Consider the following 114,431-nt stretch of genomic DNA (forward strand, 5'->3'; position numbering starts at 1 on the left):
CAGACGCAGCCGTCCGGTCTCGGTCAGGGGTGCATTACGGTGGACCACGAGGGCCTTTCTGGTCGGTGCAGACGTCGCAATCCACACCGAACCCGGAAGGCCCTCACCCGTTCAAGATCCCTCAGCCGAGACCTGGCTCACCCGTCCACAACCTCCCCGGACAGAACACCTAGCGCGCTGCCCTGACCGGCGAGGAGCCGCACAGTCCGCTTTCACTGTCAGTAATCAAATGGCGGCCCGAATCCGAATCGTTGTCCGTTAATTTCCGTCTTCCTCTGGCTTTTGGTCTCGCTCGCCTTCACTCTGGGTAGTGAACAAGGGAGTTCGGGCAGGCGGACGCGCGGGGCGCGTCGGACAAGACGGGGGCAGCGCATGGACGCGGTGCGGCTCATCGTGACGAGCAGGCGGTCCCTGGCCGCGGGCGGCGAGGCCCGGGAGGTCATGGCCGAGGTGTGGCAGGCGCAGGCTCTCGCGCAGGCGATAGGGAGCCGTCTCGCCGTCGCCGGCCCGCCCGAACTGCGCGGTGAGGCCTTGGGGTTGACGGAGCTGGCGGGACGCGGCTGCGGCGTTCTGGACGCGCCCGAACTGGCCCCGGGCGAGTTGCGGGCGGGCCAGCTCACGGAGCTGGGCGACGCCCGCCACACGCTCATGTACCTCGGCGGCCTCCTCGGCGAGGTCGGCATCGCCCTGGTCGCCCTGGCCTGCGCCGCGGCCGACGAGGGCACGTACTGGCAGTGCATGGAGGCCATCGACGCGGCGGACGAGTCCCGCGACCGCGTCCTGGAGATGCTCCGCAGACTCGCCGACCGCGAACAGGCGTTACCGGAGCGGGAGGCGGGATGAGGACGGAGCGTCAGGCGCCGTGAGGCCCCAGAGACGCACCGCCCGGGGCACGGCCCGGTCCGCACCGCGCGGGGACGACCCGGCGCGCACCGCGCGGGGCACGGCACGGTGCGCACCGGGTGAGGCGCCCCCACGAGCACCGGCGGAGGCGCCCGCGGGAACACGGCGGGGCGCTCTTACGTGCACCGGGTGAGCGCCCCGCGTGAACCGGGTGTGGTGCCCTACGTGCACCGGGCGAGGCGCCCCGCTCAGCGGGTGTGGCACCTCCCCGCGCACTGGGGCGTGGCACTCCCGTTCAACCGGCGAAGTGCCCCGTGCGGACCGGCGAGGCGTTCCCGTACGGACCGTCGAGCCTTTCCCGTCTGGACCGGCCAGGCGTTCCCGTGCGGACCGGCGAGGCGCCCCCGTTCAAGCCATTGAGGCGTTCCCGTGCAAGCCAATGAGGCGCCCCCGACCCGATCAGCGAGGTCCCCGCCGCGCGATCAGCGAGGTCCCCGCCACGCGACCGGCGGGATGCCCCCGCCTGACCGACGACGCACTCCCCACACACAAGGTGAGCCCCCGCTCCCCACCGGGCGTAGCCCCCGCACGAAGAGCCGAGGCGCCTCGGTCCCTGTGCCGTCACGAGCCCTCGTAAGCGGGAGCGGCCCTAGCCAGCCCGGCCCTCCTCGACGGTCTCCCGTCCCGCGTCCCCCGACGCCTGGAGGTCCGCGTCCAACGCCGACAACGCGGTGCTCGCCTACGCGGCCGATCCCGAGACCGGCCGCACTCTGACCGGCATCTGCCGCGATTGGAACGAGCGCAAGATCCCTACCCCGCGCGGCAAGGCCTGGACCATCCAGACCTTGCGGGGAGTGCTGCTGTCGCCCCGGATTGCCGGGCGGGTGGCTCATAAGGGTGAGGACGCCGGTCCGGCGCAATGGGACGCGATTGTGGAGTACGACGTGTGGCTGGCCCTGCGCAACGTCCTGAACGACCCGTCGCGTCGCTCAGGTTCAGGCGGTGATGACGGCCGCCAGCCCAAGTACCTGGGGTCCGGCCTGTACCTGTGCGGCAGGGACGGCTGTGGCGCCGTGGTTCGCCCTGGCGGCGCGCGGGCAGGACAGCGCCAGCAGTACCGGTGCACCTCCAGTGCGCACCTGATCCGTACCGCCGAGCCGGTGGACGACTTTGTGGAGCGCGTGCTGGTTGCCCGGCTGTGCCGGGAGGACGCCCGAGCGGCCTTCTCGGTGCCCGTCGCGGTGGCTCCGGCAGAACCGTCCACCGAAGAACTGAACGCCCTTCACGCAGCCCTGACAGCACGGCTGGAGGCGCTGGCGGAAGCCTTTGCCGGGGACGACGAGGCGGACCCCGTGGAGTACAGAGCCGCGTCCCGCAAGATCAGGGAGCGGATCGCCGCCGTCGAGCAGGAGATCACCGAGGCCGCTGCCGCCGCAGCCTTAGCGGCGGAGCCTGGCCCGCTCGACAGCACCGACTTGCCGGAGCTGGCCCGGCGGCAGCAGGCCGACCCGGACGACGCCCTTGCCTGGTGGCGGGAGACCTACCCGCTGGAGCGGCGCCGCAGAATCCTCGCGCTGCTGGCCACGGTCACCCTGATGCCGGGTCGGCGTGGCCGTCCGCTGGGGGTGGCCGCCGGTGGCCTCGATCCGGCGTCCGTCCGAATCGACTGGAAAGGGGTCGCCTGAGGCGTGTTACACCGGGCCCCCGTCTCGCGGCGGGGGCTCCGTGCTGTCTACCGCTGGAGCTGCGTCAGGAAGTCGTTCACGAACTTCTCGACCTCGGCCCGACTCTTCACTTCCTCGACGTTCAGGCGGTCGACCACCTTCACGCCGGAGTGCAGGAGCAGGCGACTGCGGCTGTGGTCACGCCCGGCGTGGCCCTTGTGCTGCGGGCCGTCGATCTCGATCACCCCGGCGTACCCGCGATATGTGATCAGCAGGTCGGGCTCGAATGTCCACCCGCGAACCCGCATGCCACCCAGCGGCATGATCCCGATCGTCTCGTTGTCGGGTAGCGCGTGCTGCCGTTCCCTGAGCACCCGGTATACGTCCAGCTCCCACTCGTTCGTGAAGCGGAGCTGATCTTCGACCGGGTGCCCGGGTTCGAGCTGCACCTTGCGCCCCTGGTTACTGGGCTTGGGGCCGTTGGCCGTCTTGACCTGCTGCCGCCAGTTGGGGCCGAGCGGAGGGATCGAGGGCTGCACCTGAAGGACACCGATTTGCTTCCCCGAGGGCCACAGCACCTGCCGCATGACGTCCGCGATGCTGTCCTGTTCAGGATCGCCGTACGTCGTATAAAGGTGAGGCGGCACGACGAGAACGACCCTGTAGGACTCCTGGCCAAACTCCGTGTCCCACAGGCCCACTTCTGCCGAAGACACGTCGGCGATCAGCCGGGCCGTGTCGGTGTCCCCGAGATGATGGGCGAGCACAGCACTGGTCGCGAGTAGCCACTCGCTGATGACGGCCTTGTTCTTTGGGGCATCGAGGGCGAGGGACATGTCCGGCGATGGCAGCTCATCACTCATGCACGGAATTGTGACAGTCACCGCTGACAACGGAAGTGCGCCGAATCTCCGGCGCCGTCTCAACTACGTGAGCCGGCATTCGGGTTGAGCCCTCGCACACGACGAGCCCGGCCGGGCTCGCTTCAGCGGCCGGGCGTCGTGCTGTCCGGCTACCGCTTGCTGTGGCAGCCGCACCCGCACCGCCGCTGGAGCAGCAGCCCGCGCCCGTGGGGCAGGGGGACGTCCCGGGTCTGGCGGCACTCCCGGTGCAGCCCTCGGTATCCGGGCCGCAGCGCCAACGTGCACTCCGCCGACAGGGCCGACGTGTCCACAGGCGGGGCGCTCACGGCGTCTCACCCCGGCTCCGAGCGTTCGCCAGGGCCACGCCCGCCGACAGCCTCTCCGCTGCTGTAGCGGGCCGCAGGGCGCCCTTCGCGTCCCATTCCCGCCCGCCGCCCGGCGGCTTCAGCTGCCATCTCGGGCCGATCTTGTCCATCACCCGGCCGACCTTGCAGGCGCCCTCGTCCCACACCAGGTCCCCGACCTCGGGCGTATACGCGCTCATGCGCACCCCCGGCGGATCACCTCGGCCAGCCGGAGCGCGACATCCGCCCGCACCCGGCCGAGGTTGACCAGGTTCAGCGAGGGAGAGGCCGGGTCCATCCCCAGCGAGGGCAACACGATCTTCGCCGCCGTCAGCGCGTCCCGCAGGGCCTCTACGGCCGTCCTAGCGTCCGTGGTGTCCGGTTCTTGCTGTGTTGTGACCATGAACCGAGCGTCGTCGGGAGGCAGTTGAGGCGGGTAGGCGGTATTCGCGATTATTCTTAATGAGGGGCGGGATATACCCGGGGATTCGCCCGCCGCTGCACCGGCGGCGTAGCCGGGCGCGAGCCGCCCAGCGAAGCTGATCACCGACCCGCTCAGCGAGGGAGGGACCACCCCATGGCGCGCAACATCCGGTTCAACGGCACAGGCAGTGGTGACACGGGCTGCCCGTCGGTCCACGAGGATCTCGGCACCGGTGAGGTCATCGTGCACGGGCCGCCGCTCACCGACCCCGCCGACGTCGCCCAACTCCAGCACCTCGGCCCCGGCGAGGTGGCCGTGGTGGTGCCCCGGGAGCTGCTCACCGACTGGGCACCCCGGGACGCCACCCGTCAGGCCCGCGTGATCGACCTGGACGCCTTCAACGGCCTGTTCGAGACGTTCAAGCACACGGCCTGGCGGCTGGAGACCCGCCGCCGGTACGCGAGCGACGAGCGCACCGACACCTACGCCCAGTTCCAGGCTGAGGGACGTGTCGACTGGGACATGAACACCTGGTACTGCACCACCATCCGTCAGGCCATCGCCGACGGTAAGACGGTCAGCCGTGTCCGGCTGCTCGACGACCCGCCCACCGACGGACAGCGCTACCTGCTGTGCAACGCCGAGCGCAACACCGCCCTCGGGGAGGACATCCGCACCCTCAGCCGCAGCCAGGCCGAGGCGCTGCACCTCGGCGGCGAGGACTTCTGGATCTTTGACTCCCGGCTCGTCGCCCGGCTGGACTTCACCGAGGCGGACGAGCTGACGGGCGTGGAGCTGATCACCGAACCGGCGGAGGTCGTGCGGTACTCCCGGCTACGGGACGCCGCCTGGCACCACGCCACCCCCAACTAGATCATCGGCGGGTACCCATGGCGACCGACTACCAGCACGCCCGCGAGGCGCTCGGGGTGCGCCTGCGTGAGCTGAGGATGACCGCGCCCGGCGGCCGTCTCACGGGTACCCGCCTCGCCGAAGTGCTCGGCTGGCCCCAGCCGAAGGTCTCCAAGCTGGAGAACGGCAAGCAGACCGCCACCCCCGAAGACCTCCGGGCCTGGGCCGAGGCCACCGGCCAGCCCGAGGTGTACTCCGAACTCCTCGCTCGGCTGAGGGGGTTCGAGTCTCACATCCGCTCGTGGCGGCGGCAGCTCGCCGCCGGGCACCAGCCCGTTCAGCAGACCATCGCCGCCGAGTACGAGCTCTCCGCCGTGGTGCACGGGTTCGAGAGCGTCACCGTCCCCGGCATCCTCCAGACGGCCGACTACGCCCGGCACGTCTTCACCCGGTACGCGGAACTCCAGCGCTCGCCCCGCGACACCGAAGAGGCCGTGCGCGCCCGGCTCCGGCGGCAGGAGCTGCTGTACCAGCGGGGCAAGCGGTTCAACATCCTGATCGGCGAGGCGGCGCTGCGCTCACTCATCTGCCCGCCTGCCGTGCTCGCGGCGCAGCTCGACCGCCTCGCCGGGCTCGTCGGGCTGGACACTGTCGCCCTCGGGGTCATTCCGTTCACGGCCTCGCTGAAGATCCCGCCCGTCGGCGGGTTCTGGGTGCATGACGAGCGGCTCGTCATGGTCGAGAACTGGCATGCGGAGCTGTGGATCGACGACGCCGACTCCATCGCCCTCTACCTGCGCACCTGGAGCACCCTGCGGGAGTCCGCCGTGTACGGCCCCGACGCCCAGCGGCTCATCAGCTCGGCCCGGCGGTCGCTCAGCGTCTGAGCCGAGTGCCGGCTGAATTACCTAAAGCATCCGCCCAGCTCAGATTGGGTTCCGTACGCCCCCGTACTCCCTGGAACTGAGCCGTACTCCGGCGTACTCTGGGACCAGCAACACGACCACAGACCATGGACCAGCAACACGCGGTCCGTGGTCTTTTTGCGTGTGGGCTGGTCCGGGTCCTGACCCGACCGGAGGCGCCCCGTGGGCGAACCCGCAACCCTCGACGAGGTCCGCCGCTGGCCCGCCCTCGTCTCCCTCACCCAGGCGGCCCGTGCGCTCAACATCAGCCGTACGACCGCGTTCACGCTGGCCGCACAGAGCCGGTTTCCGGTGCCGGTCGTCCGGGCCCTCGGCCAGCAGCGCGTCCGCACGGCCGACCTGATCCGCTACCTGGAGGCGGACGGGGGCGAGTCCGCGTGATGACTCTCGTCGGCGTCGGCCTCGCGGTCGGCCTGTTCCTCTACCTGCGGCACCGCTGGCGTGCGTGGCAGATCACCCGCCGCGAGCGCGTCAAGCTGCGCGCCCTCGGTGAGGCCAGGGTGCACCGGCCGGTGAGCCAGCGGCTTCTGTCGCTCCTGCCCGGGGCGGCGATCCGCCGCCTGTTCCGCTGGCGTCCGGAGCGGATCCGCCCGACGGTCCGCGTCGCCCGGCGGGGCCTGCTCGGCGGATCCATCCGGATCCGGCCGGATCAGCACATCCTCGCCGTCGGCATGACCGGCTCCGGCAAGTCGTCCACGCTCCGCGTCCTGTCCGCCTACGCGATCCGGCACCCGCGCTGGACGCTGGAGGTCTGGGACGGCAAGTGGGGCGTGGCTGGGCGGCTGTACGCCGGTAAGGCCCGGGTCCTGACCGACCTGGACGAGATCGAGACCCGGCTCGCCGACCTCGTCGAGCGGGAACTGCCGCTGCGCGCCCGCGAGCTGTCCCCGGCGCACCTGGCGCTGGTGCTCGACGAGACGCGGCTCATCCGGCAGCTCTCCGAGGCCGGGCTCAAGCGGCTCATCACGGTCGTGGAGACCGGCCGGGAACTCGGCGTGCACGTCTGGTTCGGCGTCCAGGATCCCAAGGCCGAGGTGCTGCCGACCGCCATCCGCGACCAGTTCAGCTGCAAGCTGGCCCACCGGGTCCAGACAGCCGAGGCCGCGCACGTCGTGTTCAAGGACGCCGTGGCCGCCGGGTGGGCGCCGCACCTGCTGAGCGGTGCGGGCCAGGTGCTCGTGTGGGAGGCGCTGCGCCGCCCGCGCGTCGCCTATGCGCTGTGGCTCGCGGAGCGGGTGCTGGCGGCGCTGCCCCTCGTCGGGCCTGTGGTGCGGCCGGAGTTCGAGGCCGCGCCGGTCGCACTCACAAAGGCGTCCGACCGTCCGTCCGTCCGCGCGGAAACCCCAGCTCAGACACGCACACGGACGCCCGGACGGACGGCGGACGCGCTCACCCCACGCCAGGCGAAGGCGCTCAGCGCGCTGGATGTGGCCGGGGGCCCGATGGGCGCGGCCGACCTCGCCCGGGAGCTGGGCATCGAGCGCAACCGCGCTCACGACGTACTCGCACAACTGCGCCGCCGGGGTCTGGTCGCACAGACCCCGGACGGCTTCACCATCCCCCTCCGCGCAGAAGAGGACACCCCTCATGGTGCATGACACCACCGCCCTGCTGAAGGCAGCCAGGGCCCGCGAGGAGGCCTCCCAGGCCCTCGCCCACGTACAGGCCCAGCAGCCCGAGATCGACGACCTGACAGCCGACGTGAGGCGTCTGCTGACTCGCCTGGAAGGAGGCACCTCCCGTGAAGACCAGGACTGAACAGCGCACCCGCACCGTCCCCAAGACCATCGACGGCAAGACCCACCAGGTACAGGAGACCTACACCGTCGAGCTGCCGGTGCCCCCGGCCGACCGGGACGCCCAGGCGCTCACGGCGGTGACGGCCCTCGCCGCCTTCATCGTCATGGGGGCCGTGGTGTGGTCGACGGTGGCCATCGGAGCCCTGCTCGCCATGGTCGCCCCCACCTGGACCGCCTACATGATCGCGTTCGTGTTCGACGCGGCGTGGATCGGCTGCCTGGTGCTGGAGTGGATCAACCGCTACGACCCTGAGCGGGCCCGTACGCCGCGTAAGGCGGGCTGGGGTGCCCTGGCCCTGTCCATGGGGCTGATAGCCGCTCACGGGGCCGTCAGCGGCTCCCTCGGGGTCGGTCTCGCGGGGGCCGCCGTCTCCCTCGTGGCGAAGGGCTTCTGGCACGTCGTCATGAAGGCGACCGGCGCCGAGCTGGACCCGGCGTCCGCCCAGTGGGCCGCAGCCGAGCGGGCCGAGGTGCACGCCGAGCTGGCCACTGTCGCCGTCCGGCGAGAACTGTCCCGCACCCGGGCCCGGATCCGCGACGAGGAATCCGCCCTCGCCGATGGCGGATCCGTCACCGCGCTGGAGTGGATCACCCCGGCCACCGACGGCCTGACCCCCGAGCGCCTGGCGGCGGCCGGGGAGCAGACGGCGGAGCGGATCCGGATCGCCCAGTCCGGCGGATCCGGATCCGGACAGGCGGATCCGTCACGGTCCGGATCCGTCAAGGACGCCGTCCGGGCCCTGTTCGAGTCCGGCACGACAGACACCGACGACATCGTCCGGGCACTGCCGGGCGCCAATCCCGAGACCGTCAAGCGGCACGTCCGCACGGTCCGCACCGAAGGAGGCTACGCATGACCGGAGGCATGACCGCTGTCCTGTTCATCCTCTTGGCCGTCCTGGTGACGTCCATGAGCGCCAGCGGCGAAAAGTTCCGGGCCATGATCCTCGTGGGCGTGACGCTGCTGCTCGCGTCCACGCCGATCATGTCCGGGGTGCACGACGCGCTGCTCAAGATGATCGTCTCGTTCTGACCACGACGACGTGCAGAAGCCCCGCCGGGCGTACCCGGCGGGGCTCCGTCATGACCGGCCGTGCGTTCTGCGCTCCAGCTTGTTGAGGCGGTCGAGCGCCTTCTCGACGTGTGTCAGGCCCTCCCGGGCAGCCTTCCTCTGGGCCTCCCGCTTCGCCTCGTTGGCTTCCGACTCGGCGCGCTGCTCGGGGGTCTCCGGTTCGTCACCCCACTCCGCCCACGCCCCCAGCTCGACAGGCTGGTTGGCGACCACCTCGTCCATCGCCTCGGCGGCCTTCTTCAAGGCCGCCGTCAAGCGCCTGTCCTTCCGGCGTTCAGCGTGCTCGCGGACTTCTCGGCCGAGCGGACGGGCCTGCTGCTTCGAGGTCTGATTCCACGTCCAGTAGTTCCCCTCCGTCAGCCCCTCGAAGTTCGCCCTGGTCTGTTTGAGGGCCTCGCGAAGTGCCTCGTCGTCGGGCCCGAGCGCGAGGTGATGGCGACGAACCCACAGCCCCTTCCACGCCGCGTTGCCGAGGACCCATAGGAACGCGAGCCAGCCGGGCGTGAACTTGAGCCAGTCGTCCCACCAGTGAGTCTCGGCGGCGGTCTTGGCTGCGGCAGCGATGAGCATGACGGGAGTCTGCTCCTCGCTGCCGGTTTAGGTAAATCAGCCGGCAGGGTCACGCGGGCCAGATACGGCCCGCCTCGTCGACCTTGACCTGGCAGCACTCACGCAGGCTGCGCAGCACCCCACTGAACAGGCTGCGGTCGTACGCCGCCAGCAGTTCCGTCAGCTCGTGCGCCGTGAGGCCGGGGTGCGCCTGGACGTGACGCAGGGCCCGGCGCCGCTGGTGAGGGCTCACGGCGGATTCCGAGCCCATCAGCTCAGCCCGGCGCGCACGAGGTGCTCGGCCACGGCCTCGCGTACGTCCTCGGGCAGCGAGGGCATCAGCTCGCCGAGGGTACGTGCGTCGCCCCAGCTCCACTGCCGCAGCACGATCTCCGTGGCGGCGAGGGCGTGCTGGGCGCGGGCGTCGGCCGCCTGGAGCTGCGCCCGGGTGGCGTCCATGACCGACGGGGCGGCCGGAGGCCCGAGGCTGATCCCCGTCTGCTGCTCGATGACACGGATGATCGCGGCGGTCGTCTCCTCGGCCGCCCGCTGCACGTCGGCCAGGGCCTCTCGCCCAGCCGCCGCGATCTCCTCCCGCGTCTTGTCCAGTTCACCGGACATGGTCAACGCCTCCCGTCTCTTCACTGGTTGACGCGGCCCGGTACCGGTCCCCGTCGCCCACCCGGATGGCCCCGCCCCGGCGTACGAGCGCTTCCAGCCGGTGACGGGCCTGGGTGGTGCTGCACCCGGTCAGTGCGGCGACCGTGGCAGCGGTGACGGCGGTCCCTCCGTTCGCCTCCAGGAAGCTGAGGATCCTCTCGTGCGGCTTCGGCCTGGCGGCTGCGGGCCGCTGGTGCCGGGCGCTCATCGCCGGGCCGTCCGTCGGTCGTGGGTGCCGAACGCGGCGGCGTGCGCGGGGCAGTAGACATCCCGGGTGCAGCCGCAGGGCAGACCGCCCGAGGCTGTGACCCCGGCGTGCTGTATGCCCGCGAGACGGGCGACCGAGGGATCCACGGCGGCGTAGGCCCGGGCCGCCGTCCGCAGCCGGGGAGACGGCAGCAGAGGCCGCGTCCCGGGCCTGCTCGGCTCCGGCCTGTGCGGCACGGAACTCGTCCCGCGCCCGGGCGCGTTCGGTCTCCGCCCGGCGGACGGCCTCGGTCTGGCGCAGGACGGCCATCGCCCGCCGGTCGGACTCCGCCTCGGTGGCCCAGCGCTGCCGGTCGGCCGGGCACGGCGAGCAGCCCAGCAGCACCCGGTACGCCGGGGAGTCCGTCGGCCGCAGTCCGCCGTGCACCCGGGCAGCCGTGTCCGCGTAGCAGAACCGGCACACGTCGGTGAAGGCCCGCGCCGGGGTGGCGGCGACGTCCACCGCCGCCCAGCCGAAGAGGGCTGCGGCGTCGGGGGTCAGGGTGCGCAGTACGGCCCGGCCGTGCGGCTGAGCGGACAGGTGCCGGGCCTGGTTGGCGTCGGCGACCTCGCGGCGCCCGTCGGTGAGCCTGACGTAGTCGATGCGCTCGCTGGGCCACAGCAGCTCCCGCACCTGCCGCGCGAAGCCCTCGGTGTCCGGGTGGCGGCGGAGGGCCTCGGCTCGCCGCTCCCGCATCACGCGGTCGACATCGGCCGAGGCGACCAGGGCCGGACCGGTGCGGGCCTGGTTGGGCAGCCGACCGGCGGTGATCATCTTGCGGACGGCCCATTCCGTAGTGCCCAGTCGCCGGGCCGCCGCAGCGGCATTTATTTCGTCCATTGAGCCCGCCTATTCGGAGCGGAGGAAATGGTAGCGCTACTAGCTTATGCTGGTTATGGGCCCGCACCAAACCGGTGATCTATGTCAGGTGCGGGCCCTCATTTACATTAATCAGCCGGCACTAGGCGCAGGAAGTCGAATTAGCTAAATCGAATTCACCCGCCGAGCTGGGTGTTTGGCGATATAAGCTAAGCGCGCTAAGTTAGTAGTAGCTCGGGAGCGGTAAGCCATCGGCGCCCCGGGAGTTCGGAGCCCCGCCAGGGGTGACCAAGGAATCCGGTGATCATGCCGATCCTTGGAGGCCCGCTGTGGCCAGGCCGAAGACTCTTCCCTCGCCCGAAGTGCGCCGGGCACGCGCACGCGCGGGGGCCGCTGCGAGGAATTCCCTCGACTCCTACGTCAAGCAGATCGTCGCTCGCGCGCCGGAACTGACCGACGAGCACATCGAAAAGCTGCGCACGCTGCTGCGTCCGGTGGGTGGAGGCGCGGCGGAATGAGCGCAAACGAAACCCTCCGGGGGCTCAACCCGGAGGGCTCGGAAGGAGACGCGGTGACCAGCCTCGTCATAAACGAGGGTACCCCGCCGGAAGGTGGATTCAACGGGGTCGCAAGGGTGAATGGCCGCGAATTCGAGAATGTCTCCCCGGAGCACGTCGCGCGGCACCTGACGGTCATCTCGCCCGAGGTCGCCAAGAGGACTGTCCAGTCCCGGGGTGAAGTGCTGCGATTCGCCTACTACCGCCCCGACGGGTCCACGTTCCTGGTCTCGCGGATGCCCGACAGCTACGACGGGCCCCGGTACTTGTGTGACGCCGGGAAGCACGGCCTGACCGTTCATCCGCTCGTGCGCGACCGGCTGAACGACCCGGATGTGCCGCTGGTGGTCGTGGAGGGAACGAAGCAGCACCTGGCCGCTGTCACGGCCTTGGCGGACACGCCCGTCTGCCTGGTTGGTCTGAACGGGATCCGGGGCTGGCAGTACAAGCCGGGCGGCGAGGGGACCCCGTCCAGGCCGCTTGCCCTGCCCGACATGGACGCGACGTTCCGCACCCGGCTCACGCAGTACGCCCTGGAGGTCGCCGGGCACAGGCTGCGTTCCCTCGGCGGCGAGGACGCCGGGCCACAGCCCGAGGGCCCCCGGCAGCAACTCGCGCTGCCGCCGGGCCCGTCCGCCGCCTCGCCGCCTGTCGCCCCGCCCCCGCCACCACGCGAGCCGGACAGCGCAGACGCCGTGCTGGAGCAACTAGCGAAGTTCGAGGACGAGTTCGGATCCCTGGAGGACGACGATGAAGACTGACCACCGCCGCAAGCAGATCAAGAAGCGGCTCCGCGAGATCAAGCGGGACCCGGCGTCGGCCCGGCCGGGCGAGGCGCAGCAGCTCACGGCCGAGTACAAGCGGCTGCTGTCGGCGGACCGTGCCCCGGCCCCCGAGCCCGCTCCCGTCGACCCGGACGCGGCGGCCGTCGCCACCTGGCCGAGGGAGCTGCGGGTCCGGCGTCAGCGCTCGGCCTTCTCCCGCGTCATCGACCGCAGCACGCCGCACGATCCTGGCAGCTGGGGCGCCCTGAACGACCTGCGACGCCGCTGAGCTGGGCGTCTGTGAATCGCTGGTGCTGGACTCATGGCACCAGCGATTCCTTGGCAGTTGGATAGGCGGTCAACCGACCGCCGTATAAGTATGTGGCTACTCTGACCTGGCCTGATCTGCCTTCGATTCCATGGGTGAAAAACCCGCTTCAGATTGCAGATCGGAGAGATCCGCGTTCAACGCCGCCATCAGCTCCTCCATCTGCTGCAACAGCCCTTTCGGCTGTCCGGCCCCGTCCTGCTGCGGCACGGTCTCTTCGGACATGACGGCCTCCTCGGCCCCTGGCCCCCCGGGGAGGCCGACGCGGGTGACGCCCCGGCGGTGACCGGCCGGTGCGGAAGCCGGGGGCTCCGGCTCCGCCCGAGCCAACGATCACCGCCGGGGGCGGTCACTGGCCCGGTCACGCACGTCCAGCGGTATTGACGTAATTTCACCCGACCGGGGACGGGCCGGGACGGGGGACCGATCGCGTGATCCGGCGCCCCGGCGTGCAGGATGGAAGGCATGGATCTTCGCATCTTCACCGAGCCCCAGCAGGGGGCCACCTACGACACTCTGCTCGCCGTCGCCAAGGCCACCGAGGACCTCGGCTTCGACGCCTTCTTCCGTTCCGACCACTACCTGCGCATGGGCAACGTGGACGGCCTGCCCGGTCCCACCGACGCCTGGATCACCCTGGCCGGACTCGCCCGCGAGACCAAGCGCATCCGCCTGGGCACCCTCATGACCGCCGGCACGTTCCGGCTGCCCGGCGTGCTCGCCATCCAGGTCGCCCAGGTCGACCAGATGTCCGGCGGCCGGGTCGAGCTCGGCCTGGGCGCCGGCTGGTTCGAGGAGGAGCACAAGGCCTACGGCATCCCCTTCCCCAAGGAGAAGTTCGCCCGGCTGGAGGAGCAGCTGGAGATCGTCACCGGCCTGTGGGCCACGCCCCCCGGCCAGACCTACGACTTCCACGGCACCTACTACGACCTCACGGACTCTCCCGCGCTGCCCAAGCCGGCCCAGGCGAAGATCCCCGTGCTCGTCGGCGGTCTCGGCCCGACCCGCACCCCGCGGCTGGCCGCCCAGTACGCCGACGAGTTCAACATGCCCTTCGCCTCCGTCGAGGACAGCGAGCGCCAGTTCGCCCGGGTGCGCGCCGCCGCCGAGGAGGCCGGCCGCAAGGGCGACGACCTGACCTACTCCAACGCCCTCGTCGTCTGCGTGGGCCGGGACGACCAGGAGGTCGCCCGCCGGGCCGCCGCGATCGGCCGCGAGGTCGACGAGCTGAAGCTCAACGGCCTGGCCGGTTCCCCGGCCGAGGTCGTCGACAAGATCGGCCGTTACGCCGAGATCGGCTCGCGCCGCATCTACCTCCAGGTCCTCGACCTGGACGACCTGGACCACCTGGAGCTGATCTCCGCGCAGGTGCAGTCGCAGCTGCCGTAGCGGCCCGGCCCGTCCGCCTCCGATAAACGAAGGCGCTGGTGGGCACTGGTGTGCGAAGCTGTGGGCGTCGTCCTGCCGAGCCCCCGGGATCACCACTCCGGGGGCTTTCGCGTACGGCACCGCAGTCATCCGACCGGCCGGAGAGGCCCTCCGCATGTTCCTGACGATCAGTACCACCGGCACCCCACAGCGCCCCGCGACCGACCTCGGTTACCTGCTGCACAAGCATCCCGACAAGGCGCAGGCGTTCTCCACCTCCTCCGGCACGGCGCATGTCCTCTACCCCGAGGCGGACGCCCGGCGCTGCACCGCTGCGCTGCTGCTGGAAGTGGACACGGTGGCCCTGGTCAGGAAGGGCAAGGGCAAGGGCCGCGGCGGCGCCCCGGACGCGGCCCTCGCGCAGTACGTCAACGACCGCCCCTACGCGGCCTCCTCCCTGCTCGCCGTGGCGCTGGGCAACGTGTTCTCCAGCGCCATGAAGGGCGTCTGCCGCGCCCGCCCCGAGCTGCCCGGCCAGACCAGGCCGCTGCGTGTCGAGGTGCCCGCGCTGCCCGCCCGCGGCGGCCCGGCCCTCGTCGCCAAGCTCTTCGAGCCGCTCGGCTGGACGGTCACCGCCGAACCCGTGCCGCTGGACGGCGAGTTCCCCGACTGGGGTGACTCGCGGTACGTGCGCCTCGTCCTGGAGTCCGAGGCGCTCACCCTCGCCGAGGCGCTGCGCCACCTCTACGTCCTGCTCCCCGTCCTCGACGACGCCAAGCACTACTGGGTCGCCGCCGACGAGGTCGACAAGCTGCTGCGCGCCGGTGAGGGCTGGCTGCCCGGCCACCCGGAGCAGAGGCTGATCACCAGCCGCTACCTCTCCCGCCGCTGGTCACTGACCCGTCAGGCGACCGAGCGGCTGGAGCTCGTGCGGCTCGCCGAGGCCGACGACAGTGAGGTGGAGGCGATCGACAACGCCGTCGAGGCGGAGACCGAGACCGAGGAGAAGCCCACCCCGCTGGCCGTGCGGCGCCGCGAGGCGATCGTCACGGCACTGCGGAACTCCGGTGCCGCCCGGGTGCTCGACCTGGGCTGCGGCCAGGGCCAGTTGGTGCAGACGCTCCTCAAGGACCCGGCGTTCACCGAGATCGTCGGCGTCGACGTGTCCGTGCGCGCCCTCACCATCGCCTCCCGGCGGCTGAAGCTGGACCGCATGGGCGAGCGGCAGGCGTCCCGCGTCACGCTCCTCCAGGGCTCGCTCACCTACACCGACACCCGGCTCAAGGGCTACGACGCCGCCGTGCTCAGCGAGGTGATCGAACACCTCGACCTGCCCCGGCTCCCCGCCCTGGAGTACGCCGTGTTCGGCTCGGCCCGCCCGCGCACGGTCCTCGTGACCACCCCCAACGTCGAGTACAACGTGCGCTGGGAGACCCTCCCGGCCGGCCACGTCCGGCACGGCGACCACCGCTTCGAGTGGACCCGCGCGGAATTCCGCGCCTGGGCCGAGACGGTGGCCGAACGCCACGGCTACACCGTCGCGTTCGAGCCCGTGGGCCCCGACGACCCCGAGGTGGGACCGCCCACCCAGATGGCCCTGTTCACCCTGACGAGCCCGAAGGAGGCGAAGGCGGCATGACCGACGAGACCCAGGGGCGCGTGCTGCCCGTCACCGACCTGTCCCTCGTGGTCCTGATCGGCGCCTCCGGCTCCGGCAAGTCCACCTTCGCCCGCAGGCACTTCAAGCCGACCGAGGTCATCTCCTCCGACTTCTGCCGCGGTCTCGTCTCCGACGACGAGAACGACCAGAGCGCCACCAGGGACGCCTTCGATGTCCTGCACTACATCGCGGGCAAACGCCTGGCCGCCGGCCGCCGCACGGTCGTGGACGCGACCAGCGTGCAGTCCGAGGCCCGCCGCCAGCTGATCGACCTGGCCCGGCAGCACGACGTACTGCCCATCGCCATCGTGCTCGATGTGCCCGAGGAGGTGTGCGCCGAGCGCAACGCGGCCCGCACCGACCGCGCCGACATGCCCCGCCGCGTCATCCAGCGCCACACCCGCGAACTGCGCCGCTCCCTGCGCCACCTGGAGCGCGAGGGCTTCCGCAAGGTGCACGTCCTGCGCGGCGTCGACGAGGTCGAGCACGCCACGGTCGTCACCGAGAAGCGCTTCAACGACCTGACCCACCTCACCGGCCCGTTCGACATCATCGGCGACATCCACGGCTGCGCCGCCGAACTGGAGGCGCTGCTCGGCAAGCTGGGCTACACCGACGGCGTCCACCCGGAGGGCCGCACGGCCGTCTTCGTCGGCGACCTCGTCGACCGCGGCCCCGACAGCCCGGGCGTGCTGCGCCGCGTGATGTCCATGGTGAAGTCCGGCAACGCGCTGTGCGTGCCCGGCAACCACGAGAACAAGTACGGCCGCTACCTGCGCGGCCGCAACGTCCAGCACACGCACGGGCTCGCGGAGACCATCGAGCAGATGGCGGGTGAGAGCGAGGAGTTCGTCGCCGAGGTGCGGCGGTTCCTCGACGGGCTCGTCAGCCACTATGTCCTCGACGGCGGCCGGCTCGTCGTCTGCCACGCCGGCCTGCCCGAGAAGTACCACGGCCGCACCTCCGGCCGGGTCCGCAGCCACGCCCTGTACGGCGACACGACCGGGGAGACCGACGAGTTCGGCCTGCCGGTGCGCTACCCGTGGGCGGAGGAGTACCGCGGCCGGGCCGCCGTCGTCTACGGCCACACCCCGGTCCCGGAGGCCACCTGGCTCAACAACACCATCTGCCTGGACACCGGCGCCGTCTTCGGCGGCAGGCTCACCGCGCTGCGCTGGCCGGAGCGCGAGCTGGTCGACGTCCCCGCCGAGCGGGTCTGGTACGAGCCGCTGAAGCCGCTGCGCAGCGAGGCGCCCGGCGGCCACGACGGCCGCCCGCTGGACCTCGCCGACGTGCACGGCCGCCGGGTCGTGGAGACCAGGCACCACGGCCGGATCTCGGTGCGCGAGGAGAACGCGGCGGCGGCCCTGGAGGTCATGAGCCGCTTCGCGGTGGACCCGCGGCTGCTGCCGTACCTGCCGCCGACCATGGCCCCGACCGCCACGAGCCGCGTCGACGGCTACCTGGAGCACCCGGCCGAGGCATTCGCCCAGTACGAGCGGGACGGCGTCGCCCGGGTCGTGTGCGAGGAGAAGCACATGGGCTCGCGGGCGGTGGCCCTGGTGTGCCGCGACGCGGAGGCGGCCCGCAAGCGCTTTTCGGTGGACGGCCCCACCGGGTCCCTCTACACCCGCACCGGCCGCCCCTTCCTCGACGACGACACGCTCACCGAGGCGGTCCTCGACCGGCTGCGCACGGCGATCGGGGAGGCGGGCCTGTGGGACGAGCTGGAGACGGACTGGCTGCTCCTGGACGCCGAGCTGATGCCCTGGTCGCTGAAGGCGGCCGGTCTGCTGCGCTCGCAGTACGCCGCCGTCGGCGCCGCGTCCGGTGCGGTGTTCCCCGGCGCGCTGGCCGCGCTGCGGGGCGCGGCCGAACGGGGCGTGGACGTGTCCGGGCTGCTGGCCCGCACCGGTGAGCGAGCCGCCGACGCCGCCGCGTTCACCACGGCCTACCGCCGCTACTGCTGGACCACCGACGGCCTGGACGGCGTCCGCCTGGCACCGTTCCAGATCCTCGCGGTCCAGGGCCGCAGCCTGGCCGCCCTGCCGCACGACGAGCAGCTCGCCCTGCTCGACCGGCTCGTCGAGCACGACGGCAGCGGCCTCCTGCAGACCACCCGCCGGCTCTACGTCGACACCGCCGACCCCGAGTCGGTCCGGGCCGGCGTCGACTGGTGGCTGGAGATGACCGGCCGCGGCGGCGAGGGCATGGTCGTCAAGCCGGTCGGCGCGCTGGTCCGCGACGGCCAGGGCCGCCTGGTCCAGCCCGGGATCAAGTGCCGCGGCCGGGAGTACCTGCGGATCATCTACGGCCCCGAGTACACCCGCCCGGAGAACCTGACCCGCCTGCGCTCCCGCTTCCTCAACCACAAGCGCTCCCTGGCGCTCCGCGAGTACGCGCTCGGCCTGGAGGCCCTGGACCGCCTGGCCGGGGGCGAGCCGCTGTGGCGGGTGCACGAGGCGGTGTTCGGGGTGCTGGCACTGGAGTCGGAGCCGGTGGACCCGCGACTGTGACCGAACGGGCACCGGCCCACCCGCCGCCCACCTGCCCTTTACGGTGCCCGGCACCGAGCAACCTGGTGGGTCAGGAAGGCCCGCCGTCCGCCACCAGGTCCCGCTCGCCCCACAAAAGTCCGCAGAAACGTGTGAGCAGCGCGTCAACCCCGGCCCTGGCGGTCAGGATGAAGGCATGGCATACCACGTCCACTCCGAGGCCGGGCGGCTGCGCCGTGTCATCCTGCACCGGCCCGACCTCGAGCTCAAAAGGCTCACCCCGAGCAACAAGACCTCGCTGCTCTTCGACGACGTGCTGTGGGTGCGCAGGGCCCGCGCCGAGCACGACGGGTTCGCCGACGTACTGCGCGACCGGGGCGTCACCGTCCACCTCTTCGGTGACCTGCTGGCCGAGACGCTCGAGGTCCCGGAGGCCAGGTCCCTCGTCCTGGACCGGGTCTTCGACGAGAAGGAGTACGGCCCGCTGGCCACCGACCACCTCAGAGCCGCCTTCGAGAACCTGCCCGGGCGGGAGCTGGCCGAGGTGCTGGTCGGCGGCATGACCAAGCGCGAGTTCCTCGACGCGCACCCGGAGCCGACCTCCGTGCGCTTCCACGTCATGGAACTCGACGACTTCCTGCTCGGCCCGCTGCCCAACCACCTCTTCACCCGGGACACCTCCGCCTGGATCTACGACGGCGTGTCCATCAACGCGATGCGCTGGCCCGCCCGGCAGCGCGAGACCGTGCACTTCGAGGCGATCTACCGCCACCACCCGCTGTTCCGCGACGAGTCCTTCCGCGTCTGGTCGGAGGGGCAGGCCGACTACCCGTCCACCATCGAGGGCGGGGACGTGCTGGTCATCGGCAACGGGGCCGTGCTCATCGGCATGAGCGAGCGGACCACCCCGCAGGCCGTGGAGATGCTCGCGCACAAGCTGTTCGCCGCCGGCTCGGCCGAGACGATCGTCGCGCTCGACATGCCCAAGCGCCGCGCCTTCATGCACCTCGACACGGTGATGACGATGGTCGACGGCGACACCTTCACCCAGTACGCGGGTCTGGGCATGCTCCGCTCGTACACCATCGAGCCGGGCGTGGGCGAGAAGGAGCTGAAGGTCACCGACCACCCGCCGGAGCACATGCACCGGGCGATCGCCGCGGCCCTCGGCCTGAACGAGATCCGCGTGCTGACCGCGACCCAGGACGTGCACGCGGCCGAGCGCGAGCAGTGGGACGACGGCTGCAACGTGCTCGCCGTCGAGCCCGGCGTGGTCGTCGCCTACGAGCGGAACGCCACCACCAACACCCACCTGCGCAAGCAGGGCATCGAGGTGATAGAGATCCCGGGCAGCGAACTGGGCCGGGGCAGGGGCGGACCGCGGTGCATGAGCTGCCCCGTGGAGCGGGACCCGGTGTGACGCCCCGGACCCGCAACCGTATATACATGCTGAAGCTCGTATAGTATTCCAGGAGTCCGTTTCCCCGTTCCCGTATCCCTGGAGCGCCCCCATGGCGACAGTCCCGACCGCCCTCGCCGGCCGCCACTTCCTCAAGGAGCTGGACTTCACCGAGGAGGAGTTCCGCGGGCTGGTCGCGCTGGCCGCCGAGCTGAAGGCCGCCAAGAAGGCCGGGACCGAGACGCCGTACCTGCGGGGCCGCAACATCGCGCTGATCTTCGAGAAGACGTCCACCCGCACCCGTTGCGCGTTCGAGGTCGCGGCCGCCGACCAGGGCGCCTCGACCACCTACCTCGACCCCTCCGGCTCCCAGATCGGGCACAAGGAGTCGGTCAAGGACACCGCGCGGGTGCTGGGGCGGATGTACGACGCGATCGAGTACCGGGGCGACAGCCAGCGGAAGGTGGAGGAGCTGGCGCGGTTCGCCGGGGTTCCCGTCTACAACGGGCTCACCGACGACTGGCACCCCACCCAGATGCTCGCCGACGTGCTGACCATGACCGAGCACTGCGCCAGGCCGCTGACGGAGATCGCCTTCGCCTACCTCGGCGACGCCCGCTTCAACATGGGCAACTCCTACCTGGTCACCGGCGCCCTGCTCGGCATGGACGTCCGGCTCGTCGCCCCGAAGGCCTACTGGCCGGCGCAGGAGGTCGTCGACCGGGCCCGTGCCCTCGCCGAGACCAGCGGCGCCCGCGTCACGCTCACCGAGACGGTGGACGAGGGCGTCCGCGGCGCCGACTTCGTCGCCACCGACGTGTGGGTCTCGATGGGCGAGCCGAAGGAGGTCTGGGGCGAGCGCATCACCGCCCTCGCCCCGTACGCCGTGACCATGGACGTCCTGCGTGCCACCGGCAACCCGGACGTGAAGTTCCTGCACTGCCTGCCCGCCTTCCACGACCTCGGTACGAAGGTCGGCCGGGAGATCCACGCCGTGCACGGGTTGGACCACCTGGAGGTCTCCGACGAGGTCTTCGAGTCGGCCCACTCGGTCGTCTTCGACGAGGCGGAGAACCGGATGCACACCATCAAGGCGGTCATGGTGGCGACCCTCGCCTGAACCGGCCGTGACGGCCTGCTCCGGCCAAGTCGTCACAACCCTCGCCTGAACAGGCCTTATGCTGACCGGCGGCCCGGAAACACCCCCCTCCGCGGCCGTCCGCGCGACCCACCCGTCGCACTCCGCACCACCAGAAACGAGCACCACCCGCATGCCCCGCTACAAGTCGCCCCACCTGCTGGTGGCCGAATCCGGCGCCGACCGCGAAGGTCACGGCCTCAAGCGCACGATGGGCCTCTTCCAGCTCGTCTGCTTCGGCGTCGGCGCGATCGTCGGCACCGGCATCTTCGTCGGCCTGTCCGACTCGGTCGCCCAGGCCGGTCCGGCCGTCGTCGTCTCCTTCGTCCTGGCCGCGATCACCTGCGTCTTCACCGCGTTCGCCTTCGCCGAGCTGGGCGGCGCGATCCCGGTCTCCGGCTCCTCGTACTCCTTCGCCTACGCCGGACTCGGCGAGGGCACGGCCTTCCTCGTCGGCTGGTGCCTGCTGCTGGAGTACGGCGTGTCGGTGTCCGCGGTGGCGGTCGGCTGGAGCCAGTACGTCAACGAGCTCCTCGACGGCCTCGTCGGACTGCGGCTGCCCGCGGCCCTGTCGGGCGGCCCCGCCGAGGGCGGCGTGATCAACCTCCCGGCGGTGATCGTCATCGCCATGGCCGCCGTCCTGCTGGTCCGCGGGGTGCGCGAGAGCGCCCGGGCCACGGCCGCGATGGCCGTCCTCAAGCTGGCCGTGCTCGTCGCCTTCGTCGCGATCGGCTTCACCGCCTTCGAGGACGGCAACCTCACCCCGTTCTCGCCGGAGGGCCTGGCCGGCATCGGCGCGGGCACCACCGCCGCCTTCTTCTCGTACATCGGCTTCGACGCGATCACCACGGCCGGCGAGGAGGCGAAGAACCCCCGCCGGGACATCCCGGTCGCCATCCTCGTCTGCATCGGCCTGGTCACCGTGCTCTACTGCGCGGTCGCGCTCGCCGCCATCGGCGCCATCGGCGGCGACGCGGTCGGCGGCCGGCCCGCCGCGCTGTCGTACGTGGTCAACCAGGTCACCGGCTCCACCGTCGGCGGCGGTGTGATCGCCTTCGGCGCGGTCGTCGCCATCGCCTCCGTGGTGCTCGCCGTGATGTACGGCCAGACCCGGATCCTCATGTCGATGTCCCGTGACGGGCTCATCCCGCGCGTCTTCGAGCGGGTCTCGCCGAAGACCTCCACGCCGGTCGCCGGCACCCTGATCGTCGCGCTCGTCTTCGCGGTCCCCGCGGCCTTCGCGCCGCTGGACGCCGTGGTCAACCTGTGCACCATCGGCACGCTCGCCATCATGGCCGTCGTCAACGTCGCGGTCATCGCCCTGCGCCGCCGCGAGCCGGGCCTCGACCGCACCTTCCGCGTGCCGCTGTACCCGGTCACGCCGCTGCTCGGCGTCGGCTTCTGCCTGTACCTGATGTACGAGACGGGCCGGGCGACATGGGTCCAGTTCGCGGTGTTCCTGGCGGTGGGCGCCGCCCTGTACCTGCTCTACGGGCGCCGGAACTCGCGGCTCGGCCGCCTCACGCCGACGGACGCCGCTGAGCGGGAACCGCAGGCAGTCTGAACCACACGGCCTTGCCCGACTCCGTGGGCCGGTGACCGCAGGAGGAGCTCAGGGCGCGGATCAGCAGCAGACCGCGCCCGTGCTCCTGCCAGGGGTCGGGCGGCCCGCCGGCCGGACAGGTGAGGTCGCCGGGCGGGGCCGGGTCGGTGTCGTGCACCTCGACCTGGCAGCCCGACGGCATCAGCTCCACGACCAGCTCTATCGGCGTCTCGCCGGTGGTGTGCTCCACGGCGTTGGCCACCAGCTCCGCGGTGAGCAGCTCGGCGGTGTCGCAGTCCGCCCCGTGCTCCAGCTCGGCCAGCGCCGTACGGACGAGGGCACGGGCCACGGGCACCGCCGCGGCGGTGTGCGGCAGCGCGACGCGCCAGGAGGCGGGGGCTGAGGGGAGTTCGTACAAGGCGGGTCCGTTCATGGAGCAGGACATCCTGCTTTCAACCTTATGCATGGTACGGCGCCACTTCCCGGACGTGTCCGAGGGGCACCCGCGGGGCCCCGTCGCCCCCTTGCCGACGGCTTACCCAGGTGAACGCGGTGCCGCGCACGGCTGCTCCCACCGTTACGCCGGTGTGGACGATCTGTGACGGATGTGACCGGCCCGGGTCGTGCACCGGGCTCACCGGATTCCTACCCGGGCGGCCTATCGCGCACTCATGACGACAGTCACGGATGAGTGATAGCTTCGGGGGGTAGAGCTCAGAGAGGCAGTGCCCGCCCGAGGAGGCCGCCCGTCATGAGTCCCTTCACCGGCTCCGCCGCCCGCACCCCGGACTGGGAGCATCTGCGCGTCGGCTTCACCGACGGCGTCGCGACCGTCACCCTGGCCCGCCCCGCCAAGCTCAACGCGCTCACCTTCGGCGCCTACGCCGACCTGCGCGACCTGCTCGCCGAGCTGTCCCGGGAGCGGTCCGTCCGGGCCCTGGTGCTGGCCGGCGAGGGGCGCGGATTCTGCTCCGGCGGCGACGTCGACGAGATCATCGGCGCCACGCTCGCCCTGGACACCGCCCAGCTGCTCGACTTCAACCGGATGACCGGCCAGGTGGTCCGCGCGATGCGCGAGTGCCCTTTCCCGGTGATCGCCTCCCTGCACGGCGTGGCGGCGGGCGCCGGGGCGGTGCTGGCCCTGGCCGCCGACTTCCGCGTCGCCGACCCCACCACGCGCTTCGCGTTCCTCTTCACCCGCGTCGGGCTCTCCGGCGGCGACATGGGCGCGGCCTACCTGCTGCCCCGGGTCGTCGGCCTGGGGCACGCGACCCGCCTGCTGATGCTGGGCGACCCGGTCCGCGCCCCCGAGGCGGAGCGCATCGGCCTGATCAGCGAACTGGCGCCGGAGGGCGAGGCCGACGCGACGTCCCAGCGGCTGGCCCGCCGCCTGGCGGAGGGCCCGGCCCTGGCCTACGCCCAGACCAAGGCCCTGCTGACGTCCGAGCTGGACATGCCCCTGGCGGCCTCGATCGAACTCGACGCCTCGACCCAGGCCCTGCTGATGACAGGCGAGGACTACGCCGAGTTCCACGCGGCGTTCACCGAGAAGCGCCCGCCGAAATGGAGCGGACGATAGTGGACGTCCCCGAAGGGGCGCGGGCAACCGCGCGACAGGCCACCACGCACCCGCAGCCGCACCACGGCACCGGCCACCCCCTGCGCGTCGCCGTCATCGGCGGCGGCCCCGGCGGCCTCTACGCCGCCGCCCTCCTCAAACGCCTCGACCCCACCCGCGAGATCACCGTCTGGGAGCGCAACGCCCCCGACGACACCTTCGGCTTCGGTGTGGTCCTCTCCGACGAGACCCTCGGCGGCATAGAGCACGCCGACCCCACGGTGTACGAGGCCCTGCGGCGGGACTTCGTCCGCTGGGACGACATCGACATCGTCCACCGCGGCGTACGCCACACCTCCGGCGGCCATGGATTCGCCGCCCTCGGCCGCCGGCGCCTGCTGGAGATCCTCCACGGCCGCTGCCGCGACCTCGGCGTCCGGCTCCGCTTCCGCATCGGGGCGCCCGACGACCTCCCGCACACCCACGACCTGGTCATCGCCGCGGACGGCGTCCACAGCACCACCCGCGAGAGGTACGCCGACGTCTTCCGCCCCCGGGTCACGGCCCACCGCTGCCGCTACATCTGGCTCGCCGCCGACTTCGCCTTCGACTCCTTCCGCTTCGACATCGCCGAGACCGAACACGGCGTGATGCAGCTGCACGGCTACCCCTACGCCCGCCCGTCGCCCGACCACCACCCCGCGACGAGGCCCTCCGGGCCGCAGAATCAATCCGGCGCCTCCACCGTGATCGTCGAGATGCGCGAAGAGGTCTGGCACGCGGCCGGCTACGACGAGCTCGGCGAGGCCGAGTCGGTCGAACGCTGCGCCAAGATCTTCGCCGAGGCGCTCCACGGCCGGCCCCTGCGGTCGAACAACTCCACCTGGACGAGGTTCCGCACGGTCGTCAACGAGCGCTGGTCGCACGGCAACGTCGTCCTGCTCGGCGACGCCGCCCACACCGCCCACTTCTCCATCGGCTCCGGCACCAAGCTGGCCGTCGAGGACGCCCTGGCGCTGGCGGCCTGCCTGGAGGAGCGGGACTCCCTGCCCGAGGCGCTGGCCGCCTACGAGGCGGAGCGGCGGCCGGTCGTGGCGTCCACGCAGCGCGCGGCCCGCGCCAGCCTGGAGTGGTTCGAGGACATCGCCCTCTACCTGGGCCAGCCGCCCCGCCAGTTCGCCTTCAACCTGCTCACCCGCAGCCGTCGCGTCACCCACGACAACCTCCGCCTGCGCGACGCGCGCTTCACCCAGGCGGTGGAGCGCGAGTTCGGCTGCCCGCCGGGCACGCCCCCCATGTTCACCCCCTTCCGGCTGCGCGGCCTGACCCTGCGCAACCGGGTCGTCGTCTCGCCCATGGACATGTACTCGGCGGTCGACGGCGTCCCCGGCGACTTCCACCTCGTCCACCTGGGCGCGCGGGCGCTGGGCGGGGCCGGGCTGGTGATGACGGAGATGGTGTGCGTCAGCGAGCAGGGCCGGATCACCCCGGGCTGTGCCGGCCTCTACACCGGACGGCAGACCGAGGCCTGGAAGCGGATCACGGACTTCGTGCACGCGCAGGCCCCCGGCACGGCGATCGGCGTGCAGCTCGGCCACAGCGGGCGCAAGGGCTCCACCAAGGTGATGTGGGAGGGCATGGACGAGCCCCTTCCGGAGGGGAACTGGCCGCTGGTGGCCGCGTCGGCACTGCCGTACAAGCCGTTCAGCCAGATCCCGCGGGAGCTGTCCCGCGCCCAGCTCACCGATCTGCGCGAGCAGTTCGCCGCCGCCGCCTGCCGTGCCGCCCGGGCCGGCTTCGACCTGCTGGAACTGCACTGCGCCCACGGCTACCTGCTCTCCGGCTTCCTCTCCCCGCTGACCAACCGCCGCACCGACGCCTACGGCGGCAGCCTGGACAAGCGGCTCCGCTTCCCGCTGGAGGTCTTCGACGCCGTGCGGAACGCGTGGCCGGGGGAGCGGCCCATGACGGTCCGCGTCTCCGCGACCGACTGGGCCGAGGGCGGGACGAGTGCCGAGGAGGCCCTGGAGATCGCCCGGGCCTTCGCCGCGCACGGCGCCGACGCGATCGACGTGTCGACGGGGCAGGTCGTGGCCGACGAGCGGCCCGACTTCGGACGGTCCTACCAGACGCCCTTCGCGGACCGCATCCGCAACGCCACCGGCGTCCCGGTGATCGCGGTCGGCGCGATCTCCTCCTGGGACGACGTCAACTCCCTGGTCCTGGCGGGCCGCGCCGACCTGTGCGCCCTGGCCCGCCCGCACCTGTACGACCCGCACTGGACCCTGCACGCGGCGGCCGAACAGGGTTACACGGGCCCGGCCGCCGCCTGGCCCGCCCCCTACCGCGCGGGCAGCCGCCGCCCCCGGACGGGCCGCACGGACGCACCCAAGCCCCGGCTCACCCTGGGGAGTTGAGCGGCCCCACGAACGCGGCCCCCGCGTCCCGCAGGCGTTCGTGCAGCCCCCGGAACACCGCCGACGAGCGGACACCCGGCCAGTCCCCCGGCAGCAGCGCGGCGGGCAGGCCCGGGTCGGTGTAGGGCAGGTGGCGCCAGGAGTCCAGGGCGAGGAGGTAGTCGCGGTAGGCCTCCTCCGGCGGGGTGTCCTCGCGCTTCTCCCAGGCGCGCAGGACGTGTTCGTGCCGGTCGAGGAACGCCTCGTGCTCCTTGGCGATGGCGGCCAGGTCCCACCAGCGGGCCACGGCGTCGGCGGTCGGGGCGAAGCCCAGGTGCTCGCCGCGGAAGAAGTCGACGTACGTGTCGAGCCGCAGCCGCTGCAGGGTGTGCCGGGTCTCCTCGTACAGCCGCGCGGGCGCGATCCACACGCCCGGGGCGGCCGTGCCGAAGCCGAGGCCGGACAGGCGGGAGCGCAGCACGTGCCGCTTCTGCCGCTCCGACTCCGGCACCGAGAACACCGCCAGCACCCAGCCCTCGTCCCGCGGCGGCGCCGCCGCGTAGATGCGCCGGTCGCCGTCGTCGAGCAACTGGCGGGCGTCCGGGGACAGTTCGTACCCGGCCGCACCCTGGGCGGTGCGGGCGGGCACGAGCAGTCCGCGTCTCTTGAGCCGCGACACCGAGGAGCGTACGGACGGGGCGTCCACGCCGACCGCGGCCAGCAGCCGGATCAGTTCGGCGACGGGCACGGGGCCCGGGACGAAGCGCCCGTACGCGCCGTAGAGCGTGACGATGAGAGACCGTGGTGCATGCTGGTCGGACACGTTGATCATCTTAGGTCGTACGGATCAGTCCCGGGGGCTCCCGGTGCGCGGGCCTTCGGCGGCGAGGCCTTCGGTGCGCAGCCGGAACCGCTGGAGCTTCCCGGTGGCCGTGCGCGGCAGCGCGTCCAGGAAGACGATCTCACGCGGGCACTTGTACGGCGCCAGCTCGCCCTTGACGAAGGCGCGCAGCGCCTCGGCGTCCCGGTCGGCGCCCTCCTTCAGCACGGCGAAGGCGACCACGACCTGGCCGCGTTCCTCGTCGGGCCGTCCGACGACCGCCGCCTCCACCACGTCCGGGTGGCGCAGCAGCGCGTCCTCGACCTCGGGTCCGGCGATGTTGTACCCGGCCGAGATGATCATGTCGTCGGCGCGGGCGACGTACCGGAACCAGCCGTCGGGTTCGCGGACGTAGGTGTCGCCGGTGATGTTCCAGCCGTCACGCACGTACACGCGCTGCCGCGGGTCGGCGAGGTAGCGGCAGCCGACCGGTCCGCGCACGGCGAGGAACCCGGGCTGCCCGTCGGGCACCGGCTCGCCGTCGGCGTCCTGCACACGGGCCTGCCAGCCAGGCACGGGAACGCCCGTCGTGCCCGGGCGGATCTGTTCGTCGGCGGCGGAGATGAAGATGTGCAGCAGTTCGGTGGCGCCGATGCCGTTGATCAGGCGCAGGCCGGTGCGTTCGTGCCAGGCCCGCCAGGTCGCCGCGGGGAGGTTCTCGCCGGCCGAGACGCAGCGGCGCAGGGACGAGATGTCGTGGCCGTCGAGCTCGCCGAGCATCGCGCGGTACGCGGTGGGGGCGGTGAACAGCACGGAGACCCGGTGCCGGGCGACGGCCGGCAGCAGCCGGCCGGGGCCCGCCTGCTCCAGCAGCAGGGCGCTGGCCCCGGCCCGCAGCGGGAAGACGACCAGCCCGCCCAGTCCGAAGGTGAAGCCGAGCGGGGGACTGCCCGTGAACACGTCGTCGGCGCGGGGCCGCAGCACGTGCCGGGAGAAGGTGTCGGCGATCGCCAGCACGTCCCGGTGGAAGTGCACGCAGCCCTTGGGGCGGCCGGTGGTGCCGGAGGTGAAGGCGATCAGCGCCACGTCGTCGGCCGCGGTCGCGACGGCCTCGAAGGGGGCCTCGGGGGCCGGGCGGTTGAGGAGGTCGTCCGGCGCGTCGCCGCCGTAGGCCGTGATCCGCAGGCCGGGGACCTCGGCCTTGGCGAGGTCGTCGACGGAGCGGATGTCGCACAGCGCGTGCCGCACCCGGGCGATCTCGCACATGGTGCTCAGCTCGTGCGGGCGCTGCTGGGCGAGCACGGTGACCGCGACGGCCCCCGCCTTCAGCACCGCCAGCCAGCAGGCGGCGAGCCACGGGGTGGTGGGGCCGCGCAGCAGCACCCGGTTGCCGGGGACGACACCGAGTTCACCGGTGAGCAGGTGGGCCACGCGGTCGACCCGGGCGCGCAGATCGGCGTACGTCCACCGCTCACCGGCGGGGGTGAGGAAGGCGGGCCGGTCGCCGGGCTGGCCGGTCAGCAGTGCGGCGGCGCAGTTGAGCCGTTCCGGGTAGCGCAGCTCCGGCAGGTCGAAGCGGAGCTCGGGCCATTGGTCCGGGGGTGGCAGGTGGTCGCGCGCGAAGGTGTCGACGTGGGCCGTGCGCCGTGCGTGCATACGGTTCGCCCCCTCGGCGTGGTGGGCTCGCCCCTGGAGCGTATCGTGTTGGTGACGGCAGTCAACGGTCCGCGATAGCCTCGGAGTGGCCCGGCCGGACGCAGGGTGGCGCAGAAGGGACCGGCGATGACCGCATTCTCGCTCGAACCGGCACAACTCGCCTGGTGCGCCGAGCTGCGCGCCCTCGCGGCGGAACGGTTGCGCCCGCTGGCCGACAAGGGCGAGCCGGGCCGGGTCAACCGGGCCCTGGTCGCCGAACTGGGCCGGCTGGGCCTGCTCCGGCGCCTGTTCGGCTCGGGCGCGCTCGACCTGTGCCTGATGCGCGAGTCCCTGGCCCGGGCCTGCACGGAGGCCGAAACGGCCCTGGCCCTCCAGGGCCTGGGCGCCCACCCGGTCCACGCGCACGGCACCGGGAGCCAACGGGCTCGCTGGCTCCCCGGGGTGGCCGACGGCACCACGATCGCGGCCTTCGCCCTCAGCGAGCCGGGGGCGGGCTCGGACGCGGCGGCGCTGGAGCTGGCCGCCCATCCCGACGGCCCCGCCCGCTGGCGGCTCTCCGGCGAGAAGTGCTGGATCTCCAACGCCCCCGAGGCGGATTTCTACACCGTCTTCGCGCGGACCACTCCCGGTGCCGGCGCCCGTGGCGTCACGGCGTTCCTCCTGCCCGCCGACCGCCCGGGACTGACCGGCCGCGGGCTCGACATGCTCGCGCCGCACCCCGTCGGCGCACTCGACTTCGACGGTGTGCCGGTCACGGCCGACGACGTGCTCGGCGAGGTCGACCGCGGCTTCCGGGTGGCCATGGGCACGCTCAACCTGTTCCGGCCCAGCGTCGGCGCCTTCGCCGTCGGCATGGCGCAGGCGGCGCTCGACGCGACCCTCGCCCACACCGCCCGCCGCGACGCCTTCGGCGGCAAGCTGCGCGACCTGCAGGCCGTCGCCCACCAGGTCGCCGAGATGGCCCTGCGCACGGAGGCGGCCCGGCTGATGGTCTACGCGGCGGCGACGGCGTACGACGCCGGTGCCCCGGACGTGCCCGGGCGCTCCGCCATGGCGAAGCTGTTCGCGACCGAGACCGCCCAGTACGTCGTCGACACGGCCGTCCAGCTGCACGGCGCCCGGGCGCTGCGCCGCGGCCACCTGCTCGAGCACCTCTACCGCGAGGTGCGCGCCCCGCGCGTCTACGAGGGGGCCAGCGAGGTCCAGCGCGGCATCATCGCCAAGGAGCTGTACGCCCGGCGGGAGGCCCGGTGAGCATCGAACGCGTCAACCCGCCCGGCCTGTCCCCGCCGGCCGGCTTCTCCCACGCCGTCGTGGCCTCGGGCTCGCGCGTGGTGTTCCTGGCGGGGCAGACCGCCCTCGACGCCGACGGGAAGGTGACCGGGGCGACCCTGCCCGAGCAGTTCGAGAAGGCCCTCGCCAACCTGCTGGCCGCCCTCTCGTCGGCCGGTGGCACCCCGGCCGACCTGGCCCGCGTCACCGTCTACGCCACCGACGTCGCCGCCTACCGCGCCCACGCCCGGGAACTGGGCCGCCTGTGGCGGCAGCTCGCGGGCCGCGACTACCCGGCGATGGCGGTCGTCCAGGTGGTCCGGCTGTGGGACGAGGAGGCGCTGGTCGAACTGGACGGCTTCGCCGTCCTGCCGTGACGCCGCTCACCGGTCAGGCCGCGGCGGCCGCCTGCTCCGCGCCCACCGGGCGGGGCTCCACCATCCGTCCGGCAGCAGTTCACCGCCGTCGTCGAAGACGATCGCCCCGTCGCACAGCAGGCTCCAGCCCTGCTCGGGACGGGCGGCGACGACGTGCGCGGCGGGGGAGCCGGTCGCGGGGCACAGGGGCTGGTGGGCACACATGGCGCACCTCCACGTCGGTAGGGCCGTCCGAACGGCTCGAACGACTCGTACGGACCGACCATCCTCCCGCCCCGGACTGATCGGAACGACGCGGCCGGAAGCGTGACACGCCCCGGACCGTCCCCGGACGGTCCCGCGACGCCGGGTGCGGACTCGCCACCGCAGGGGTGAGGGTCACGGGCGGCGGCCCGGAGGGCCGGTACGAGTGGGAGTCGGTCATTCCACTCCTTCCGGGAGGTTTCCCCATGCGTGTACGTCCCCTTCTCGGCGCGGCGGCCGGTGCCGCGCTGCTGGCGCTGGCCGGCGCCGGAGCGGCCCCGGCCGCCGCGTCCGCCGTCGCCCCGTACGAGTCCGTGACCGTCGACGCGGTGGGCCGGATCGCCGCCGACGGCACCGTCACCCTGTCCGGCACCTACCGCTGCGCCGGCTCCAGCGGCCCCGTCTTCGTCAGCTCCTCCGTCAGCCAGGGCATCCCCACCACCCGCTACGGCGTCGGCGGCACCCGGGCCGTGTGCGACGGAGCCGTGCACCGCTGGGTGAACACGGGCCGCCCCGCGTCCGGCGCACTCGTGCCCGGCGCCGCGCGCGTCGAGGCCACCCTGATGGAGCTGCGCACCTTCAGTGGCCTCCCGCTGCCCACGTTCCGCGCGACCTCGGGGCAGGACGTCTCCCTGGTCCGGGGCTGACCCACGGCCTGAACGGACCGGCGGCGGGCCCGTTTTCGAGGGCGCGCCGCCGGTCCGCGCGCGTCGGTGACCTGGCCCTTCCGCACCGCGGTGGTGCGCGACCACCCCCCTTGGCTGTTTAATTGCGAGGTCTTGGCAACAACCTGACTAGCGCAACAAGGGTGTGAGGTCACATGTCGACCCGTCGGATACGAGGGGCCGCCGTCACGGCGGCGCTGGCCGCGGCGGTCACCGCCTGCTCCGCTCCGGGCAGCGGCGGCTCGGGCGACGGCACGTCCGCCGGATCCGTCGTCATCGGAGTGGCCTCCGAGCCGGACACGCTGAGCCCGCTGCTCGGCTACGGCAAGGACGGCAACTCCAAGATCTTCGACGGGCTCCTCGCCCGCGACGCCGGCCTGAAGCTGAAGCCCGCCCTGGCGGCGTCGCTCCCGGAGGTCACCGACGGCGGCCGCACGTACACCTTCACCCTGCGCGACGGCGTGACGTTCAGCGACGGTGAGCCGCTGACCGCCGACGACGTCGTCTACACCTACCGGACCGTGCTCGACGCGAAGACGAACAACACCTTCAAGAGCGAGCTGGACGCCGTCAAGGAGGTCCGGGCCAAGGGGGACGACCAGGTCGTCTTCACCCTCAAGTACCCCTACGCCCCCTTCGCCGCCCGCACGGTCCTGCCCATCGTCCCCGAGCACCTCGCGGGCAAGCAGGATCCCAACACCGGCTCCTTCAACACCAAGCCGGTCGGCACCGGACCGTACGTGCTGACGAAGTGGAGCAAGGGCGAGAAGCTCACCTTCAAGGCCAACCCCCGCTACTGGGGCGGCGCGCCCAAGGTGAAGACCCTCACCATGGCCATCGTCGCCGACGACAACGTCCGCGCCACCCGCCTGCGCTCCGGCGACCTCGACGGCGCCGTCCTGCCGCCCAACCTCGCCGCCACGTTCAAGAACGACGACGGCAAGCGCACCTACCAGGCCCGGTCCTACGACTTCCGGGCCGTCACCCTGCCCACCGCGAACGAGGTCACCGGCGACCGCGCGATCCGGCGGGCCCTGGACGCCGCCGTCGACCGGAAGGCCATGGTCGACCGGATCCTGGACGGGGCGGGCCGCCCGGCCTACGGGCCGCTGCCCGTCGACGACCCGGCGTTCAGCAAGGCCGTCGAACGCGCCCAGGACCTCGCGAAGGCCAGGAAGATCCTGGACGAGGCCGGCTGGAAGACCGGCGCGGACGGCATCCGCGCCAAGGACGGACAGCGGGCGTCGTTCCGCCTCTTCTACCCCTCCGGCGACAAGGTCCGCCAGGACCACGCCCTCGCCTACGCCTCCGACGCCAAGAAGGCCGGCATCGACGTGCGGGTGGAGAGCGCCACCTGGGAGGTCATCGAGCCGCGCATGAAGGACACCGCCGTCCTCGCCGGCTTCGGCAGCACCGGCGACCCCGACTTCGGCCTCTACACCCTGCTGCACTCCTCCCTCGCCGGCGACGGCTTCAACAACATGGCCCGCTACGACAACCCGGCCGTGGACCGCGCCCTCGACAGTGCCCGCCGCAGCCAGGACCCCGGCGAGCGCCGCTCCGCCTACGACACGGTGCAGCGCGCCCTGGTGCAGGACCCCGGCTACACGTTCCTCACCCACATCGACCACATGTACGTCCTGGCCGACCGCTGGGACGGCCTGAGCACCCAGCTGGAGCCGCACGAGCACGGCTTCGCCAGCGGCCCCTGGTGGAACGTCGAGGACTGGCAGCCGAAGAAGTGAGCCGCCTGCCCTGGGGAGCCATGGCACGGCTGGCGGGGCGGCGGGCGCTGTTCGCCGTCCCCGTCCTGCTCGTCGTCACCTTCGGCGTGTTCGCCATCGCCGCCGCCTCCCCCTTCGACCCCGTCAAGGCCTACGCCGGCACCGCCGCGCTCGGCGCCGACCAGGAGACCCTGGACCGGCTGCGCGACAACCTCGGCGTGGACCGGCCGTTCGCCGTCCGCTGGTGGGACTGGCTGACCTCCGCGCTCACCGGCGACCTCGGCCACTCCAGCGTGCTGCGCCAGCCGGTCGCCCAGGTGATCGGCGAACGGCTGGTGTGGTCCGCGCTGCTGTGCGCGGTCGCCTTCGCCGCCGCCGTGCTGGTGGGCACGGTCCTCGGCGTGCTCGCCGCCCGGCGCCCCGGCTCGGCCGTCGACCGGGCCGTCACCTCCCTCGCCTACACCCTGGAGGCGGCCCCGGTCTTCTGGATCGCGCTGCTCGCGATCTGGCTGTTCGCCCTCCAGTGGGACCTCCTGCCGGCCGGCGGCCTGACCGACACCGGCAGCGAGCAGGTCACCTTCGGCCAGGTCGCGAGCCACCTCGCGCTGCCCGCCGGGGTCCTCGCGGTCTCCCAGCTGCCCTGGTTCACGCTGTACGTACGCCAGGGCGTCGGCGACGCGCTCGCGGAGGACCCCGTGCGCGGCGCCCGCGCCCGCGGCCTGAGCGAACGCACCGTGCTGCTCGGGCACGCCCTGCGCTCCGGGCTGCTGCCGGTGCTCACGCTCATCGGCTCCCGCGTGCCCGAACTCATCACCGGGGCCCTGCTGGTGGAGAGCGTCTTCAGCTGGCCGGGCATCGCCGCCGCCACCGTGGAGGCCGCCACCGCCGTCGACTTCCCGCTGCTGGCCGGGCTGACGGCCCTGGCCACCGCCGCCGTGCTCGCCGGCAACCTGCTCGCCGACCTGCTCTACGGACTGTTCGACCCGAGGGTGAAGCTCAGTGACATGTGACGCACCGGCACCCGCCGGCTCCCCGGCCGAGAGCGCCTGGCGGTCGCACGGACCCAGGCGCCGCTCCACCCGCGCCCTGCGCGTGCGCACCTCCGCCGCGCTGGTGGCCGTGACCGTCCTGGCCGTGCTGCTCGTGCCGCCGCTGGCCCAGCTCGACCAGCAGGCCGTCGACCTCGCCGCCAAGCTCGAACCACCCTCGCTGCGGCACCCCTTCGGCACCGACGACGTCGGCCGCGACCTGCTGCTGCGCTGCGTCTACGGACTGCGCGTCTCCCTGCTGGTCGGCGTCGCGGCGGCGCTGACGGCGACCGTCGTCGGCACCGCCGTGGGCGCGGCGGCCGGGGCGCTGGGCGGCTGGGCCGACCGGGCGCTGATGCGGGTGGTCGACACGTTCTCGTCCGTGCCGCACCTGCTGCTCGGCATCTTCATCGTCGCGATGTTCCGGCCCGGGGTGTGGCCGGTGGTGATCTCGGTCGCGCTCACGCACTGGCTGTCCACGGCCCGGATCGTGCGCGCCGAGGTGCTGTCGCTGCGCTCGCGGCCGTACATCGACGCGGCCGTCTCCGGCGGGGCGTCCCGGTGGCGGGTGGCCGTACGGCACCTGCTGCCGGCCGTGCTGCCGCAGGCCGCCCTCGCCGCCGTGCTGATGGTGCCGCACGCCATGTGGCACGAGTCGGCCCTGTCCTTCCTCGGCCTCGGTCTGCCCACGCACACGGCGAGCCTCGGCACGCTCATCCAGACGGCCCGCGGCTCCCTGCTGGCCGGCCAGTGGTGGCCGACCCTCTTCCCCGGCCTGTTCCTCATCGTCCCGACCCTGGCCATCGCCGGCCTGGCGGGGGCGTGGCGGGAGCGGCTGCACCCCCGTCACCGATCGGAGCTGATGCTGTGAGCACCGGAACCGGAACCGGACCCGGGCCGGCCGGCACGGAAACCGGCCCCGCGCCCCGCCGGGTCCCCGTGCTGTCCGTGCGTGACCTCTCCGTGCGGTTCCTCATGCCCGCCGGGCGGCGCGTCGCGGCGGTCACCGGGGCCCGGTTCGACGTGGTGCCGGGGGAGTGCCTCGCCCTCATCGGGGAGAGCGGCTGCGGCAAGTCCGTGCTGGCCTCCGCCCTGCTGGGCCTGCTCCCGGGCAACGCGCAGACCGCCGGCTCGGCCCTGCTGGGCGACCTGGACCTGCTCACGGCCGGGGAGCGGACCCTCGCCCGCACCGTACGGGGCCGGCTCATCGGGCTGGTCCCGCAGAGCCCGGCCGCCCACCTCACGCCCGTACGCACCGTCCGTTCCCAGCTGGAGGAGACGGTCGCCGCCCTGACCGCCACCCGGGGGCGGACCGCCCTGCGCGCCGCCGCCGAGGCCGCCGCCGAACGGGCCGCGTTCCCCGCCTCCCACCTCGACCGGTACCCGCACGAGCTGTCCGGCGGCCTCGCCCAGCGCGCCGCCACCGCCCTCGCCCTGGTCGGCGACGCCCCCCTGCTGCTCGCCGACGAACCCACCACCGGTCTCGACCGCGACCTGGTGGACCGCACGGTCGACGAACTGCGCCGGCACGTCGACGACCCGGGCGGGGGCCACGGCGGCGGACGGGCCCTGCTGATGATCACCCACGATCTGGCGGCGGCCGAGCGCATCGCCGACCGGGTCGCGGTCATGTACGCGGGGCGGATCGTCGAACTCGCCGACGCCACCGCCTTCTTCGGCGACCCGGGCCCCCGTCACCCCTACAGCCGCGGCCTCCTCCAGGCCCTGCCCGACCGCGCCTTCACGCCCGTGCCGGGCATGCCGCCCGAACTCGGCGACCTCCCCGACGGCTGCGCCTTCGCCCCCCGCTGTGCCCGGGCCACCGACCTCTGCACCGGCCAGGCGCCCCCGCCCGGAGCGGTCGCCTGCCACCACCCGCACGTGCCGGAGGACGTCCGTGCTTGAACTGCGCTCCATCACCGCCGGATACACCAGGAACGCCCCGGTGGTCCGGAACGTCTCCCTGACCCTGGCCCCGGGCCAGTCCGTCGGGCTGCTCGGCCCGAGCGGCTGCGGCAAGTCCACCCTGGCCCGGGTCGCGGCCCTGCTGCACCGCCCCGACTCGGGCACCGTCCTGCTGGACGGCACACCCGTACGGCACTGGCGCCACCGCGCCCCGCGCGAGCAGCGCACCGCCTTCGGGGTCGTCTTCCAGCAGGCCAGGCTCTCCGCGGACCCCCGGCTGCCGCTCACCGACCTGATCGCCGAGCCGCTGCGCGCCACCGGCCGCGCCCGGGAGATCCCCGGCCGGATCGCCGAGCTGGTCCCCGCGGTCGGCCTCACCCCCGACCTGCTGACCAGGCGGCCGCACGAGGTCAGCGACGGGCAGTTGCAGCGCGCCTGCCTGGCCCGCGCCCTGGTGCTGCGCCCGCGGGTGCTGGTGTGCGACGAGATGACCGCCATGCTCGACGCGTCCACCGCGGCGGCCCTGGTCGCCGCCGTCGAGGACTACCGCGCCGCGACCGGCGCCGCCCTGCTCGCCGTCGGCCACGACCGCACCCTGCTCCGGCGCTGGTGCGACCGCACCGTCCACTGGGACGCCCTGTCCTGAGACCCGGCTGGGGTCAGTGGTCGTCCCAGTGCCCCTCGTGGGCGGCGTGGCGGTGCCCGTCGTGCACGTAGTCGGTGTGGTCGCCGTGCCGTACGGCCAGGTGGCCGCAGTCGTCGCCGTGCTGGTGGTCGTGGTTTTGGTGCACGGTGTGGCCACTGGTGGCGCACTCGTCGACGTGGTCGTCGTGCATCCGGTGGACGTGGCCGTCGTGGGCGTAGTCCGTGTGGTCGCCGTGGGGGAAGGCGAGGTGCCCGCAGTCGTCGCCGTGGGCGTGCGCGTGGTCCTCGTGGGTGATGTGCTCGGCGGTGGTCATCGGGGCTCCTCGCCTGTGTTCGTGGCCGCCGGGGGACCGGCATGGCGGCATCGCCCTGGGGCGGCGCCTGCCTCCATGGTCCGGCGGCCCGCCGGTGTCCACCATCCGGCGGCAGCGGGCGGGTGACCGGGCCGGGCTAGCGGACCGCGACGACCACGCAGCTCTCGCCGTACTGCCAGACCGGGCCGGCCTGCGCGAAGCCCGCCCGCCGGAGCAGGTCGAGGTGTACGGAGAGGGGGAGTTCGGCCGGGCGGCCGGTGCCGGGGGGCTCCGCGCGGCGCCGCCGCTCGGCGAGGAGGTCGGTCAGCTCGGGGTCCTCGGCGACGGCGGCCCACCAGGAGCCCCAGTCCTCGTGCGCGAACACCCGTTGCCGCACCGCCCGGCACCGCCCCACGTGGGCGGCGATGCCGGCCGGGCCCGATTGGTCCTGGGGGAGGTGGTCGCCGTTGACGAGGACCCCGCCGGGGCGCAGCAGCGTGGCGAGCTGCCGGTAGGTGCGCAGCAGGGCGGAGCGGTCGAGGTAGTGCAGGGCGGTGGTGGAGACGGCCGCGTCCAGCGGCCGGTCCAGGCCGAGGGCCCAGGTCCAGCCGGGGGCGCCGATCTCCGCGTCGACGTAGCGGGCGGCGTCCGGGTGGTGGGTCCGGCCCAGTTCCAGCAGCAGGGGGTCGCGGTCCACGGCCACGATCTCCGCCTCCGGCAGCCGCCGGACCAGCCGGGCGGCGAGCGAGCCGGGACCGCAGCCCAGGTCGACCACGAGCGGCCGGCCCGCGCGCCCCTCCGTGACGTGCTCGACCACGTCGGCGATCACGGTGAACCGTTCCTCGCGGTCGACGGCGTACCGCTGCTGCTGGAGCTCCCAGCGCTCCACCCACCGCTCCGCCGTCGCCAGACTCAGCCCCATCCGGTCGCGCCACCTTGCCGTCTCGCACCTGACTCCTGCCGGTCCGAGCCTACAGGTGGAAACGGTTCTCATTACGCCCAACGGGTCACGTCACTCGAGTGAGGCGAGAACCGACAACAGCCGGTCGATCTCCTCCACGGTGTTGTACACGTGCAGACTCACCCGCACCGAACCGGTCTTCTCGCCCGCGTCGCCCTGGCAGTGGTGGTCCGAGCGCACCATGAAACCGTGGCTGAACAGGATGAAGCCCAGGTCGCCCGAGTCGATGGCGCGGTGCCGCAGGGAGACGATGCCCTGGCGCCGCTGCACCGGCGAGTCGGCGGCCAGGCTCAGCGGGCAGCCGAGGACCTCGTACGCGTCCAGCCGGCGCAGGCCGTCGGTGAGCCGGGACGCCAGGCCGGCCGTCCAGCGCTCGATCCGCTCCACCCCGGCCGCCTCCAGCCAGTCCAGGGCCGCTTCCAGTGAGGCGATGCCCACGGTGTTCGGGGTGCCGCTCCATCCGCCGGGCACGAACGCCGGCCCGCGCGCCTGCCGCGCCCACACCGCGCCCGAACCGGGCAGCGCCAGCGCCTTGTGCCCGGAGAAGACCACGAAGTCGACGTCCAACTCCGCGACGGACACCGGCACATGACCCACGCTCTGCGCCGCGTCCAGGCAGATCACCGCCTCCGGGCCGACCGCCCGGCGGATGCGCTGCACGTTCATGTCGCCGCCGTACACGTGGTGCACATGGGTGGTGGCGACGAACCGGGTGCGCGGCCCGGCCCGTTCGGCCAGCGCCCGGTGGTCGTAGTCCCCGGAGCCGCTCTGGTACGGCATCGGCACCACCCGCACCCGCACGCCCTCGCGCGCGAGCTGCCGCTGGGCCTCCAGCCAGGGCACGATGTTGGCCTGGTGGTCGGCGTCCGGTACGACGATCTCGTCGCCGTCGCGCAGGAAGCCCGGCAGCCAGTCGCGGGCGATCGTGCGCAGCCCGTCGGTCGTGCCGCCGGTGAAGTGCACGACCGAGTCGCCGGACCCGGCGTCGCCCAGGAACCGGGCCACCCGCTCCCGGGTGCGCTCGACCAGTTCCGTGGTGCGGTTGGCCCAGGTGTAGGTGCCGCGCGCGGAGTTGGCGTTGGACGTCGTGAGGTAGGTCTGCACGGCGTCCAGCACGGCCCGCGGCTTCTGCGCCGTGGCGGCGCTGTCCAGGTAGGCGAGTTCCGGGTGCGCGGTGACGATGGGGAACTGGGCGCGCAGCTCCCGCTGCCACGGGCCGAGGTCCTCCCCGGTGGCCGGTGCGGTCATGGCCGTCAGTCCCGCACCAGGGGCGCGCCCGCGTCCCGCCAGGCGATGATGCCGCCCGCCAGGCTGCGCACGTCCGGGTGGCCCATCCGGGTCAGCAGCGCCGCGTACCGGGCGGACTGCTCGCCGACCGGGCACGCCAGCAGCACCGGCCGGCTCCGGCTGAACGGCAGCCCGCCCCGCACGAGTTCGGCGAACAGCTCGTCGACGATGTTGACCGAGCCGTCGATGTGCAGCGCCGCGTACGCGTAGGAACTGCGCAGGTCGACCACGAGCGGGCGGTCGGTGTCGATCCAGCGCCGGGCCTCGTCCACCGTCACCGACGGCGCCCCGCCCACCTCCGCCTCGGACAGGTCGGCCGGCGAGTTCCTCCGCGGCGGCCGGCCCAGCAGGTCGGGCCGCCGCTGCCGGACGTAGCTCAGATAGCTCTCCACCCGGTCGCAGACGATGAACACCGCCGTGCGCCGCTCCCGCGACTCCTCGTCCAGGGCGCGCAGATGACGGACCGCCCCGAAGTACGCGGCCCCGCCGGTCGGCCCGCCCAGGATGCCGCAGCGGCGGTTCAGCGTGAGCATCCCCTCGATCGCCTCGTCGGCGGTCACCGACTCCATCGTGTCGTACGTGTCCGGGTCGAACAGGCCGACCTCCTGCACCTCGTCGATGGTGCGGATCCCGGGAATGAAGTCGGACTTCGCCGCGACCAGCCCGACCACCCGCACCGACGGGTCCTCCTCGCGCAGCGCGCGGGCCACGCCCGTGGAGGAACCGGCCGTGCCGACGCAGGCGACGAACCAGTCCGGGACCCGGCCGTCCAGGTCCTTCACGATCTCCGGGCCCGTGCCGGTCAGATGCGCCTCGGTGTTGCGCGGGTTGAAGTACTGGTCGGTGTGCAGATGGGCGCCGCCGGACGCCGACAGGGTCCGGTGGAACAGGGTCAGCGGATCGTCCGTCGCGGTCGGGTCCAGGCACTCGCTCTGGCCCGGCAGTTCCTCGATCTCCGCGCCGAGCAGCAACAGCAGGTCCTTGATCTCCGGCACCCGCATCCGGTTGGTGACGCTCTTGAACCCCAGGCCGTGCATGCCCGCGAGGACCGCCAGGGCCTTGGCCGTGTTGCCGCTGGACAACTCCACGACCTGACTGTCCCGTTCGACCGCCTCCTCCAGCAGGGGCCGCGCCATGTTCCACGCGGCCCGGTCCTTGACGGAGCCGAACGGGTTGAGCATCTCCAGCTTGGCGTACAGGTCGATGTGGCGCAGGCCGTGCACCGCCGGATCTATGCGTACCAGCGGGGTGTTGCCGATCGCCTCGGTGATGCTGTCGTACCTCACTGGGCTCCTTCCGAGGGCGTGACCGGCCAGAACTGGTCGTCGAGGCACCACCGCCAGGCGTCGCCGTCCTGCCAGGCGGCGACCTTGCGGGCGGCGGGCTGCTGCTGTGCGCGCGTGGCGTGGAAGTCCATGGCGTAGCCCGCGGTGTTGGCGAAGGCCAGCAGGTCGCCGGGGGCCGGGCGGCGCGGCAGGAACACCGTGCGCCGGGTGATCAGGTCGCTCTCCAGGCACAGGCTGCCGAAGAGGTGCGCGGCGACGGGCCCCTCGTCCGCCGGCGGCCCGCTCCGCGGGACGACGACCGGGTCCATCAGCACGCCGTGGTCCTCCAGGGCGATGTCGTCCGCCTTCGCGGCCAGCCGTACGAGCAGGGCACCGTCGGTCCCTTCGGCGCGCACCTCCAGCACCTTCGCGAGCGTCAGCCCGCACTGGTCCAGCAGGGCCCGGCCGGGCTCGGTGTACAGGTCGTACAGGTGCTCCAGCAACAGCGCCGCCAGCGGACGGCCGCCCAGCGAGGGGGCGGGCTGCGCCAGCAGCTCGTCCAGATAGGCGGCACCGGCCACGGACCGGAACGCGGGGTACAGCCCGAGCGAGCCGCGCAGGGTGCCGGACTCCTCACGCAGCCCATAGCCGTGCCCGCCCCAGGTCAGCGGCGGACGGCGGCCCATCACCGCCGCGGTGAGCTCACTCGTGTACGTCTCCCACTGCTCCCGCTCGGCGAGGTAACTGACGCCGAACCCGCCGCCCACGTCCACGGCCCGGGGCCGCAACCCCCGGCTGCGGCACGCCTCCAGCACCGCCAGGCACCCTTCGAGGGCGGTCGCCTTCTCCGCCACGCTCGTCGTGTCCACGTGGAAGGCCACACCGGTCAGGTCCACCGCGTCGCCGTGCCGCTCGACGGCCTCCAGCAGCAGGCCCGCCTCCCGCACCGGGGTGCCGAACCGGCTGCGCCGGCTCAGCATCCGCACCCCCGTCGTCTCGAACCCCGACAGCCGCAGCAGCACCCGGACCCGGTCCAGCCCGTGCTTGCGCACCAGCGCGGCCAGCTGGTCCAGCTCCGCGGGCCCGTCGACGCCGACGGTGACCCCCGTGCGGGCCGCGAGCCACAGGAACTCCGGGTTCTTCGGCCCCGTGGCCGTGATCCGGGCCGCGGCGAAACCGGCGCCCAGCGCGTGCTGCAACTCCTCCAGCGACGCGACGTCCACACCCGCGTCCGTGGCGGCCAGGCGACGCAGCAGCGCGCTGGACCGGTTGGCCTTGTGGGCGTAGAAGATCTGCCCGCCCAGGTGGTGCGCGCGGTACACGGAGCGGAACCGCTCCAGGTTCTCCGCGATCTGGTCGGGCACCACCACGTGCAGCGGTGAGCCGAGCGCTTCGGTGAGCGCGTGCAGCGTCCCGGCCGCCGCCGTGAGCGACCTCAGCCGTGGTTCGAGCCGGGGTTCGAGATACAGCGGTTCGAGATACAAGGGTCGGCCGTCCATGCGCGCTCCCTCCCCTGACGCCGCTGCGCCCGGGCATCCGGGCACGTCGGACACTCCCCGCGTGTCGCCGTATGACCCCTATCCATTCTTCGGTCGCTTTACGCCCTGTAAGGCCAGGGCCTGTCCTGTGGCCGGTGCGAAGCGGACCGCGACGGCCGGGGGCGGCGCGCGCCGGGCGCGAGCCGGCGGCAGCGCCGGTCCGCCGCCCGGAAGAGGGCTCGGACCCCGCGCTCGGCGCGGCCCACGCCCCCGGCCCGGTCCGGGGACACCCCTGTCCCGGGACCGGACCCGGACCCGGACCGTACGCATGCGCCCCTCACCCCGGGGGTACTCCGGCCGCAGACCGGCACCGACCCGTCCGAGGAGGCACGTGGACTGGCATCCGCTGCGGCTCACCACCCCCGTCAAGCAGCACGTCTTCGGCGGACGGGCCATCGCCGAACGGCTCGGCCGCACCGGCTTGCCCGACGGCCCGGTCGCCGAGACCTGGGAGGTCAGCGACGTCGACGGGGACGCCTCGACCGTGGTGGACGGCCCCCTGGCCGGGCGCACCCTGCGGCAGCTCATGGCGGAGTACCCGGACGAGCTGCTCGGCTCCTCGCTGCCGCCCGGCCCCCGTTTCCCGCTGCTGACCAAGTTCATCGACGGCACGGGCACCCTGCCGGTGCACCTGCACGCGGACGACGCCACCGCCCGGCGCCTGGAGGGCGAACCGCACGGCAAGACCGAGGCCTGGCACATCCTGGACGCCGTCCCCGGCGCCACCGCCCTGGTCGGCGTACGCCCCGGCGTCGACCGCGCCACCCTGCACCGGGCGCTGCTCGCCCAGGACTTCGACGCGGTCATGCGCCGCCTGCCCGTCAGGCCGGGCCAGACGATCCACATCCCCGGCGGCACCCTGCACAGCTTCGGCCCCGGCACGCTCGTCTACGAGATCGAGCAGACCTCCGACATCCAGCAGCACGCCATGCGCACCCGCATGGAGGACGGCTCCCCGGTCCCCGACGCCGAGTGGCACGCGAACCTGGAGAGCCTCCTCGACGAGTGGCGTCCCGAACACCGCCCCGACTTCCACCCGGGCCTGACCCTGCGCGTCGACGACGACGTCCGGCGCACGATCCTCTGCGCGAGTCCTCACTTCGCCCTGGAACGCTGGACGGCCGGCACGCGGACGCCCTTGCGGCACACCTTCTCCACCGCCCGGATCCTCACCAACGCGGGCGCACCGGTCACCGTCGCCTCCGGGCCCTGGACCGGCCGCCTGGACCGCGCCCGCACCCTGCTCCTCCCGGCCGTCCTGGGCGAGATCCGGATCGAGGGCCCGGCCGACGTCCTGCTCGGCCACGTCCCGGACCTGGAACGGGACATCCGCGCGCCACTGCTGGACGCGGGGTACGCGACGGACGCGATCGCGGCACTCGGCGAAGGCCTGACTCAGCCCTCCCCGGCCTCCCCTTCATAGCCGTCGTACACGAGCAGCCCGTCGTCCCGCAGCCGTACACCGGCTGTCGGCGTGTGGGGGGTGAGGCGCCCGTCGTGCATGAGGTGGCGGACCGGTACGCCACGGGCGAGCACCGCGAAGTCGGCGATCAGCCGGCGGTGGCACCGCCACCAGACGGCCTCGCTGCACATCACGGCCGTCCGGGCGTCCGCGGCCCCGCGCAGCAGGCGGTCCATCGCCCCGACGAACTCGGGGGAGCGGGTGTGGGCGGCGTACCCCCGGAAGGACTTGTTGCGCCAGACCACGTCCGGGCTGTCCGCGGGCAGCGGCCGGAACCCGCCGAGGGCGGGTTCCCACCGGTAGCCGACACCCACGGCCGGCAGCCACTCCCCGAGCCGCTCCCGCAGCAGGTCGGGGTCACGACGGCTGCCGGGGGCGATCCGCACGTCCACGACGGCCGCGACCCCCGCCCCGCCCAGCAGCTCGGCGATCCGCTCCCGGCCGGCGGTGCTGTGGCCGAAGGTCAGCAGGTGTGGTTCCACAGGAGCGGACTTTCCCGTTCGGGCGGGGCTACACCTGGCGGGCGTGCCGGTCAGATGTCCCGGAAGATCTCGATCTGCGCCCCGATCGAGTTCAGCCGCTCCGCCAGGTCCTCGTAACCCCGGTTGATGACGTACACGTTGCGCAGCACCGACGTGCCCTCGGCCGCCATCATCGCCAGCAGGACGACCACCGCGGGGCGCAGCGCGGGCGGGCACATCATCTCGGCGGCGCGCCAGCGGGTGGGGCCCTCGACCAGGACGCGGTGGGGGTCCAGGAGCTGGAGGCGGCCGCCGAGGCGGTTCAGGTCCGTCAGGTAGATCGCGCGGTTGTCGTAGACCCAGTCGTGGATGAGGGTCTTGCCCTGGGCGACCGCCGCGATGGCCGCGAAGAACGGGACGTTGTCGATGTTCAGGCCGGGGAACGGCATGGGGTGGATCTTGTCGATCGGCGCCTCCAGCTTGGAGGGCCGGACGGTCAGGTCGACCAGGCGCGTGCGGCCGTTGTCGGCGAAGTACTCGGGCGTGCGGTCGTGGTCGAGGCCCATCTCCTCCAGGACGGCGAGTTCGATCTCCAGGAACTCGATGGGGACCCGGCGGACCGTCAGCTCCGACTCGGTGACCACGGCCGCCGCGACCAGGCTCATCGCCTCGACCGGGTCCTCGGAGGGGGAGTAGTCCACGTCGACGTCGATGGTCGGCACGCCGTGCACGGTGAGCGTGGTGGTGCCGATGCCGTCGACCTTGACGCCGAGCGCCTCCAGGAAGAAGCACAGGTCCTGGACCATGTAGTTGGAGGAGGCGTTGCGGATGACGGTGATGCCGTCGTGCCGGGCGGCGGCGAGCAGCGCGTTCTCGGTGACCGTGTCGCCGCGCTCGGTCAGGACGATCGGGCGGTCGGGGCTGGCCGAGCGGTCCACCCGCGCGTGGTACTGGCCCTCGGTGGCGGCGATGTCCAGGCCGAAGCGGCGCAGGGCGATCATGTGCGGTTCGACCGTGCGCGTACCGAGGTCGCAGCCGCCGGCGTAGGGCAGCTTGAAGTGGTCCATGCGGTGCAGCAGCGGGCCGAGGAACATGATGATCGAGCGGGTGCGGCGGGCCGCGTCCGCGTCGATCGCCGCCAGGTCCAGTTCGGCCGGAGGCACGATCTCCAGGTCGACGCCGTCGTTGATCCAGCGCGTGCGGACGCCGATGGAGCCCAGCACCTCCAGCAGGCGGTACACCTCCTCGATGCGGGCGACGCGGCGCAGCACTGTGCGCCCCTGGTTGAGCAGTGAGGCGCACAGCAGCGCCACGCACGCGTTCTTGCTCGTCTTGACGTCGATGGCACCGGAGAGCCGACGGCCGCCGACCACCCGCAGATGCATCGGTCCGGCGTAGCCGAGCGAGACGATCTCGCTGTCGAGGGCCTCCCCGATACGGGCGATCATCTCAAGGCTGATGTTCTGGTTGCCGCGCTCGATCCGGTTCACGGCGCTCTGACTGGTGCCGAGCGCCTCGGCGAGCTGCGACTGCGTCCAGCCGCGGTGCTGCCGGGCGTCGCGGATGAGCTTGCCGATGCGTACGAGGTAGTCGTCTGCCATGGGGGTGAGGTTATCTCAGATATGAGATGGGTCCCCAACGGGGGGTCCGTCCGGGTGACGGGTCGTCAATCCGGCCCGTGCACCTCAGTGTCGCTTGGACGTCGTGGTGCGCCGCCATCCGAAAGGTCCGGGCAAATCCATCGATGTCGTACGACGTCCCGTGCTGCTGCGTGTGTACCTGGGGCCGTTCTTGCCGCCGCCGGTGGTGATGGACCAGGAGCGCTTGTTGATGTTGAGCCGCACGCCGGGAAGAATCCGGAAACTCTTGCGGAACGTGAGGGGCATTCAGGGCCTCCTTTCGGTGTCACCGGGTTTCCCCGGTTCCGTTCGGTTACCCCGAGTTCGCGCACTGATGGCTGTGCCGGCGACCCGGGGGCGGAACCTCGCCCGGCCGCCGGCTCGGCCGCAGGGCGGGACGACCCCGCGGTCGCGGTCTCCCGCGGCGACGATCGTGTCCAGCTCGTGGGCCCCCTGGACCGCTGCCGCTCCGACGGCGACCAGTTCGGCGCAGGCGCCGCCGGTGAAGTGGTGGACGTTCACGGCGGTGGCGATCCGGCCGTCCCGGGCGCGGACCGCGGCCGCCATGGTGTGGCGCTCGCCCGGGCGGCGCGCGCGGGCGACGCGGGCCGCGGCCGCGACGAGTTCCTGGTCTGCCTGCTGGTTCCGTGGGGTCATCGCCTCCGCCCTCGCCGGGTGCCGGATGGCACTGACGTGGAGTGGCGGGGGTGCGCAAGCGCATATCGGCCACGACGGGATCCGTCACGGACGCCGCCCGGGCATGACCAACCGCCCCGGGTGTACTAGAGTTATCTCGACATCGAGATATCTGCCGAGGAGCACCGCAGCCGTCACTCCGGTAAGGCTTACCTAACTTAGCCTGACCTTAGCGGATCGGTCGAGAGGCCGTGGCGGCAGGATCGTGGTGGTACGCGCACATCAATGAAGGAGACTGTCGTGTCGGCGAACAGCTTCGACGCCCGCAGCACGCTGCAGGTGGGCGACGAGTCGTACGAGATCTTCCGGCTGGACAAGGTGGAGGGCTCGGCCCGCCTTCCCTACAGCCTCAAGGTCCTGCTGGAGAACCTGCTCCGCACCGAGGACGGCGCGAACATCACCGCCGACCACATCCGCGCCCTCGGCGGCTGGGACTCGCAGGCCCAGCCCAGCCAGGAGATCCAGTTCACGCCGGCCCGCGTGATCATGCAGGACTTCACCGGCGTGCCCTGTGTCGTGGACCTCGCCACCATGCGTGAGGCCGTCAAGGAGCTGGGCGGCGACCCGGCGAAGATCAACCCGCTGGCCCCGGCCGAGCTGGTCATCGACCACTCCGTCATCGCCGACAAGTTCGGCACGAACGACGCCTTCAAGCAGAACGTCGACCTGGAGTACGGCCGCAACAAGGAGCGCTACCAGTTCCTGCGCTGGGGCCAGACCGCCTTCGACGAGTTCAAGGTCGTCCCGCCGGGCACCGGCATCGTCCACCAGGTGAACATCGAGCACCTGGCCCGCGTCGTGATGGTCCGCGACGGCAAGGCCTACCCGGACACCCTGGTCGGCACCGACTCGCACACCACCATGGTCAACGGCCTCGGCGTCCTCGGCTGGGGCGTCGGCGGCATCGAGGCCGAGGCCGCCATGCTCGGCCAGCCGGTCTCCATGCTCATCCCGCGCGTCGTCGGCTTCAAGCTCACCGGTGAGCTGCAGCCCGGCACGACCGCCACCGACCTCGTGCTGACCATCACCGAGATGCTCCGCAAGCACGGCGTCGTCGGCAAGTTCGTCGAGTTCTACGGCGAGGGCGTCGCCGCGACCTCCCTGGCCAACCGCGCCACCATCGGCAACATGTCGCCGGAGTTCGGCTCCACCGCCGCGATCTTCCCGATCGACGACGAGACCCTGAACTACCTCAAGCTCACCGGCCGCTCCGAGCAGCAGGTCGCGCTCGTCGAGGCGTACGCCAAGGAGCAGGGCCTCTGGCTGGACCCGAAGGCCGAGCCGGACTTCTCCGAGAAGCTGGAGCTCGACCTGTCCACGGTCGTGCCCTCCATCGCCGGCCCGAAGCGCCCGCAGGACCGCATCGAGCTGTCCCGCGCCGCCGAGCAGTTCGCCGCCGACGTGCTCAACTACGTCGACGCCGGTGTCACCGGCGGCGACGACCGCAAGGCGGGCGTCCCGCAGCAGGAGAAGCCGCACGGCGTGCAGTCCCCGGTCGACGAGGCGTCCGCCGAGTCCTTCCCGGCCTCGGACGCCCCGGCCTACGGCAACGACGACAACGGCGCCGGCGCCCCGCAGCACTCCGCCGTCGTGGCCGGCCCCGGCCCGTCCAACCCGGTCCGCGTCACGGCCCCCGACGGCTCCTCCTACGAGCTGGACCACGGCGCGGTGACGGTCGCGGCCATCACCTCCTGCACCAACACCTCCAACCCGTACGTCATGGTCGCCGCCGCCCTGGTGGCCAAGAAGGCGGTGGAGAAGGGCCTGACCCGCAAGCCGTGGGTCAAGACCACCCTCGCCCCGGGCTCCAAGGTCGTCACCGACTACTTCGAGAAGGCGGGCCTGACCCCCTACCTCGACAAGGTCGGCTTCAACCTCGTCGGCTACGGCTGCACCACCTGCATCGGCAACTCCGGCCCGCTGCCGGAGGAGGTCTCCAAGGCCGTCAACGACCACGACCTCGCCGTCACCTCGGTCCTGTCCGGCAACCGCAACTTCGAGGGCCGGATCAACCCCGACGTCAAGATGAACTACCTTGCGTCCCCGCCGCTGGTCGTCGCCTACGCGCTGGCCGGCTCCATGAGGGTCGACATCACCAAGGACGCCCTGGGCACCGACCAGGACGGCAACCCGGTCTTCCTGAAGGACATCTGGCCCTCCGAGGCCGAGGTGAACGACGTCGTCGCCAACGCCATCGGCGAGGACATGTTCGCCAAGTCCTACGCGGACGTCTTCGCGGGCGACGCCCAGTGGCAGGCGCTGCCGATCCCGACCGGCGACACCTTCGAGTGGGACAGCGAGTCCACCTACGTGCGCAAGCCCCCGTACTTCGAGGGCATGACGATGGAGACCACCCCGGTCTCCGACATCTCCGGCGCCCGGGTGCTCGCCAAGCTCGGCGACTCGGTGACCACCGACCACATCTCCCCGGCCGGTGCCATCAAGGCCGACACCCCGGCCGGCAAGTACCTCACCGAGCACGGTGTGGAGCGCCGTGACTTCAACTCCTACGGCTCGCGCCGAGGCAACCACGAGGTCATGATCCGCGGCACGTTCGCCAACATCCGCCTGCGCAACCAGATCGCGCCGGGCACCGAGGGCGGCTACACCCGCGACTTCACCCAGGACGGCGGCCCGGTCTCCTTCATCTACGACGCCTCGCAGAACTACCAGGCCGCCGGCATCCCGCTGGTCGTCCTGGCCGGCAAGGAGTACGGCTCCGGCTCGTCCCGCGACTGGGCGGCCAAGGGCACCGCGCTCCTCGGTGTCAAGGCCGTCATCGCCGAGTCCTACGAGCGCATCCACCGCTCGAACCTCATCGGCATGGGCGTGCTGCCGCTGCAGTTCCCCGAGGGCCAGAACGCCGAGTCCCTCGGCCTGACCGGCGAGGAGACCTTCTCCATCACCGGCGTCACCGAGCTGAACGACGGCACCACCCCGCGCACGGTGAAGGTCACCACCGACACCGGCGTCGAGTTCGACGCGGTCGTCCGCATCGACACCCCGGGTGAGGCGGACTACTACCGCAACGGCGGCATCATGCAGTACGTGCTGCGCAGCCTGATCCGCAAGTAAGCGGGACGGCGGAGCAGGTCACGGCGGTTTCAGGGCCGCGTCCCCGGGCGACCGGGGGCGCGGCCCGCGCCGTTCACTCCCCCCGGTACTTCGCCGCCGCGGCCTGTGCGAGGTCCTGGGACTTCTCCAGGGCCGTGTCCACCGACTGCCGCCCGGCGATGGCCGCGGCGATCTGCTCCGACACCGCCGTGCCGAGCACCGCGAACTCGGGGATGCCCACGAACCCGATCCCGGAGTAGGGGCGGGGGGCGACGCCGGGGTTCCGCGGGTCGGCCGACTCGGTCGCCGCCGTGTACTCCTGCCGGTACCAGGCGGCGGCCGCCTGCTGGTACTCCGGGTTGGCGTACAGCGACCTACGGTTCCCGGCGGGCGCCGACGTCCAGCCCCGCTCCCGCCCCACCAGCTCCTGGTACTCCTTGGAGGACGCCCAGGAGATGAACTCCCAGGCGGCGTCCTTCCTCTCGGAGGCCTGCTGGACGCCCCACGCCCAGGTCCACAGCCAGCCGGCCTTCTCGGTCTTCTCGTGCGGGGCCGGGACGTAGCCCACCTTGCCCTTGACGGCGGAGGTGTCGGCCTCGATCGTCGACGCGAGGGAGGTGGCGTCGTACATCATGGCGCAGCCGCCCTCGACGAACCGGTCGAGGATCTCCAGCACGCCCATCCGCTCGGCGCCCGGCTGGCCGTGGGAGCGCAGCAGGTTGACGTAGAACCCGACGGCCTCCCGGAACTCGGGTGAGGTCAGGCGCGCGTTCCAGTCCGTGTCGTACCAGGCGCCGCCGAAGGTGTTGACGACCGTGTTGACCGGGGCGAGGTTCTGGCCCCAGCCGGGCAGGCCGCGCAGGCAGATGCCGCTGGCGCCGCCCGAGCCGTCGACCCGGGCGGCGAGGTCGGCCACCTGCCGCCACGTCGGGTTCGGCGGCATGGTCAGGCCGTCCTTGCGGAAGAGGTCCTTGCGGTACATCAGGAAGGAGCCCTCGCCGTAGAACGGCTCGGCGTAGAGCCTGCCGTCCTCCCCGGTCAGCGAGGCCACCAGGTTCGGGAAGACATCGTCCTGGTCGAAGTCCTCGTCCGCCCGCACGTACCGGTCCAGCGGGGCGAGCCAGCCGTTGTCCGCGTAGATCGGCACCTCGTACGCGCTGACGCTCGCCACGTCGTAGGTCCCGGCCTGGGTGGCGAACTCGCGGTTCATCCGCTCGCGCGCCTCGTTCTCCGGGAGCAGCGTGTAGTCGACCGTGATGCCGGTCTCCGCGGTGAAGTGCCTCTTGGTGAGCCTCTCCAGGGTCTGCATCTGCGGTGCGTCCGTCGCGAGCACGCGGAGGTCGGCCCGCTGCTCCTCGGCGCCGGGGGGATCGGTGTCACCGCACCCGGCGAGGGCCAGGCCCGCGGCGACCGTGGTGGCCACGGCCGCCCTGACGAGGCGGCTCCGTGTCATGACACTCGGCCCCTTACCCACTCGGGATGTTCCTAGACATCTGCCAACAAAAGGCGCGCTTCATGGTCGGCCTCTCCGGGCCGCCGCCCGCCGGGAGAGGGCATCGGCCGCGACGGCGGCCAGCAGCACCCCGCCGGTGATCATGAACTGCACGGCGTCCTCCACCCCGAGCAGGCCCATGCCCGAGGCGATCGACTGGATGACCAGCACCCCCAGCAGCACCGACCAGGGCGAGCCCCGCCCGCCGAACAGGCTCGTGCCGCCGATGACGGCCGCGGCGATCGCGTTGATCAGCAGCATCCCGGAACCGGCGGCCCGGGCCGTGGTCGGGCTCGCCGAGGTCAGCCCCGAGGCCACGAACAGCCCGCCGACCGCGGCCAGCGTCCCCGACACCATGAACATCGCGACCCGCACCCGCTCCACCCCGATGCCCGCGCGCCGCGCCGCCTCGACCCCGCCGCCGAGCGCGTACACCCGCCGCCCGTAGCGGGTGCGCCGCAGCACGTAGTCCGACACCACCAGCACCACCAGGAAGATCAGCAGCGCGAGCGGCAGGCCCTGGAAACGGTTGAGGGCGTGGGCCGCCGCGAAGGCGACCACCGCGAGCAGGACGGTGCGCAGCCAGATCTCGCCCCGCGGCCGGTACGGCATCCCGGCGGCCCGGTGGCGGCTGCGCCGGCGGCGCGCGGCCAGCAGGTACCCGGCCGTGCCGAGCGCCGCGACCGCGTACGCCACCCCGTCGGCCCCGAAGTGCCGGCTGGTCAGGGACGCCACCAGCCCTTCCTCGTCGATGTTGATCGTGCCGCTCGCACCCAGCAGGTAGAGCGTCAGGCCGTTCCAGATCAGCAGCCCGGCGAGCGTCACCACGAACGCGGGCACCCCCAGCCAGGCGTGGAAGACACCGTGGAAGGCGCCCACGGCCGTGCCCGCGGCCACCGCCACGATCACCGCGATCCACTCCGGCACCCCGTGGTTCACGTTCAGCACGGCGAACGCCGCCCCCGCCAGACCGCTGACCGAGCCGACCGACAGATCGATCTCCCGGATCAGCAGCACGAACACGATGCCGACCGCGACCAGGCCGGTCCCGACGATGTCCACGCCGATGTTCGACAGGTTGCGCGGCGAGAGGAACTTGTCGTCCAGCGCCTGGAACACGCACCAGATCACGATCAGCCCGGCGACCACCAGGACCGGCCCCCGCTCGCCCTCCCGCACACTGCCGCGCACCTCCAGGGCGTAGCCCCGCAGGCTCTCCTGCCAGCCGCGGCCGCGCTGTTCCCGGCCGGTCGTCACCGGCTCGGCCCCCGGGCCGTCGCGGCGCGGCCCGCCGCCGGTCACGGCCACGCCTCCTCGTCGCCCCTGGCGCGGTGGGCCACGGCGTTGTCCGCCGCCCCGGTGACGGCGGAGATGATCTGCTCCTGCGTCACGGTGCTCACGTCGAACAGGCCGTTGTTGCGTCCCAGCCGCAGGACCGCCACCCGGTCGGCGACGGCCTTGATGTCACCCATGTTGTGACTGATGAGGATGATCCCCATGCCGCGGTCACGGACCTCCTCGATGAGGTCGAGCAGATGGCTGGTCTGCTCCACGCCCAGCGCGGCGGTGGGTTCGTCCAGCAGCAGGACCTTGGGCGCGGCCAGCAGCGAGCGGGAGATCGCGACGGCCTGCCGCTGCCCGGCGGACAGCGCCGCGACGGGCACCCGCACGTCGGGGACGCGGATGGACAGCGTGCGCATCAGCTCGCGGGCGCGCCGCTCCATCTCCACCTCGTCCAGGATGCCCAGCCGGTCGATCTCCCGGCCGAGGAAGAGGTTGCCGACGACGTCGAGGTTGTCGCACATCGCGAGGTCCTGGTAGACGGTCGCGATGCCCAGGCTGTGGGCGTCGTGCGGACGCTTGATCTGCACCTGGCGCCCCTCCCACTCGATCACCCCCCGGTCGGCCGGACTCACCCCGGAGACCACCTTGACCAGGGTGGACTTGCCGGCACCGTTGTCGCCCGCCAGGGCCACGACCTCACCGGCGCGGACCTTCAGGTCCACGTCCACCAGCGCCTGCACGCCGCCGAACCGCTTGGAGATGCCGCGCAGGGCCAGTACGGGCGGATGGATCACGGCGACCACCTCCCTCACCGGGTGAGCCCGATCCGGTCGCAGGCGCGCCGGAGCTTCGGGACGCAGATCTGGTCGACCGTGTAGACGCCGTCCCGGACGAGCGTGGAGACGGTCTGCCGCGTCACGGCGGCCGGGTCGAGCAGCACCGCCGGGACGTCCCGGGTGGTGGGGCTGTCCACGGTCGTCGTGACGAGGGCGCCGACGTCGTCACCGCGCGCCAGGGCGACGGCCAGCGCGGCCGCCGCGTCCGTCTCCAGCCGGAAGGGCTTGTAGACGGTCATGTACTGCTCGCCCTCGACGACGCGCCGCACGGCGTCGAGATCGGCGTCCTGGCCGGTGACCGGGGGCAGCGGGGAGACCCGGGCACTCTTCAGGGCCGCGATGACACCGGCGGCGATCGAGTCGTTGGCCGCGAGGACCCCCTCGATCCGGTGCGGGCCCAGGGCGTTGATGGCGGCGGACATGTGGTCGTGCGCGTTCTCCGTGCGCCACCCCAGGGTGTCGTACGACTTCAGGATGCGGACCTTGCCCTTCAGGACGGACTTCGCCCCGCGCTCGTACCAGGCGGCGTTCGGGCTGGACGGGTCGCCGTTCACCATGACGACACCGCCCCCGTCGGCCCGCCGGCCCATGGCCGCGAGCAGCGCGGCGCCCTGGAGCCGGCCGACCTGATGGCCGTCGAAGCTGACGAAACCCGAGATGGGACCCTCGGCGAGGCGGTCGTAGGCGATCACCGGGACGCCCTCGCGGTGGGCCTCCCGCACCGAGGAGCGCAGGGCCTTGGGGTCGACGACGTCCAGGATCAGCACCGAGGCACCTCGGGTGATCATGGACGCCATCTGCTGCCGCTGACTCGCCGCGTCGTTCTCGGCGTTGGCGTACACCACCCTGCACTCGGCGCACAGCTCCTTCACGCGCTTCTCGATCAGCGGCTTGTCGGACTGCTCCCAGCGGGGCACGGCACGGCTCGGCAGCAGCACGCCGACGGTCGGCCCGTCCTCGCCCGTCCCACCGCCGCCGGCGCATCCGGCGCCCACGAGGACGGCCGCCACCAGGGCGGCGGCCGCTCGCCCCACACGCCCTCTCACGGCGAACCTCCCTCCCCGGTCGGCCGCCGGGGTCCCCGGGCGTGACGGGTACGGCTCCGGCCGGGGTCCTGGTGAGCGGGGCGGGCCCGGCCCGTTCCCCGACGGGGGAAGCGCCCGCGCCGGCGGTCGTGGTCGTGCTCGTGGTCCGCGGTCGGGCCGGGGTCTTCACGGCGCGGGTGATCCTGGTCCTGGTCCTGGCCGTGGTCCTGGTCCTGGCCGTGGTCCTGGTCCTGGCCGTGGTCCTGGTCCTGGTCCCGGTCCTGTTCCTGGTCCCGATCCTTGTCCTGGTCCTGTTCCTGGTCCCGGTCCTTGTCCTGGTCCTGGTCCTGTTCCTGGTCCGTGATCCCTTGCCCGGCCCGGCCGTCGCGGCCGCCGTGGCCCTCGTTCGCCTCGCCGCCGTTGCCGTTGCGGTTGCCGTTGCGGTTGTCGCTGCCGTCCCGTCCCCGGCCGCGGGTGCGGCCCATGCCCCAGCTCCAGCCGCCGGTGCGGTCCCGGGACCGGCTCCGGCCGCGGTCCCGGCCGGGCGGCTCCGGTTCGGGTTCCGTCTCGGGCCCGGAGTCCGGCCCGGGCTCCGCGTCCGCCCCCGGGCGGGAGACGACGATCTCGCTCCACACCTGCTTGCCGCCGCCGACGGGCACCGAACCCCAGGCCGCCGACACCGCCTCGACGAGGAACAGCCCCCGCCCGCCCGTCGACTCCCAGTCGACCACCACCGGCTTGGCCGGCGCGCGCGGCGAGGAGTCGCTCACCGTCACCCGCAGCCGGTCCGCGGCCAGGGTGAGATCCAGCCGGACCGCGCCCTGGGTGTGCACCAGCGCGTTGGTGACCAGCTCCGACACCACCAGCAGGACGGCGTCGGACTCGGCACCCAGGCCCCACGACCGCAGGGTGCGGGCGCTGAACCGGCGCGCGTGCATCACCGCGTCCGGCAGCCGCCACACCACCCACCCGGCGCGCACCGGCCGGACCCGCATCCCGTCGTAGCGCAGCAGCAGCAGCGCCACGTCGTCCTCCCGGCGCCCGGCCTCGCCCAGCAGGTCGTCGGCCATCCGCCCCGGATCGGCGGGATCGGCCGCGGCCAGCGCCCGGCGCACCAGCCGCATCCCCTCGTCCAGGTGCAGGTCGGCCGACTCGACCAGGCCGTCCGTCACCAGCGCGAGGACCGAGCCCGGGGCGAGCGCGAGGGCCGTCAGCGGGAACTCCGCGTCCGCCAGCACCCCGAGCGGGAGCCCGCCCTCGACCGCGATCTCCGCGGTGCCGCCGTCGGGATGGCGTACCAGCGGGGCCAGGTGCCCGGCCCGCACGAACAGCGCGTTGCCCTCCTCCATGTCCAGTTCGACGTAGCAGCACGTGGCGAACAGGTCGGTCTCCATGCCCACGAGGAGCCGGTTGGCGTGCGCGACGACCACGTCCGGGGGATGCCCCTCGACGGCGTAGGCGCGGACCGCGGTACGCATCTGGCCCATGATCGTCGCCGCTCCGGCGCTGTGCCCCTGCACGTCCCCGATGACCAGGGCGACCTTCCCCTCCGTCAGGGCGATCACGTCGTACCAGTCGCCGCCCACCTGCAGACCGCGCCGGGCGGGCAGGTAGCGGGCGACGGCGACGCCGCCGGGCAGCCGGGGGAGACGGCGCGGGAGCAGGCTGCGCTGGAGCATCGTCGCCAGTTCCTGCTCGGCGTCGTAGGCGTGCGCGCGCTTCAGGGCCTGCCCCACCAGCCCGGCGGTCGCGGTGAGCAGGGCCCGCTCCTCGGGGGCGAACTCGTGCGGGGCGTCCCAGCCGACCAGGCACACCCCGGCCACGCCGTTCTTCGCCGGCAGCGGCAGCACCGCCAGCCCGCCGGGACCGATCCCGCAGAGCCCGGGTTCCAGCGCGGCGCCCGCCGGCCACAGGCTCATCCGGCCGTCCCGCAGCGCCGCCTGGAGCGTGGGCAGGGCGCCGACCGGCGCGTCGGGCCACTCCGAGCGCCACTCCGAACGCCACAGCTCCGGCCAGGCGGCGGCACCCGGCGGATCGAGCACCGTGACCGCCAGCCGGTCCTCCAGCAACTCGGCGAGCGCCACCCGGTCGGCGCCCAGCGGTTCGCGCAGCGCGGCGACGACCACCCGGCTGACGTCCCGCACCGTCGTCGCGTCGTCGAGCGCGGCCGTCAGCCACTGGATGCGGGCGACGTCGCTGGCGCCCCGGCGCAGCACCGGCGCCGCCGTGACCACGCCCAGCACCTGCCGCGGGGCGCCGTCGGGCTCCTTCAGCACGCGGCAGCCCAGGCGCAGCCAGCACAGTTCGCCGGTGGGCCGGCGGATGCGGAACTCCAGTTCGCGGCGGCCCGGGGTCTGTCCGGACGGCTCGATGACCGACAGCAGGGCGGGGACGTCCTCCGGGACGCTGTACGACAGGAGGGTGTCGGTCTTGCCGTCGAAACCGTCCTCGGGGATGCCGACGAGTTCGAGCAGCGCCGGGTCCGTCTCGACCAGCCCGGTGCCGGGCACCAGGGCGAAGGAGCCGACGCCCATGGTGCGCAGGGCGGAATCCAGCAGCGGGGAGGGAGCGGACCGGTCGGCCTCGCCCCGCAGCCGCGCGGCGACCGCCTCGGCGTACCGCTCCAGGAACTCCCGCTGCTCGGCCCCGAACCCTTCCCCGGCCTCTCCCACCACGACCAGACACCCCAGCCATCCGCCCGCCACCCCCAGCGGCAGTGCCCCGAACGGGACGGGGACGACTCCGCTCTCGCGCCGGTCGGCGAACCCCGCACCCTCGAACCAGACGGCCCGGCCCCGCAGATACGCCTCGACGACAGCGGCCGCGCGACTCCGGCCCTCGGCGGGCGGACCGGGCGGGCCCGTCGCGTCGTCGCTCCCCTCTTCGGACGCGCTCGCAAGGGATTCCGGCAGGCCCTGCGCCCGCCCGGCCGCTCCAGCCGCCGGAAGCCGCACCCGGGCCGGCACCCCGTACCGCTCCGGATCGCCCCCGGCCGACTCCACGGCCCGGAGTTCCGTCGCGTCCTCACTCCGCGCGTACACCGTCGCCAGCACCACCCCGGCGAACGCCAGCACCCGCTGCCGCGCGCGGGGCTCCGGCGCCGGGCGAGGCGGACCGGTGCCCCCGCTCCCGGGCGCCCGGAGGCCGGCGGCCTCGGCCCGGGTCTCGCCGTCATGGGGCATGTCCGCATCCACCTCCCGTCCATGCCGCGGCCACCGGCAGGTGGGAGTCTCCGGGACTCAGGCGACGGCGACGCGGGCACGGGACCTGCGGCGCCGGGGTCACACCGACATGGCGGAAACACGCCGCACGTGAGCGGCAGTGGCATCCACCAACAGGGTCGCATACCTGGACAGAAGCGACATGCAGGGCGGAAGGTCACCTGCTTCAGCCCCCCGCGTCCGCAGGCACCCGGGCGCGGGACGCGCGAGGTGGGGGCGCTGTCCAGGGGTGGGTTCCGGTCCACCACATGGGAGCGCTCCCACCTCGCCTGCTGTGGACGGTAGCGTCCGGCGGCGCCCATGTAAACGGTCCGCGCGCTTCGTCCCACGGGGCCCACAAGGCGAGTTGACTTCGTATTCCCTTTGAGGTTGGCTGCGCATCCGACCTTCATGATCCGGGGGGATCCCTTGCGCCGCGTCATCCGTACCGCCGTCTGCTCCGTCGCGATCACCGGTCTCGCGGTGGGGCTCAGCTCCTGCTCCGAGGCGGTCGACCAGGTGGACAAGGCGGTGGATCAGACGTACGAGGTCACCTACGAGGTGACGGGGAAGAACGTCGACTCGATCGAGTTCCACGGCGGCGGGGGCAAGGCCATGGAGCCGAAGATCGAGTCGGTGTCCAAGCCCGAGCTGCCCTGGAAGAAGACCGTCACCCTGCGTGGCATCATGCCCGCCGCCGTCATGCCGGTCGCCGCGGACCCCGAGGGGGCCCAGGTCACCTGCAAGATCATCCACAAGGGCGAGGTGCTGGAGGAGCAGAGTGCCGACGGACTGGTGACCGCCGGCGGCTGTACCGCCCAGTCCCCGGTCGGGCGGTGATCCCGGCCGGCTGATCGGCCCGCGGCCGGTGGCCGACGGCCGCCTCGGGGCCGCCGGTCCCGACGCGCCGCCGCCGGTCCCGACGCGGCGGCGCGCGTCACCCCGCTCCGGACGCCGCCCCCGCGCGACGGTCGCCCGGCCCGTCCAGCACCGTCCGCAGCCACAGCAGCTGCCGCCGCACCTGCACCGCATCCCCGCCCTCGTGCCCGTTGAACGGATACGCGTGGATCTCCTTGCGGGGGCCGGCCCCGGACAGCTCCCCGTACCGGTTGAACGCCGCGTACGCCCCGCTGGGCGGGCACACCGTGTCCCGCAGGCCCACCCCGAAGTGGGCCGCGGCCCGGGCGCGGCGGGCGAAGGAGACGCCCTCGACGAAGGAGAGGGTGCGGTGGGCGTCGTGCTCGGCGCCCCGGTGGACGGAGAGGTACGCGGCGATCTCGCCGTACGGGGCCGCGTCCGTGAGGTCGAGGGCCCGCCGGATGCCGCACAGCAGCGGCGCGGTCACCAGTACGGCCGTCAGGTCCGCGACGAGCCCCGCGACCGCCAGGGCCAGCCCGCCGCCCTGGCTGTTGCCGGCCGCGGCGACCCGCGCGGGATCGACACCCGGCAGTTCCCGCACCGCCGCCACCGCCCGCACGGCGTCGGTGACCAGGCGCCGGTAGTAGTAGTCCTCCGGGGCCCGCAACCCTCGCGTCATCACCCCCGGCCCGCCCGGCGCACCGGCGTGCGGGTCGGGGGTGTCGCCACCGCACCCGTACTGGTCGCCCTGGCCGCGGTTGTCCATGAGCAGGTGCGCGTACCCGGCGTTCACCCAGGTCAGCCGCTCGTGCGGCAGTCCGCGCCCGCGCCCGTACCCGGCGAACTCGACCACCGCCGGGAGCACTCGGGCGTCGCCCGCCCCGGCCGGTCTGCTGAACCACGCCCGGACCGGGTCGCCCGCGAACCCCCGGAACGTCACGTCCCAGGTGCGCGTGAGCCGCAGCCCCGTCTCCACCTCCCGCACGGACACGAGCGGTTCGGCCCGCCCGGCCTCCTCCAGCGTGCTCCGCCAGAACGCGTCGAAGCCGGCGGGTTCCTCGATGTCGGGGCGGTAGCGCTCCAGTTGGGCCAGGGGCAGGTCGAACGCGGGCACGGCGGACCTCGCAGGAGTCGGAGAGCTGACAGAAACTTGCGACGCGGGCGGAGCAGGTCCTCGGGGTCTACCCACCTCCCGCGCGGATCCAACGCGGCACAGGCGCCCCGCCGGACCGCCGCAGAACCCATTGACAGCGCTTTCTGGTGCCCCTAAGTTGCCGCGAAGTTACCGGTAAGAGCTCGAAAGTTTCGGATCCGCGTGCCTGTCCACGGGAGGCCCGAGCCATGAGCACGTCGACCACACCGGCCCCACCGGGCACCGAGGACCCGCCTCCGGCCCGGGCCGCACCCCCGCGCGGCGGGCGGCCACCGGCCCGGACCGGCTGGCGGCGAGCGGTGCGCCGCGACTGGCAGCTGTACTCGCTGACGATCCTGCCCCTGCTGTTCTTCCTGGTCTTCCGCTACCTGCCGATGATCGGCAACGTGATCGCCTTCCGGCGCTTCGAGCCCGGCGGGTCGCTCTTCGGCGAGGAGTGGGTGGGGCTGCGCTATGTGCGGATGTTCCTCGAAGACCCCACGTTCTGGCAGGTGTTCCGCAACACCCTGTGGATCGGCGGGCTCACGCTGCTGTTCTGCTTCCCCGTCCCGATCGTGCTGGCGCTGCTGCTCAACGAGGTGCGCCGGCGCTCCCTGAAGCGGTTCGTGCAGTCGGTGTCCTACCTGCCGCACTTCCTGTCGATCGTGATCGTCGCGGGTATCACGATGCAGATGCTGGCCAGTGACGGCCCCGTGAACCACGTCCTCGGCTGGTTCGGCCACGACCCGATCCGCTTCATCCAGGAACCCGAGTGGTTCCGCACGATCTACGTCGGCTCCGAGATCTGGCAGACGGCGGGCTGGGGCACGATCCTCTACCTCGCCGCGCTCACCACCATCGACGAGGACCTCTACGAGGCCGCCCGCATCGACGGAGCCAACCGCTGGCAGCAGATCTGGCACGTCACCCTGCCCGGCATCCGGCCCACCATGGTGACGCTGCTGATCCTCAACATCGGCACGTTCATGGCGGTCGGCTTCGAGAAGGTGCTGCTGCTGTACAACCCGCTGACGTACCCGACCGCCGACGTGATCTCGACGTACGTCTACCGGGCCGGTGTCGAGTCCAACAGCTTCAGCTACGCGGCCGCGATCGGACTGTTCGAGGCGATCATCGGCCTGGTCCTCATCACGTCCGCCAACCAGCTCTCGCGCCGCACGGTGGGGACGAGCCTGTGGTGAGGCCGAGCCGCTCCTACCGGGTCTTCCAGGGCGTCAACGCGGTGGTGCTCACCCTCGTGGTGCTGGTGACCCTCTACCCCTTCGTCAACATCCTGGCGCGCTCCTTCAGCGGGGAGCGGCAGATCCGGGCCGGCGAGGTGACCCTGCTGCCCAAGGGCTTCAACCTCACCACGTACCGGATCGTGTTCCAGGACGCGATGTTCTGGCGGAACTACGGCAACACCGTGCTCTACACGGTCGTGGCGACGGCCGTGGCGATGGTGCTGACCACGTGTTACGCCTACGTGCTGTCGAAGAAGCAGCTCAGGGGCCGCGGCTTCCTCGTCGGCGTCGCCGTGTTCACCATGTTCTTCACCGGCGGCCTCATCCCGAACTACATCCTGGTCACCAGCCTCGGGCTGAAGAACAGCGTGTGGGCGATCGCCCTGCCGAACGCGATCAGCGTGTTCAACCTGCTGGTGATGAAGGCGTTCTTCGAGAACCTGCCGACGGAACTGGAGGAGGCCGCGCAGATCGACGGCCTGAGCACCTACGGCACCCTGCTCAGGATCGTGCTGCCGCTGTCCAAGGCGGTCGTGGCGACGATGGTGCTCTTCTACTCGGTGTCCTTCTGGAACTCCTGGTTCAGCGCGTTCCTCTACATGGACCGGACCGAGCTGATGCCGGTCACGGTCTACCTGCGCAACCTCATCCAGGGCGCCACCGGCGGCGGCAACGCGGGCGCGGGCGCCGAGCAGCTCAGCCAGGTCGGCGCCAACATCCAGTCGGTCACCATCGTGCTCACCGCCCTGCCGATCCTCTGCGTGTACCCGTTCGTCCAGCGCTACTTCGTCTCGGGCGTGATGCTCGGCGCGGTCAAGGGCTGACGCCGCCTCCCCAACTCGCTTACGGAACAAAGGAGTCCCCGTGCAGAACGCAGGACAGTTGTCACGGCGCCAGATACTCGCCGCAGCCGCCTTCGTCGGTCTCGCCACGGTCACCGGCTGCGGCAGCGGCGACGACGGCGGGGACGGAAAGGACCTGTCGAAGAAGCAGAACGGGGCGATGAAGAACTACCGCGCCGGTCAGCGGTTCAAGGCGGCGAAACCGCTGTCCTTCTCGGTGCTGCACAACAACAACCCGGTCTACCCGATGAAGAGCTCCTGGCTGTTCTGGAAGGAGCTCACCCGGCGCACCGGCGTGACCCTGGAGCCCGTCGACGTCCCGCTGGCCGACTACGAGAAGAAGCGCAGCGTGCTCATCGGGGCCGGGGACGCCCCGTTCCTGATCCCCAAGACGTACCACCCGTCCGAGGTGGCCTTCGTCTCCTCCGGCGCCATCCTCCCCGTCAGCGACTACGTCCACCTGATGCCCAACTTCCGCGACAAGGTCCGCAAGTGGAAGCTGGAGCCCGAACTGGACTCGATCCGCCAGTCCGACGGGAAGTACTACCTGCTGCCGGGCCTGCACGAGAAGGCCAAGGCCACCTACTCCCTGTCCTTCCGCACGGACGTCCTGGACCGGCACGGCCTCAGCCTGCCCACCACCTGGGACGAGGTGCGCGACGTCCTCACGGCGCTCAAGGAGGAGTACCCCGGCAGGTACCCCCTCTCCGACCGCTGGAGCACCAACACCCCGTTCCCCTGCGGCGCCCTGTTCGGCTACCTCGGCCAGGCCTTCGGCGTCCGGGCCGGATGGGGCTACGACAACATCAGCTTCGACCACACGGCACGCGAATTCGTCTTCACCGGCGCCCAGGACGGCTACCGCGCCATGGTCGAGTACCTGCGCTCACTCGTCGCCGATAAGCTCATGGACCCCGAGAGCTTCAGCCAGACCGACGACCAGGCGGTGCAGAAGCTCCTCGCCGAGAAGTGCTTCGCGATGAGCGCCAACCCGCAGGAGCTGGTGCAGAACTACCGCTACAACCTGCGCAAGCAGGTCGAGGGCGCGACGATCGAGATGATCCCGGTGCCGCTCGGCCCGGCCGGCCCGGTGGTGCTCGGCGGCACCCGCCTGGAGAACGGCGTCATGGTCTCCGGCAAGGCGCGCAAGAGCGACAGCTTCGTCGCGATGATGCAGTTCCTCGACTGGCTCTGGTACTCCGACGAGGGCCAGAAGTTCTGCAAGTGGGGCGTCGAGGGCGTCACCTACACCGAGTCCGGCGGCCGGCCCAGGCTGAAGCCGGGCATCTCCCTGATGGGCTCGGACCCGGACGCCGGCAAGGACCTCCAGAAGGACTACGGCTTCTTCAACGGCGTCTTCACCTACGGCGGCAGCTGGGAGCTGGTCTCCTCCTCCTTCGGCCCGGACGAGAAGAAGTTCCAGGACGCCATGGCCCAGCGCCGGCAGCTGCCCGTCGACCCGGCCCACCCGCTGCGCTCCTTCGAGCAGGAGCAGGCCACCCTCTGGGACACCCCGCTGAAGGACACCGTCATCCAGAACACCCTGAAGTTCGTCCTCGGCAAGCGCCCGCTGTCCGAATGGGACGCCTACGTCGCCGAACTGAAGTCGAAGAACATGCAGCAGCTCGTCGACCTGCACAACAAGGCGTACGAGCGGTTCGCCAAGGAGAACGGGTGACGCGCGGGGAGGCGGCGGGATGAGCACCGTGCGGACCTCCGGCTTCGGCACCGGAGCCCTCTCCCGCGCCTCCGCCCTCGTGCACACCCTCCTCACCGTCGAGGCGCTGCTGCTGCTCTCCGCCTCCCCGGGCCTGGCCGGACTGCTGCTGCTCGGGCCCGACCCCGCCAACCTGCCCCTCGCGGCGCTGTGCCTGCTGCCGCTCGGCCCGGCCCTGTCCGCCGCGCTCTACGCCCTGCACCACCGCAGCCGCGACCTCACCGAACTCCACCCGGCCCGCGCCTTCCTGCGCGGCTGGCGCCTCAACGCCCGACCGGTGCTGGCCCTCTGGACACCCCTGCTGGCCTGGCTCACGGTCATCGCCTTCACCCTCACCCACTTCGCCGCCACGGGCCTGCCCGGCTGGTGGGCGGTCCTGCTGGCGGGGATCGGCACCGGCTCCCTGCTGTGGGGCGCGCACGCCCTCGTCCTCACCTCGCTCTTCGCCTTCCGCGCCCGGGACACCGCCCGTCTCGCCGCGTACTTCCTGCTCCGGCACGGCCGGGCCACCCTCGCGGCCGCCTCCCTGCTCGTCCTGACCGCCGCGCTGACCGCCCTGCTGACCGAGGCCCTGCCCGCCCTCCTGGCCGCGCCGCTGCTGCTGTCCCTGCTGCACGGCAGCCGCACGGTGATCGCCGAGACCCGGGAGGAGTTCACCGCATGAGCGCGCCCCGCCCCCCGAGGCCAACCGGCGTCGAGGGCCCCGGGGCGGCGCCGTCCTTCAGTGGATCCGCCGCCCCCGCGCGTCCGGCACCCCGGACTTGCGGAAGAAGTAGCTGTTGATCTGATCCCGCCACTCCCGGGCGCCGCGCAGCTGTTCCTCGTACAGCTCCGCGACCCGCGCGTGCCGCTCCGGCCCGACCAGGTCCCCGAGGCCCGCCCACACCCGGCGGGCCGCCACCACCTCCTCGACGCCCTCGAAGTGCGTGTCGTAGATGTGCTGGATGACCGTCCTCCCGCTGGTCAGCACATGTCCGTACGGCACGTGGTGGAAGAACAGCAGCAGCTCGTCGGGGCAGGTGCCCGGCGACTCGTACAGCTCGGACCAGGGCTTGCCGTACTGCCCGGCGTACCCGGTGCCGGTCGCCACGCTGCGGTCCACGCCGACGCCGTCCCGGTCGGCGAAGTGGTAGGTGCCCCAGGGGCTGTACTCGTAGCCGTCGACACTCGGCCCGTAGTGGTGCCCGGGCTGCACCATGAAGCCCACCCCGAGCGGGGCGGTGTACTTCTCGTACGTGCGCCAGGAGCCGTCGAGCACCGCGTGCAGCCCGTCGGACAGCCGTGCCGGGGCGCCGGGGAAGGTGAGCGCGATCCACTCGTCGAGCACCTCGCGCGGCTCGGCGTCCGGCCGCCAGGCGAGCCGCCCGAAGGTGTAGAGGTTCACCTGGGCCAGCGGATGCCCGGTCCAGAAGGGGTCGTCCCCGGCGTTCGACACGGCCACGAGCCCGCCCCGGGCCACCTCACCGACCGTCGCACCGGGCGCGGGCCGGAAGCGCAGCACCTCGCTCCACATCGGTCCCAGCCAGCAGACGTGCCGCTGCTGCCCGGTGTACTCCTGGGTGGCCTGGAGTTCCACCGCCAGCCGCGTGCGGGGGACGGCCCCGATCAGCGGCGACACCGGCTCGCGCACCTGGAAGTCCATCGGCCCGTGCTTCACCTGGAGCACGGCGTTCGCCGCGAACGCGCCGTCCAGCGGCACGAAGTGGTCGTACGCGGCCCGGGCCCGGTCGGTCGTCCGGTCCCGCCAGTCCTGGCGGTGGTCGTAGACGAAGGCCCGCCAGTGCACCGTGCCGCCGAACGGCTCCAGCGCCGCCGCCAGCAGGTTCGCCCCGTCGGCGTGGCTGCGGCCGTACGCGAACGGGCCCGGCTGGCCCTCCGAGTCCGCCTTGACCACGTACCCGCCGAAGTCGGGGATGGCCTCGTACACCCGCCGCGTCGCCCCTGCCCACCAGCCGCGCACCGTCGCGTCCAGCGGATCGGCCGTGGACAGCCCGCCGAGCAGGACCGGCGCGGCGAAGGAGACCGAGAGGTGGGTGCGGATGCCGTACGGGCGCAACGCGTCGGCGATTCCGGCCACTTCACCGATCCGGTCGGTGAGCAGCCGCGCCTCGGTGGCGTGCACGTTCACGTTGTTGACGGCGACGGCGTTGATCCCGCACGCCGCGAGCAGCCTGCCGTAGGCCCGCACCCGCTCCAGGTCGCCGCGCGCCCGCCCGTCGTCCCAGAACAGCGAACCGCCGGCGTACCCGCGCTCCACCTGGCCCATCACCGGGTGCACGGCCACGTTGTCCCAGTGGTCGAGCATGCGCAGGGCGAGCGCCGGGCGGTGGACCTCCCGGACCCGCTCCCCGCGGAAGGCGTCCTCGCCGAGCCGTACGACGTGGAAGAGGCCGTACAGCAGCCCGCGCCCGCCGGACGCCGTGACGGCCGTCGTGCCGCCCTCGCGGACGCAGGAGAAGCCCTCGTCGCCGGGGCCCTCGTCGCCGGGGCCCCCGTCACCGGGCCCGTCGTCGGCGCGGAGGGCGAGGACCAGGTCGTACGCGCCGCCGTCCGGCGCGCCGCGCTCGACCCGGCCCCCGAACCGCCGGCAGGCCTCGGCCACCTCCCCGTGCACCGTCTCCACCAGCGGACCCGATCCGTGGATCAGGGTCCGGCGGCCACCGATCGCCCGGAAGGCGGCGGGCGGCAGCCAGGCCGGGTCGACACCCTCGGGCAGGACGGGCACGGGAAGCGGCACGAGACCCCCAACGCAGTTGCTCAGCCCAGCAGTTCCACCTCCGCCAGGGTCGCCTCGCCGTCGAGGACCAGGCGGTACCTCTCGTACGTACCCGGTGACTTCACCGAGAACGCGCGCGTCTGCCGGTCCCAGGCGAAGGCCTCTCCGGAGCGCTCGTCGAGCGTCCGCCAGGTCTCGCCGTCCGAGGAGCCCTGGAGCGTCCAGCCGGCCGGTGCCTTCGCCCGGTCCGCCGACGACGTCAGGGTGTACTGGACGGCCTTCGCGCCCTCGCGGACCGGCAGGTCCACGGACGTCACCGTGGCGTCCGTCGCCGAGGTGTCGTCGAACAGGGCGCCCTCACGCTTCAGCAGGTCCGCGCGGGGTGCCGGCACCTCGTCGTCCTGGGTGATCGACACGGGCGCGGCGTCCTTGCCCGTGCCCCACGACGACGGCCTCGGACCCATGTCGAACTCCAGGACACCGCCCTTGGCGACCACGGAGTGCGGCAGCGAGGTCTTCGACCAGGTGCGGCCGTTGACCTTCAGCCCCTGCACGTAGACGTTCCTGGCGCTGTTGCGCGGCGCCTTCACCACCAGCTCGCGCCCGTTCTCCAGGTGCACGGTGGCCTTCGTGAACAGGGGCGAGCCGATCGCGTACTCGCCGCTGCCCATCACCAGCGGGTAGAAGCCGAGCGCGGAGAACAGGTACCAGGCCGACTGCTCGCCGTTGTCCTCGTCGCCGTGGTAGCCCTGCCCGATCTCGCTGCCGGTGTACAGCCGGGACAGCACCTCGCGGACGTTCTTCTGCGTCTTCCAGGGCTGCCCGGCCGCGTCGTACATGTACAGCGCGTGGTGGGCGACCTGGTTGGAGTGCCCGTACATGCCCATCCGCACGTCCCGCGCCTCGGTCATCTCGTGGATGACACCGCCGTAGGAGCCGACGAACTCCGGGGAGGCCGTCTCGGGGGTGGACAGGTACTCGTCCAGCTTGTCGGCGAGGCCCTTGCGCCCGCCGTACAGGTTGGCCAGGCCCCGGCTGTCCTGCGGGGCGGTGAAGGCGTAGCCCCAGCCGTTGGTCTCGGTGTAGTCGTGGCCCCACACCCGCGGGTCGTACTTCGCGGACTCGACCCGCCAGTCGCCCTTCGCGTCGCGGCCCTGGAAGAACCCGGCCTTGTCGTCGAAGAGGTTCACGTAGTCGCGGGCCCGGTCCAGGAAGTACTCCGACTCCTCCTTGTAGCGCCGCTCCCCGGTCTCTTCGTACAGCTTCCGTCCCATGCGGGAGATGCCGTAGTCGTTGAGGTAGCCCTCCAGCGCCCAGGACAGGCCCTCGTGGGTCTCGGTGCTCGTGTAGCCGAGGAAGGGGGAGGTGGTCATGCCCTTGCGGCCGACGCCCGAGTTCGGCGGGACGACCGTCGCGTTCTTCACGGCCGCGTCGTACGCCGCCTTCGCGTCGAAGTCGACGCCCTTGACGTACGCGTCCGCGAACGCCACGTCCGAGGAGGTGCCGGTCATCAGGTCCGCGTAACCGGGGGAGGACCAGCGCGACGTCCAGCCGCCGTCCTTGTACTGCTGCACGAACCCGTCGACCAGTTCCCCGGCCTGAGAGGGCGTCAGGAACGAGTAGGCGGGCCAGGTCGTCCGGTAGGTGTCCCAGAAGCCGTTGTTGACGTACACCTTGCCGTCGACGATCTTCGCGCCGGTGTGCGTCGGGGTGTCCGGGTTCGGCATGCGGGAGAACGGCGAGGCGTACTGGTACTTGCCGCCGACCTTCTCGAAGCCGGAGTTCGGGTACAGGTACAGCCGGTACAGGCTGGAGTAGAGCGTCGTCAGCTGGTCGGGGGTCGCGCCCTCCACCTCGACCTTGCCGAGCAGCCGGTCCCACTGGCGCTGGGCGCTCTTCTTGACCGCCTCGAAGGACCGGCCCTCGGGGATCTCCTGGCGCAGGTTGTCCTTGGCCTGGTCGACGCTGATGAGCGAGGTCGCCAGGCGCAGGGTGACGGTCCGGTCGTCGGCCTTGAAGCGCAGGTAGCCCTTGACGCCGCTGGAGTCCCCCTCGGTCACCGGCTTGTCGAACTCGCCGTAGACGAACAGCCGGGTCGCGCCGGTCGACAGCCCGGACTTCACGTCCGAGTAGCCGGTGACGATCCCGTTCTCCTTGTCGAGGGTCAGCCCCGCCTGGTCGGTGACGTTGTCGAAGAGGACGCTCGCGTCGTCACCGGGGTAGGTGAAGCGCAGGGCCGCCGCGTGGTCCGTCGGCGCCATCTCGGCCTTCAGCCCGTTCTCGAACCGCACCCCGTAGTAGTAGGGCCGCGCGACCTCGTTCTCGTGCCGGAAGGCCAGCTCCCGCGCCTCCCGCCCGTACTCCGGGGTCCCGGCGGCCACCGACGGCATCACCTGGAAGGTCTGCCGGTCGCCCATCCAGGGGCTCGGCTCGTGGCTGGCGCTGAACGCCTGGATCGTCGGCAGGTTGTCCGCGTTGTTGGCCCGCGCGTAGTCGTACAGCCAGCTCAGCGAACCGGCGTTGGTCACCGGCGTCCAGAAGTTGAAGCCGTGCGGAACCGCCGTCGCCGGGAAGTTGTTGCCCCGCGAGAAACCGCCGCTGGAGTTGGTGCCGCGGGTCGTCACCGCGTAGTCCGACAGGTGCGCCTTCGGCCGCTCGGGCGCGACGGAGGCGATGCTCACGTCGTCCAGCCAGCCGCGGAACTTGGCGGGGCCCTTGGGGGAGTCGTAGGCCACCAGGATCCGGTCCACGGTCTTCCCGGCCGCGACCGAGCCGATCCGCGAGGCCACGTTGTTCCACTGGTTGACGTAGAGGATCTTCGAGGCGCCCTGCCCCCGCGGGGTCAGCGGGAAGCCGTGCTGGTCGGTGGCGCGCAGCTCGCTCAGGTGGGTGCCGTCGGTGAAGGCCAGGTCGACGGAGACGTTGGTGGCGTCGTAGTCGAGGTCGCCGTCGGCCATCGACGGGAAGATCCGGTACGACAGCTGCGTGTTCCGGCCGACGGCCACGTTCACGTCGAAGACCTTGTTGTACGAGTACGCCCGCCCCTCGGCGGTGTGCCGGCCGGCGTAGCGCAGCGCCCGCTTGCCCGTGAACCCGGCGCCCGCCTTGGCGGTCGGGGAGCCGCTCGGGCCGCGGTCGACCAGGGAGAGCATCTCGGGCGGGACCGGCCCCTCACTGCCGCCCGTGGACAGCTGGAGGTCGGCGAGCTGCAGGATGCCGGCGCCGCTGTTCCGGGTGACCTCCAGCCGGAAGTGCCGGTACTCGGCGGGCTCGGCCAGGTCGTACGTCTTCGTCTGGAACCGCTCAGGGAAGGACTCCCCGGAGCGGGAGTCGAGCGTCGTCCACTCCTTGCCGTCGGCCGAGCCCTTCAGGGTCCAGTCCTTCGGGTCGCGCTCCTTGGCGTCATTGGCCGACGTCAGCGCATAACGCGCCAGTTTGACGGGTTTGTCCAGGTCGAACTCCACCCAGCCGGTGGGTTCGAAGGCGAGCCACTTGGTGCTCGGTTCGCCGTCGACGAGGTTCTCCTTCACCTCGCCGCCGCCCGTGTTCTCGGCACTGGCCCGGACGTCCGTGACCTGGTCGGTCACATTGCCCGGTATGCCGCTGCTGTAGCCGCCGTCGACGCCCGAGGCGCGCTTCTCGCCGCCGGGGCCGGTGTCGACGGTGTTCAGCCAGTCCGGAAGCGGGTCGTCCGCCTCGAAGGAGGACGTGAACCCCCGATCGGGTCTCTCCGGGGCCTGGGGCAGTGCGACCGCAACGCCCTGCGAACTCAGGGCCAATGCGAAGGCGGTCGCCGACACGACCGCCGAACCCCATCTGTACCGAGCTTTCCGCTGCATCAACGGGTACCCTCCCTGCGCAGTGGACAACGTTGTCACCTTCGATGCGCAAGGACCAGTAGTTGCTCAAGTGCCATCATGTGTCAAGGGTGTTGCCTGTGGCATTCGGGGGCGACGACCGGGATTTTTCCGTCGTGAAACACACAGGCCGCTCATACTTCCGCGAGGTCTCAACTCGGATAAGACCCGTGGCCAACCTTGTGTTCGATCTTGATCCGCTGGCGGGAAGTGGACTATACCTGTCGGGCGATTCACCCCTTCCTCACATCACCACCCGCACTTTCCTGCACGACCCAGCTTGACCCGATCGCGGTGCCGGCAAGGATCCGGTTCACCGCCTGAGTCCTGGAGAAGGCGAGGACTTGAGCATGGGATCCACTTCCGCCGAGCACCACGGCACCGAGGGTGTCGGCCGCCGAAACCTGATCAAAAGGTCCGCCGCGCTCGGGCTGATCTCCGTCCCCACCATGAGCTTCCTGTCCGCCTGCGCCAGCAGCGGCGGCGACGACAGCGGGGACAAGGCCAAGGCCGGCAAGAAGACCGCGAAGAACCCGCTCGCCGTCAACGACACGGCCGGCATGGAATTCGTCCTGTTCGACGGCGGTTTCGGCAAGGAGTACGCCGAGGACGCCGTGAAGATCTACGAGAAGAACTTCCCCAAGGCCACGGTGAAGTTCTCCGCCACCCAGAAGATCCAGTCCACGCTCCAGCCCCGCTTCAACCAGGGCACCCCGCCGGACCTCATCGACAACTCCGGCGCCGAGCAGATGGACATGGGCGTCCTGGTCGGCAAGAACCAGCTCACCGACCTCACCCCGCTGCTGGACGCGCCCTCCTACGACGACCCGGGCAAGAAGGTCCGCGACACGCTGCGCCCCGGCATCGTGGAGATGGGCCAGTTCGACGGCGACAAGGTCTGGATCCTGTACTACGCCTACACGGTGTACGGCGTCTGGTACTCGCAGAAGGCCCTGGACTCGCTCGACGAGCAGTACCCGGAGACCTGGGACCAGATGCTCGCCGTCTGCGCCAAGGCCAAGAAGAAGGGCATGGCGGGCTGGACGTACGCGGGCAAGTACCCGTACTACATCCCCTTCTCGCTCTACCCGATGATCGGCAAGGTCGGCGGCCGCGAGGTCCTCGACGCCATCGACAACCTGGAGCCGAACGCCTGGAAGCACCCGGCCGTCAAGGCCTGCTTCGAGGCCTACTACGAGCTGTACAAGAAGGGTTACGTCCTCAAGGGCACCCCGGGCCTGGACCACATCCAGTCGCAGACCGCCTGGGCCGAGGGCAAGGCGCTGTTCATCCCGAACGGCTCCTGGGTGGAGAACGAGTCCGCGAACGTCATCCCCAAGGACTTCGACCTGGCCGTCTCCGCGCCCACCGGCCTGGACTCCTCGGACAAGATGCCCTTCGGCACGATCTGGGCGTCCGGCGGCGAGCCCTTCATCGTCCCGGCCAAGGCGAAGAACGCCCCCGGCGGCATGGAGCAGCTGCGCATCATGCTCAGCGAGGCCTCCTCCAAGAACTTCACCAGCAAGGTGAAGTCGCTGACCGCCTACAACGGCGGCACCGACGGCATCCCCCTCACCCCCGGCCTCAAGTCCGGTGTCGCGGCGCTGGAGAAGGCCGGCGAGAACGTGGTGAACCCCCGTCTGCAGGACTGGTACGTGCAGTTGCAGAAGGAGAAGATCGGCGTCTCCGGCCTCGGCGAGATGATGGCCGGCCGCCTCACCCCGGCCGAGGCCATCAAGAAAATCCAGGGCTTCGCCGACGAGGCCGCCAAGGACGACTCCATCAAGCACTACAAGCACCAGTAACGGCACCGGAAACCCAATTTCCGCAACGGCACCGGAGTGGCGATGCAGCACGGCAAGTACCGGTTCATCGTGGGCTTCCTCGCGCTGCCCCTGGGACTGTACGCGCTCTTCGTGGTCTGGCCGTTCATCCAGTCCATCTATTACTCGTTCACGGACTGGACCGGCCTCAGCCCCGAATTCGAAATGGTCGGTTTCGACAACTACAGCCGGATGCTGGACGACGACATCTTCTGGAAGTCGTTGCAGCACAGCCTGCTGTTCGCCCTCCTGCTGCCGGTGGTGACGATCGGCCTCGCGCTGTTCTTCGCCTTCATGATCAACGTGGGCGGCAGAAAGAGAAGGAACGGCCCGGTCGTCACCGGCGTCCGCGGCTCCTCCTTCTACAAGATCGTCTACTTCTTCCCGCAGGTCCTCTCGATCGCCATCGTCGCGCTGCTGTTCGCGTTCGCGTACAACCCGGACAGCGGCGCGATCAACTCGGTCCTGCGCGGCATCGGTCTCGACGGCGTCCAGCCCCTGTGGCTGGGCGACCCCGACCTGGCCCTGTGGGCCGTGATGGCGGTCCTCGTCTGGTCCACGGTCGGCTTCTTCGTGGTCCTCTTCTCCGCCGGCATGGCCTCCATCCCCGGGGAGATGTACGAGGCGGCCCTGCTGGACGGCGCGAGCCGCTTCACCACGTTCTTCCGGATCACCCTGCCCCTGCTCTGGGACACGGTGCAGTCCGGCTGGGTCTACATGGGCATCCTCGCCCTCGGCGCCGAGTCGTTCGCGGTCGTGCAGATCATGACGACCGGGCCGGGCGGCCCCGACTACTCGACCACCGTCATGGTCCTGTACGTGTACCAGAAGGCGTTCCGGGACGGGCAGGCCGCCTACGCCACCACCATCGGTGTCGCCCTGCTCGTCGTCACGCTGGCCTTCGCCGCCGTGGTGATGCGGCTGGGCCGTCGCGAGCGGCTGGAGTACTGATGAAGACGACCGAAACCCCCGCTCCGCTCCCGGCCGAGTCCGGTGCCGTCCTCACCAAGGAGGACCTGCCCCCGGCGGCACCGCCCAAGGAGAAGAAAGAGGGCACGGTCCTCAACGTCTTCTCCCACGGCGTCCTGGTCATCTGGGCGATCATGGTGGTCATGCCGCTGCTCTGGGCGGTCATGACGTCCTTCAAGGACGACCGCTCCATCTTCAGCTCGCCCTGGTCGCTCCCGGACTCGCTGCACTTCGACAACTGGTCGCGGGCGTGGACCCAGGCCAACATGAGCGACTACTTCCTCAACACGGTCCTCGTGGTGGGCGGTTCGCTCATCGGTACGCTCGTCCTCGGTTCGATGGCGGCGTACGTCCTGGCCCGCTTCGACTTCCCGGGCAACCGCTTCATCTACTACCTGTTCATCGGCGGCATGAGCTTCCCGATCATGCTGGCCCTGGTCCCGCTGTTCTACGTCGTGAACAACATGGGCCTGCTCAACACCATCCACGGCCTGATCCTGGTCTACATCGCGTACTCGCTGCCGTTCACGGTCTTCTTCCTGACGGCGTTCTTCCGCACCCTCCCCACCTCGATCGCCGAGGCGGCCTTCGTCGACGGCGCCTCCCACAGCCGCACGTTCTTCCAGATCATGCTGCCCATGGCCAAGCCGGGCCTGATCAGCGTGGGCATCTTCAACTTCCTGGGCCAGTGGAACCAGTACATGCTGCCCACGGTCCTGAACACCGACCCCGACAAGCGGGTCCTCACGCAGGGCCTCGTCCAGCTGGCGGTGAGCCAGGGCTACAAGGGCGACTGGTCGGGCCTCTTCGCGGGCCTGGTCATGGCGATGCTGCCGGTCCTCGCCGCGTACATCATCTTCCAGCGGCAGGTGGTGCAGGGGCTGACGGCGGGGGCGTTGAAGTAGCCCGGGCCGGCCGAGGCCGAGGCCGGGTGGGTCCGCGACCCGGCGGAGCGGGGCGGACCGGCAGCCGCCGACGCGCGCAAGGGGAGGTGCCGGGGTCCGCCCGCACCCACGACGCACCCGCGGCCGCCGACGCACGGAAGGGGCCGTGCCGGGGGGTGTCCGCCCGCAGCGGTTGGCGCGTCAACGGACAGTCAGCCGGCACGCAACCCCATCGCGCCGTTCCGAGGACGGACACCCCCGGCGCGGCCCCGACCCACCCCCACCGTCAGGCGCAAGCACGCGCCCCCCGCGCAGGCCGCCGGAGGCAGAAAGCGCGTACCCCCACATAGCGCTCCGCGACGACCCGCGCACACCCCGGAATCAGTTCAACCTCTTGACGGGAGGCAACCCGAACGGCTCAGCTTAGAGTTCACTAGTTGGACATAGACGGGGCCTCATCGATGCGGCCCCGTGCGCAGGAGGTCGTCGTGGAGACTCCGGGGTCGCAGTCGTCGCTGCACCGAGCCAACCTGGAGCGGGTCGTACGAGCCGTGCGCCTGGCGGGTTCGCTCACCCAGGCCGAGATCGCGCGGACCACGGGCCTGTCCGCGGCGACGGTCTCCAACATCGTCCGGGAGTTGAAGGACGGCGGCACGGTCGAGGTCACCCCGACCTCCGCCGGCGGCCGCCGCGCCCGCAGCGTGTCGCTCAGCGGCGACGCCGGCATCGTCATCGGCGTCGACTTCGGCCACACCCACCTCCGCGTCGCCATCGGCAACCTCGCCCACCAGGTCCTGGCCGAGGAGTCCGAGCCCCTCGACGTCGACGCCTCGTCGACCCAGGGCTTCGACCGCGCGGAACAACTGGTCAGCCGCCTGGTGGAAGCCACCGGTGTCGACCGCTCCAAGATCGCCGGTATCGGCCTCGGCGTCCCCGGCCCCATCGACGTCGAATCCGGCACCCTCGGCTCGACCGCCATCCTCCCGGGCTGGACCGGCACCAATCCCGCCGAGGAGCTCCGCGACCGCCTCGGCGTCCCCGTCCACGTCGACAACGACGCCAACCTCGGCGCCCTCGGCGAGATGGTCTGGGGCAGCGGCCGCGGCGTCCGCGACCTGGCGTACATCAAGGTCGCCAGCGGTGTCGGCGCCGGCCTGGTGATCAGCGGCAAGATCTACCGCGGCCCCGGCGGCACCGCCGGAGAAATCGGGCATATTACACTCGACGAATCCGGCCCGGTCTGCCGCTGCGGCAACCGCGGCTGCCTGGAGACCTTCGCGGCGGCGCGCTACGTGCTCCCGCTCCTCCAGTCCAGTCACGGGACCGATCTGACCATGGAGGGCGTCGTGCGGCTCGCCCGGGACGGGGACCCGGGCTGCCGTCGGGTGATCGCCGACGTCGGCCGCCACATCGGCAGTGGAGTGGCCAATCTCTGCAACCTGCTGAACCCGAGCCGGGTGGTCCTCGGCGGTGATCTCGCCGAGGCCGGTGAGCTGGTGCTCGGGCCGATCCGGGAGTCCGTCGGCCGCTACGCCATCCCCAGTGCGGCGCGCCAGTTGTCCGTTCTCCCCGGGGCTCTCGGCGGCCGTGCGGAGGTGCTCGGAGCGCTCGCTCTCGCCCTCAGTGAGATGGGTGATTCGACCCTTTTGGACGGCACTGCCGCCGGTCCGCTGAAGGCAGTGACCCCTGCCTTCACTTAGAGAACGGATGGCACCGTTGCCATCTCGTTAAGGATTTACTTCTTGACGTCGCACGTGTGGCCGAGTTGACTTCCAGCCACCTCGGCCGCAACGTCGCGGCCTCGTCAGGGAGGTTTCTGAAGTGAACACGCGTATGCGTCGCGCCGCCGTTGCTGTGGCCGCCGGTGTGATGGCTGTTTCGCTTGCTGCCTGTGGCAGCGCCAAGGAGTCCGGCGACAACGCCGACTCCACCGCGGGGTCCGCCAAGAAGGGCGACGACATCAAGGTCGGTCTGCTCCTTCCCGAGAACGCGACCGCCCGTTACGAGAAGTTCGACCGGCCGCTCATCGAGAAGAAGGTCAAGGAGCTCACCAACGGCAAGGGCGAGGTCGTCTACGCCAACGCCAAGCAGGACGCCAGCACCCAGAACCAGCAGGTCGACACGATGGTGACCAACAAGGTCGACGTGCTGATCGTGGACGCGGTGGACTCCAAGGCCATCGCCGGCTCGGTGAAGAAGGCCAAGGACGCCGGCATCCCGGTCGTCGCCTACGACCGCCTGGCCGAGGGCCCGATCGACGCCTACACCTCGTTCGACAACGAGACCGTCGGCAAGACCCAGGGCGAGGCCCTGCTGAAGGCCCTGGGCGACAAGGCCAAGGACGGCCAGATCGTCATGATGAACGGGTCCTCCACCGACCCGAACGCCGCCCAGTTCAAGAAGGGCGCGCACTCCGTGCTCGACGGCAAGGTGAAGATCGGCCGCGAGTACGACACCAAGGAGTGGAAGCCGGAGAACGCCAACGCCAACATGGAGGGCGCCATCTCCGCCCTCGGCAAGGACAAGATCGTCGGCGTCTACTCCGCCAACGACGGCATGGCGGGCGGCATCATCACGGCCCTGAAGGCCGCGGGCATCGCCGACATCCCCGTCACCGGCCAGGACGCCGAGCTCTCCGGCGTGCAGCGCATCGTCACCGGTGAGCAGTACATGAGCGTCTACAAGCCCTACCCGCAGGAGGCGAACGTCGCGGCCGAGATGGCCGTCGCCCTCGCCCAGGGCAAGTCGCTCGACTCGATCGCCAAGGACAAGGTCGACAGCCCGACCACCAAGGCCATCCCGTCCGTCCTGGTCCCGGTCGTCTCGCTGACCCAGGACAACATCAAGGACACCGTCATCAAGGACGGCATCTACACCGTGAACGAGATCTGCGCGGGCAAGTACAAGTCCGCCTGCGACAAGATCGGTCTCAAGTAAGCAGCCGCCAGGTCCGGTGAAGACGACAGGAGTCCCCCCGGACTCCCGCAACTCCCACGGACCGGCTGCCCCGAGTTCCTCCGGCGCCCCGCCACACCAGCCCCGCAAGCTCCGCGGGGCGCCGGAGTGATCACTCCTCCCACACTTCTGCACAACCTCCCGCCGGGTCAGGCGGCGAAGGAGATGGTTCACGTGTCCGCTACGCCCGTGCTGGCGTTGCGCGGGGTCTCCAAGCGGTTCGGTGCCGTACAGGCGCTCACCGACGTAGAGCTTGAGGTCCACGCCGGTGAGGTGGTCGCCCTCGTCGGCGACAACGGCGCCGGAAAGTCCACGCTGGTCAAGACGATCGCCGGCGTGCACCCCATCGATGAGGGCGTCATCGAATGGGACGGCAGGTCCGTCCAGATCAACAAGCCGCACGACGCCCAGAACCTGGGCATCGCGACCGTCTACCAGGACCTCGCGCTGTGCGACAACATCGACGTCGTCGGCAACCTCTACCTGGGCCGCGAGCTGCGCAAGCGCGGCGTCCTGGACGAGGTGGAGATGGAGCGCCGCTCCCGCGAGCTCCTCGACACCCTGTCGATCCGCATCCCCAGCGTGCGCATCCCGATCGCCTCGCTCTCCGGCGGCCAGCGCCAGACCGTGGCCATCGCCCGGTCCATGCTCGGGGAGCCCAAGCTGGTCATCCTCGACGAGCCCACCGCCGCGCTCGGCGTCGAGCAGACCGCCCAGGTCCTCGACCTGGTCGAGCGGCTGCGCGAACGCGGCCACGCCGTGATCCTGATCAGCCACAACATGGCCGACGTCAAGGCCGTGGCGGACAAGGTCGCCGTGCTGCGCCTCGGGCGCAACAACGGCGTGTTCGAGGTCAAGTCGACCTCGCAGGAAGAGATCATCTCCGCCATCACCGGCGCCACCGACAACGCCGTGACCCGCCGTGCGGCGCGCACGAACGGGGAGGTTTCCAAGTGAGCATCGACAAGACCTCCGCGGCTCCGGAAGAACACGTCGTGGAGAACCCCGAGGCGGCCAAGGCCGCCGTCACGGTGGTCGACCCCCGGCTGCTGGTGCGCGAGCAGGGCCTCGCCGGCTACGTCACCGAGTTCAAGCGGAAGATGAAGTCCGGTGACCTGGGTTCCATCCCGGTCGTCATCGGCCTGGCGATCATCTGGCTGATCTTCACGAGCCTGAACTCCAACTTCCTCACCGCGGGCAACCTGTCCGACATGTCCGTCGCCATGGTCGGCACGGGCATGATCGCCGTCGGCATCGTGTTCGTGCTGCTGCTCGGCGAGATCGACCTGTCGGTCGGCTCGGTGTCCGGTGTCGCGGGCGCCAGCTTCGCGGTGCTCAACGTCACCAACGGCATGAACGAGTGGCTCGCCTTCGTGCTGGCCATCCTCACCGGCACGGTCGCCGGCGTGCTGCACGGCTTCTTCTTCGCGAAGGTCGGCGTCCCCGCCTTCGCCGTCACCCTGGCCGGTCTGCTGTTCTGGAACGGCTTCATGCTCCAGATCCTGGGCGACAACGGCACGATCAACCTCGACCCGGACGGGGTCGTGGCCCAGCTGACCAGCTACTACTTCTCCGACGTGGCCGCCGCCTACGGGCTGGCCGCGGTGGTGACCGCCGGGTACTTCCTCAGCTCCTTCTACGGCAACCGCCGCCGCGAGGCCGCGGGCGTGCCGTCCCGGCCGCTGAGCGAGACCATCGTGCGCACGGCGCTGCTGGCGGTCCTCGCCTTCGCCGTCGCGATCGTCTTCAACCAGTACAAGGGCCTGCCCCTTGCCGTGGTGATCTTCATCGTGGTGCTGCTGGTCACGGACTTCGTGCTGCGGCGCACGGCGTACGGCCGGAAGGTGTTCGCGCTCGGCGGCAGCGTCGAGGCCTCGCGCCGGGCCGGCATCAACGTGGAGATGGTCCGTATCTCGGTCTTCGCGATCTCCGGCACCTTCGCCGCGGTGGGCGGTCTGTTCATCGCCTCGAAGATCGCGGCGGCCAACCAGGGCGCCGGCGGCGGTGACCTGCTGATGAACGCGATCGCCGCCGCGGTGATCGGCGGCACGTCCCTCTTCGGCGGCCGCGGCCGCACGTGGAACGCGCTGCTCGGTGTGCTGGTGATCGTGTCGATCCAGTACGGCCTCGCCCTGGAGGGCATCGCCTCCCCGGTGCAGTACATGATCACCGGCGGTGTGCTCCTCGCCACGGTCGTCATCGACGCGGTGACGCGCAAGACGCAGAAGACCGCGGGTCGCGCGTAGCGCGGAACACCCTCACTGTGCCCGGCACCGGCAGGTGCCGGGCACAGTCGTGTCGTAGGCGCGGCGCAAGGTGGGTAGAGCCGAATGCGTGACGTATGACGCACCGCCACGGCACGGCCCCCGAGGGCGGAACATTAGACTCGACACGCCCGGCAACAGCTCGATCAGCTCTACTGCAAGGAGGCACGGGTGCCGCTGCTGACCCGTATCAGGGGACCGCGCGATCTGGACCGGCTCAGCCTGGAGGAGCTGAACCAGCTGGCGGAGGAGATCCGGACCTTCCTTGTCGAAGCGGTCTCCAAGACCGGCGGCCACCTGGGCCCCAACCTCGGCGTGGTGGAGCTCACCATCGCCCTGCACCGGGTCTTCGAATCGCCCAGGGACAAGGTGCTCTGGGACACCGGTCACCAGTCCTACGTCCACAAGCTGCTCACCGGCCGCCAGGACTTCTCCAGGCTGAAGATGAAGGGCGGCCTGTCCGGCTACCCCTCCCAGGCCGAGTCCGAGCACGACGTCATCGAGAACTCGCACGCCTCGACGGTCCTCGGCTGGGCCGACGGCATCGCCAAGGCCAACCAGCTGATGCGGCGCGACGACCACGTCGTGGCCGTCATCGGCGACGGCGCCCTGACCGGCGGCATGGCCTGGGAGGCGCTGAACAACATCGCCGACGCCAAGGACCGCCCGCTCGTCATCGTCGTCAACGACAACGAGCGCTCCTACGCGCCCACCATCGGCGGCCTCGCCAACCACCTGGCGACCCTGCGCACCACCGACGGCTACGAGCGCTTCCTGGCCCGCACCAAGGAGGTCCTGGAGCGCACCCCGGTCGTCGGCCGGCCGCTCTACGACACCCTGCACGGCGCCAAGAAGGGCCTGAAGGACTTCATCGCGCCGCAGGGCATGTTCGAGGACCTCGGCCTGAAGTACGTCGGCCCGATCGACGGCCACGACATCGAGGCCCTGGAGTCCGCCCTCGCCCGGGCCAAGCGGTTCGGCGGGCCCGTCATCGTGCACTGCCTCACCGAGAAGGGCCGCGGCTACCAGCCCGCCCTCCAGGACGAGGCGGACCGCTTCCACGCCGTCGGCAAGATCCACCCCGACACGGGCCTGCCGATCGCCAGCTCCGGCGCCGACTGGACCTCCGTCTTCGGCGAGGAGATGGTCAGGCTCGGCGAGGAGCGCGAGGACATCGTCGCGATCACGGCCGCCATGCTCCAGCCGGTGGGCCTGGACAAGTTCGCCAAGCGCTTCCCCGAGCGGGTCTACGACGTCGGCATCGCCGAGCAGCACGGCGCCGTCTCCGCCGCCGGACTGGCCACGGGCGGCGTGCACCCGGTGTTCGCCGTGTACGCCACCTTCCTCAACCGCGCCTTCGACCAGGTGCTGATGGACGTGGCCCTGCACAAGTGCGGCGTCACCTTCGTGCTCGACCGGGCCGGGATCACCGGCACCGACGGCGCGTCCCACAACGGCATGTGGGACATGTCGATCCTCCAGGTCGTCCCCGGGCTGCGGCTGGCCGCGCCGCGCGACGCCGACCAGGTCCGCGCCCAGCTGCGCGAGGCCGTCGCGGTCGACGACGCGCCGACCGTGGTCCGCTTCTCCAAGGGCGCCGTCGGCCCCGCCGTACCGGCCGTGCGCCGCGTCGGCGGCATGGACGTGCTGCGCGAGCCCGGCACCGAGCGGCCCGACGTGCTGCTGGTCTCCGTCGGCGCCCTCGCCCCGATGTGCCTGGAGGTCGCCGGCCTGCTCGACAAGCAGGGCATCTCCACGACCGTCGTCGACCCGCGCTGGGTCAAACCGGTCGACGAGGCCATGGCCCCGCTCGCCGAGGGCCACCGCGTGGTCGTCACCGTCGAGGACAACAGCCGGGTGGGCGGCGTCGGTTCGGCCATCGCCCAGGCGCTGCGCGACGCGGGCGTCGACGTGCCGCTGCGCGACTTCGGCATCCCGCCGCGCTTCCTCGACCACGCCTCCCGCGCCGAGGTGCTCGCCGAGATCGGCCTGACCGCGCCGGACATCGCCCGGCAGGTGACCGGCCTGGTCGCGAAGCTGGACGGACGCTACGAGCGGTCCACGGTCGACTCCGTGGAGCCCGCGCGCGACTGACGCCCACCCCGGTACCGCTGAATGGGCCGGTTACACCCCCGTCGAGGGTGGTGAAACCGGCCCATTGGCGTGAATCCGACGCTGTCGGGGCATACGGACGGTGCCCCCTCTCGATCATGTCGAGGACGACAAGCGTGGGAGGTACCCCGTGAGCAGCACCCTCTTCCGGACGAAGAAGGTCGAGCAGTCCATCCTCGATACCGAGGAGCCAGAGCACGCGCTCAAGAAGTCCTTGTCCGCGCTGGATCTGACCGTCTTCGGCGTCGGTGTGATCATCGGCACCGGCATCTTCGTCCTCACCGGCACCGTCGCGAAGAACAACGCCGGGCCCGCGGTGGCCCTGGCGTTCGTCGCGGCCGGCGTCGCCTGTGCGCTGGCCGCGCTCTGTTACGCCGAGTTCGCCTCCACGGTCCCGGTCGCCGGGTCCGCCTACACGTTCTCGTACGCCTCCCTCGGGGAACTGCCCGCCTGGATCATCGGCTGGGACCTGGTCCTGGAGTTCGCGCTCGGGACGGCGGTGGTGGCCGTCGGCTGGTCCGGGTACATCCAGTCGCTCATGGACAACGCCGGGTGGGAGATGCCGGCCGCCCTGGGCAGCCGGGAGGGCTCGGACGTCTTCGGCTTCGACATCCTCGCCGCCGCGCTCGTCCTGGTCCTCACGGTCATCCTGGTCCTCGGCATGAAGCTGTCCGCGCGGATCACCTCGCTGGTCGTCGCCATCAAGGTGACGGTCGTGCTCGTCGTGATCATCGCGGGGGCGTTCCTCATCAAGGGCGAGAACTACGACCCGTTCATCCCGAAGGAGAAGCCGGTGGAGGCCGGGTCGAGCCTGGACTCGCCGCTGATCCAGCTGATGTTCGGCTGGGCGCCGTCCAACTTCGGCGTGATGGGCATCTTCACCGCGGCCTCGGTGGTGTTCTTCGCCTTCATCGGGTTCGACGTCGTGGCCACGGCCGCCGAGGAGACGCGCAACCCTCAGCGCGACATGCCGCGCGGCATCCTCGGCTCCCTGCTGATCTGCACGACGCTGTACGTGCTCGTCTCGATCGTGGTCACCGGCATGCAGCACTACAGCCGGCTGTCGGTGGACGCGCCCCTGGCCGACGCGTTCAAGGCCACCGGGCACCCGTGGTACGCGGGCTTCATCAGCTTCGGGGCCGCGGTCGGCCTGACCACCGTGTGCATGATCCTGCTGCTCGGGCAGACCCGGGTGTTCTTCGCGATGAGCCGTGACGGACTGCTGCCGCGGTTCTTCTCGCGCGTCCACCCCAAGTTCAAGACGCCACACCGGCCCACCATCCTGCTCGGTGTGGTCATCGCGGTCCTGGCCGGCTTCACGCCGCTGACGGAACTCGCCGCCCTGGTGAACATCGGCACGCTGTTCGCGTTCGTGGTCGTCGCCATCGGCGTGCTCGTCCTGCGCCGCACCCGCCCCGACCTGCCCCGGGCGTTCCGCACCCCGTGGGTCCCGGTCATCCCGATCCTGTCGGTCTGCGCCTCCCTGTGGCTGATGATCAACCTGCCCGCCGAGACGTGGGTCCGCTTCGGCATCTGGATGGCGGCCGGCTTCCTCGTGTACTTCGCCTACGGCCGAGGGCACAGCCGCCTCGGGCGCGGCGCCGCGGCGCAGGAGCAGCCGGCCGCGGGCGGCGGCACGACGCCCTGACCCCCTTCCCCGGAGCAGCGCCGGGCCGCTACGGACGCACCGTACGCGGCCCGGCGACCCGTGCCCCCAGGGCGCCGACCCGGCCGCGCAGCTCGCGGTCCGCCGTGACCACCAGGACGGGCCGGTCGCCGGCCGACGCCACCGTCTCGACGATGTGGTCGTCCCCGCTGCCCGGCGCCGACGACACCCGGACCCCGGGCACCGACTCCACGCCCCGGGCCGCCCCCTCCACGACGAGGACGATCTCCACGGGCCCCGGCACCCCCGGCACCCCGTCCGCCGCCAGCCGGTCCCGCAGCCGCTCCGCGGCCCCGCGCCGGTCCCGCCACCACCCGTCCGGCACCGATCCGACGACATTCGCGGCGTCGACCACGACGAGGACGGGCTCCGGGACGTTCATGCGGCCAGGGTCGCACGGCGCGGGCCCGGCCGCGGCGGGGGCGGGCCGCGCCGGGCCGCTGGGCCCGCATAAAGTGAACTGGTGAACGGCGACTGGCTCCTGCGCGGCCGTGACGGCCGCCTCACCGTCTACCTGCCCTCCGGCGAAGCCGTCCTGTGCCGGGCGGAACGCGGCCCCGGCGGCCCCTGGGAGGACACCCCGCGCACCGTCGGCGGCACCCAGAAGCTGCACCCGGGCCCGGCGGTCGGACAGGGCGCCGACCGCTACGCCCACCTGGCGGCCTGGCGGCCCACCGTCCCGGGGGAGTCGGGGCTGGTGCACACCACGCACTTCCGGCCCCTGCTGGCGCCCCTGGACTGGGTGCCCATCGGGCACCCGGACAAGAAGGGCGACCGGACCGGACCGCCGGCCGTGGCCGTCGACGGCGCGGGCCGCGGCTACGTCTTCGTCCGGAACGCGGGCGGCGGGGTGAGCCTGCGCAACCAGAAGGTGAAGGGCGGCTGGGGCGGCTGGCTGGACCTCGGCGGGCAGGACGTCGACGAACGGCTGGCTCCCGTGGCGGGGGAGTCGGGGCTGGTCGAGCTCTACGCGTCCGCGCCCGGCGCGATCCTGCACTGGCGGCAGGAGGGTGACGGGAAGAAGCCGGTGCCGGCCGGTGAGGTGGAGGCCGCCGCCCGCCCGGGGACCCTGTGCGCGCTCGCCACGTCCGCCGAGCGCACCACGGTCTTCTTCACGGACACCTCCGGGGACCTGTGCGCCTGGCGGCCCGGTGAGAAGCCGGTGGCGCTCCTCGCGGCCGCCGGGCCGGGGCCCGTCTCGGCGGTGCGCTGCGTCATCGAGGGGCACGACTGCACCGTGCTCGCGCAGCGCTCGGCGAGCGGCCGGGTCGCCTTCGCCGCGTATCCGACCGAGCAGGAGTCGGCGGGTGCCTGGTGGACGGAGTCCGGTCCGCGGCTGCCGGGTGACGCCCTGGTGTCGGTGGCGCTGGACGAGCACGAGGAGGTCGTCGCCGCCTCCCTCGCGCCGTCCAGCGGGACCCTGCTGCTCACCCGCCGCAAGGACGAGCCGGGGCTCGCGCTGGAGGCCTGGCGGGAGGTCTGACCCCGTGGGGTCCGGCCCTGCCGGAAACGGAAGGGAGCCGTTCGTTCCGTGTCTCTTGTCGCAGCAGACACACGAGGTGTGTCAAGGGTTGTATGGAAGTGTGCGTGACAAGAGGCACCTCGTATGAACATGGTCAAAAAGTGAAGGTCTTGTTAGCCTCCTCTGACTTGTTCGATTTTGCTCGGGGGGCCGGTTGCTGCTGCGTCTGGCCGACGCCGTGGCAACGGGGTTGGGGAATGATGTCGTGAGCAGATCCTCCACGGTGGATCTTGTCGTTGTCGGTCTCGGTTACGTGGGGCTGCCGTTGGCCAGATCCGCCGCCGCAGCGGGTCTGAAGGTGGTCGGTCTCGACCGCAGCCGGCGGGTGGTCGACGGGCTGAACGCCGGCCGCTCGCACGTCGACGACATCACCGACGCCGACGTGCGCGCCATGCTGGAGCAGGGCTTCCGGGCCGTCGACGAGGCCGGCGTCATCGCCGACGCCGCCGCGGTGGTCGTGTGCGTGCCGACCCCGCTCACCGACCACGGCGCCCCCGACCTCGGCGCGGTGCACGCCGCCGTCGACGACATTGCCGCCCACCTGAGCGCCGGCACGCTGGTCGTGCTGGAGTCGACGACGTACCCGGGCACGACCGACGAGGTCGTCCGCCCGCGCCTGGAGGCCGGTGGCCTGCGGGTCGGCGTCGACTTCCACCTCGCCTTCTCCCCGGAGCGGATCGACCCGGGCAACGCCTCCTTCGGCCTGGAGAACACGCCCAAGGTCGTCGGCGGCATCACGGCCGACTGCACCAAGGCCGCCCGCGCCCTCTACGAGCGGTTCGTGAACCGTGTCGTCGAGGCCAAGGGCACCCGCGAGGCCGAGATGGCCAAGCTGCTGGAGAACACCTACCGGCACGTCAACATCGCCCTCGTCAACGAGATGTCGATGTTCTGCCGGGAGATCGGCGTCGACCTGTGGGACGCCATCCGGTGCGCCTCGACGAAGCCGTTCGGATTCGCGCCCTTCTACCCCGGTCCCGGCGTCGGCGGGCACTGCATCCCGATCGACCCCAACTACCTGTCGTACAAGGTGCGTTCGCTGGGCATCCCGTTCCGGTTCGTGGAGCTGGCGCAGGAGATCAACCAGCGCATGCCCGTGCACGTCGTCAACCGCGCGGCCGACCTGCTGAACGACCAGGGCAAGGCCGTGCGCGGCTCCCGCGTGCTGCTGCTCGGCGTCACGTACAAGCCGGACATCTCCGACCAGCGGGAGAGCCCGGCGCTCGCCGTCGCCGAGCACCTCCTCGCGCGCGGTGCCGAGCTCGTCTACTTCGACCCGCGGGTCGAGGACTGGCGGGTCGACGGCGCCCTCGTCGAGCGGGCCGGTGACTACCTCACCGCCGCGGAGGACGCCGACCTCACCATCCTGCTCCAGCCGCACCGCGAGATCGACCTGGAGGCGCTCGCCGACCGGGCCCGCGCGCTGTTCGACACCCGGGGCAAGTCCGCCGACCATCCGCGGGTGGTCAAGCTGTGACTGCCGACGATACGTACATACCGGGAGCCGTCGACTCCGGTGGCCGCCGGGCGCACCGCAAGCGGCGGCACCTGAAGGTCTCGTACTTCGTCTTCCTGGGCCTGGCCGCGCTGATCGCCACCCGGCTCGACGCCGGCTCGCTGCACCTGTACTCCATGGGCGCCATGGGCCTGCTGTCCCTGAAGATGTTCGGCGCCCTGTTCTACCGTCCGGCCAAGGCCGGGCGGGAGGAGCTGGAGTACCTGGAGAACGCCTGGGTCACCGCGGTCATCCCGATCTACAACGAGGACCCGGTGATGTTCGAGCAGGGCATGCGCAGCCTCCTCGCGCAGAGCCGCCTGCCGAACGAGATCCACATCATCGACGACGCCAGCGCCGACGACTCCGGCATCCGCGCGGCGAAGAAGCTGCGCCGCGAGTTCGAGGCCAAGGGCGTCAAGTACACCGTCAGCGTCCAGCCCGAGAACAAGGGCAAGCGCGAGGCGCTGGCCCTGGGCTTCGAGGCCGCGCCGTACTCCGACATCTTCCTGTGTGTCGACTCGGACACCGTGCTGTCCCGGGACACCGTGCGCGAGCTGCTGCTGCCGCTGGCCGACGAGAAGATCATGGCCTCCACGGGCATGGTGCTGGCGCTCAACCACGACAGCAACATCTTCACGCGCCTGCAGGACCTGCGCTACGGCAACTCCTTCCTCTTCGAGCGGGCCGCCTACTCCCGGCTGAAGTCGGTGCTGTGCTGCTGCGGCGCGCTGTCCGCCTACCGCGGCACGCTGGTGCGCAAGTACCTGCCGGACTTCCTCAACCAGCAGTTCCTGGGCAAGCCGGCCGTCTTCGGCGATGACCGCCGCATGACCAACTACTGCCTGATGGAGGGTCAGGTCGTCTTCCAGGAGACGGCCGTGGGCTACACCGCCGTCCCCGAGAAGCTGCCGCACTTCCTGCGCCAGCAGGTCCGCTGGAACAAGTCCTTCTTCCGCGAGTCCCTGTGGGCGTTCCGGCACCAGAAGAAGTACCGCCCGGCCTTCTGGCTGACCTGCATGGAGCTCGCGCTGTGGCTGGTCTTCGGCTCGGCGATGTTCTACTCGATGGTCATCCTGCCCATCATCAAGCCGCAGCAGTTCCTGAACCACATCGGGGACTACCTCATCTTCATGGTGCTCATGGGGTACCTGCGCAACGTCCGCTACCTGGACTTCCCGCGCCGCGGCATGGGCTTCGTCAAGCGCTTCGGCATGTTCCTGCTCGCGCCGGTCTACGGCGTGATCCAGCTGACGCTGCTCACCCCGCTGCGCTTCTACGCCCTGTTCACCCTGCACAAGGGCAGCTGGGGCACGCGGCAGGGCGGCGTCGAGGTGTCGGTGGCCGGTGACCACGAGCACGACGTGACGGAGATCTTCGAGGAAGAGGACCCGTACTCGGACAAGAAGGTCACCGAGACGCTCCAGCTGATGCGCCTGGAGGGCGTGGCCCTGCGCACCCGGCCCCGCCCGGCGGGCGGCATCCCCTCCCAGCCGCAGCCGATCCCGGGCTACGACGAGGAGCACCACGCGGCCGTTCCGCAGCAGCGCGTGTCCTGGGGAGCCCCGGCACCGGCCGGCCAGCAGCAGTGGCAGGGCGGCGGCTACGGCGGCCATCCCGACCCGTACCAGCAGCCGTACCCGGACCAGGGCCACGACCCCCAGCAGGGCGGCTACCCGTACCAGGACCCGTCCTGGCAGCACGGCCAGGGGCAGGGCCAGGGACAGGGATACGGACAGGGCGGCGGCTGGTAGCGCCGCGCGACAGCGCGAAGAGAGGGGGGCGGCCTCACAGGCCGCCCCCCTCTCTTCGCGTCCGCGGGACTCAGGTGTAGGAGGCCATCGCTTCCTCGACCGTCAGCACCGGGATGTCCCGGTCGTCGATCGCCTTCATCAGCGTCTCCAGACCGGCCCTGCCGATCTCGGTGCTGGTCGCCGGGGGCCCCTCGGTGACCTTGTGCAGGCAGAGGATCAGCCAGTCGCCGCTGTTGACGCACCGGTCGAGCTTGCCGCCCGCGCCCGTCAGCTTCGATAGCGCCGTACCTCCGATGCCCGTACCGTCGTTGATGCCGGTCAGCGCCTTGAGGCGGTAGGGCATCGCCGGGGCGAAGGACTCGATGGTCTCGGAGATGATCGACCGGGCCGTGGTGAAGTGCCGGCTCGCGATCTGGTCGACCGGGACACCGTCGGAGGTCTTCTGGAACGCGCCGTGCGGATAGGCGAAGTGCTCGCTGGTGAAGCCGTTGGACACCAGCCATTCGCGCAGCTTGCGGAAGTCGTCGTCGGCCTGCTCGGCGGTCAGCTTGGGGTAGCTGGCCGTGTGCACGGCGTTGGCGTACGAGTGGCCCGCCATCTCCCAGCCGGAGAAGTCCTGCATGGAGCGCATCTGGTTCAGCGTCAGGAAGCTGCCGGTGCCGATGGCGTCGGCGATGTTGTAGACCGTGCCGGGGAAGCCGAAGCGGTCCATGACCGGGCGGGCCAGGTCGTGGATCGACTTGTGGGAGTCGTCGAAGGTGATGGAGACGACGCCCTTGGGGAAGACCGACACGGTGTCCGGGATCAGCTCCACGGCCTGCAGCCGGTAGGTCACCGGCCCGCCCGCGTTGTCGTACACGGCGAACGACATGTCCGTGAAGCCGGTCTTCGTCGACGGCTTGCCGTCGGCGCCGATGGAGTACGTCCCGGCCGCCGCGTTGACGTCCGCCCACTGGAGGTGGACCGTGACCCACTCGCCGGACTGGACGTAGTTGGCCGACGTCTTGGAGTGGACGTGGAAGGTCCAGGCGAAGTGGTTCGCCAGCGAGCCGCTGCCCAGGTAGAAGACCATCTTGGCCAGGTTGGCGACGTCGTCGACGCGGAAGACCAGCCGGATCATCTTGCCGCTCAGGCTCATCGCGGTCATGCCGGTCCTGCGCACGTAGGACTGCTTGCCCGTGCCGTTGGTGGTCACCCGGACCGCCTGGGTGCCGCGCACGAACTGGGTCTTGTCGTTCGCCTCGGCCGAGGCCGTGCCCGCGCCGCCTGCCGTCCAGCCGTGACCCGTCTGGAACTGCTGGGACCAGCTGGCCCGGCGGTACTTGGGGCGGCGCCCGGAGGGGGCGTACAGGGGAGGCGTGGTGAGGCCTCCGATGGCTCCCTCGGCTGCGGGGGCGGCGGCCGGCTGGGCCATCACCTTGCCCATCCACGCGCCGGCACCGGCCATGGCGACGCCTCCCGCGCCGCCCATCAGCAGGGCGGAACGCCTGCTCACCACCGGTTTGTCCTCCGTTGCCTCGGCAGCGTGCCTGTGGGCGCCGGACCGCCTGTTCCTCACCGGGTCTCCCGAACCGTGTCGAAGTAGTTCCTGCCCTCGCCGGTGAAGTCCGCCACCTCGGCCTGGACCTCCTCCGCCGACAGCGTGTCGTTCGCGTTGTAGTAGAGCCAGTCGACCTTCATGTCCCAGGCGCGTTCGCCCTTGAACGGCAGGTCGATGAACCAGTGGTTGAAGTTGACGGACATGTCCGCGCGCGGCGCGTACTTGCCGTTGCTGAGGAAGAGCTTCTCGCCGTCGAGCCAGTAGGCGACCACGCCGTCCTTCACCCGGATCAGCACGGTGTGCCAGGCGTCGAGGCTCTTGTTGGTGGTCTCGTAGACCCGGTCGTTGGTCTTGTGGTCGTACCAGGTCACCGTGTCGAGCTTGGGGCCGGGCCGGCCCCAGCCGCCGTTGGGCATGTACTCGTTGTCCAGCTCGCTGTACTTCGAGCCCTTGCCGCCGATGGTGTAGAAGGTCTGGTTGACGTGGTCGCCGGCCTTCCCGGTGGCCGGCCCGTCGCTGAAGTGGATGCGGGCCGCGTAGGTGCCGTCGCGGAACTTGCTCGCGGCCGTGCCCAGGCTCGCCTGCTTCGTCCCGGCCTTCGTGCCGTCCGTGCTCGCACGCAGGTTGAGCACCTGGCCGTCGGCGTGGGAGCCCTCGGCGGTGGGGAAGCTCACGCCCTCGGCCGACCAGGTGTTCTCGATGCCGGGGCCGCCCTTGCTGGTGCGGACCAGCCAGCCGTGCTTGAACAGGGCGGGGTCCTTGGGGCCCAGGTAGCTGAAGTCGTCGAACAGCACCCCGGCCGGCGGGGCGGGCAGCGCCTCGGGCTCCGTCTTCGCCGTGGCCTTCTTCTCGTCGCCCGCCTTCGTGCCGTCGGGCTCCTCGCCCCAGGCGAGGACGCCCCGCTTGTACGCGGTGACCTCCTCGGCCTCCTTGTAGGAGGTCTTCTCCGCGTCGAAGGAGCGGTCGTCGGACTGCTTCAGCTTCTCGTGGTCGGTGCGGAACAGCTGGACGTCGATGCCCTTGCTGTTGGCGCCGGGCTCCAGGTCGCCCGCGCCCTCGGTGAACCGCAGCTCCAGGTAGTGGTCGGCGGTGTCGGTGGGCTTGTCCATCGCGACGATCCGCCCGGCCACGTTCGAGCAGCCGAAGACGGCGTTCACGCAGTTGAAGGCGTAGGCGGCGTCGTCCTCGGCGGTGAACCAGTACCGGAGCGCGACCTCGCTCAACGGCAGTGGCTTGTCCGTGTCGTTGAAGACCTCCAGCGACGGCTTGGCCGCGGCGGCCGTCGCCGGGGTGTCGGTGCGGTAGCGGACCTTCAGTTCGGGCGGGTCCGGGTTGGCCGCCTTCCACACCGGGTACAGCGCCGTGCCGCCGGCCGCCACCACGGCCACGAGGAGCAGGAGCCTGATCTTGGGCCACACCCGGCGTCCGGGCGGTCGGCGGCGGGAGGACGCCACGGAAGACTCCTTCGAGGACCCCGGCGGCCTTGGGTGGAGGCCGGCAGAGCCAGGTAAACAATGGTCGGATTGTGTGAGGATCCTATCTGTGCGGGCATACGCGGAGGGGGGCGGGTGCACGGATTGTTACCGTACGCCCCACCCCCCTCCGGGGTAACGCGTTACGCCGGGACGCTCGCGACGCCCGGAGCCAGGAACCTCTTGCCGTTGACGCGCTCGGAGACGCCCTCGCGGTCCAGGTACGGCGTGATGCCGCCCAGGTGGAACGGCCAGCCGGCGCCCGTGATGAGGCACAGGTCGATGTCCTGCGCCTCGGCGACGACGCCCTCGTCGAGCATGAGCCCGATCTCCTGCGCCACCGCGTCGAGCACCCGCTCGCGCACCTGCTCCTCCGTCAGGACGGTGTCGCCCTGCTTCAGCAGCGCGGCGACCTCGGGGTCGAGCTCGGGCTTGCCGCTGTCGTAGACGTAGAAGCCGCGCTTGCCGGCCTCGACGACCGCCTTGAGGTTCGGGGAGACCGTGAAGCGGTCGGGGAAGGCCCGGTTGAGCGTCTCGGAGACGTGCAGGCCGATGGCCGGGCCGACCAGCTCCAGCAGGACCAGCGGCGACATCGGCAGACCGAGCGGCTCGACGGCCTTCTCGGCGACCTCGACGGGGGTGCCCTCGTCGATGACGTTCTGGATCTCGCCCATGAAGCGGGTCAGGATGCGGTTCACGACGAACGCCGGGGCGTCCTTGACCAGCACCGCGGTCTTCTTCAGCTTCTTTGCGACGCCGAACGCGGTGGCCAGGGAGGCGTCGTCGGTCTGCTCGCCGCGGACGATCTCCAGCAGCGGCAGGACCGCGACCGGGTTGAAGAAGTGGAAGCCCACGACCCGCTCGGGGTGCTTGAGCTTCGAGGCCATCTCCGACACCGACAGCGAGGAGGTGTTGGTGGCGAGGATCGCGTGCGCCGGGGCGACCGCCTCGACCTCCGCGAACACCTGCTGCTTGACGCCCATCTCCTCGAAGACCGCTTCGATGATGAAGTCGGCGTCCGCGAAGCCCTCGGCCTTGTCCAGCACACCGGTGACCAGCGCCTTGAGGCGGTTGGCCTTGTCCTGGTTGATACGGCCCTTGCCGAGCAGCTTGTCGATCTCGGCGTGGACGTAGCCCACGCCCTTGTCGACGCGCTCCTGGTCGATGTCGGTCAGCACGACCGGCACCTCCAGGCGGCGCAGGAACAGCAGCGCGAGCTGGCTGGCCATCAGACCGGCGCCGACGACACCGACCTTGGTGACCGGGCGGGCCAGGGACTTGTCCGGGGCGCCGGCGGGGCGCTTGCCGCGCTTCTGCACCAGGTTGAAGGCGTAGATGCCGGCGCGCAGTTCACCGCCCATGATCAGGTCGGCGAGGGCCTGGTCCTCGGCGTCGTAGCCCTGCTGGAGGTCGCCGTTCTTGGCGGCGGCGATGATGTCCAGGGCGCGGTAGGCGGCCGGGGCGGCGCCGTGCACCTTGGAGTCGGCGATGAAGCGGCCCTTGGCGACGGCCTGGTCCCAGGCCTCGCCGCGGTCGATCACCGGGCGCTCGATCTTCAGCTCGCCCTTGAGGACGGTCGCCGTCCAGATCAGCGACTGCTCCAGGAAGTCCGCGCCCTCGAAGATCGCGTCGGCGATCCCGAGCTCGTAGACCTGCTTGCCCTTGAGCTGCCTGTTCTGGTTGAGGCTGTTCTCGATGATCACCGAGACGGCCTTCTCCGGGCCGATCAGGTTCGGCAGCAGCGTGCAGCCGCCCCAGCCGGGGACCAGGCCGAGGAAGACCTCGGGCAGGGAGAACGCCGGCACGGCCGCGGAGACGGTGCGGTAGGTGCAGTGCAGACCGACCTCGACACCGCCGCCCATCGCGGCGCCGTTGTAGTACGCGAAGGTCGGCACGGCCAGCTGCGACAGCCGCTTGAAGACCTCGTGGCCGCCCTTGCCGATGGCGAGGGCGTGCTCGTGCTCCTTGAGGATCTCCACGCCCTTGAGGTCGGCGCCGACCGCGAAGATGAACGGCTTGCCGGTGATGCCGACGCCGACGATCTCGCCGTCCGCCGCCTCCTTCTCGACCTGGTCGATCGCGGCGTTCAGGTTCGCCAGCGAGGCCGGGCCGAAGGTGGTCGGCTTGGTGTGGTCGTGGCCGTTGTCCAGGGTGATCAGGGCGAAACGGCCCGCACCCAGGGGGAGGTCGAAGTGGCGTACGTGCGCACTCGTGACGACCTCGTCCGGGAACAGTTCGGAAGCCTGCTTCAGAAGCTCGGCGGTGGTGCTCACTTGTCCCCCTCGAAGTGCGGGTTCTCCCAGATGACCGTCGCGCCCATGCCGAAGCCGACGCACATGGTCGTCAGGCCGTAGCGGACGTGCGGCTGCTCCTCGAACTGGCGGGCCAGCTGCGTCATCAGGCGGACGCCGGAGGAGGCCAGCGGGTGGCCGAAGGCGATGGCGCCGCCGTACTGGTTGACGCGCTCGTCGTCGTCGGCGATGCCGTAGTGGTCGAGGAAGGCCAGGACCTGGACGGCGAAGGCCTCGTTGATCTCGAACAGGCCGATGTCGGAGATCGACAGACCGGCCTGGGCCAGCGCCTTCTCCGTGGCCGGGATCGGGCCGTAGCCCATGACCTCCGGCTCCACGCCCGCGAAGGAGTAGGAGACCAGGCGCATCTTCACGGGGAGGTCGTTCTCCCGCGCGAACTCCTCGGAGGCGATGAGCGAGGCGGTGGCGCCGTCGTTGAGACCGGCCGCGTTACCGGCGGTGACCCGGCCGTGGACGCGGAACGGGGTCTTGAGGCCCTGGAGGTTCTCCAGGGTCGTGCCCGGGCGCATCGGCTCGTCGGCGGTGACCAGGCCCCAGCCCGTCTCACCGGCCTCGGCGTTGGTGCGGCGCACCGAGATCGGGACCAGGTCGGCCTGGATCTTGCCGTTGGCGTACGCCTTGGCGGCCTTCTCCTGGGAGCGCACGGCGTACTCGTCGGCGCGCAGCTTGGTGATCTGCGGGTACCGGTCGTGCAGGTTCTCCGCGGTCATGCCCATGAAGAGGGCCGACTCGTCGACCAGCTTCTCGGAGACGAACCGCGGGTTGGGGTCGACGCCCTCGCCCATGGGGTGGCGGCCCATGTGCTCGACACCGCCGGCGATGGCGATGTCGTAGGCGCCGAAGGCGACGGATCCGGCGACCGTGGTGACGGCGGTCAGGGCGCCGGCGCACATGCGGTCGATGGAGTAACCGGGTACGGACTGCGGCAGGCCGGCCAGGATGCCCGCGGTGCGGCCGATGGTCAGGCCCTGGTCGCCGATCTGCGTGGTCGCGGCGATGGCGACCTCGTCGATCTTCTTGGGGTCCAGGCCGGGGTTGCGGCGCAGCAGCTCCCGGATCGCCTTCACGACGAGGTCGTCGGCACGGGTCTCGTGGTAGATGCCCTTCGGGCCCGCCTTGCCGAACGGGGTGCGGACGCCGTCGACGAAGACGACGTCCCTGACGGTACGAGGCACGATGGCTCTCCTCCAGGGTCAGGATTGCGGTGCTGCTGCGATGCGCTGAGCGCGCGCTCAGTCCCATGCTACTTGTGGGTAACGTAGCTGCACAGTCCTGACGGGCGGAGCGGTGAAGGTCACACCTTCGGCGGTGCCGTGGACCCCCGGGGCGTCAGGACGGGCGTGGGCACCGGACGGGAGGCCGCCCCCTCGCCGCCGGCGATCACCGAGAACAGCGTCCGGGCCACTTCCGCCCCGAATCCGTGCACGTCATGGCTCATCGCGGACAGTGTCGGATGGGTCAGCCGGCACAGCTGCGAGTCGTCCCACGCCAGCAGCGACACGTCGTCCGGCACCCGCAGGCCCATCTCCGCCGCCACCGACAGCCCCGCCACCGCCATGATGTCGTTGTCGTACACGATCGCGGTCGGCCGGTCCGGCGGCGCGGCCGTCAGCAGCGACCGGGTCGCCCGCGCCCCGGCGTCGCCCGAGAAGTCCGTCGCCACCTGCCACGCCCCGGCCAGCGCCAGGGCTCCCGCGGCCTCGTCGAACGCCGCCGTGCGGATCGAGGTGTGCCCGAGGTCCGCCGCCCCGCCCACCCGGGCGATCCGCCGGTGCCCGAGCGCGGCCAGGTACCGCACCGCCTCCCGCACGGCTGTGGCGTCGTCGGTCCACACCGAGGTGAGCCCCCCGGTCAGCGAGGGGTGCCCGACGGCGACGGACGGCAGCCCGAGCCGCTCCACCAAGGCGACCCGGGGGTCGTCGGCCCGGAAGTCGACCAGGATCGAGCCGCCGACCTGCCGCCCCCGCCACCACGCCTCCTGGACCCCCACCTCCTCGTCCAGGCTCCGCACGAGCCGCAGCAGCAGCGCGCAGGAGTGCTCGGCCAGCACGCTCTCCACGCCCGACACGAACTCCATGTACCAGGGTTCCAGACCGAGCATCCGGGCCGGCCGGCACACCGCGAGCCCCACCGCGTCCACCCGCGACCCGGCCAGCGTCCGGGCCGTCAGGCTGGGCGCCCAGCCCAGCTCCCGCGCCGCCCGGAAGATCCGGTCCCGGGTGGCCTCGGACAGGCCCGGCTTGTGGTTGAAGGCGAGGGACACGGCACCCTTGGACACGCCGGCGCGCGCGGCGACGTCCTTGATGGTGACGCGGGGGGTCGGCGTTGCCGTCATCGGGTGGGCTCCACGCAGTACAGGGCCGATCGAGCACGTTCCGCGTCCGGAGTCTTCCAGCCGCGCACCCCGATGGTCACCTCCTCGCCCGGCAGCAGCGTCACCAGCCCCCGGTCGGCCCGCGCCCCCGGGTCGAGCCGGTCGGCCTGCAGCAGCAGGTCCCGCACCAGCGTGCGGGCGGTCACCCGGATCCCCTCCGGGGCGAGGTCGACCTCGAACTCGGGCCTGGGGTAGGCGACCTCGCGGTCAGGCACCGGGAAGCGCACCGCCCGCAGCCCCTGCGCGTCCGCGACCAGGAACTCCTTCGGGCCCGCCGGCACCAGTTCGTCCGGCACGCCGATCCGCGCCACACTCCGCGCCCCGGCCGCCAGTGCCACGCTCCGCCGCCCCAGCACCTCGCCCCCGACGGACATCCGCCGCAGGGTCAGCGTCCCCGTCCACTCCCCGGCCGCCTGGTTCACGGCGGCCAGCTCCAGCCGGCCGCCGTCCGCCTCCCGGATCGTCAGCAACCGGTCCGCGTACAGCCGCTTCAGCTCGTGGAACAGCGGTTTCTCGCGCCCGTCCCCGTCGATCGCCGCCCAGGAGGTCACCGGCCAGCAGTCGTTGAGCTGCCAGACGACCGTGCCCGCGCACACCGGCCAGTGCGAGCGCCAGTGCTCGATCCCGGCCGCGACCGCCCGGGCCTGGTTGAGCTGCGTGAGGTAGTGCCAGCGGTCGAAGTCCCCGTCCGGCACGGCGAAGTGCCGCGCGAGGCCCCGCTCCAGCTTGCCGTTGCCGTCGTCGGCCTTCTGGTGGTGCAGCATGCCGGGGGAGTCCGGCGCGAGGTCCTCCCCGGGCAGCGCACGGCGCAGCGTGGCGTACGCGGGCGGCGCCTGCCAGCCGAACTCGGCGACGAACCGCGGCACGCCGCGCCGGTAGGCGGCGTAGTCCTCGCGGTTCCACACCTCCCACGAGTGGTGGGTGCCGTGCGCCGGGTCGTTCGGGTGGTGCCGCCACGACCCGGACCAGGGACTGCCCGCCGTGTACGGCCGGGTCGGGTCCAGTTCCGCCACCACCCGCGGCAGCACGCCCAGGTAGTAGCCCTCGCCCCAGGAGTCCCCGGCCAGCCGCGGCTCCCAGCCCCAGTCCCGGAAGCCCCACAGGTTCTCGTTGTTGCCGTTCCACAGCACCAGCGACGGGTGCGGCATCAGCCGTACGACGTTCTCCCGCGCCTCGGCCTCCACCTCCCCGCGCAACGGCTGCTCCTCCGGGTAGGCCGCGCAGGCGAACGGGAAGTCCTGCCAGACCAGCAGGCCGAGTGCGTCGCAGGCGTCGTAGAAGTCCTCGCTCTCGTAGATCCCGCCGCCCCACACGCGCACGAGGTCCACGCCCGCGGCGGCGGCCTGTTCCAGGCGCCGCCGGTAGCGCGCGCGGGTGATCCGGGACGGGAAGACGTCGTCCGGGATCCAGTTGACGCCCCGCGCGAAGAGCCGCTCGCCGTTGACGACGAGGGTGAAGCCGGTACCGTGCGCGTCGGGCCGCCGGTCCAGCTCCACGGTCCTGAAGCCGATGCGCCGCCGCCACACGTCCAGCGCCTCGTCGCCGTGCAGCAGTGTCAACTCGACGTCGTACAGCGGCTGTCCGCCGTAGCCGCGCGGCCACCACAGCTGCGGGTCCGGCACCCGCAGGCGCAGCGTCCCGCCCGTCCCCTCGATCTGCGCGCGGGCCCGCACCCCGGCCACCGACGCCTCCACGGCGAGCGGTGCCTCCACCCGGGTCCGTTCGACGTCGACGGCCAGCTCGACCACCCCGGTGCCCTCCTCGACGGTCACCAGGGGCCGCACCCGGGCGATCCGGGCCGTCGACCAGTGCTCCAGGCGCACCGGCCGCCAGATCCCGGCCGTGACCAGCGTCGGCCCCCAGTCCCAGCCGAAGGAACAGGCCATCTTGCGCACGTACTGGTACGGCTCGGCGTACGCGGCGGGCCGCTCGCCGAGCCGCCCCCGCACGGCCTCGGCCTCGGCGTAGGCGGAGACGAACCGCACGGCCAGCCGCCCGGACAGCCCCGTCACGTCGAACCGGTGGGAGCGGTGCATGTTCCGTACGGTCCCCAGCGGCCGCCCGTCCAGGGAGATCTCGGCGACGGTGTCGAGCCCGTCGAAGACCAGGTCGGTCTGCTCCTGCGCCGACGAGCCGTCGAGGTGCCGCTCGTAGGTCCAGTCCCGGCGCCCCACCCAGGCCACCTCGGTCTCGTTCCGGCCGAGGAACGGGTCCGGGATCGCCCCGGCCGCCATCAGGTCGGTGTGCACGCAGCCCGGCACGGTGGCCGGCAGCGTGTCCGGACCGTGCCGCAGGGTCCATCCGTCGCCGAGCGGTGTGACCTCCAGCATGCGCACTCCCTTGACCGGTTCAGTGAGGGGCCGAGTGACGGTTTCGCATCGTTGGCGGGAATGGGACTTTACCGGTTGAGCGAGCGCTGTCAGAGTGCCGAACCAGCCATACCGCACGTGCTCGTCCGTCCCGAGTCCCCTGCCGCGAACGGAGCTGACGCACATGAACCGCCGTACCGCCCTCGCCCTCGCCCTGGGCGCCGCCCTGCTGGCCTCCGGCTGCACCGGTACCGGAGGCACCGCGAAAGGCGCGGATGCCGAGGCACCCGACGATCCCTCCCAGGCCAGCGGGACCATCACGGTCCTCACCCACCGGACCGACCTGGTGCAGGACGGGACGATGGAGAAGTACGCCGCCGAGTTCCGCAGGACCCACCCCAAGGTGAAGGTCGAGTTCGACGCCATCACCGACTACGAGGGCGAAGTCAAGATCCGTATGAACACGGAGAACTACGGCGACGTCCTCATGATCCCGGGCGTGATCGAGAAGAAGGACTACCCCCGGTTCTTCGCCTCGCTGGGCAGCCGGGCCGAGCGCGCCGAGAAGTACCGCTTCACCGACTACACCACCGTGAACGGCAAGGTCTACGGCCAGAGCCCGCTCGGCGCGGTCCCCGGCTTCGTCTACAACAAGAAGGTCTGGCAGCGGGCCGGCGTCACCGACTGGCCGAAGACCCCGGCCGAGTTCCTCGCCGCCCTGAAGGCGGTCAAGGCGAAGACGGACGCGGTCCCGTACTACACCAACTTCAAGGACATGTGGCCGCTCACCCAGTGGACCCAGGTCAACGGCTCGGTCAGCTGCGACGAACAGGCCACCACCCGGCTCGCCGAGGGCAACCCCTGGGCCGAGGGATCCGACCTGCGCACCGCCGACACGCTGCTGTACGACATCGTGCGCGCGGGGCTCGCCGAGAAGGACCCGACCACCACCAACTGGGAGGCCTCCAAACCCCGGCTGGCCAAGGGCGAGATCGCCACCATGTGGCTCGGCTCCTGGGCCGTCATCCAGATACGGGGCGCCGCCGAGCAGGCGGGAGCGGACCCCGACGACATCGGGTTCATGCCCTTCCCGGCGCAGAGGAACGGCACGTTCTGCGCGGTGGCGCTGCCCGACTACAACCAGGCCGTCAACATCCACTCCGACCACAAGGCCGCCGCCCGCGCCTGGATCGACTGGTTCACCGACAAGTCCGGCTACGCCCGGGACAACCTGACCCTGTCCCCGCTGAAGGACGACCCGCTGCCCGAGGTGCTCCAGCCCTACGAGGAGGCGGGCGTGAAGCTCCTCGACCTGGACGACTCCAAGGGCGCCGAGGTGAAGTCCATCGACAACCGCTCCGAGGTCGGCATCAACAAGCCCGACTACCGCCAGGACCTCGTCGACCTCGCCCGCGGCGCCACCAAGGGCGGTCTGGACGACTTCCTGGACGGCCTGGCGAAGAGGTGGACCGAAACCCAGCAGTCCCTGGGGTCCTGATGGCGCACACCACCGAGAAGGCGGCCGTCCGTCCCGTCCGGGACCCGGCCGCCCCGCAGCCGGCTCCGGCCCCGCGCTCGGCCCGCCTGTGGCGCGGGGCCACCCCCTGGCTGTTCCTGCTGGCCCCGCTCACGCTCCTGATCGTCTTCACCTACGCGCCGATCGCCAACATGGTGGCGTACAGCTTCACCGACTGGGACGGGGTCAGCCCCGGGCTGCGCTACACCGGCGCCGAGAACTACGCCGAACTCTTCACCCGTCCCGACCTGTTCGAGGTCTTCTGGGTCAGCGGCTACTACCTGGCCGCCTCCGTCGTCCAGATCGTCGCCGCGCTCTACTTCGCCACGGTCCTGAGCTTCAACGTCCGCTTCCGCAACTTCTTCAAGGGCGTGCTGTTCTTCCCGTACCTGATCAACGGCGTGGCGATCGGTTTCGTCTTCCTCTACTTCTTCCAGGACGGCGGCACCCTCGACTCGGTCCTCGCCCTGTTCGGCGCGGAGAGCGACCGCGCGTGGCTCGGCACCCCGGAGTCGGCGAACACCTCCCTCGCGGCCGTCTCGGTCTGGCGCTACCTGGGCCTGAACTTCGTCCTGTTCCTCGGCGCGATCCAGTCGATCCCCGGGGACCTGTACGAGGCGGCCGAACTGGACGGCGCCAACCGCTGGCAGCAGTTCCGCCACATCATCGCGCCGGGCATCAAGCCGGTGCTGTCCCTGACGGTGATCCTGTCGATCTCGGGCTCCCTGTCGGTCTTCGAGATCCCGTACATCATGACCGGCGGCGCGACCGGCACCGAGACCTTCGTGATCCAGACCGTGAAGCTGGCCTTCCAGTTCAACAAGACGGGGCTCGCCTCGGCGGCCGCGATCGTGCTGCTGCTGATCGTCCTGGCCGTGACCTGGGTCCAGCGGCGCCTCGTCCCCGACGACAAGGTGGACCTGGCATGACCCGCCGCGCACTCGCCCGTGCCCTGATGTACGCGTCCCTGCTCGCCGCGACCGCGGTGGTGCTGCTCCCGCTGGCGGCCGTCCTCCTGACGTCCCTGAAGTCCGAGCGGGAGATGGCGAACGGCAGCGGCGCCCTCGCGCTCCCCGACGACCCCCTGAACCTCCACAACTACGTGACGGCGTTCCAGGACGGCCGGATGCTCTCCGCGCTCGCCAACACCGCGTTCATCCTGGTCTTCGCCATCGGCGGCACGGTCCTGATCGGCTCGATGACCGCCTACGCGATCGACCGCTTCCGCTTCCGCTTCAGGAAGCCGGTCCTGGCCCTGTTCCTGGCCGCCGCGCTGGTCCCCGGCGTCACGACGCAGGTGGCCACCTTCCAGATCGTGAACAGCCTCGGCATGTTCGACAGCCTGTGGGCGCCGATCGCCCTCTACATGGGCACGGACATCGTCTCGATCTACATCTTCCTGCAGTTCGTGCGGTCCATCCCCACGTCCCTGGACGAGGCGGCCCGGCTGGACGGGGCCAACGCCTTCACGGTCTACCGCAGGATCATCCTCCCGCTGCTGAAGCCGGCGATCGCCACGGTGGTGATCGTCAAGGGCATCACCACCTACAACGACTTCTACATCCCGTTCCTCTACATGCCCTCGGAAGATCTTGGCGTGATCTCGACGTCGCTGTTCCGCTTCAAGGGCCCCTTCGGCGCCCACTGGGAGACCATCTCGGCGGGAGCGATCCTGGTGATCGCGCCGACCCTGATCGTCTTCCTGTGCCTCCAGCGCTACATCTACAACGGCTTCACCCAGGGAGCGACCCGGTGACGACCCCCCGAGAGGGCGCGGGGAACCGCGCGGCCGGCGGGGACGAGCCGCACCCGCCGTACGCCGCCGTACGGGAGGACCCCCTACGGCGCCCCGGCGCTCAACGCGGTCACCAGCACGGGGGTGACCTGCTCGACCTGCCACGGCCGCGCCCCGTACCCGGCCAGCGCCGCCGCGACGGACCCGGCGTCCACCACCGCGGGCGGCTCCCAGCACACCCGCCGCACGGTGTCCGGCGTGATCAGGTTCTCCTGCGGCATGTTGAGTTCCTCGGCGAGCGCGGACACCCCCGCCCGGGCGGCGGACAGCCGCGCGGCCGCGGCGGGGTCCTTGTCGGCCCAGGCCCGGGGCGGCGGCGGCCCGGCCACCGGCTGCCCCGGCTGCGGCAGCTGCGCCTCGCTGAGCGCCTTCGCCCGGTCCACCGCCGCCTGCCACTGCTCCAGCTGCCGCTTGCCCATCCGGTGCCCGAACCCGTTCAGCGCGGCCAGCGCGTGCACGTTGGCCGGGAGGGCGAGCGCGGCCTCGACGATGGCCGCGTCCCCGAGCACCTTGCCGGGCGAGACGTCCCGCCGCTGCGCGATCCGGTCCCGGGTCTGCCACAGCTCCCGCACCACGGCCAGCTGCCGCCGCCGGCGCACCTTGTGCATGCCGGACGTACGCCGCCAGGGGTCCTTGCGGGGCTCGGGCGGGGGAGCCGAGGCGATCGCCTCGAACTCCTGGCGGGCCCACTCCAGCTTGCCCTGCCGGTCCAGCTCCTTCTCCAGCGCGTCGCGCAGGTCGACCAGGAGCTCGACGTCCAGCGCCGCGTACCGCAGCCAGGGCTCGGGCAGCGGCCGGGTGGACCAGTCGACGGCGGAGTGGCCCTTCTCCAGGACGAAGCCCAGCACGCTCTCGACCATCGCGCCGAGGCCGACCCGGGGGAACCCGGCGAGCCGCCCCGCCAGCTCCGTGTCGAACAGCCGCGTCGGCACCATGCCTATCTCGCGCAGGCAGGGCAGGTCCTGCGTGGCGGCGTGCAGCACCCACTCGACGCCGGACAGGGCCTCGCCCAGCGCGGACAGGTCGGGGCAGGCGACGGGATCGATCAGCGCCGTGCCGGCGCCCTCGCGGCGCAGCTGCACGAGGTAGGCGCGCTGGCCGTAGCGGTAGCCGGAGGCCCGCTCGGCGTCGACGGCGACCGGGCCGGAGCCGGCCTCGAAGGCGGCGATGACCCGGGTCAGGGCGGCCTCGTCCGCGATGACGGGCGGAATGCCCTCGCGCGGCTCCAGCAAAGGGATCGGCGCCTCCACAGCAGAAGATCCGCCGTCGTCCGGAGGGGCGCCTCCGGTGGTTCGCAGTGGGCTGTCTGCTGCGGTGTCGTGGGCGTCGGTCACCTGTCAAGGGTATCCATGTATGGACAGCGCCCGCCGACGGAACGTTCCGTCGGCGGGCGCCCGAGGGTCGCAAACCAGTCATGCCGGGGAAGGGGCGGGTTCACGAGCCGCGTGTGCGGGAAGGGGACCGGGCCGCCGGTCCCGTTCACGTCGGTGAAGGAGCGGGAAGGGTCGGGGTGCGGCGGATCGGGTGATCCGGGGTCGGTGAGCGGGCGGGGTCAGTGGATGATGCCGGTCCGCAGCGCCACCGCCACCATCCCGGCGCGGTCGCCCGTGCCGAGCTTGCGGGCGATGCGGGCGAGGTGGCTCTTGACGGTCAGCGCGGACAGGCCCATCGAGACGCCGATCGCCTTGTTGGACTGGCCTTCGGCGACCAGCCGCAGCACCTCGACCTCGCGGCCGGACAGTTCGCGGTAGCCGCCCGGGTGGCTCGGGGCACCCGGGGGGCGGCGGTGCAGGCGCGCGGCGGCGGCGCCGATGGGAGCGGCGCCCGGCCGGGTGGGGAGCCCGACGTTGGTGCGCGTGCCGGTGACGACGTAACCCTTCACACCGCCGGCGAGCGCGTTGCGCACGGCGCCGATGTCGTCGGCCGCGGAGAGGGCGAGGCCGTTGGGCCAGCCCGCGGCGCGGGTCTCCGACAGCAGGGTGAGGCCGGAGCCGTCCGGCAGGTGGACGTCGGCGACGCAGATGTCGCGGGGGTTGCCGATGCGGGGACGAGCCTCCGCGATGGACGAGGCCTCGATGACATCGCGCACACCGAGCGCCCACAGGTGGCGGGTGACGGTGGAGCGGACGCGCGGGTCGGCCACGACCACCATGGCGGTCGGCTTGTTCGGGCGGTAGGCGACCAGGCTTGCGGGCTGCTCGAGGAGAACGGACACCAGGCCTCCTGGGGTGCGGGACGGGGCCGGCTCGTGGGGGTGAAGCCGGGACGAACCGTGCTTTCAAGGTCACAGTCGTCTTCGGCACCCGACCCGTCCGCCTTTAGAGAATGATCACGATTCGGTGATAACAATCCGTGCAATTCGGACACGCGGTCGATCATTCGAAGGCCGGACGGTTTCGGTCTGCGTCGGTACGCGGTCGAAAGTGGCCGTATCGACAAAGTGATTCGGCCAAGAGGGGGACGCAGGTGTGATCGTCGACAGGGCAGCGTTGACCACCCCGTACAAGTTCGGTCAGTACGGGGTGGGAGGGGGGTCGATCAGCGCGACTGGGGTCCGCGCCGCTGGGGCAGCGTCACCACGGACGCGTCGCCGGGCACGGCCGGGGGCAGTCCCGCGACCTGGGCCAGCAGATCGCACCAGGACGCCAGGTGGGCGGCCGTGTCCGGCACCCCGCCCAGGCCCTCGCGGGGCGTCCACGAGGCGCGGATCTCGATCTGCGAGGCGGCGGGACGGGCGGACAGCCCGCCGAAGTAGTGGGAGCTCGCCCGGGTGACCGTGCCGCTGGGCTCCCCGTAGGTGAGCCCGCGCGCCTGCAGCGCGCCGGTCAGCCAGGACCAGCACACCTCCGGCAGCAGCGGGTCCGCGGCCATCTCCGGCTCCAGCTCCGCGCGCACCAGCGTCACCAGCCGGAAGGTGCCGTGCCAGGCGTCGTGCCCGGCCGGGTCGTGCAGCAGCACCAGGCGGCCGTCGGCCAGGTCCTGGTCGCCGTCGACGACCGCGGCCTCCAGCGCGTAGGAGTACGGGGCGAGCCGCTTGGGCGCGGGGGTCGGCTCGACCTCGACCTGGGGTCGCAGCCGCGCCGCCCGGAGCGCGTCGACGGCGGCGCGGAAGGGCAGCGGGGCGGTGTCCGCCTCCCGCCGCTCGTCCTCGGTGTCCTTCGCTTCGTCCATTCCGCCAGCGCCGTCCGACAGTCGTCCCTGAGCCGCAGCCATGCGGGAAGATTACGGGGACCGGAGCCCGGGTGCCGGGCTAGACACCCCGCGCCCGCCCAGGGGCTGGATCGGGCTGTCCGGCGGCGTGCGAAACTTGGGCCGTGAGTGCCAACGACGCCCCCCGGGTCCCGCAGCCGTCCGCCCCGTACGACTCCGCCTTCCTCAAGGCGTGCCGGCGCGAGCCCGTGCCGCACACGCCGGTGTGGTTCATGCGGCAGGCCGGGCGTTCGCTGCCGGAGTACCGCAAGGTGCGCGAGGGCGTTCCGATGCTGGAGTCCTGCATGCGGCCGGAACTGGTCACCGAGATCACGCTCCAGCCGGTCCGCCGGCACGGCGTGGACGCGGCGATCTACTTCAGCGACATCGTCGTCCCGCTCAAGGCCGTCGGCATCGACCTCGACATCAAGCCCGGCGTCGGCCCGGTCGTGGAGCAGCCGATCCGCAGCCGCGCCGACCTCGCCCGGCTGCGCGACCTGACCCCCGAGGACGTCTCCTACGTCACCGAGGCCATCGGCCTGCTCACCCGCGAGCTCGGCGCCACGCCCCTGATCGGCTTCGCCGGCGCCCCCTTCACCCTCGCCAGCTACCTCGTCGAGGGCGGGCCGTCCCGCACGTACGAGAACGCCAAGGCGATGATGTACGGCGACCCGGAGCTGTGGGCCGACCTGCTCGACCGCCTCGCGGACATCACGTCCGCCTTCCTGAAGGTGCAGATCGAGGCGGGCGCCTCGGCCGTCCAGCTGTTCGACTCCTGGGCGGGCGCCCTGGCCCCCGTCGACTACCGGCGCTCGGTGCTGCCGGCGTCGGCGAAGGTCTTCGAAGCCGTGGCCGGCTACGGCGTCCCGCGCATCCACTTCGGCGTCGGCACCGGCGAGCTGCTGGGCCTCATGGGGGAGGCCGGCGCGGACGTCGTCGGCGTCGACTGGCGCGTGCCGATGGACGAGGCCGCCCGCCGCGTCGGCCCCGGCAAGGCGCTCCAGGGCAACCTCGACCCGACCGTGCTGTTCGCCCCGACCGAGGCCGTCGAGGCCAAGACCCGCGAGGTCCTGGACTCGGCGGCGGGCCTGGAGGGCCACGTCTTCAACCTCGGCCACGGCGTCATGCCGTCCACGGATCCCGACGCGCTGACCCGGCTCGTGGAGTACGTCCACACGCACACCGCCCGCTGACCCCGTCCGGCCCGGAGCTCACCACCCGGGCCGCGCCCGCCTGCCGAACAGGATGCCGCGCGGCTCCGGCGGGGGCGGTGTGCCGGGACGCAGCGGCAGGGCGATCAGCAGGCCCGCGACGAAACCGGCGACGTGCGCCGCGTACGCCACCGTGCCCGCGTCGGAGACACCCGCGCCGGACGAGTACACCGCCTGCAGCACGAACCACAGACCCAGCACGATCCAGGCCGGCAGCCGCAGCGGCAGGAAGACCAAGAACGGGACGAGCACCCAGACCCGGGCCCTCGGATACAGCACCAGATAGGCACCCAGCACGCCGGCGATCGCCCCCGAGGCGCCGATCAGCGGGCTGCCCGAGCCGGCGTTGAGGAGCGCGAAGCCGTAGGCGGCCGCGATGCCGCAGACCGCGTAGAAGAGCAGGAAGCGCAGGTGGCCCATGCGGTCCTCGATGTTGTTGCCGAAGATCCACAGGAACAGCATGTTGCCCAGCAGGTGCAGCCAGCCGCCGTGCAGGAACATCGCCGTCAGCACGCTCAGTTCCGGTGACTTGTCGTAGGACGGCGGGCCGACCACGCAGCCCGCTCCCTGCGGGCCCACGCCCACGTCGCCGGTGGGCACCAGGCGCGGCATCCGGTGGTGGATCAGCTCCCGCGGCACCGCCGCCCACTGGTCGAGGAACGCCTGGAGGTGGCAGAGCTGCGCCAGGTTGCTCCCGCCGGTGAGGGAGCCGGCCATGCCGGGGGTGCACAGGAACACGACGACGTTGGCGGCCAGCAGCGCGTACGTCACCCACGGGGTGCGCCGCACGGGGTTCACGTCATGGACGGGGATCACCACACCCCACGTGTGCCCGGAGCGCCGCAGGTGAATCGGCAGGGCGCGTGAACGCGGCCGTCCGGGCGCGCGTATGTGTCGGCAACCGCCCGCGGCGCGGGGAAGGCGGGCCGCGGGGCCGACGTGAGGAACAGGCGATGAACGACCGAGTGACTCCGCCCATGCACGCACTGCCGGACGGCGAGGCGGAGCTGACGCTGGTGGTGCGGCTGCCCTGGGAGGACGTGGCCCGCCTCGGCCAGGACGCGGGGCGGCTGGCCGCGCAGTGGCGGCGGCCGGTGACGCTGGAGGAGGCGGTGAGCCACCGGCTGCGCTCCTCGCGGGCGGCCGCGCACGCCAAGCCGGCGGGGGAGCAGCCGCCCGCGGTGACCGCCGCGCCGGCGTCGGTGTCGTCCCTGCCGTCCCGGCCGCCGGCCGAGCAGGCGCGGCAGGCCATCGACCGGATCAACGGGACGGCCGGGACCGCGTAGCGTCTCGCCGCGGCGGCGCGGGCTGCGTCCCGGGACGCGGGCTCGTTGCGGCCCGTCGCGCGGTTCGGCCGCGCCCCCTTCAGGGCGCGGCCGAACCGCGCACCTTCGCCGCCGCCTTGCGGGCCGCCACCAGCACCGGGTCCCAGACCGGGGAGAACGGCGGGGCGTAGCCCAGGTCCAGGGTCGTCATCTGCTCCGCCGTCATGCCCGCCGTGAGGGCGACCGCCGCGATGTCGACGCGTTTGCCCGCGCCCTCCCTGCCGACGATCTGCACGCCGAGCAGGCGGCCGGTGCGCAGCTCGGCGAGCATCTTGACCGTCATCGGGGAGGCGTCCGGGTAGTAGCCCGCGCGGCTGGTCGACTCGATGGTGACCGCCTCGAAACGGAGCCCGACGCGGCGGGCGTCCTTCTCGCGCAGGCCGGTGCGCGCGATCTCCAGGTCGCACACCTTGCTGACCGCCGTGCCGACCACGCCCGGGAACGTGGCGTAGCCGCCGCCGACGTTGGTGCCGATGACCTGGCCGTGCTTGTTGGCGTGGGTGCCGAGCGCGATGTGCCGCTCCTGGCCGGAGACCAGGTCGAGGACCTCGACGCAGTCGCCGCCCGCCCACACGTCCTCGCGGCCCCGCACCCGCATCGAACGGTCCGTGAGGAGCCCGCCGTGCGTGCCGAGGGGGAGGCCGGCCGCCCGTGCCAGGGCCGTCTCGGGGCGCACACCGATGCCGAGCACCACCACGTCCGCCGGGAACTCGCGCTCCCGCGTGGCCACCGCCCGGACCCGGCCGTCGTCCCCGGTGCGGATCTTCGTCACCTCGGCGTCGTTCACCATCGTGATGCCCAGGCCCTCCATGGCCTCGTGCACCAGCCGGCCCATGTCGGGGTCGAGCGTCGACATCGGTTCGCTGCCCCGGTTGACGACCGTCACCTCGTAGCCGCGGTTGAGCAGCGCCTCGGCCATCTCCACGCCGATGTAGCCGGCCCCGACGACCACCGCGCGACGGCCGGGCGTGCCCGCGAGCGTGTCGAGCAGGGCCTGGCCGTCGTCCAGCGTCTGCACGCCGTGCACCCCGGGCGCGTCGGCCCCGGGCAGGTCCGGCCGGATCGGCCGGGCCCCGGTCGCGATCACGAGCTTGTCGTACGGCGTCCAGGTCTCGGCGCCCGAGTCGAGGTCGCGCGCCCGGACCCGCCGCCCGTCGAGGTCGAGTTCCGTGACCTCGGTGCGCAGCCGCACGTCGATGTCCCGCGCGCGGTGCTGCTCGGGCCCGCGGGCGATCAGCCGGTCCCGGTCGGTGACGTGGCCGCCCACCCAGTAGGGGATGCCGCACGCGGAGTACGACGTGAAGTGGCCCCGTTCGAACGCCACGATCTCCAGCTCGCCGGGGCCCTTCAGACGGCGGGCCTGCGACGCCGCGGACATGCCCGCGGCGTCACCGCCGACGACGACGAGTCGCTCCCTGCGCGTACGGCTCATGTTCATGCGAACACGCTACGGGAGCAGGGGTTTTCAGTCCTGCTCGCCCGGGGTCCGCGGCTGCGCGGCCTGCGGCGCCGGGCGGGCCGCCGGCAGCGGGCCGAGCGCCGTCGCCGCGGGGGCCGGCCGGGGCCGGCGCGGCAGACGGGGGCGTACGACGCGCAGCCACAGCAGCGCGAGCAGGGCCGCCACGGCCGCGAACGGCAGGACCGCGCCGAACGCCACCGCGAGCCAGCGCAGCATCGTCACGAAGGCGTTCCAGCCGCCCGCGAGCGCGTCCACGAACCCCGGGTCGTCGTCCTTCGCCTCCTTCTTCACCGGCGTCTCGGTCAGCGTGAGGGTGATGGTGGCCAGGCTCGTGCGGTCCTGAAGGGACTTCTGCCGGGCGAGCAGCGCCTCCAGGTCGGCCTGCCGGGTGCTCAGCTCGCCCTCCAGGGTCACCACGTCACCGAGCTTGGTGGCCCGGTCCATCAGCTCGCGGATCCGGGCCACGCTGGCCCGCTGCGAGGTGATCCGGCTCTCCACGTCCACGACCTGGTCGGTGACGTCCTCGGCCTTCGCGTTGCGGTCGAGGAGCTTGCCGCTGCCCTCCAGGCCGGCCAGGACCTCGTCGTACTTCCCGGCGGGCACCCGCAGCACGACCCGGGTGCGCTCGCGGTCCTCGGCGTCCCGCGTGGTGGTCTCGTCGCCGATGTACCCGCCCGCGTTCTCGGTGCTGGTACGGGCCTCCTCCAGGGCCTTCGGGACGTCCTTGACCTGCACGGTCAGCGAGGCGGTGCGGACGATGTGCTGCGCGGGGAGCTTCGCCGGCGCGGTCGCCCGGGGCCCGCTGCCGGTCCCGCCGGGCGCGGCCTCCTTCGCACCCGCCCCGGCACCGTCCTGCGCGAGGCTCCGGTCGGCGGCCGAACTCCCGGCGGAGTCGTCACCGGCGCCGCTGCACCCGGCCAGGGCGAGGGCGGCGGCCAGCAGGAGGGCCGCCAGGGCCGGGGCGGGGCGGCGGACGGATCGTCGTGTACGCATGCGGGCATCCCCCGAGGGTCGATTCTGCTGACGCTTCTTCGACGCCCGAGCGGCGCCGGACGTTTGGCCCGGGACGGTTCCGATGCGGTCACGGTCAAGACTCGTGCCGGACACCGGGGCGCGGCGGCGGCGCCGGCGGTGTCTGAGAGGCTGGGGGCATGCGCGAGGTTCGAGGTCGTGGGGGCACGGGGCGGGTCGTCGTCGTCGGGGCGGGCATCGCGGGGCTGGCCGCCGCGCACCGGCTGCTGCAGCGGGGGGCGCGGGTGACCGTGCTGGAGGCCTCCGCCCGGGTCGGCGGCAAACTGCTCCCCGGGGAGATCGCCGGCGCCCGGGTGGACCTCGGCGCCGAGTCGATGCTCGCCCGCCGGCCCGAGGCGGTGGCGCTCGCGCGCGAGGTGGGCCTCGCCGACCGCCTGCAGCCGCCCGCGACCGCGACGGCCTCGATCTGGACGCGCGGCGCCCTGCGCCCCATGCCCAAGGGCCATGTGATGGGCGTGCCCGGTACCGCGGCCGCCCTGTCCGGGGTGCTGTCCGAGGAGGGACTCGCCCGCATCGGGCGCGACGCCGACCTGCCGCGCACCCCGGTCGGGGACGACGTGGCCGTCGGGGCGTACGTGGCGGCGCGCCTCGGCCGCGAGGTCGTCGACCGGCTGGTGGAGCCCCTGCTGGGCGGGGTGTACGCGGGCGACGCCTACCGCATCTCCCTGCGCTCGGCCGTCCCGCAGCTGTTCGAGGCCGCCCGCACCCACACCTCCCTGACCGAGGGCGTGCGCGAGATCCAGGCGAAGGCGGCCGCCGCGCGACAGACCGGGCCGGTCTTCATGGGCATCCGCGGCGGCGTCGGCAGCCTGCCCCTGGCGGTGGCGGAGTCGGTGCGGGCCCGCGGCGGCGAGATCCTCACCGGCACCGAGGTGACGGAGCTGCGCAGGGTGGCTCCGCGGCCGGGCGGTTCCGGCCCGGGCGGGGGCGCGTCGCCCGCGACCTGGCGCCTGGTCGCCGGTGACCGGGCGCTGGAGGCCGACGCGGTGGTGCTCGCCGTCCCCGCCCCCGTCGCCGCCCGGCTGCTGCGGGCCGAGAGCCCCGGGGCCGCCGCCGGGCTCGACACCGTCGAGTACGCCTCGATGGCCCTGGTCACCCTCGCCTACCGCCGCGCCGGGACGGACCTGCCCGACGGCAGCGGCTTCCTCGTGCCGCCCGTCGACGGGCGCACCATCAAGGCCTCCACCTTCGTCTCGCGGAAGTGGGGCTGGATCGCCGAGGAGAACCCCGGTCTGGTCGTCCTGCGCACCTCCGTCGGGCGGTACGGCGAGACGGAGATCCTCGGGCGCGACGACAGCGAGCTGGTCGACGTCTCCCGGCACGACCTGAAGGCGGCGACCGGCCTGGACGCCACGCCCGTCGCCGCCCGCGTCACCCGCTGGGACGACGGCCTGCCGCAGTACCCGGTCGGCCACCACGCGCGCGTGGCCCGCATCCGCGAGCAGGTCGCCCAGCTGCCCGGGCTCGCCGTCTGCGGCGCCCCCTACGACGGCGTCGGCATCCCCGCCTGCATCGCGAGCGCCTACGCCGCCGTCGACCGGATCCACGGTGACCTGCGGGGTGTGCAGGAGCTCACCGCCCACCCGGTGCAGAGCCCGCACGGCGGAGCGGGAGAATGAGGAGCATGAGTGACGACGCCTCCACCACGCCCCCCGGCACCGCGGCCGAGCGCATCCCGAACAAGGGCAAGCTGGCCAAGGACCTCAACGAGGTCATCCGCTACACGCTCTGGTCCGTCTTCCGGCTGAAGGACGTGCTGCCCGAGGACCGCGCCGGGTACGCCGACGAGGTCCAGGAGCTGTTCGACCAGCTCGCCGCGAAGGACGTGACCGTCCGCGGCACCTACGACGTCTCCGGCCTGCGCGCCGACGCCGACCTCATGATCTGGTGGCACGCGGAGACCAGCGACGCGCTGCAGGAGGCGTACAACCTCTTCCGCCGCACGAAGCTGGGCCGCGCCCTGGAGCCGGTCTGGTCGAACATGGCGCTGCACCGCCCCGCCGAGTTCAACCGCTCGCACATCCCGGCGTTCCTCGCCGACGAGACGCCCCGCGACTACGTGAGCGTCTACCCCTTCGTGCGCTCCTACGACTGGTACCTGCTGCCCGACGAGGACCGCCGCCGCATGCTCGCCGACCACGGCAAGATGGCCCGCGGCTTCCCGGACGTGCGCGCCAACACCGTCGCCTCCTTCTCGCTGGGCGACTACGAGTGGATCCTCGCCTTCGAGGCGGACGAGCTGTACCGCATCGTCGACCTCATGCGCCACCTGCGCGGCTCGGAGGCCCGGATGCACGTCCGCGAGGAGGTCCCGTTCTACACGGGCCGCCGCAAGGACGTCGCCGAGCTGGTCGCCGGCCTGGCCTGATCAGCGCGGGCGCCGCCCGGCCCCGGCCCGGTCGTCCGGGGCCGTCGGCCTCGGCTCGGCGTGCGGGGCGCAGTCCGCACGCCGTCCGGGCAGCCGCCCCTCCAGCAGGTACGCCTCCAGGTGCCCGTTGACGCAGGCGTTCGGCCCGCCCGCGAGGCCGTGGGCTCCGGCGTCCCGCTCGGTCACCAGCACCGAACCCGGAAGACGCCGGTGGAGTCCGAGCGCACCGCGGTACGGCGTGGCCGCGTCCCGCTCGGCCGCCAGGATCAGCGTCGGCGGCAGCTCGCCCGGCCCCGCGCCGACGTCCAGCGGCCGCTGCCGGGGCGCGGGCCAGGAGGCGCACGGCAGGTTGGTCCACACGTTGTCCCAGGTCTCGAAGGGCGCCACCCGGGCGAGCCGGGTGTTGTCGCGGTCCCAGACCTCCCAGTCCGTCGGCCAGGGGGCGTCGTTGCACTCGACGGCCACGTACACCGCCCGGGTGTTCTCCGCCTCCGCGGCGGCCTCGGGATGCTGTTCCGCCTGATCGACCAGGGGCCCGGGGTCGCCCCTGAGATACGCCGACAGCGCGTGCGCCCGGTGCGGCCACTGGTCGTCGTAGTACCCGGCCTGCAGGAACGCCCCCTGCAACTGCCCCGGCCCGACCTTCCCGCCGGCGGGCTCGGCGGCCAGCCGCGTCCGCGCCCGTTCGTAGCTGCGCAGCACCTCCCGCGCGGTCCGGCCCAGCCCGTACACCCCGTGGTGCCGGGCGATCCAGTCCCGGAAGTCCCGCCAGCGGTGCTCGAACGCGGCCGACTGGGCGAGGTTGTTGCGGTACCAGACCCGCGCCGGGTCGGGGTCGACCACCGAGTCGAACACCATCCGCCGCACGTGCCCGGGGAACAACGTCGCGTACAGGGCCCCGAAGTACGTGCCGTACGAGGAGCCGAGGAACGTCAGCCGCTCCTCGCCGAGCGCGGCGCGCAGCACGTCGAGGTCGCGGGCGTTGTTCAGCGAGTGGTAGTGGCGCAGCGCGTCGCCCGCGCGGTCGGCGCAGCCGCGGGCGTACGCTTCGGCCTGCGCGCGGCGTTCCCTCTTGTACGCCTCGGAGGGGTGCGCCGGCGCCTGCGTCGGCCCCTTGAAGAACTGCTTCGGGTCCTGGCACGACAGCGGCGCGGAAGGGGCGACCCCGCGCGGGGCGTAGCCGACGAGGTCGTAGGCGGCCGCGATCCGCTTCCACTCCGGGAGCAGGCCGATCAGCGGGAAGTACAGGCCGGTGGCGCCGGGTCCGCCGGGGTTGTGCACGAGGGCGCCCTGCCGCGGGACCGCGCGCCTGCCCCGCGGGTCCTCGCCGGTCGCCCGGGCGCGGCTGACGGTGAGGGCGATCTGCCGCCCGTCCGGCCGGGCGTAGTCCAGGGGGACCTTGACGGTGCCGCACCGCATGCTGCCGGGCAGGTCCTGTGCGTCGGGGCACGGGCCGAACTCGACCCCGGCCGCCCTGGCCCGCGCCGCGGCGACCGCCGTGCCGCGCATCTCGGCGGTCCCGGAGCGGCCCTCGGCGTCCGGCACGGCCGTGAGGGCGCTCAGCAGCAGGGATCCCGCGGCCGAGTAGAGGAGGGCGGCTCGCATGGGGTTCCCTTCGCTGCACGGTGGCGACGCAAGGGATGTTTCGTGCGCGAAGGGACGAAGGCAAGCACCGTCCGCCGGTGTCGGCGCCGGTGCGCCCGGTGCGCCCCCGGTCGCTCAGTCGCGAGACCCTCCGTGGGTGAAGGCCGCGCGCAGGTCCGGCTCGCCGATCGCGCTGACCCCGCGCACCGCCACCGAGGTGAGGTACGCACGGTCGTCGGCGTCGCCGTCCGCGGTCCGGGCCAGGGAGCCGAGCAGCCGCTGACCGGCCGGGGACGCCCAGCGCGAGTACGGGTGGATCTCGACGCGCGCCACGGCGAGGCAGCTCAGGACGAGGGCGAGCGGCAGCGCGAACCACAGGGCGGCCAGGTGGCGCGGCATGTCCGGCGGAAGGGGTGTCAGCAGCGCGGCGCAGCCGAGAGCGAGCACGGCGACGGCCGCCCCGCGCACCTGCCGGACCGCCGAGGCCACGGTCGTCCGGGCGCTGCCGGGGACGGCCAGCCCCGCGCGCACCAGCCCGTCGGCGATGCCGCGCACCGCCTCCGCCGCGGCGGCCGTGGACCGCACCGGCGCGATGCGGGACTGCCCCCCGGGTCCGATGGCCCCTATCACCGACCGCTCCATCTCGTCGCGCCCGCGCGGGTCGACGACGGTCGCCCAGCCGGTGCGGGCCAGCAGCAGACGCCGCTGGCGCGCCATGGCGACCAGGGTCACGTCGGCGACCCGCCGGGGCCCGCCCGAGAGGAACGCGGCCTCGTACACCGTGAGTTCACGGACCCGGCCGGTGCCCGTGTCACCGGCCGCGGCCCGCACGGCGGCCAGGCACAGGCGGGTGCACGCCGTACCCGCCACGGCCCAGGCCGCCAGCAGGAAAAGGACCCAGAGCATATGTTGTTTGTATGTGACACGGTCGTGGAAGCACCATGCCTTGTTCACGATCCGGACGGAGTGTTGTCGGTACGTGACGTTCCGTTTCACTGCCCCGGCGGCGGACCGTGCGGTTGCTCGGGGCCGGGCTGCCGGGTGATCTCCGAGAGGCCCGGGCGTCAGCGCCGCAGGAGCACCCTGCGCGTCGCCCGGGCCAGTCGGTGGACGGGCCGCCCGGAGCGCGGCGTGGGGCCCGAGCGCTCCAGCCACCACTCCCTCAGTTCCCGCCGGGCCTGGGCACCCCCGGGCCGGCCGGCGGCGAGCAGGTGCCCGGCGAAGTCGAGGGCGTCGCGCCGGTAGCCGCCGGTCATGGGGCTGGCCTGGGCGTAGCCCAGGAAGGCCGGGCGGTACTCCTCGCCCAGGATCAGCGGCAGTTCGGGCGCGACCTTCGCCACGACGTCCGCCCGCTTCGCCGCGAGCGCCCGGGCCTGCACGCCGATCCGCACCCGGTCGAACCCCTCGGGCACGGGCGTCCCGGCGACCAGCGCCGACAACAAGGCGGTCTGCGCCAGACCGAGCCGCAGCCGGACCTCCTCACCGACGCGCCCGGACGCGCTCCGGGCCCGCGGGACGGCGTCCCCGGGCCGCGGACGGGCCTCTCCACCGACGCGCCCGAGTCCCTCCCGGGCCTCATCGCCGGCGTCCGCGGGTCCCCGTCCGGCCTTCCCGTCGGCGGGCCCGAGCCGCAGCCGGGCCTCGTCGTCGGCGTCCGCGGGTCCCCGTCCGGCCTTCCCGTCGGCGGGCCCGAGCCGCAGCCGGGCCTCGTCGTCGGCGTCCGCGGGTCCCTGCCGGGTCTTCCCGCCGGCGGGCCCGAGTCCCTCCCGGGCCTCAATGTCGGCGTCCGCGGGTCCCCGTCCGGCCCTCCCGTCGGCGGGCCCGAGCCGCAGCCGGGCCTCGTCGTCGGCGTCCGCGGGTCCCTGCCGGGTCTCTCCCTCGGTGCGCTCGGGCCGCCGCCCGGCTGCGGCGGCGTCCCCGGGGTGGGGTCGGCCGAAGGCGCCCCGTGTCGCCTCGGCCGCCCCGGTCTCGTCACCCCGCGGCGGGGTGGCCACTCCTGCCTCCGGTGCCTGCGCCCCCGCGTGGGGAACAGCCGTCCCGGACCCGGGTGCCTCCAGGC

The 114,431-nt window shown here is 72.1% G+C and carries 98 protein-coding genes and 2 pseudogenes; 54 read left to right on the forward strand and 46 right to left on the reverse strand.

The features are described from left to right. Window positions 1–372: 372 nt before the first annotated feature. Together AC07DA_RS30035 and AC07DA_RS30040 are read left to right on the forward strand one after the other, a co-directional pair. Entirely contained in the window at window positions 373–843 is a 471-nt protein-coding gene (locus tag AC07DA_RS30035; RefSeq protein ID WP_383330438.1) for a DUF6099 family protein, read from the forward strand. A gap of 731 nt (window positions 844–1,574) precedes the next feature. Then, a complete protein-coding gene (locus tag AC07DA_RS30040; RefSeq protein ID WP_479131378.1) occupies window positions 1,575–2,528 on the forward strand; it encodes a recombinase family protein in 954 nt (317 codons plus the stop codon). Window positions 2,529–2,575: 47 nt separating this feature from the next. Here AC07DA_RS30040 and AC07DA_RS30045 read toward each other — a convergent pair whose 3' ends face one another. The 4 genes from AC07DA_RS30045 to AC07DA_RS30060 form a co-directional block, all read right to left on the reverse strand. Further along, window positions 2,576–3,370 (reverse strand): DUF559 domain-containing protein, encoded by a 795-nt coding sequence (locus tag AC07DA_RS30045; RefSeq protein WP_479131379.1) that lies wholly within the window; start codon window positions 3,368–3,370, stop codon window positions 2,576–2,578. 149 nt (window positions 3,371–3,519) lie between these two features. Further along, on the reverse strand, window positions 3,520–3,696 hold the full coding sequence (locus tag AC07DA_RS30050; RefSeq protein WP_479131381.1) for a hypothetical protein: 177 nt from the start codon (window positions 3,694–3,696) through the stop codon (window positions 3,520–3,522). Further along, on the reverse strand, window positions 3,693–3,914 hold the full coding sequence (locus AC07DA_RS30055) for a hypothetical protein (protein ID WP_479131382.1): 222 nt from the start codon (window positions 3,912–3,914) through the stop codon (window positions 3,693–3,695). The genes AC07DA_RS30050 and AC07DA_RS30055 overlap by 4 nt, the downstream gene beginning before the upstream one ends. Further along, window positions 3,911–4,117, reverse strand: coding sequence for a hypothetical protein (locus AC07DA_RS30060; RefSeq protein WP_479131383.1), 207 nt, complete (start codon window positions 4,115–4,117; stop codon window positions 3,911–3,913). Before AC07DA_RS30060 ends, AC07DA_RS30055 begins: the two co-directional genes overlap by 4 nt. 174 nt (window positions 4,118–4,291) lie before the next feature. Between AC07DA_RS30060 and AC07DA_RS30065 the strand changes: the two genes are divergently transcribed. The 7 genes from AC07DA_RS30065 to AC07DA_RS30095 all read left to right on the forward strand — a co-directional run bounded on the left by AC07DA_RS30065 (window position 4,292) and on the right by AC07DA_RS30095 (window position 8,748). Beyond that, the gene (locus tag AC07DA_RS30065) at window positions 4,292–5,011 is read left to right on the forward strand and encodes a DUF6879 family protein (protein WP_479131384.1); all 720 of its coding nucleotides are present in this window, start codon (window positions 4,292–4,294) and stop codon (window positions 5,009–5,011) included. Between the two features lie 17 nt (window positions 5,012–5,028). Further along, entirely contained in the window at window positions 5,029–5,877 is an 849-nt protein-coding gene (locus AC07DA_RS30070) for a helix-turn-helix domain-containing protein (protein ID WP_479131385.1), read from the forward strand. A gap of 201 nt (window positions 5,878–6,078) precedes the next feature. Then, on the forward strand, window positions 6,079–6,297 hold the full coding sequence (locus AC07DA_RS30075) for a DNA-binding protein (protein ID WP_479131386.1): 219 nt from the start codon (window positions 6,079–6,081) through the stop codon (window positions 6,295–6,297). Further along, on the forward strand, window positions 6,297–7,514 hold the full coding sequence (locus AC07DA_RS30080) for a MarR family transcriptional regulator (RefSeq protein WP_479131480.1): 1,218 nt from the start codon (window positions 6,297–6,299) through the stop codon (window positions 7,512–7,514). Before AC07DA_RS30075 ends, AC07DA_RS30080 begins: the two co-directional genes overlap by 1 nt. Next, window positions 7,504–7,674: a hypothetical protein gene (locus AC07DA_RS30085; protein ID WP_479131387.1), complete on the forward strand. Its 171-nt coding sequence runs from the start codon at window positions 7,504–7,506 to the stop codon at window positions 7,672–7,674. Before AC07DA_RS30080 ends, AC07DA_RS30085 begins: the two co-directional genes overlap by 11 nt. Further along, window positions 7,658–8,572: a protein transporter Sec31 gene (locus AC07DA_RS30090; RefSeq protein WP_479131388.1), complete on the forward strand. Its 915-nt coding sequence runs from the start codon at window positions 7,658–7,660 to the stop codon at window positions 8,570–8,572. The genes AC07DA_RS30085 and AC07DA_RS30090 overlap by 17 nt, the downstream gene beginning before the upstream one ends. Then, on the forward strand, window positions 8,569–8,748 hold the full coding sequence (locus AC07DA_RS30095) for a hypothetical protein (protein WP_479131389.1): 180 nt from the start codon (window positions 8,569–8,571) through the stop codon (window positions 8,746–8,748). Before AC07DA_RS30090 ends, AC07DA_RS30095 begins: the two co-directional genes overlap by 4 nt. Window positions 8,749–8,796: 48 nt before the next feature. On the opposite strand, the gene AC07DA_RS30100 is transcribed toward AC07DA_RS30095, so the two are convergent. From AC07DA_RS30100 to AC07DA_RS30115, 4 genes are read right to left on the reverse strand one after another with little or no spacing between them, the layout of a single operon-like run. After that, on the reverse strand, window positions 8,797–9,357 hold the full coding sequence (locus AC07DA_RS30100) for a hypothetical protein (RefSeq protein WP_479131390.1): 561 nt from the start codon (window positions 9,355–9,357) through the stop codon (window positions 8,797–8,799). A gap of 49 nt (window positions 9,358–9,406) precedes the next feature. Next, window positions 9,407–9,589: a hypothetical protein gene (locus AC07DA_RS30105; protein ID WP_479131391.1), complete on the reverse strand. Its 183-nt coding sequence runs from the start codon at window positions 9,587–9,589 to the stop codon at window positions 9,407–9,409. A 17-nt stretch (window positions 9,590–9,606) separates the two neighbouring features. Beyond that, complete coding sequence (locus tag AC07DA_RS30110; protein ID WP_479131392.1) at window positions 9,607–9,957, reverse strand: hypothetical protein; 351 nt, start codon at window positions 9,955–9,957, stop codon at window positions 9,607–9,609. After that, window positions 9,947–11,017 carry a hypothetical protein gene (locus AC07DA_RS30115; RefSeq protein ID WP_479131393.1) on the reverse strand — a complete coding sequence of 357 codons (1,071 nt, stop codon included), beginning with the start codon at window positions 11,015–11,017 and terminating at the stop codon, window positions 9,947–9,949. Before AC07DA_RS30115 ends, AC07DA_RS30110 begins: the two co-directional genes overlap by 11 nt. 329 nt (window positions 11,018–11,346) lie before the next feature. On the opposite strand from AC07DA_RS30115, the gene AC07DA_RS30120 reads away from it, so the two are divergent. Genes AC07DA_RS30120 through AC07DA_RS30130 form a run of 3 tightly spaced genes read left to right on the forward strand, consistent with a single transcriptional unit; the run spans window position 11,347 to window position 12,672 of the window. Continuing rightward, the gene (locus tag AC07DA_RS30120; RefSeq protein ID WP_479131394.1) at window positions 11,347–11,580 is read left to right on the forward strand and encodes a hypothetical protein; all 234 of its coding nucleotides are present in this window, start codon (window positions 11,347–11,349) and stop codon (window positions 11,578–11,580) included. 53 nt (window positions 11,581–11,633) lie between these two features. Then, window positions 11,634–12,380 carry a hypothetical protein gene (locus tag AC07DA_RS30125; protein WP_479131395.1) on the forward strand — a complete coding sequence of 249 codons (747 nt, stop codon included), beginning with the start codon at window positions 11,634–11,636 and terminating at the stop codon, window positions 12,378–12,380. Further along, on the forward strand, window positions 12,370–12,672 hold the full coding sequence (locus AC07DA_RS30130; protein WP_479131396.1) for a hypothetical protein: 303 nt from the start codon (window positions 12,370–12,372) through the stop codon (window positions 12,670–12,672). Before AC07DA_RS30125 ends, AC07DA_RS30130 begins: the two co-directional genes overlap by 11 nt. 96 nt (window positions 12,673–12,768) lie before the next feature. Here the strand turns inward: AC07DA_RS30130 and AC07DA_RS30135 are convergent, their stop codons facing one another. Then, window positions 12,769–12,936 (reverse strand): hypothetical protein, encoded by a 168-nt coding sequence (locus tag AC07DA_RS30135; protein ID WP_479131397.1) that lies wholly within the window; start codon window positions 12,934–12,936, stop codon window positions 12,769–12,771. A gap of 240 nt (window positions 12,937–13,176) precedes the next feature. Between AC07DA_RS30135 and AC07DA_RS30140 the strand changes: the two genes are divergently transcribed. From AC07DA_RS30140 to AC07DA_RS30165, 6 genes are all read left to right on the forward strand, one after another. Beyond that, the gene (locus AC07DA_RS30140) at window positions 13,177–14,100 is read left to right on the forward strand and encodes an LLM class F420-dependent oxidoreductase (protein WP_479131398.1); all 924 of its coding nucleotides are present in this window, start codon (window positions 13,177–13,179) and stop codon (window positions 14,098–14,100) included. A 154-nt stretch (window positions 14,101–14,254) separates the two neighbouring features. After that, a complete protein-coding gene (locus AC07DA_RS30145) occupies window positions 14,255–15,718 on the forward strand; it encodes a 3' terminal RNA ribose 2'-O-methyltransferase Hen1 (RefSeq protein ID WP_479131399.1) in 1,464 nt (487 codons plus the stop codon). Further along, window positions 15,715–18,255 carry a polynucleotide kinase-phosphatase gene (locus tag AC07DA_RS30150; protein ID WP_479131400.1) on the forward strand — a complete coding sequence of 847 codons (2,541 nt, stop codon included), beginning with the start codon at window positions 15,715–15,717 and terminating at the stop codon, window positions 18,253–18,255. Before AC07DA_RS30145 ends, AC07DA_RS30150 begins: the two co-directional genes overlap by 4 nt. A gap of 175 nt (window positions 18,256–18,430) precedes the next feature. Next, window positions 18,431–19,654 carry an arginine deiminase gene (locus AC07DA_RS30155; protein WP_479131402.1) on the forward strand — a complete coding sequence of 408 codons (1,224 nt, stop codon included), beginning with the start codon at window positions 18,431–18,433 and terminating at the stop codon, window positions 19,652–19,654. 91 nt (window positions 19,655–19,745) lie between these two features. Continuing rightward, window positions 19,746–20,753, forward strand: coding sequence for an ornithine carbamoyltransferase (gene argF / locus AC07DA_RS30160; protein WP_479131403.1), 1,008 nt, complete (start codon window positions 19,746–19,748; stop codon window positions 20,751–20,753). A gap of 151 nt (window positions 20,754–20,904) precedes the next feature. Further along, window positions 20,905–22,335, forward strand: coding sequence for an amino acid permease (locus tag AC07DA_RS30165; RefSeq protein WP_479131404.1), 1,431 nt, complete (start codon window positions 20,905–20,907; stop codon window positions 22,333–22,335). Here the strand turns inward: AC07DA_RS30165 and AC07DA_RS30170 are convergent. Then, complete coding sequence (locus tag AC07DA_RS30170) at window positions 22,292–22,759, reverse strand: ATP-binding protein (RefSeq protein WP_479131405.1); 468 nt, start codon at window positions 22,757–22,759, stop codon at window positions 22,292–22,294. The genes AC07DA_RS30165 and AC07DA_RS30170 overlap by 44 nt on opposite strands. 306 nt (window positions 22,760–23,065) lie before the next feature. Here AC07DA_RS30170 and AC07DA_RS30175 point away from each other — a divergent pair, with 306 nt between their 5' ends. Then, complete coding sequence (locus AC07DA_RS30175) at window positions 23,066–23,893, forward strand: enoyl-CoA hydratase family protein (protein ID WP_479131406.1); 828 nt, start codon at window positions 23,066–23,068, stop codon at window positions 23,891–23,893. After that, entirely contained in the window at window positions 23,878–26,289 is a 2,412-nt protein-coding gene (locus AC07DA_RS30180; protein ID WP_479131407.1) for a bifunctional salicylyl-CoA 5-hydroxylase/oxidoreductase, read from the forward strand. The genes AC07DA_RS30175 and AC07DA_RS30180 overlap by 16 nt, the downstream gene beginning before the upstream one ends. Here the strand turns inward: AC07DA_RS30180 and AC07DA_RS30185 are convergent. Beyond that, complete coding sequence (locus AC07DA_RS30185) at window positions 26,273–27,100, reverse strand: PaaX family transcriptional regulator (RefSeq protein ID WP_479131408.1); 828 nt, start codon at window positions 27,098–27,100, stop codon at window positions 26,273–26,275. The genes AC07DA_RS30180 and AC07DA_RS30185 overlap by 17 nt on opposite strands. 15 nt (window positions 27,101–27,115) lie before the next feature. Continuing rightward, on the reverse strand, window positions 27,116–28,744 hold the full coding sequence (locus AC07DA_RS30190) for an AMP-binding protein (protein ID WP_479131409.1): 1,629 nt from the start codon (window positions 28,742–28,744) through the stop codon (window positions 27,116–27,118). 126 nt (window positions 28,745–28,870) lie between these two features. Between AC07DA_RS30190 and AC07DA_RS30195 the strand changes: the two genes are divergently transcribed. After that, window positions 28,871–29,998, forward strand: coding sequence for an acyl-CoA dehydrogenase family protein (locus AC07DA_RS30195; protein ID WP_479131410.1), 1,128 nt, complete (start codon window positions 28,871–28,873; stop codon window positions 29,996–29,998). Beyond that, window positions 29,995–30,393 (forward strand): RidA family protein, encoded by a 399-nt coding sequence (locus AC07DA_RS30200; RefSeq protein WP_479131411.1) that lies wholly within the window; start codon window positions 29,995–29,997, stop codon window positions 30,391–30,393. The genes AC07DA_RS30195 and AC07DA_RS30200 overlap by 4 nt, the downstream gene beginning before the upstream one ends. 6 nt (window positions 30,394–30,399) lie before the next feature. Here AC07DA_RS30200 and AC07DA_RS30205 read toward each other — a convergent pair whose 3' ends face one another. Beyond that, complete coding sequence (locus AC07DA_RS30205) at window positions 30,400–30,597, reverse strand: DUF5999 family protein (RefSeq protein ID WP_479131412.1); 198 nt, start codon at window positions 30,595–30,597, stop codon at window positions 30,400–30,402. Window positions 30,598–30,842: 245 nt separating this feature from the next. Between AC07DA_RS30205 and AC07DA_RS30210 the strand changes: the two genes are divergently transcribed. The 6 genes from AC07DA_RS30210 (at window position 30,843) to AC07DA_RS30235 (ending at window position 36,604) form a co-directional block, all read left to right on the forward strand. After that, a complete protein-coding gene (locus AC07DA_RS30210) occupies window positions 30,843–31,283 on the forward strand; it encodes a DUF6299 family protein (RefSeq protein ID WP_479131413.1) in 441 nt (146 codons plus the stop codon). Between the two features lie 173 nt (window positions 31,284–31,456). Continuing rightward, the gene (locus AC07DA_RS30215) at window positions 31,457–33,046 is read left to right on the forward strand and encodes an ABC transporter substrate-binding protein (RefSeq protein WP_479131414.1); all 1,590 of its coding nucleotides are present in this window, start codon (window positions 31,457–31,459) and stop codon (window positions 33,044–33,046) included. 20 nt (window positions 33,047–33,066) lie between these two features. Continuing rightward, entirely contained in the window at window positions 33,067–34,035 is a 969-nt protein-coding gene (locus AC07DA_RS30220) for an ABC transporter permease (protein ID WP_479131415.1), read from the forward strand. Further along, entirely contained in the window at window positions 34,025–34,924 is a 900-nt protein-coding gene (locus AC07DA_RS30225) for an ABC transporter permease (protein ID WP_479131416.1), read from the forward strand. Before AC07DA_RS30220 ends, AC07DA_RS30225 begins: the two co-directional genes overlap by 11 nt. A 104-nt stretch (window positions 34,925–35,028) precedes the next feature. Then, complete coding sequence (locus tag AC07DA_RS30230; protein ID WP_479131481.1) at window positions 35,029–35,958, forward strand: ABC transporter ATP-binding protein; 930 nt, start codon at window positions 35,029–35,031, stop codon at window positions 35,956–35,958. Continuing rightward, entirely contained in the window at window positions 35,951–36,604 is a 654-nt protein-coding gene (locus tag AC07DA_RS30235; protein WP_479131417.1) for an ABC transporter ATP-binding protein, read from the forward strand. The genes AC07DA_RS30230 and AC07DA_RS30235 overlap by 8 nt, the downstream gene beginning before the upstream one ends. A 13-nt stretch (window positions 36,605–36,617) precedes the next feature. On the opposite strand, the gene AC07DA_RS30240 is transcribed toward AC07DA_RS30235, so the two are convergent. From AC07DA_RS30240 to AC07DA_RS30260, 5 genes are all read right to left on the reverse strand, one after another. Then, window positions 36,618–36,917 carry a hypothetical protein gene (locus AC07DA_RS30240; RefSeq protein ID WP_479131418.1) on the reverse strand — a complete coding sequence of 100 codons (300 nt, stop codon included), beginning with the start codon at window positions 36,915–36,917 and terminating at the stop codon, window positions 36,618–36,620. A gap of 136 nt (window positions 36,918–37,053) precedes the next feature. Further along, on the reverse strand, window positions 37,054–37,818 hold the full coding sequence (locus AC07DA_RS30245) for a class I SAM-dependent methyltransferase (RefSeq protein WP_479131419.1): 765 nt from the start codon (window positions 37,816–37,818) through the stop codon (window positions 37,054–37,056). A gap of 90 nt (window positions 37,819–37,908) precedes the next feature. Further along, a complete protein-coding gene (locus tag AC07DA_RS30250) occupies window positions 37,909–39,105 on the reverse strand; it encodes an aminotransferase class V-fold PLP-dependent enzyme (RefSeq protein ID WP_479131420.1) in 1,197 nt (398 codons plus the stop codon). 5 nt (window positions 39,106–39,110) lie between these two features. Then, window positions 39,111–40,430, reverse strand: a complete 1,320-nt coding sequence (locus tag AC07DA_RS30255; RefSeq protein WP_479131421.1) for a pyridoxal-phosphate dependent enzyme — start codon at window positions 40,428–40,430, stop codon at window positions 39,111–39,113. Continuing rightward, entirely contained in the window at window positions 40,427–41,908 is a 1,482-nt protein-coding gene (locus tag AC07DA_RS30260) for a Y4yA family PLP-dependent enzyme (protein WP_479131422.1), read from the reverse strand. The genes AC07DA_RS30255 and AC07DA_RS30260 overlap by 4 nt, the downstream gene beginning before the upstream one ends. A 370-nt stretch (window positions 41,909–42,278) precedes the next feature. Between AC07DA_RS30260 and AC07DA_RS30265 the strand changes: the two genes are divergently transcribed. Next, a complete protein-coding gene (locus tag AC07DA_RS30265; RefSeq protein ID WP_479131423.1) occupies window positions 42,279–43,370 on the forward strand; it encodes a type I phosphomannose isomerase catalytic subunit in 1,092 nt (363 codons plus the stop codon). On the opposite strand, the gene AC07DA_RS30270 is transcribed toward AC07DA_RS30265, so the two are convergent. The 4 genes from AC07DA_RS30270 to AC07DA_RS30285 all read right to left on the reverse strand — a co-directional run bounded on the left by AC07DA_RS30270 (window position 43,343) and on the right by AC07DA_RS30285 (window position 46,146). Next, window positions 43,343–43,891: a DUF488 domain-containing protein gene (locus AC07DA_RS30270; RefSeq protein WP_479131424.1), complete on the reverse strand. Its 549-nt coding sequence runs from the start codon at window positions 43,889–43,891 to the stop codon at window positions 43,343–43,345. The two genes, AC07DA_RS30265 and AC07DA_RS30270, sit on opposite strands and share 28 nt — an antisense overlap. Before the next feature lie 50 nt (window positions 43,892–43,941). Then, complete coding sequence (locus AC07DA_RS30275; protein WP_479131425.1) at window positions 43,942–45,471, reverse strand: helix-turn-helix domain-containing protein; 1,530 nt, start codon at window positions 45,469–45,471, stop codon at window positions 43,942–43,944. Window positions 45,472–45,555: 84 nt separating this feature from the next. Continuing rightward, on the reverse strand, window positions 45,556–45,756 hold the full coding sequence (locus tag AC07DA_RS30280) for a DUF4236 domain-containing protein (RefSeq protein ID WP_365091939.1): 201 nt from the start codon (window positions 45,754–45,756) through the stop codon (window positions 45,556–45,558). Then, window positions 45,757–46,146 (reverse strand): cytidine/deoxycytidylate deaminase family protein, encoded by a 390-nt coding sequence (locus AC07DA_RS30285; RefSeq protein ID WP_479131426.1) that lies wholly within the window; start codon window positions 46,144–46,146, stop codon window positions 45,757–45,759. A gap of 279 nt (window positions 46,147–46,425) precedes the next feature. On the opposite strand from AC07DA_RS30285, the gene AC07DA_RS30290 reads away from it, so the two are divergent. Next, window positions 46,426–49,260, forward strand: coding sequence for an aconitate hydratase (locus tag AC07DA_RS30290; protein ID WP_479131427.1), 2,835 nt, complete (start codon window positions 46,426–46,428; stop codon window positions 49,258–49,260). Between the two features lie 73 nt (window positions 49,261–49,333). Here AC07DA_RS30290 and AC07DA_RS30295 read toward each other — a convergent pair whose 3' ends face one another. From AC07DA_RS30295 to AC07DA_RS30315, 5 genes and pseudogenes are all read right to left on the reverse strand, one after another. Beyond that, window positions 49,334–50,692, reverse strand: a complete 1,359-nt coding sequence (locus tag AC07DA_RS30295; protein ID WP_479131428.1) for an ABC transporter substrate-binding protein — start codon at window positions 50,690–50,692, stop codon at window positions 49,334–49,336. Between the two features lie 60 nt (window positions 50,693–50,752). Continuing rightward, complete coding sequence (locus tag AC07DA_RS30300; RefSeq protein WP_479131429.1) at window positions 50,753–52,039, reverse strand: sugar ABC transporter permease; 1,287 nt, start codon at window positions 52,037–52,039, stop codon at window positions 50,753–50,755. Continuing rightward, window positions 52,030–52,809, reverse strand: coding sequence for an ATP-binding cassette domain-containing protein (locus tag AC07DA_RS30305; RefSeq protein WP_479131430.1), 780 nt, complete (start codon window positions 52,807–52,809; stop codon window positions 52,030–52,032). Before AC07DA_RS30305 ends, AC07DA_RS30300 begins: the two co-directional genes overlap by 10 nt. A gap of 14 nt (window positions 52,810–52,823) precedes the next feature. Then, window positions 52,824–53,897, reverse strand: coding sequence for a sugar ABC transporter substrate-binding protein (locus AC07DA_RS30310; RefSeq protein ID WP_479131432.1), 1,074 nt, complete (start codon window positions 53,895–53,897; stop codon window positions 52,824–52,826). 566 nt (window positions 53,898–54,463) lie between these two features. Then, window positions 54,464–57,058: pseudogene (locus AC07DA_RS30315) on the reverse strand (SpoIIE family protein phosphatase); the annotation flags it as partial. Window positions 57,059–57,505: 447 nt separating this feature from the next. On the opposite strand from AC07DA_RS30315, the gene AC07DA_RS30320 reads away from it, so the two are divergent. Continuing rightward, window positions 57,506–57,916, forward strand: a complete 411-nt coding sequence (locus tag AC07DA_RS30320) for an MmpS family transport accessory protein (RefSeq protein ID WP_479131483.1) — start codon at window positions 57,506–57,508, stop codon at window positions 57,914–57,916. Window positions 57,917–58,013: 97 nt separating this feature from the next. On the opposite strand, the gene AC07DA_RS30325 is transcribed toward AC07DA_RS30320, so the two are convergent. Then, the gene (locus tag AC07DA_RS30325) at window positions 58,014–59,048 is read right to left on the reverse strand and encodes an acetylxylan esterase (RefSeq protein ID WP_479131433.1); all 1,035 of its coding nucleotides are present in this window, start codon (window positions 59,046–59,048) and stop codon (window positions 58,014–58,016) included. A 227-nt stretch (window positions 59,049–59,275) separates the two neighbouring features. Here AC07DA_RS30325 and AC07DA_RS30330 point away from each other — a divergent pair, with 227 nt between their 5' ends. Genes AC07DA_RS30330 through AC07DA_RS30345 form a run of 4 tightly spaced genes read left to right on the forward strand, consistent with a single transcriptional unit; the run spans window position 59,276 to window position 63,533 of the window. Then, a complete protein-coding gene (locus tag AC07DA_RS30330) occupies window positions 59,276–60,268 on the forward strand; it encodes an ABC transporter permease (protein ID WP_479131434.1) in 993 nt (330 codons plus the stop codon). Beyond that, entirely contained in the window at window positions 60,262–61,134 is an 873-nt protein-coding gene (locus tag AC07DA_RS30335; RefSeq protein WP_479131435.1) for a carbohydrate ABC transporter permease, read from the forward strand. Before AC07DA_RS30330 ends, AC07DA_RS30335 begins: the two co-directional genes overlap by 7 nt. Window positions 61,135–61,174: 40 nt before the next feature. After that, window positions 61,175–62,830 (forward strand): ABC transporter substrate-binding protein, encoded by a 1,656-nt coding sequence (locus AC07DA_RS30340; RefSeq protein ID WP_479131436.1) that lies wholly within the window; start codon window positions 61,175–61,177, stop codon window positions 62,828–62,830. Between the two features lie 19 nt (window positions 62,831–62,849). Then, window positions 62,850–63,533: a hypothetical protein gene (locus AC07DA_RS30345; RefSeq protein ID WP_479131437.1), complete on the forward strand. Its 684-nt coding sequence runs from the start codon at window positions 62,850–62,852 to the stop codon at window positions 63,531–63,533. A 57-nt stretch (window positions 63,534–63,590) separates the two neighbouring features. Here the strand turns inward: AC07DA_RS30345 and AC07DA_RS30350 are convergent, their stop codons facing one another. Together AC07DA_RS30350 and AC07DA_RS30355 are read right to left on the reverse strand one after the other, a co-directional pair. Further along, the gene (locus AC07DA_RS30350; protein WP_479131438.1) at window positions 63,591–65,606 is read right to left on the reverse strand and encodes an alpha-glucuronidase; all 2,016 of its coding nucleotides are present in this window, start codon (window positions 65,604–65,606) and stop codon (window positions 63,591–63,593) included. Window positions 65,607–65,626: 20 nt separating this feature from the next. After that, complete coding sequence (locus AC07DA_RS30355) at window positions 65,627–69,424, reverse strand: GH92 family glycosyl hydrolase (protein ID WP_479131439.1); 3,798 nt, start codon at window positions 69,422–69,424, stop codon at window positions 65,627–65,629. Window positions 69,425–69,792: 368 nt separating this feature from the next. Between AC07DA_RS30355 and ngcE the strand changes: the two genes are divergently transcribed. The 9 genes from ngcE to AC07DA_RS30400 all read left to right on the forward strand — a co-directional run bounded on the left by ngcE (window position 69,793) and on the right by AC07DA_RS30400 (window position 82,097). Beyond that, entirely contained in the window at window positions 69,793–71,247 is a 1,455-nt protein-coding gene (gene ngcE / locus AC07DA_RS30360; RefSeq protein WP_479131440.1) for an N-acetylglucosamine/diacetylchitobiose ABC transporter substrate-binding protein, read from the forward strand. A gap of 42 nt (window positions 71,248–71,289) precedes the next feature. After that, window positions 71,290–72,216 (forward strand): carbohydrate ABC transporter permease, encoded by a 927-nt coding sequence (locus AC07DA_RS30365; protein ID WP_479131441.1) that lies wholly within the window; start codon window positions 71,290–71,292, stop codon window positions 72,214–72,216. Then, window positions 72,216–73,139, forward strand: coding sequence for a carbohydrate ABC transporter permease (locus AC07DA_RS30370; protein WP_344533883.1), 924 nt, complete (start codon window positions 72,216–72,218; stop codon window positions 73,137–73,139). Before AC07DA_RS30365 ends, AC07DA_RS30370 begins: the two co-directional genes overlap by 1 nt. Before the next feature lie 467 nt (window positions 73,140–73,606). Continuing rightward, window positions 73,607–74,818, forward strand: a complete 1,212-nt coding sequence (locus AC07DA_RS30375) for an ROK family transcriptional regulator (protein ID WP_479131442.1) — start codon at window positions 73,607–73,609, stop codon at window positions 74,816–74,818. Window positions 74,819–74,951: 133 nt separating this feature from the next. Further along, on the forward strand, window positions 74,952–76,055 hold the full coding sequence (locus AC07DA_RS30380; protein WP_479131485.1) for an ABC transporter substrate-binding protein: 1,104 nt from the start codon (window positions 74,952–74,954) through the stop codon (window positions 76,053–76,055). Between the two features lie 183 nt (window positions 76,056–76,238). Continuing rightward, window positions 76,239–77,030 carry an ATP-binding cassette domain-containing protein gene (locus AC07DA_RS30385; protein WP_031109031.1) on the forward strand — a complete coding sequence of 264 codons (792 nt, stop codon included), beginning with the start codon at window positions 76,239–76,241 and terminating at the stop codon, window positions 77,028–77,030. Then, the gene (locus AC07DA_RS30390; protein WP_479131444.1) at window positions 77,027–78,319 is read left to right on the forward strand and encodes a sugar ABC transporter permease; all 1,293 of its coding nucleotides are present in this window, start codon (window positions 77,027–77,029) and stop codon (window positions 78,317–78,319) included. Before AC07DA_RS30385 ends, AC07DA_RS30390 begins: the two co-directional genes overlap by 4 nt. 189 nt (window positions 78,320–78,508) lie before the next feature. Further along, on the forward strand, window positions 78,509–80,431 hold the full coding sequence (gene dxs, locus AC07DA_RS30395) for a 1-deoxy-D-xylulose-5-phosphate synthase (protein WP_479131445.1): 1,923 nt from the start codon (window positions 78,509–78,511) through the stop codon (window positions 80,429–80,431). A 148-nt stretch (window positions 80,432–80,579) separates the two neighbouring features. Continuing rightward, entirely contained in the window at window positions 80,580–82,097 is a 1,518-nt protein-coding gene (locus tag AC07DA_RS30400) for an amino acid permease (protein ID WP_479131446.1), read from the forward strand. Window positions 82,098–82,125: 28 nt separating this feature from the next. On the opposite strand, the gene AC07DA_RS30405 is transcribed toward AC07DA_RS30400, so the two are convergent. After that, window positions 82,126–82,497, reverse strand: coding sequence for a PIN domain-containing protein (locus tag AC07DA_RS30405; protein ID WP_479131447.1), 372 nt, complete (start codon window positions 82,495–82,497; stop codon window positions 82,126–82,128). An 81-nt stretch (window positions 82,498–82,578) separates the two neighbouring features. Here AC07DA_RS30405 and AC07DA_RS30410 point away from each other — a divergent pair, with 81 nt between their 5' ends. The 3 genes from AC07DA_RS30410 to AC07DA_RS30420 all read left to right on the forward strand — a co-directional run bounded on the left by AC07DA_RS30410 (window position 82,579) and on the right by AC07DA_RS30420 (window position 86,886). Continuing rightward, the gene (locus AC07DA_RS30410; RefSeq protein ID WP_479131448.1) at window positions 82,579–83,598 is read left to right on the forward strand and encodes a hypothetical protein; all 1,020 of its coding nucleotides are present in this window, start codon (window positions 82,579–82,581) and stop codon (window positions 83,596–83,598) included. Between the two features lie 244 nt (window positions 83,599–83,842). Continuing rightward, window positions 83,843–85,114: a nucleotide sugar dehydrogenase gene (locus AC07DA_RS30415; protein WP_479131449.1), complete on the forward strand. Its 1,272-nt coding sequence runs from the start codon at window positions 83,843–83,845 to the stop codon at window positions 85,112–85,114. After that, the gene (locus tag AC07DA_RS30420; protein WP_479131450.1) at window positions 85,111–86,886 is read left to right on the forward strand and encodes a glycosyltransferase; all 1,776 of its coding nucleotides are present in this window, start codon (window positions 85,111–85,113) and stop codon (window positions 86,884–86,886) included. The genes AC07DA_RS30415 and AC07DA_RS30420 overlap by 4 nt, the downstream gene beginning before the upstream one ends. 70 nt (window positions 86,887–86,956) lie before the next feature. Here AC07DA_RS30420 and AC07DA_RS30425 read toward each other — a convergent pair whose 3' ends face one another. The 6 genes from AC07DA_RS30425 to AC07DA_RS30450 form a co-directional block, all read right to left on the reverse strand. Then, window positions 86,957–88,381, reverse strand: a complete 1,425-nt coding sequence (locus AC07DA_RS30425; protein WP_479131451.1) for a polysaccharide deacetylase family protein — start codon at window positions 88,379–88,381, stop codon at window positions 86,957–86,959. 59 nt (window positions 88,382–88,440) lie between these two features. Beyond that, window positions 88,441–89,880 carry a cellulose binding domain-containing protein gene (locus AC07DA_RS30430; RefSeq protein ID WP_479131452.1) on the reverse strand — a complete coding sequence of 480 codons (1,440 nt, stop codon included), beginning with the start codon at window positions 89,878–89,880 and terminating at the stop codon, window positions 88,441–88,443. 161 nt (window positions 89,881–90,041) lie between these two features. Then, entirely contained in the window at window positions 90,042–92,171 is a 2,130-nt protein-coding gene (locus AC07DA_RS30435; protein ID WP_479131453.1) for a 3-hydroxyacyl-CoA dehydrogenase NAD-binding domain-containing protein, read from the reverse strand. Next, a complete protein-coding gene (locus AC07DA_RS30440; protein WP_094052740.1) occupies window positions 92,168–93,385 on the reverse strand; it encodes a thiolase family protein in 1,218 nt (405 codons plus the stop codon). Before AC07DA_RS30440 ends, AC07DA_RS30435 begins: the two co-directional genes overlap by 4 nt. A 119-nt stretch (window positions 93,386–93,504) precedes the next feature. Further along, the gene (locus tag AC07DA_RS30445) at window positions 93,505–94,545 is read right to left on the reverse strand and encodes a LacI family DNA-binding transcriptional regulator (protein WP_479131454.1); all 1,041 of its coding nucleotides are present in this window, start codon (window positions 94,543–94,545) and stop codon (window positions 93,505–93,507) included. Continuing rightward, window positions 94,542–96,914 (reverse strand): glycoside hydrolase family 2 protein, encoded by a 2,373-nt coding sequence (locus AC07DA_RS30450; protein WP_479131455.1) that lies wholly within the window; start codon window positions 96,912–96,914, stop codon window positions 94,542–94,544. The genes AC07DA_RS30445 and AC07DA_RS30450 overlap by 4 nt, the downstream gene beginning before the upstream one ends. 163 nt (window positions 96,915–97,077) lie before the next feature. On the opposite strand from AC07DA_RS30450, the gene AC07DA_RS30455 reads away from it, so the two are divergent. From AC07DA_RS30455 to AC07DA_RS30465, 3 genes are read left to right on the forward strand one after another with little or no spacing between them, the layout of a single operon-like run. After that, window positions 97,078–98,391: an ABC transporter substrate-binding protein gene (locus tag AC07DA_RS30455; protein WP_479131456.1), complete on the forward strand. Its 1,314-nt coding sequence runs from the start codon at window positions 97,078–97,080 to the stop codon at window positions 98,389–98,391. Then, the gene (locus tag AC07DA_RS30460; protein ID WP_479131457.1) at window positions 98,391–99,338 is read left to right on the forward strand and encodes a carbohydrate ABC transporter permease; all 948 of its coding nucleotides are present in this window, start codon (window positions 98,391–98,393) and stop codon (window positions 99,336–99,338) included. Before AC07DA_RS30455 ends, AC07DA_RS30460 begins: the two co-directional genes overlap by 1 nt. Next, complete coding sequence (locus AC07DA_RS30465) at window positions 99,335–100,165, forward strand: carbohydrate ABC transporter permease (protein ID WP_479131458.1); 831 nt, start codon at window positions 99,335–99,337, stop codon at window positions 100,163–100,165. Before AC07DA_RS30460 ends, AC07DA_RS30465 begins: the two co-directional genes overlap by 4 nt. Window positions 100,166–100,248: 83 nt before the next feature. Here the strand turns inward: AC07DA_RS30465 and AC07DA_RS30470 are convergent, their stop codons facing one another. The 3 genes from AC07DA_RS30470 to AC07DA_RS30480 all read right to left on the reverse strand — a co-directional run bounded on the left by AC07DA_RS30470 (window position 100,249) and on the right by AC07DA_RS30480 (window position 103,417). After that, window positions 100,249–101,538: a ribonuclease D gene (locus AC07DA_RS30470; RefSeq protein ID WP_479131459.1), complete on the reverse strand. Its 1,290-nt coding sequence runs from the start codon at window positions 101,536–101,538 to the stop codon at window positions 100,249–100,251. A 218-nt stretch (window positions 101,539–101,756) separates the two neighbouring features. Further along, window positions 101,757–102,419, reverse strand: coding sequence for a response regulator transcription factor (locus tag AC07DA_RS30475; RefSeq protein ID WP_003993737.1), 663 nt, complete (start codon window positions 102,417–102,419; stop codon window positions 101,757–101,759). A 323-nt stretch (window positions 102,420–102,742) separates the two neighbouring features. Beyond that, the gene (locus AC07DA_RS30480; RefSeq protein WP_479131460.1) at window positions 102,743–103,417 is read right to left on the reverse strand and encodes a DUF3000 domain-containing protein; all 675 of its coding nucleotides are present in this window, start codon (window positions 103,415–103,417) and stop codon (window positions 102,743–102,745) included. A gap of 101 nt (window positions 103,418–103,518) precedes the next feature. Between AC07DA_RS30480 and hemE the strand changes: the two genes are divergently transcribed. Beyond that, the gene (gene hemE, locus AC07DA_RS30485; RefSeq protein WP_479131461.1) at window positions 103,519–104,586 is read left to right on the forward strand and encodes a uroporphyrinogen decarboxylase; all 1,068 of its coding nucleotides are present in this window, start codon (window positions 103,519–103,521) and stop codon (window positions 104,584–104,586) included. Between the two features lie 18 nt (window positions 104,587–104,604). Here the strand turns inward: hemE and AC07DA_RS30490 are convergent, their stop codons facing one another. Continuing rightward, entirely contained in the window at window positions 104,605–105,423 is an 819-nt protein-coding gene (locus tag AC07DA_RS30490) for a rhomboid family intramembrane serine protease (protein ID WP_479131462.1), read from the reverse strand. Between the two features lie 134 nt (window positions 105,424–105,557). Here AC07DA_RS30490 and AC07DA_RS30495 point away from each other — a divergent pair, with 134 nt between their 5' ends. Beyond that, window positions 105,558–105,890 carry a hypothetical protein gene (locus AC07DA_RS30495; RefSeq protein ID WP_479131463.1) on the forward strand — a complete coding sequence of 111 codons (333 nt, stop codon included), beginning with the start codon at window positions 105,558–105,560 and terminating at the stop codon, window positions 105,888–105,890. A 79-nt stretch (window positions 105,891–105,969) separates the two neighbouring features. Here AC07DA_RS30495 and AC07DA_RS30500 read toward each other — a convergent pair whose 3' ends face one another. Continuing rightward, window positions 105,970–107,367 carry an FAD-dependent oxidoreductase gene (locus AC07DA_RS30500; RefSeq protein ID WP_479131464.1) on the reverse strand — a complete coding sequence of 466 codons (1,398 nt, stop codon included), beginning with the start codon at window positions 107,365–107,367 and terminating at the stop codon, window positions 105,970–105,972. A gap of 27 nt (window positions 107,368–107,394) precedes the next feature. Next, window positions 107,395–108,381, reverse strand: coding sequence for a DUF4349 domain-containing protein (locus tag AC07DA_RS30505; RefSeq protein ID WP_479131465.1), 987 nt, complete (start codon window positions 108,379–108,381; stop codon window positions 107,395–107,397). A 158-nt stretch (window positions 108,382–108,539) separates the two neighbouring features. Here AC07DA_RS30505 and hemG point away from each other — a divergent pair, with 158 nt between their 5' ends. Next, window positions 108,540–110,039 (forward strand): protoporphyrinogen oxidase, encoded by a 1,500-nt coding sequence (gene hemG, locus AC07DA_RS30510; protein ID WP_479131466.1) that lies wholly within the window; start codon window positions 108,540–108,542, stop codon window positions 110,037–110,039. A 5-nt stretch (window positions 110,040–110,044) separates the two neighbouring features. Continuing rightward, window positions 110,045–110,788, forward strand: a complete 744-nt coding sequence (gene hemQ / locus AC07DA_RS30515; protein WP_479131467.1) for a hydrogen peroxide-dependent heme synthase — start codon at window positions 110,045–110,047, stop codon at window positions 110,786–110,788. On the opposite strand, the gene AC07DA_RS30520 is transcribed toward hemQ, so the two are convergent. The 3 genes and pseudogenes from AC07DA_RS30520 to AC07DA_RS30530 form a co-directional block, all read right to left on the reverse strand. Further along, window positions 110,789–112,393, reverse strand: coding sequence for an alpha/beta hydrolase (locus AC07DA_RS30520; protein ID WP_479131468.1), 1,605 nt, complete (start codon window positions 112,391–112,393; stop codon window positions 110,789–110,791). Window positions 112,394–112,507: 114 nt separating this feature from the next. Further along, window positions 112,508–113,278, reverse strand: a complete 771-nt coding sequence (locus AC07DA_RS30525) for a TIGR04222 domain-containing membrane protein (protein WP_479131469.1) — start codon at window positions 113,276–113,278, stop codon at window positions 112,508–112,510. Between the two features lie 158 nt (window positions 113,279–113,436). Further along, window positions 113,437–113,844: pseudogene (locus AC07DA_RS30530) on the reverse strand (SCO6045 C-terminal-like domain-containing protein); the annotation flags it as partial. Between the last annotated feature and the right edge of the window lie 587 nt (window positions 113,845–114,431).

The sequence above is a fragment of the Streptomyces sp. NPDC044921 genome, assembly GCF_056432865.1.

What these genes read in the sequence shown, in the direction of transcription:
- AC07DA_RS30465 (WP_479131458.1), top strand. Translation starts at nt 99,335, where the DNA reads ATGACCCGCCGCGCACTCGCCCGTGCCCTGATGTACGCGTCCCTGCTC.
- AC07DA_RS30150 (WP_479131400.1), top strand. Translation starts at nt 15,715, where the DNA reads ATGACCGACGAGACCCAGGGGCGCGTGCTGCCCGTCACCGACCTGTCC.
- AC07DA_RS30185 (WP_479131408.1), bottom strand. Translation starts at nt 27,100, where the DNA reads ATGATCAACGTGTCCGACCAGCATGCACCACGGTCTCTCATCGTCACG.
- AC07DA_RS30190 (WP_479131409.1), bottom strand. Translation starts at nt 28,744, where the DNA reads ATGCACGCACGGCGCACGGCCCACGTCGACACCTTCGCGCGCGACCAC.
- AC07DA_RS30060 (WP_479131383.1), bottom strand. Translation starts at nt 4,117, where the DNA reads ATGGTCACAACACAGCAAGAACCGGACACCACGGACGCTAGGACGGCC.
- AC07DA_RS30065 (WP_479131384.1), top strand. Translation starts at nt 4,292, where the DNA reads ATGGCGCGCAACATCCGGTTCAACGGCACAGGCAGTGGTGACACGGGC.
- AC07DA_RS30115 (WP_479131393.1), bottom strand. Translation starts at nt 11,017, where the DNA reads ATGATCACCGCCGGTCGGCTGCCCAACCAGGCCCGCACCGGTCCGGCC.
- AC07DA_RS30085 (WP_479131387.1), top strand. Translation starts at nt 7,504, where the DNA reads ATGGTGCATGACACCACCGCCCTGCTGAAGGCAGCCAGGGCCCGCGAG.
- AC07DA_RS30520 (WP_479131468.1), bottom strand. Translation starts at nt 112,393, where the DNA reads ATGCGAGCCGCCCTCCTCTACTCGGCCGCGGGATCCCTGCTGCTGAGC.
- AC07DA_RS30135 (WP_479131397.1), bottom strand. Translation starts at nt 12,936, where the DNA reads ATGTCCGAAGAGACCGTGCCGCAGCAGGACGGGGCCGGACAGCCGAAA.
- AC07DA_RS30165 (WP_479131404.1), top strand. Translation starts at nt 20,905, where the DNA reads ATGCCCCGCTACAAGTCGCCCCACCTGCTGGTGGCCGAATCCGGCGCC.
- AC07DA_RS30170 (WP_479131405.1), bottom strand. Translation starts at nt 22,759, where the DNA reads ATGTCCTGCTCCATGAACGGACCCGCCTTGTACGAACTCCCCTCAGCC.
- AC07DA_RS30055 (WP_479131382.1), bottom strand. Translation starts at nt 3,914, where the DNA reads ATGAGCGCGTATACGCCCGAGGTCGGGGACCTGGTGTGGGACGAGGGC.
- AC07DA_RS30240 (WP_479131418.1), bottom strand. Translation starts at nt 36,917, where the DNA reads ATGACCACCGCCGAGCACATCACCCACGAGGACCACGCGCACGCCCAC.
- AC07DA_RS30250 (WP_479131420.1), bottom strand. Translation starts at nt 39,105, where the DNA reads ATGACCGCACCGGCCACCGGGGAGGACCTCGGCCCGTGGCAGCGGGAG.
- AC07DA_RS30405 (WP_479131447.1), bottom strand. Translation starts at nt 82,497, where the DNA reads ATGAACGTCCCGGAGCCCGTCCTCGTCGTGGTCGACGCCGCGAATGTC.
- AC07DA_RS30080 (WP_479131480.1), top strand. Translation starts at nt 6,297, where the DNA reads ATGACTCTCGTCGGCGTCGGCCTCGCGGTCGGCCTGTTCCTCTACCTG.
- argF (WP_479131403.1), top strand. Translation starts at nt 19,746, where the DNA reads ATGGCGACAGTCCCGACCGCCCTCGCCGGCCGCCACTTCCTCAAGGAG.
- AC07DA_RS30500 (WP_479131464.1), bottom strand. Translation starts at nt 107,367, where the DNA reads ATGAACATGAGCCGTACGCGCAGGGAGCGACTCGTCGTCGTCGGCGGT.
- AC07DA_RS30330 (WP_479131434.1), top strand. Translation starts at nt 59,276, where the DNA reads ATGAGCACGTCGACCACACCGGCCCCACCGGGCACCGAGGACCCGCCT.
- AC07DA_RS30045 (WP_479131379.1), bottom strand. Translation starts at nt 3,370, where the DNA reads ATGAGTGATGAGCTGCCATCGCCGGACATGTCCCTCGCCCTCGATGCC.
- AC07DA_RS30180 (WP_479131407.1), top strand. Translation starts at nt 23,878, where the DNA reads ATGGAGCGGACGATAGTGGACGTCCCCGAAGGGGCGCGGGCAACCGCG.
- AC07DA_RS30070 (WP_479131385.1), top strand. Translation starts at nt 5,029, where the DNA reads ATGGCGACCGACTACCAGCACGCCCGCGAGGCGCTCGGGGTGCGCCTG.
- AC07DA_RS30505 (WP_479131465.1), bottom strand. Translation starts at nt 108,381, where the DNA reads ATGCGTACACGACGATCCGTCCGCCGCCCCGCCCCGGCCCTGGCGGCC.
- AC07DA_RS30210 (WP_479131413.1), top strand. Translation starts at nt 30,843, where the DNA reads ATGCGTGTACGTCCCCTTCTCGGCGCGGCGGCCGGTGCCGCGCTGCTG.
- AC07DA_RS30245 (WP_479131419.1), bottom strand. Translation starts at nt 37,818, where the DNA reads ATGGGGCTGAGTCTGGCGACGGCGGAGCGGTGGGTGGAGCGCTGGGAG.
- AC07DA_RS30480 (WP_479131460.1), bottom strand. Translation starts at nt 103,417, where the DNA reads ATGGCTGCGGCTCAGGGACGACTGTCGGACGGCGCTGGCGGAATGGAC.
- AC07DA_RS30385 (WP_031109031.1), top strand. Translation starts at nt 76,239, where the DNA reads ATGGTTCACGTGTCCGCTACGCCCGTGCTGGCGTTGCGCGGGGTCTCC.
- AC07DA_RS30145 (WP_479131399.1), top strand. Translation starts at nt 14,255, where the DNA reads ATGTTCCTGACGATCAGTACCACCGGCACCCCACAGCGCCCCGCGACC.
- AC07DA_RS30230 (WP_479131481.1), top strand. Translation starts at nt 35,029, where the DNA reads ATGCCCGCCGGGCGGCGCGTCGCGGCGGTCACCGGGGCCCGGTTCGAC.
- hemG (WP_479131466.1), top strand. Translation starts at nt 108,540, where the DNA reads ATGCGCGAGGTTCGAGGTCGTGGGGGCACGGGGCGGGTCGTCGTCGTC.
- AC07DA_RS30260 (WP_479131422.1), bottom strand. Translation starts at nt 41,908, where the DNA reads ATGGACGGCCGACCCTTGTATCTCGAACCGCTGTATCTCGAACCCCGG.
- AC07DA_RS30450 (WP_479131455.1), bottom strand. Translation starts at nt 96,914, where the DNA reads ATGCTGGAGGTCACACCGCTCGGCGACGGATGGACCCTGCGGCACGGT.
- AC07DA_RS30495 (WP_479131463.1), top strand. Translation starts at nt 105,558, where the DNA reads ATGAACGACCGAGTGACTCCGCCCATGCACGCACTGCCGGACGGCGAG.
- AC07DA_RS30095 (WP_479131389.1), top strand. Translation starts at nt 8,569, where the DNA reads ATGACCGGAGGCATGACCGCTGTCCTGTTCATCCTCTTGGCCGTCCTG.
- AC07DA_RS30280 (WP_365091939.1), bottom strand. Translation starts at nt 45,756, where the DNA reads ATGCCCCTCACGTTCCGCAAGAGTTTCCGGATTCTTCCCGGCGTGCGG.
- AC07DA_RS30155 (WP_479131402.1), top strand. Translation starts at nt 18,431, where the DNA reads ATGGCATACCACGTCCACTCCGAGGCCGGGCGGCTGCGCCGTGTCATC.
- AC07DA_RS30345 (WP_479131437.1), top strand. Translation starts at nt 62,850, where the DNA reads ATGAGCACCGTGCGGACCTCCGGCTTCGGCACCGGAGCCCTCTCCCGC.
- AC07DA_RS30295 (WP_479131428.1), bottom strand. Translation starts at nt 50,692, where the DNA reads ATGACACGGAGCCGCCTCGTCAGGGCGGCCGTGGCCACCACGGTCGCC.
- AC07DA_RS30380 (WP_479131485.1), top strand. Translation starts at nt 74,952, where the DNA reads ATGCGTCGCGCCGCCGTTGCTGTGGCCGCCGGTGTGATGGCTGTTTCG.
- AC07DA_RS30175 (WP_479131406.1), top strand. Translation starts at nt 23,066, where the DNA reads ATGAGTCCCTTCACCGGCTCCGCCGCCCGCACCCCGGACTGGGAGCAT.
- hemQ (WP_479131467.1), top strand. Translation starts at nt 110,045, where the DNA reads ATGAGTGACGACGCCTCCACCACGCCCCCCGGCACCGCGGCCGAGCGC.
- AC07DA_RS30365 (WP_479131441.1), top strand. Translation starts at nt 71,290, where the DNA reads ATGCAGCACGGCAAGTACCGGTTCATCGTGGGCTTCCTCGCGCTGCCC.
- AC07DA_RS30455 (WP_479131456.1), top strand. Translation starts at nt 97,078, where the DNA reads ATGAACCGCCGTACCGCCCTCGCCCTCGCCCTGGGCGCCGCCCTGCTG.
- AC07DA_RS30100 (WP_479131390.1), bottom strand. Translation starts at nt 9,357, where the DNA reads ATGCTCATCGCTGCCGCAGCCAAGACCGCCGCCGAGACTCACTGGTGG.
- AC07DA_RS30285 (WP_479131426.1), bottom strand. Translation starts at nt 46,146, where the DNA reads ATGACCCCACGGAACCAGCAGGCAGACCAGGAACTCGTCGCGGCCGCG.
- AC07DA_RS30130 (WP_479131396.1), top strand. Translation starts at nt 12,370, where the DNA reads ATGAAGACTGACCACCGCCGCAAGCAGATCAAGAAGCGGCTCCGCGAG.
- AC07DA_RS30275 (WP_479131425.1), bottom strand. Translation starts at nt 45,471, where the DNA reads ATGGCAGACGACTACCTCGTACGCATCGGCAAGCTCATCCGCGACGCC.
- AC07DA_RS30140 (WP_479131398.1), top strand. Translation starts at nt 13,177, where the DNA reads ATGGATCTTCGCATCTTCACCGAGCCCCAGCAGGGGGCCACCTACGAC.
- AC07DA_RS30370 (WP_344533883.1), top strand. Translation starts at nt 72,216, where the DNA reads ATGAAGACGACCGAAACCCCCGCTCCGCTCCCGGCCGAGTCCGGTGCC.
- ngcE (WP_479131440.1), top strand. Translation starts at nt 69,793, where the DNA reads ATGGGATCCACTTCCGCCGAGCACCACGGCACCGAGGGTGTCGGCCGC.
- AC07DA_RS30110 (WP_479131392.1), bottom strand. Translation starts at nt 9,957, where the DNA reads ATGTCCGGTGAACTGGACAAGACGCGGGAGGAGATCGCGGCGGCTGGG.
- AC07DA_RS30035 (WP_383330438.1), top strand. Translation starts at nt 373, where the DNA reads ATGGACGCGGTGCGGCTCATCGTGACGAGCAGGCGGTCCCTGGCCGCG.
- AC07DA_RS30215 (WP_479131414.1), top strand. Translation starts at nt 31,457, where the DNA reads ATGTCGACCCGTCGGATACGAGGGGCCGCCGTCACGGCGGCGCTGGCC.
- AC07DA_RS30195 (WP_479131410.1), top strand. Translation starts at nt 28,871, where the DNA reads ATGACCGCATTCTCGCTCGAACCGGCACAACTCGCCTGGTGCGCCGAG.
- AC07DA_RS30525 (WP_479131469.1), bottom strand. Translation starts at nt 113,278, where the DNA reads ATGCTCTGGGTCCTTTTCCTGCTGGCGGCCTGGGCCGTGGCGGGTACG.
- AC07DA_RS30220 (WP_479131415.1), top strand. Translation starts at nt 33,067, where the DNA reads ATGGCACGGCTGGCGGGGCGGCGGGCGCTGTTCGCCGTCCCCGTCCTG.
- AC07DA_RS30205 (WP_479131412.1), bottom strand. Translation starts at nt 30,597, where the DNA reads ATGTGTGCCCACCAGCCCCTGTGCCCCGCGACCGGCTCCCCCGCCGCG.
- AC07DA_RS30460 (WP_479131457.1), top strand. Translation starts at nt 98,391, where the DNA reads ATGGCGCACACCACCGAGAAGGCGGCCGTCCGTCCCGTCCGGGACCCG.
- AC07DA_RS30355 (WP_479131439.1), bottom strand. Translation starts at nt 69,424, where the DNA reads ATGCAGCGGAAAGCTCGGTACAGATGGGGTTCGGCGGTCGTGTCGGCG.
- AC07DA_RS30445 (WP_479131454.1), bottom strand. Translation starts at nt 94,545, where the DNA reads ATGACGGCAACGCCGACCCCCCGCGTCACCATCAAGGACGTCGCCGCG.